We start from the raw sequence: 114,920 nt of genomic DNA, 5'->3' as shown, positions 1-114,920 counted from the left end.
CGAGGACGGCGGCGTCGACCTGTACGTCGCCACCCAGTGGCTCCACTCCGACCTGCGCCAGATCGCGCCGGTCCTGGGCCTGCCCGAGGACAAGGTCCGCATGACGCTCGCCGGCGTGGGCGGGGCCTTCGGCGGCCGCGAGGACCTGTCGATGCAGATCCACGCCTGCCTGCTCGCCCTGCGCACCGGCAAGCCGGTCAAGATCGTCTACAACCGGTTCGAGTCCTTCTTCGGACACGTCCACCGGCACCCGGCGAAGCTCTGGTACGAGCACGGCGCCACCCGCGACGGCAAGCTGACCCACATGAAGTGCCGCATCGTGCTGGACGGCGGCGCCTACGCATCCGCCTCCCCGGCCGTCGTCGGCAACGCCTCCTCGCTCTCCGTCGGCCCGTACGTCATCGACGACGTCGACATCGAGGCCATCGCGCTCTACACCAACAACCCGCCGTGCGGCGCCATGCGCGGCTTCGGCGCGGTGCAGGCCTGCTTCGCCTACGAGGCCCAGATGGACAAGCTCGCCGCCGAACTGGGCATGGACCCCGTCGAGTTCAGGCAGCTCAACGCCATGGAACAGGGCACCCTCCTGCCGACCGGACAGGTCGTCGACTCGCCCGCACCGGTCGCCGAACTGCTGCGCCGGGTCAAGGACATGCCGATGCCGCCCGAGCGGCAGTGGGAGGTGGCCGGAGAACAGGCCGACGTACGGGCCCTGCCCGGCGGGCTCTCCAACACCACCCACGGCGAAGGCGTCGTACGTGGCGTCGGCTACGCGGTAGGCCTCAAGAACGTCGGCTTCTCCGAGGGCTTCGACGACTACTCCACCGCCCGGGTGCGGATGGAGGCCGTCGCCGGCGAGCCGGTGGTGACCGTGCACACCGCCATGGCGGAGGTCGGGCAGGGCGGCGTCACCGTCCACGCCCAGATCGCCCGTACCGAACTCGGCGTCTCCCAGGTCACCATCCACCCGGCCGACACCCGGGTCGGCTCGGCCGGCTCCACCTCCGCGTCCCGGCAGACCTACGTCACCGGCGGCGCCGTGAAGCACTCCTGCGAGGCCGTCCGCGAGAAGGTACTGGAGATGGGCCGCCGCAAGTTCGGTACGTTCCACCCCGCGTGGGCCACCGCCGAACTGCTCCTGGAGGGCGGCAAGGTCGTCACCGACGGCGGCGAGGTGCTGGCCGACCTGGCCGACGTACTGGAGGACGAGGCGGTCGACATCGAGCTGGAGTGGCGCCACCGGCCCACCGAGGCGTTCGACCTCCGTACGGGACAGGGCAACGGCCATGTCCAGTACTCCTTCGCCGCCCACCGCGCGGTCGTGGAGGTCGACACCGAACTCGGCCTGGTCAAGGTCGTCGAACTGGCCTGCGCCCAGGACGTCGGCAAGGCCCTCAACCCGCTCTCCGTCGTCGGTCAGATCCAGGGCGGCACCATCCAGGGCCTGGGCATCGCGGTGATGGAGGAGATCGTCGTCGATCCCAGAACCGCGAAGGTCAGGAACCCGTCCTTCACGGACTACCTGCTCCCCACCATCCTCGACACACCGGCCATCCCGGTCGATGTTCTCGAACTCGCCGACGACCACGCCCCGTACGGGCTCCGCGGCGTCGGCGAGGCACCCACCCTGTCGTCGACCCCGGCCGTCCTCGCGGCGATCCGGAACGCGACGGGCCTGGAGCTCAACCGGACGCCGGTGCGCCCCGAGCACCTCACCGGCACCTGAGCCGCGGCTCCATCCGAACTCTCCGGGCGGTGCGTGCCTTCCAGGAACGTCACACTTCCGCCGCCCGCACCGCCCGGAGAACCGCCGTGCCGCAGAACCGCGGCACGGCGGCAACAGCAGTGCGGGTGACGCCGCACAGGCACCACGGCACACGTCCGACCTCGCATTCCGTGAAGTGGGCGCCTTCATGCGGGTGTTGACCGGCGTGTTCGTCGTGTACTTCGCACTCGGCCCGATCGAGAGCCGGATCGGCGCCGAGTAGAACCGGAAAACCGGCACGGAGCCGGACGCGGTCCGCGCCCGGCCCCTCCCGCCGCCCCTCCCCACATCCGTAGAAGGAGAATCGCCATGCTGGACATCGCCGAAGAGCTCAACCGGTGGGTCGAGCAAGAACGCGACTTCGCCGTGGCCACCGTCGTGGCGGTCGGCGGCAGCGCGCCCCGGCAGCCCGGAGCCGCGCTCGCCGTCGACCGCGACGGCACGGCGATCGGATCGGTCTCCGGCGGGTGTGTGGAGGGCGCCGTGTACGAACTGTGCGGGCAGGCGCTGGACGACGGCACCGCGGTGCGCGAACGGTTCGGCTACAGCGAGGAGGACGCCTTCGCGGTCGGACTGACCTGCGGCGGCGTCATCGACATCCTGGTGACACCGGTCCGTGCGGACGACCCCGCACGGGCGGTGTTCGCCGCGGCGTTCGCCGCCGCCGCGCAGGGGGCGGCGGCGGCCCTCGCCAGGGTCACCGACGGACCGGCGGAACTCCTCGGGCGCCCCCTGCTCGTCCACCCCGACGGCTCGTACGAGGGCGGGCTCGGCGGACATCCGGAGCTGGACCGCACCGCCGCCGCCGACACCCGCGCCATGCTGGACGCGGGCCGCACCGGCTCCGTCGTCATCGGAGCCGAGGGCTCGCGCTGCGGACAACCCCTCACCCTGCTCGTCGAATCGAGCGTCCCACCGCCCCGGATGATCGTCTTCGGGGCCATCGACTTCGCCTCCGCACTGGTCCGCGCGGGCAAGTTCCTCGGGTACCACGTGACCTTGTGCGACGCCCGCCCGGTCTTCGCCACGAAGTCGCGCTTCCCCGAGGCCGACGAGCTGGTCGTCGACTGGCCGCACCGCTACCTCGCGGCGACCGAGGTCGACGCGCGCACCGTCCTGTGCGTCCTCACCCACGACGCCAAGTTCGATGTCCCCCTGCTGGAACTGGCGTTGAGGCTGCCGGTCGCGTATGTCGGGGCGATGGGATCGCGCCGCACTCATCTGGAGCGCAACGACCGGCTGCGCGAGGCCGGCGTCACGGAGCTGGAACTGGCCAGGCTGCACTCACCGATCGGCCTCGATCTCGGAGCACGTACCCCCGAGGAGACCGCGCTCTCGATCGCCGCTGAAATCGTCGCCGACCGGCGCGGCGGCAGCGGCGTACCGCTCAAGGGCGCGCACACCCCGATCCATCACGAAGCGGGCGAGCCGCCGGCAGCCGTGATCACATCCGTGGCCTGAACCGGCCCCCCGGCTGTGACCGCTGCGGGCGGATTGCCGCCACGGCGGCTTCACGCCAGGTGCGAACTCGACCGTAGCCATGGTTTTGCCGGTAGATCAGCTGCATGACATTCACTCCCTCCTCCGCCTCCGGCCGGGCGAGACCCGCTCGTGCGGGACGCAGGGCTCTGCTCATGGCGACCTCGGTCGCCCTGGTGAGCGGCGCACTGCTTCCCGCGGCGGGATCCGCCTCCGCTGTCCCGGCCCGCCCCGGGCCCACCGACCACCGGGCCGCCGCCCCGGTCAAGGAGTACGACATCACCCTGCTCACGGGCGATGTCGTGCACTACACCGACGGTGCCGGCAAGCAGGACACCGTCACCGTGGACCGCCCCGACGGCGCGACCGGCGGGGTGCATGTCCAGCAGGCCGGCAACGACATCTACGTACTTCCCGACGAGGCCGGCCCGCTGCTCGCGGCCGGGAAGCTGGACCGCAGGCTGTTCAACGTCTCCGCCCTCGCCGAGATGGGGTACGACGACAAGAGCTCGGGCGGCATCCCGCTGATCGCCACCTACCCGGCGGGCAAGGGCCGTTCGCTGCCCGTCGCCCCCAGGGGTGCCAAAAAGGTCCGCACCCTCGAAAGCATCCACGGCGCCGCGCTGAAGGCCGGCAAGGACACCGCCCGCACCTTCTGGAACGGCATCACCGGTGCCCCCGGGGCCCGTTCGCTGGACGGCGGCATCGCCGAGCTCTGGCTCGACGGCCGGGCGGAGGCGTCGCTCAAGGACTCCGTGCCGCAGGTCAACGCCCCACAGGCCTGGGCCGAGGGATACGACGGCAAGGGCTCCAAGGTCGCCGTCCTGGACACCGGCATCGACGCCACGCACCCGGACGTCAAGGACCGCATCCTCGGGACCAGGAGCTTCGTACCGGGCGAGGAGGCCGTCGACCGCAACGGCCACGGCACGCACGTCGCCTCCACGATCGCCGGCTCCGGCGCCGCCTCCGAGGGCGTCAACAAGGGCGTAGCCCCGGGCGCCGGCCTGATCATCGGCAAGGTGCTCAGCGACGAGGGCTTCGGCGCCGACTCCGGCATCATCGAGGCCATGGAGTGGGCGAAGGCCGAGGGCGCCGACGTCGTCTCGATGAGCCTCGGCTCCAGCATCCCGGACGACGGCTCCGACCCCATGTCCCAGGCGGTCGACGCCCTTTCCGCCGACGGCGGTCCGCTGTTCGTGGTCGCCGCGGGCAACGCCTACGGCGAGGGCACCATCGGCTCGCCCGGCTCGGCCGCGAAGGCGCTCACCGTCGCCGCCGTCGACAAGCAGGACCACCGTGCGCCCTTCTCCTCGATGGGCCCGCTCGTCGGGTCCTACGGTCTGAAGCCCGACCTCTCCGCACCCGGCGTGGACATCAACGCGGCCGCCTCGCAATCGGTCCCGGGCGTCGACGGGATGTACCGGTCGATGTCCGGTACGTCGATGGCGACCCCGCATGTCGCGGGCGCGGCCGCCGTTCTGAAGCAGCGCCACCCCGACTGGTCCGGGCAGCGGATCAAGGCCGCGCTGATGAGCTCGTCCAAGGTGCTGCCGGACCACACCCCGTACCAGCAGGGCACCGGCCGGCTCGATGTGAAGGCGGCGGTCGACACCACGATCGAGGCCACCGGCTCCGTCGAGGTCGCCTCGTACGACTGGCCGCACTCCCCGTCCGACCCGGTCGCCGAGCGGACCATCACGTACCGCAACACGGGCGCGAAGGACGTCACGCTCGACCTGGCCACGGACACGGACGACGACGCCTGCACCCTCTCGGTGAAGCAGCTGACCGTCCCGGCCGGCTCCACCGCCGAGACCGTGCTCTCGCTGGACCCGTCGAAGGTCGCGAACAACACGCAGTTCTCCGGCCAGGTCGTCGCCAAGGACGCGGCGGGCACCACCGTCGCCCACACCGGCTTCGCCCTGAACAAGGAGCAGGAGCTGTACGACCTGACGCTCGAGCTCCGCGACCGCGACGGCAAGCCGATGGACGGCACCGTCGTCCTCGGCGCGCTGGGCGACCCGCAGCTGCAGCCCGTCGCGGTCCCCGGCGAGACCACGCTGCGGCTGCCTCCGGGCAACTACACCGCCTGGGCGGCGGCGGACGTCGCCGGTGACCGGGCCGACTCCAAGGCGCTCGCCTTCCTCGCGGCCCCCGAGATCATCCTCGACAAGGCGTCCACGGTCACCCTCGACGCGTCCGAGGCCCGCAGGATCGGGGTGCGGACACCGAAGGAGACCGAGACCAGGCAGCTGCGATACGACATGGCACGTACCGCACCGGACGGCACGGTCCAGCGCGACGCCTACCAGATCCCGCTGATGTACGACCAGCTCTGGGCGAGCCCCACGAAGAAGGTCACCCAGGGCAGCTTCTCCTTCCTGACCCGCTGGCGGCAGGGCGAGAAGCTGATCGATCTGACCGCGGACGGCCGTGATGTCCCGGTGACCGCGCAGGTCGGTTCACCGGTCGCGGAGAGCAGCACGAAGAACCTCGCCGCCGTCTTCGCGGGCAACGGCGCCGCGGCCGACTACAAGGGCCTGGACGCCAAGGGCAAGGCGGTCGTCATCCGCCGCAGCGACGCGGTCGCCCCGGCCGACCGGGCCGCCAACGCGGTGGCCGCGGGAGCCGAGGCGCTCCTCGTCGTCAACGACGGCGACGGCGTCCTGCTGGAGTCGTACGCCCCCTACGGAAGCGAGACCGCCGTCCCGGTCGCCTCCGTCCAGCGCCTCGCGGGCGAGAGTCTGATCGACTCGGCCCGGCGCGGCTCGAAGGTGACGGTCGCGCAGCGGAAGTTCGCCCGCTACGTGTACGACCTGGTCGACCGCCACGACGGCGTCATTCCGGACCGGTCGCTGGAGTACGCCCCGTCGGCCCGGCAGCTGGCGAAGGTGGAGAACACCTTCTACGGCCACAAGGACATGCTCGGCGGCGGCTACCGCTACGACATACCGGACTACGGTCCGGGCATCGGCTTCGAGGAGTACGAGAAGTTCCCCGGCACCCGCGACGAGTGGGTCACCCCGCTCCCGGGCGCCTCCTTCTGGTACGAGAACCACTCGGTCCTCAACGCCACGGCAACGGACTTTGCCCAGGAGATGCGCAGCGGCAAGCTGGACTACACGGCCGGCCGCACCTACCCGGCCCAATGGTTCGCACCGATCACCCGCCCGCGTCTGGGGACCGGCTACTGGGGTCCGTTCCGGTCCGTCCACAACGACATCCAGTTCAACTTCACCCCGTGGACGGACTCCGGCGCGGGCCACTCGGGCGCCATGCCGGAGGACGAGTACGACACCACCACCACGGCCTTCTACCAGGGCGACACCCTGATCAAGAAGGTCGCGGGCCGGGCCGGCTTCGCCTGGGACGTCTCGCCCGAGAAGCTGCCGTACCGCTTCGTCCTCGACTCCGGCCGGGACAGCGACCTGTGGCGGACCTCCACCCGCACCCACACCGAGTGGAACTTCGTCTCGGGCGCGATGGACGAGAACGGCCCCTTCCAGGCCGACATCCCGATGCTCCAGCTGGACTACCGGGTCGACACCGACCTGTCCGGCGACGTGCGGGCCGGCCGGTGGACCGAGGTCGGTCTCTCCTCCGGTACGCAGGAGTGGCTGGACGGTGCGGTGAAGGCCACCGGGGCCTCGCTGTCGGTCAGCTACGACGACGGGGAGACCTGGGAGGCGGTGCAGCTCCGCAAGGACGCGGCCGGTTCCTGGACCGCCCGGTTCAAGACCCCGAAGAAGGCCGGCTCGTTCGTCTCGCTCAAGGCGCACGCCGAGGCGGCCGACGGGCTGGGCATCGACCAGGAGATCATCCGGGCCTTCGGTCTGAAGTGACCCGCTGAGCCCCGCCCGCGAGGCGGCCGCACACTCCCCGGCGGGGTGCGCGGCCGCCTCCTTCCGGCATCCGGGGCCCCAACCGCGTCATCGGTTCGGTCAGCGCTCTCGGCGCAGCCCCGGCCGGCCGACCGCGCCGCGCGCCACCACGGCCGCACACAGCAGCGGAGGCACCGCCGCGACCGCGAAACAGACAGCAGGCGGGAACCGGTCCACCAGCAGACCCACCGCCGCGGTGCCCACCGACGCCCCGGCGTTGAACGCGGTGTTCACCCAGGCACCCGCCTGGGTGCGGTTGCCCGCGCCCACGGACTCGTCCGCAATGAGGTACGCGGTGGTCAGCGCGGGCGCGACGAACAGCCCCGCCACCGCGGCGAGCGCGGCCAGCACGTACACACCGGACGACAGCCCGGCCCCGACCACGGCCGCGCCCAGTCCGGCGGCCAGCAGCGGCAGCCGCGCCCGGTTCGACGCCCGCCAGGAGACGGCGCCATGGGCGAGTCCCCCGACCGCGCCTCCGGCCGAGAGCGCGGCCAGCACCCACGACACGGCTCCCGCGCCCTGGTGACGCTGCTCGGTGAATGCCACCACCAGCAGGTCCAGGCCTCCCAGGCACAACCCCATGGCCGCCGTCACCAGCACCGCGTGCCGCATCCCGATGAGGCCGAGCAGCCGCCGCCCGCCCGGTGTGCCGTCCGGCCCGGCCGCCTTGTCGTCGGACGGTGCCGCGCCCACAGCACGTACCGCCGGTGAGGACACCAGCGCCAGCGTGCCCACGAGGATCAGCGCGGCGCTGATCGCCACACCGGCCGCCGGTGAGGCGGACTTCACCACCACCCCCACCAGCAACGGACCGCTGACGAAGAGGAGTTCCTCGGCGACACCGTCCAGGCTGTAGGCGCGCCGCAGCAGTTCCCGGTCGGCGACGAGACCGCTCCACAAGGTCCGCATCACCGGCCCCAGCGGTGGTGTACAGGCCCCCGCCGCGGCGGCCAGCGCCCCCCAGCAGGAACACCGAGGCCCCCGGCCGCCAGGCGGCGTGGGCGAGGGCGGCGAGCAGGACCGCGTAGACCCCGGCCATCGGCGGCAGGACCCGGCGCGGCCCGTACCGGTCGATCAGCGCGGCACGGGCGGGGGAGAGGAAGACACTGGTCGCCCCGAAGAGCGCCATGACGGCACCGGCGGCGGAGTACGAGCCGGTGCTCGCGTTCACCGCCAGCATCAATGAGAGCGAGACCATCCCGTACGAGAGCCGCCCCAGCAGAGCGGCACCGAAGGTGCGGGCGGCGTGAGGGGTGCGCAGGACGGTGGCGTACGAAGGCGTGCGCGAAGGCACGGGCGATGGCGAAAGCATCGATACGTTCCTCGTGAGGGCAGCGCGACAGAGGGCGCTGCGGGTATGCGGGGACACCGGAGTGCCGCACCCGGTGGAAGCGGGGGGCGCGGTCAGTACGGGGTCCTACGCACGGGAGAGGAACATGCCGGTCAAGGTATCAGGGCGACCGGCGCGGGTGGAGGGAGAGTTCGGCGTCCCGGCGGGCGCGCCGCCTGCCGGGCACCGTCCGCGTCATCCGGTGGTGCGGGAGGTGCCGGTGCCGGCTGCCAGGATCCGCTCGGCGGTCCGCCGGAGTCCGGGGAGGAAGGCGATGACCTCTTCGCCCCGGCGGAGAAGATCCTCGGTGGACGTCACGCCGAGATCGGCGACCGCCGCCCGGAAGGCCGGGAGTCGTGCATGGTGCAGTTCGGGGGCGTCCGCGGCCAGTACGGTGTGACATCGCGCGAAGGTCGCGATGATCCAGAACACCGCTTCACGGTGGTCGCCCCGATCGATGAGGTGCCGACTGCCGTCGATGGCGACCGGCCGTGCCCCGGCGGTGATGTCGCCGCTGAAGAAGAACGGTGTGCGGGCCACCTCCGCGGCGGCGTCGAAGGTGCGGGCCAGCTCGTCCAGATGACGGCCCGTGCTGCGTGCCGACAGCCGCGCGCACCCCAGGAGCTCCAGCAGCTGCGGGTACAGCTGCGACTGCCCGTAGGCGTCGAGGACCTCGCGGGCCGCCGGATACCGCAGCCGGACCGTGGGGTTGCGCAGGGCGGCGACCAGCAGGACATGGGTGGTCACCCCGGTCGGGAACAGCCAGGACGTCACCTGCTCGTGGAACGGCGCCGAGGCGTCGAAGGCCGCCAGGCGCGTCTCGATCCGGCGCTCGGCGTCCAGGCACCTGCGGCGCACCCAGCTCCGCTCGGCGAACCGGCGGGACACGTCCGCCCGCAGCTCGCGCAGCCGGCCGGTCGGGTCGTCGATGACCGTGTCACGGCGGAAACTCCCCGCCAGGTGGTAGGAGGAGAGCACCCCCTCCGCCGAGGCGAGCTCGTCCCACGACAGATGGCTGACCTCCAGCAGCGCTCCCCGGAAGCGGAATTTGCCCGGCCCGACCGGCAGGTCCGGTGCCGCGGTGACGACCACCACGTCCACGTCCGAGAACGGGGACAGCTCGGCGTCGTCCGGCAGGCCCACCGTGGAACCGCTGAAATAGGCGCCGCGGAAGCCGGGATCGGGCCGGGCATGCTCGGTGACCCACTGGACCGCGGCCGATCGGGCCGTACCGACTCTCATGCCGAACCTCCTTCCGGGCCGCGGGAACGCACCGGCCGAAGCGATGCCGCTTCGACGCGATCAGCGTATGCCGGTCCCGCCCCGCCTTGCCCCGGCTCGACCTGATCGACGAGTACCGCATCCATGTCCATCCGGTCCTCATCGGCCGGGGCGAACCCCTGTTTCCGGCCTCGGCGGTCCGGACCGGCCTCCAGCCGGCCGGTACCCGGGAGTTCGGCAACGGGGTCGTGCTGCTTCGTCACGACCCCGGGCGGTTGCTCCAGCGGAATGAACTCCCCGGGCCGCGACGGTGCGACCGGTGCTGTGCCGGGCCGCCCGGGGAGCTCTCCCCGTATAACTGCCGCACCGTCGAGAGATCTCACGAAAGGACCGGCGATGACGCTGGGAGTCGAGGACCGTCTGGACATCACCGATCTGCTCGCCCTGCACGGGCACTTGGTCGACAACGACGAAATGGACCGGCTGGACGAGCTGTTCACCGACGACATCGTCTACGAGGCCTCGAACCTCGGACACGGAGAGCTGCGCGGGCTGGCCGCCTTCCGGGACATGGCGCGGGCGCGGGCGGGCACGCCGGGCGCGCCCGTCGGCCATCACGTCACCAACATCGTCCTCACCGAGGCCGGGGAGGGCCGGGTCCACGCACGGTCGAAGGGGATCGGTGTCGGCGTGGACGGTGAGTGCGGAAGCGTGACCTACGAGGATGTCATCGTGCGCGGCGAGCGGGGATGGCGCATCAGCCGCCGCAAGATCACCCTGCACTTCTCGCCCGCCGCCGCACCGGGGACCGAGGAGGCCGACAGCTGATGGCCGGTGGCCGGCGGCGCCCCTTCGACAACCAGGGGCGCCGCCGGACGGGCCGCGGTTCGGGTCTCAGGCGTTCAGCATGCCCGAGGTGTCGATGACCTGGCGGATCGCCCGGCCCGAAGCCAGCTCCTCCAACGCCGTGTTGATGTCGCTCAGCGGCAGCGTGCCCGTGTGCATCAGCTCCACCGGCATCAGGCCCGCCCGCCACAGGTCGAGGAACCTCGGGATGTCGCGGCGCGGCACCGCGTCCCCCATGTACGAGCCCAGCAGGGACTTGCCCTCGCCCGCGAACGCCAGGGCCGGCACCTCAAGCACCCGGTCGGGGGCGGGCAGGCCCACCGACACGACCTTGCCACCCCGGGCCACGGCGCTCAGGCACTCGGCCATGACCTTGGGGCTGCCCACCGCCTCCACCGCCGACTCGGCTCCCCCGGAGGTGAGTTCGCGGATCTGCCGTACCGCGTCGTCGGGGGCGTACGCATGCGTGGCACCCAGCCGGAGCGCCAGCTCGCGCTTCTCCTGGACCGGGTCGACCGCGACGATCGGGTACGCACCCGCAGCGCGGGCGCCCAGCACCGCGGAGAGGCCCACCCCGCCCAGGCCGTAGACCACCGTCGACTGCCCCGGACGCAGGGCCGCCGTGTTGATCACCGCGCCCGCGCCCGTCAGCACCGCGCAGCCGAACATCGACGCCACGGCGAACGGGACGTCCTTGGGGATCGGGACCACCGACTCCTGGGCCAGCACCGCGTGTTCGGAGAACGCGGAGACGCCCAGCTGGTGGTGGACCGGGTTGCCGTCGGCATCGGTCAGCAGCGACGGGCCGTGCAGCAGCGCACCCGAGCCGTTCGCCGCCGCGGCCTGTGCGCACAGGGCCGGCCGGCCCTGTGCGCAGTCGCCGCAGAAACCGCAGCTCGGCACGAAGACCAGCGCCACATGGTCGCCGGGGGAGACCCGGTCGACGCCCGGTCCGGTCTCGTGGACCACGCCCACCGCCTCGTGCCCCAGCGCCATCGGCAGCGGGCGGACCCGGTCGCCGTTGACCACCGAGAGGTCCGAGTGACAGAGCGAGGCGGCCGCGATCCGGACGAGCACCTCGCCCTCGCGCGGGGCACCCAGCTCCAGCTCCTCCACCTCGACCGGACGGGTGCCGGAGTACGGGCGGGCCGTCGATGTCCCGCGCAGCACCACCGCACGGGTCTTCACGCCGCCACCTCCGGACGCGGGGCGCAGCGCAGCACGTCCCGGCTCTCCAGCAGCGGGACGACCTTGCCGAGCACGATCTCCTGGAAGTGCGCAGTGGCGCAGTGCGTGGTGAAGTCGGCCTCGGAGGCGTACTCCTCGTACAGCACGATCGCGCGCGGGTCCTCGGTGCCCTGGTGGACCCGGTAGGCGAGATTGCCGGGCTCCTTGCGGGAGGCGGCGGCCATCGTGTCGAGCAGGGGCAGGACGGTGTTCTCCTCGCCCTGCTTGGTGCGGTAGCGGGCTACGACCACATATGTCATGGGGGTTACTCCTGGGGTACGGCGGGCCTCTTCAGGGCGGCGGGCGGGACCGGCGGCAGCTGGTCCCGGCGCAGACTCCACAGACGGGGGTCGGACGTGGCGGCGGCGGCCGACCCGAGGGCCAGCGCCAGCGCCACGTCCGCGGGGGATTCCACGAAGCCCGCGGCCACCGACGGGGACATCGCGCGCTGTGCCTGCGCGCTCATCCGGGTGATGATCGGGGCGGGCATGATCTCGACCAGGTCCGGTGCCCCGCGCGAGATCGCGTCCGTGGAGCGGCGCAGATTGGACCGGTCGGTGACGAACACCTTCATCATCGTCAGCAGGCCGAGCGGGCGGCCCTTCTCTATGAGGGAGAGCCGGGTGCTGACCACGCCGTGCGCGCCCATGTTCTTGATGAACTCCAGCGCGCCCCGGTCCTGAGCCAGACCGGGGCTGCTGTCCACGTTCACGAACACGGTCTTCCCCGCCCGGCCCAGCGCCGGCACGACCTGGGGCAACTGCCCCACCGCGAACGAGGCGAGGATGCACACCTTGGCCGGTGCGGTCAGGAACTGCCGCAGCGGCTGGGTGCCGACGACCGACGCGACGACCGGTACCTCGGCGAACGCCGCGGTGAGCCGGGGGTCGAGCGGGGCGGCGGACCGGGAGGGGGAAGGGGTCATGGCAAGAACCTGCCTGGGGAGGGAGGGGTTCGTGGCTGCTGGCCTGGCGTCAGCTCAGCGGAGACGTACCGAATCGGCTGGGAAGGCCCAGTTTGCCAGGGTTGAGGATGCCGGCCGGGTCCAGGGCCTTCTTCACCGCGATGAAGGTCGCGAAGCCCGCTCCGAGGGATTCCTCCAGGTAGGGGCCGCGCAGCAGACCGCAGCCGTGGTGGTGGCTGAGCGCCGCCGCGTGCTTGATCAGTACGGCGTTGGCGGCGTCCCACACCGAGCGGTACCACTCGCGGCGCGACTCGGGAGCCACGTCACCGCGCAGCGAGAAGTAGACGCAGGCGCCGTCGGTGTACGCGTGGGACTGGTGCGCCGAGGCGGCCAGGGTGCCGTCCACCGACTGGATCGCGGCCACCACCTCGTCGTAGATCACCGGGAGGTCGGTCCAGGACGCGGCCATCTCCAGGGTGTCGGCGACGAAGCCGGGGCCGGGCTTGAAGCCGTCGGCGGACTTGCCGACCAGCATCCGCTCGTCCAGCCAGCGCTCGAAGACCGCCTTGCTGTCCAGCTCGGGGCCGTACTCCTCGCAGACCTCGGCCGCCACCTTGATCGAGGCGTCGACGATGGCCGGGTCGCCCTCGTCGGCGACGAGCAGGAGGTTGGTCTCCGGGTGGCCGAAGTGGGTGCCCGACTCCAGGGTGTCGTACAGCCGCAGGACGGCCGGGGTCGCACCGCGCTGCATGATCCTTCGGCAGGCGTCCAGGCCTTCCGCGAAGGTCTTGAAGCCGTACGCCACGGCGTTGGCGTACTCCGGCAGCGGGTGGACCCGCAGCCGGGCCGAGACGATGACGCCGAGGGTGCCCTCGGAGCCGACGAACAGCTGGCGCAGGTCCGGGCCGACCGCGGCGCGCGCGTAGTCGCCGTAGGTGGCCCGCGTACCGTCCGCGTGCACCACGTCCACGCCGACGACCATGTCCTCGATCTTGCCGTACCGGGTGGAGAGCTGGCCGGCGCCCCGGCAGGCGATCCAGCCGCCGACCGTCGACACGGCGAAGGCGGACGGCCAGTGGCCGGTGGTGACGCCGTACTCCTCCTGGAGCTGCTTCTCGAAGAGGTCGCCGAACATGCCGGCCTGGACGTCCACGATGTTCGACTCGGCGTCGAAGCCGGTGATCTCGTTCAGTCCGCAGACGTCCAGGACGACGCCGCCGAAGACGGGCAGCGCCGCGCCTGTGACGTTGGAGCGGCCGGCGGACGGGGTGACCGGGACACCGGCCTCGTGGCAGATCCGCAGCACGGCCGCGACCTGGTCGGCGTCGGCCGCCTCGACGATCACGGCGTCAGGCGTCGCCGGACGGCCCTCGGTCTCGCCGATCATCGAGCCGGCCCACCAGTCACGGGTGCGGGTGACGACCTCCTCGCGGGCGGTGTGCACCGCGTGCGCGGCCTCGCGCAGCGCCTCGATCACGGTCTCGGGCACCTCGATCGGGTTCACCTGGAGGGCGGCCTCGCCGTCCCCGACCGGGGTGTTCTGCGCCCACTTGGCGAAACTGGGGGCGCCGATCGTGTAGTTGCCCCGGTTGAACGGGTGGGTGATGGTCTGACGGCTGATCATGCTGCTGCCCCTTCGAGGAGTACGGACTTTTCGTGACGGACGGCTGCGAGGTACTCGGAGACCGAGCGCTCCACCTCGGCCTGGGAGAGGTTCAGTTCCTGGCCGAGGATCGCGCCGACGGCCCCGGCGGCGTCGACGGAGGCGTCCCGGGCGAACAGCCGGGCGCGCAGCCGCCGGGAGAGCACGTCGTCGACCGAGCGCGCCAGTTCGGCGCGGGCGGCGTACACGACCTCCGCCTTGGTGTACGGGAGTCCCGTGACGATCGGCTCGGCCAGCGCCGGGTCGTCCTGGATCAGGTCGCCGACGAACCGGGCCTCGGTGCCGAAACGTTCGCCGAGGTGTGCGGCGATGCCGCCGGAGGCCGCGACGGCCTCGGCGTCGTAACCGGCACCGCCGAGCAGCGGGAGGTCGGTGGTGCGGCTCTTCCCCTTGCGGCCGAGGACCGTCATCACCTTGTCGATGACGAGCTCGCCCATGTGCCGGCTGGTGGTGAGCTTGCCGCCGGTCACCGTCACCATGCCGGTGCGGCCGACGGTGATGTGGTGGTCGCGGCGCATGTCGAGGGTCGCGCCCTCCTTGCCGCCGACCAGCGGGCGCAGGCCGCCGATGGAGCCGACCACGTCGTCCGGGGTGAGCTTCCCCTCGAAGGCGGTGTTGGCGCCCTCCAGCAGGAAGTCCATCTCCTCGCGGGTGCAGTGCACATCGTCGGGGGAGCCCCGGTAGTCCTCGTCGGTGGTGCCGAGCACGACGCTGTTGCCCCAGCGGGTGCAGGTCGCGCGGCGGGCCCGGCCGGGGATCGGCACGGTGACCGTGCAGTTGATCCGCACCTTGTCCCACGGCACCACGATGTGAACGCCCTTGGCGGGCCTGACCTGCGGCTTGTGGCCGTCGTCCGCCTTCGCGTCGAGCTCGTCGGTCCATACACCGGTGGCGTTGACGACGGCCCGCGCCCGGATGTCGAAGGTGTCGCCGTCCGCCGAGACCCGGGCGCCGGCCACCCTGCCCGTCTGCATCAGCAGACCCTCGGCCCGTGCACCGTTCAGGATCGTCGCACCGAGCGCCGCCGCGGTCCGGACGATGGTCAGCACGAGGCGGGCGTCATCGGTACGGGCGTCGAAGTACATCAGCCCGCCCTTGAGGTTCTCCGCACGCAGCGTCGGTGCCTGCGCGAGGACCTCGGGAACGGTGAGCCGCTGGTGCAGCTTGCCGATCCGCCAGCCGCCCACCAGGTCGTACGTCCACAGCAGGCCCTCGAAGCCCTTGGCGAGGCGGGCGTCGAAGATGCCCTCCTTCTCCAGGATCGGGAAGAGGAACGGCAGCCGGTGCACCAGGTGCGGGGCGTTCCTGCGGAAGCGGTGCCGCTCCAGGAGCGAGTGGCGGACCAGATTGACATTGCCCTGCTCGATGTAGCGCAGGCCGCCGTGCACCATCTTCGAGGACTTCGAGGACGTACCGGAGGCGAAGTCGTCCTTCTCGACCAGCGCCGCGCGCAGCCCGCGCGAGGCCGCGTCGAGAACGGCGTACGCCCCGGTGATGCCGCCGCCGATGACGAGCACGTCGTACGTGTCGTCGGCCAGCCGGCGCTTGAGGGCCGCCCGGTCGAGCAGCAGGGGCGTTCGGCGGGTCGCCGCGGCGCTGCGCCGCGGCTTCCGGGCGGGCATGGTGATCACAACATCAACTCCTGGTGTTTCGGTGCGGCGGCCGCGTGGTCGGTACGGGCCGCCGGGTGACGGTCGGGGGGCCGTCAGTGGGGGGTGTGAGGTTCGGGGTCCTGCAGGGGGCGCAGGGCGGGGTCGTTCAGGTGGGCGATGAGCACGTCGCGCCAGGCGGACCGCTGTGCCGTGCGCTCGGCCGCGGTGATCGAGGGCTCGAAGATCCGGCCGAGCGGCTGTGCCTCGACGACCTCTTCGAGCGAGGACCACAGACCCTGGGTGACACCGGCGAGATACGCGGTGCCCCGCAGGCTGGCGGTGGCGGAGTCGGAGACCCGCTCCAGCGGCAGACCGGTCAGGTCGGCCTGGATGCGCATGAGCGGGTCGCTGCCGGAGACACCGCCGCCGACCCGCAGCCGGGTGAACGGTGTGCCCATGGTGTCGGCGACCCCGTCGATCAGGTCGCACACCGAGTGCGCGATCCCGTCGAGCACGGCGCGGGCGAGATCGGCGCGGGTGGTGGCGAGGGTGAGCCCGGTGAGGGATGCGGTGGCCTCCGGGTGCCAGACCGGCGTACGGACCCCGGCGAGCGCCGGGACGAAACGCGGGGTGCGGCCCGGCCGGGTGGGGACCCGGCCCGCCTCCTCACCGAGCTCCTTCGGTGATGCGAACAGGCCCAGGTCGTCGCAGAGCCAGCGCAGCGCCGAGCCCGCGGTGGAGGTGTACGCCTCCAGGCTGAAGTGGCTGATGTCGCCCTGCCGCCGGCCTGGCTGGGCGAGCACCCCGGAGATGTCCGGCCGGGGCAGGGCGGGCGTGGTGCCGGTCGCCGCGTCGACGAAGGCACCGGTCCCGTAGACGCACATGCCCTGCCCCGCGGCGAGGCCGCCGAGCGCGACGAGTGCGGCGTGCTGGTCGCCCATGGAGGCGGCCAATGGGACGGCGATCCCGAGGGCGGCCGGGTCGGTGGTGCCGAATCCGGCGTCGTCGGAGCGGAGTTCCGGGAGCAGGTCGAGCGGGAAGCCGAGGTGGCTGATCCACTCCTCGTCCCAGGCGTGCCGCTCCAGCAGATAGCCACCGGTGGAGGCGGCGTTCGTCGGCGTCGTGGCGTGCACGGCGCCGCCGGTGAGCCGCCAGATCAGCCAGGTGTCGACGGTGCCGAAGAGCAGTCGGCCCTCACGGTGCGCGGCGGCCGCCTCCGGGTGCGCGGCGATCTGCCGGGCGGCCCAGAGGAACGGCGCGCGGGCGCCGACCGGACGGCCCTGGCGGGCCAGCAGGGCGGCGTCCCACTCCGTCTCGTACGCGGTGAGATCGGCCGCGTACCGCCGGTCCTGCCACACCACCGCAGGCAGCAGCGGCTGCCCGGTCACCCGGTCCCACAGCATCGCGGTCGCCCGCTGGGTGGAGAGCGCCACCGCGGTGATCTCGATGCCCTCCTCGCGGGCCCGGCCGACGGCCCGGCGCGCCACCTCGACGGTGGCGGACCAGATCTCCATCGGGTCCTGCTCGACCGAGAGGTCGTCCGGATGGCTGACCTTGATCGACCGGTAGAACACCTCGTGGGCGGCCCCGGAATCGAGGACGACTCCGGCCCGGGTGCCGGTGGTGCCCTCGTCGATGGACAGCACACCGCGCCGTGGGGCGGCGCCGGGGAACGTCTGCGTCATTGCAGCCCTTTCATTGCGAGCATCGCGAGCGAGCCGTGCGGAGGGGGAGAGAGGGGAGGGGACCATCGTGTGGTGCGACAGGCCCGGCGGCCGGTCAGCGCGCGGTCAGGGACTGTGCGGATTCCGAGGGACCCGCCTGGGCGGCGCCGGTGGCCCGGTCCTGCCCGGCGACCTCGTCGGGGGACGCGGCCTTCGTCGGGTCCCACTTGATCGCCAGGCAGGTGATCAGGCCGAGCAACGGCACGACGGAGAGCGCCAGGAAGGTGTCGGCGAGTCCCAGCGAGTCCTTGATCTGCGGGAAGACGTACAGCCCGACGACACTGCCGAAGCTGCCGACCATCCCGGTGACACCGGTGCCGAGCGCCCGGACGTCGCTGCTGTACGAGAGCGCGGCGATGGACTTGCCGTTGGCGCCGGGCCCCGCGGAGTGGCAGAGGATGAACAGCACCGGCAGCAGGAACGCCACGGCCGTGGGCACCTTCTCGAAGGTCAGCCCCATCGCGAGCAGCGCCACGAAGACACCCGCGAAGCCGGCGGCGGAGCTGAGCCGCAGTCCCAGCCGGCGGCCGAAGTAGGCGGAGAGGAGCCCGCCCGCGATACCGAAGGCGTTGAAGACCATCGAGCCGATCGTCGCCTTCTCGAAACTCTCGCCGAAGATCGTCAGGCTGATCAGCGGGAGGTACCAGCCGACCGCGAAGTACTGCATCGACTGCCCGAGCGAGATGACCGAGGAGAGGATCGTGCGCGGCAGGTACTCGCCCTTGAAGAGCAGTCCGGCCTGGCGGAAGCCGATGGCGGGCGCCTCGGTGGCGGCGCGGGTCGCCTCGTCGGGCTTCCCGGCGACGGCCTCGATCCGGTAGATCTTCTCCAGGTTGACGACGGCCTCGTCCAGCCGTCCCTTGCTCGCCAGCCATGTGGGGCTCTCCCGCAGCATCAGCCACTGGCCCACGAGCAGAACGGCGGCGACGACCGCGGCCGAGCCGACCGACCAGCGCCAGATGTCCGCGCCGACGTCCAGGTTGAAGAAGAGCAGGGCGAGCGCGAGGTTGCTGGTGGTGGCGACGTACCAGACGGCCTGCCACAGGTTCAGCCGGCCGCCCAGCTTCGCGGGGGTGTACTCGGCGAGCAGCGCCATGGCGACGGCGAAGTCGATGCCGTACGCGACACCCACCAGGACCCGGCCGAGCCAGACGACGGTGAAGTCACCGGCGAAGGCGGCCAGCAGGGCGCCCGCGATGGCGAACACCTTGGCGATGAGCAGCGGGGGGACGCGGCCGATCCGGGTGGCCAGCCAGCCGCCGACCGGGTTGAAGATGATCGCCAGGGCCGGAGCGGTGGCCGTGAGGATCGAGACCTGGGTGCTGGTGAGCTCCATCTGGGACGTCATCGGCCCCAGACCGGCGCTCAGCGCGGCGTTCGAATAGGCGTCGAGGAACAGCCCGCCGAACACGAGAAACCAGATGACCTGCGCCCGGCCGGTGATCTTTCCCAGCCCATCGATGAGCGCAACGACGTCGGCGACGCCTTTGACGCTCGGACGTTGTGCCATGAATCCGCCTTCGAGGAAGACCCATCGGTGGCACGGGGAGCACAAAAAAACAGGCACGACGAAACCACCGACAGGTGGTCTATGTCTGTGCCTGCCAAAACACTGCGGAAAGCGCCGCAGCACGTGAACTGCAAGTAATGCGAGCTACGCAGTGAGGTTAAGAACGCGCCAGGAGAAACGTCAAGGGTTTCCGGCAGGTTACTTGAACGTGACGTGGCTCCAGGAGCGGGGCGGGGCGGTCCGCACGCGCCCCGCCCCGCTCGTGGGGACAGCGTCAGCGCCCCGTCTGCAGCGCCGTCCAGGTGGCCGGCCCCACGATGCCGTCGGCCGTCAGCCCCCGGCTCGTCTGGTAGCCGCGCACCGCGGTCGCCGTCGTCGGGCCGAAGGTGCCGTCGATGCCGACCGTCGAGCCGAGCGCCGCGGTCAGCGAGCGCTGGAGCCGCTTCACCCCGTCTCCCGATGTGCCCTGCTGGAGGGTCGGCGTCGCGCCGGCCGACAGCAGCGCGGTCCAGGTCCTGGCCCCCACCACGCCGTCGGCATCCAGTCCGCGGGCCGCCTGGTACGCCGTCACCGCGGTCTTCGTGGCCGGACCGAAGCTGCCGTCCACCGCGCCCGCGGAGTAGCCCTGCTCGTTCAGCAGCTGCTGGACCGCCTTCACCTGGGCGCCCGTCGAGCCGCTCCGCTGGGGCGCGTACGAGGTGAAGCTCAGCCCGTCGGCGCCCTCGCCGCCGCGGGTGTCCCCGCCGACCAGCTGCATGTAGCGATTCCAGTCCCAGTAGGGCCCCGGGTCGGTGTGGTCGTTGCCCGGGGCCTCGCTGTGCCCGATGATGTGCGCCCGGTCCTTGGGGATCCCGTAGCGGTCGCACAGGTGCTTGGTCAGCGCCGCCGACGACCGGTACATCGTGTCCGTGAACCAGGACGGGTCGTCGATGAACCCCTCGTGCTCGATGCCGAGCGCCGAGGAGTTGGCGCTTCTCGCGTGGTACGCGGTGTCCTTGTCGCGCACCATCTGGGTGATCTCGCCGTCGGAGGAGCGCACCACGTAGTGGGCGCTCACCTCCGCGGTCGGGTTCTGGAACCAGCTGATGGAGCCCGCGTACGAGCCCTGCGTGACATGGACGACCACCTTGTTGATCTTCGCGGAGCGCCCCGCGGTGAAGTTGTTCGGGCTGGCCGCCACCCATCGCGCCGAGGGGTAGTCCGGGCTCTGGGTGCGTACGGCGGCGGAGAGCGCCCCCTTGTGCGGGGAGACCGGACGGCTCGTCACCGAGATCAGCTCGCCGCCGGGGACGACCGCCTTCAGACCGTTGGCCAGGAAGGCGTAGACAGTGTCGGCGTAGAGAGCGGCGGCCGGCCCCTGCGCGCCGCCGTACCGGGCGACGGCCGGGTACCAGGCGTCGATGTCGTCGCGGTCCCGGGCGTCGAGGCCGAGCTTGTCCGCGTAGCTGCGCAGTACTGCCGCGCCGCCCAGGATGTTGGCCGCGGTGTCGGTGCGGAGCTCGGCGAGGGGCTTTCCGGTGAGGGCCGCCGCCCGTTCCAGGGACCGGTTCGTGGGGTTGCTCATCAGATGCATCACGCCGTAGCCGCCCGCCTGGCTGGGGCGCCCGGCGTGGCCGTCGAGCCGGGTCTCGCCGTAACCGACGGCGGTGAGCAGATCGCGCGGTACGTCGAACTCCGCGGCGGCCCGCGCGAACGCCCGGTTCATCGGGTGGTCCCCGTCCGGAGCGGCGAGGGCCGGCGATCCGGTCACGGTGAGGACGGTGGCGGTGAGAGCCGCCAGGACGGATGCGCGGCCCTTTGTGTGGGCGGCGGCGCGGCTGGGCATACCTGCTCCTGCTCGGTGGGGGGAAGAGAGGAACGGCCCCCGGGCCCGAGTGGGGTGGGTCCGGGGGCCACGAAGCCCGCACAGCGTATCCATCCGTCCAGGGCATGACAATCATGTGCCTGGGTGTCGAACTCCCTTTCACTCCAATGGAGTTGAGGTGGGAGGAGGAGGGTGGGGCCCGCCCGGGGCGGGCGGGCCGTCCTTGGCCCCGGCTACCAGCGGTCGCGGTGGATGACGTCCGCCACCGGGCGGCGGTGCACCGGGCCGAAGTTGCCGAGCGGCCACCCGACCGGGATGGCGGCGTAGGTGTGCATGTCCTCGGGGATGCCGAGCGCTTCCTTCCACTCCTGCTCCAGCATCAGATGCCAGACGGTGATGTTCGCCGCGAGCCCCAGGGCCCGTGCGGCGAGCAGCATGTTCTGGACGCCCGGGTAGACGCAGGAGCCCTCGGCGAGCGCCTGGAAACGGGACTGGGTGTTCACCATGTGCTCGGTCGCGGCCGGGCCGAGCGCCTGCGCGGAGGCCAGCAGCCCCTCCTCGTCCAGGCGCGGCTCCGGGAACCGGTAGCAGGGCACGATCAGTGCAGGAGTGTCGGCGAAGTGGTCGCGCTGGTACTCGATCGCGGCGACCATCCGGCCGTACGCCGCGTCGTCCATGCCCTTGGGCGCGTGCTTCCCGTCGTCGCCAGGTAGGCGTCCACGCACCGCTTCCACAGCGGCGCCAGACGCGCCATCACCTCGCGGTCGGTGACCACGACGTACTCGTAGCACTGCATGTTGCCGCCGCTGGGACCCCAGACGGCGGCCTGTACGAGCTGCTCCAGCGTCTCGTCCGGCACCGGTTCTGGCTTCAGGCGGCGCATCGCGCGCATGGTGGACATCGTCGGGAAGAGCGCGGGCCCGTCGGGGTGAGTCATGTCGATCGTCATGATCGCGGAGTGTACGGTCCGGTCATCGGCGGCGGGCGCCACGGTCGGGGGAAGCAGCTTCCTCACGATCGGGGAGTCCGACCACTGGGTCGTCCTGGAGCGCCCCGACGACGTCGCGGACCTCGCGGCCCGGTTCTTCACCGACCGCCCGCCGGAGCCGGCGCCCGTACTGCCGGCACTCCCGGCGCAGTCCCGGACGTCGCCGTCACCGGCCGGACCGGACCTCGCCGGCAGCCCTCAGGAAGGAACGGCCATGGACAAGCCCGAGTTCGTCTACGCCCTCTACATCCAGACCACCGCGCAGAAGCTCTACCACGCGCTGACCGACCCCGAGCTCATCAAGATCTACATGGGCGGTTGCGGCCCCGACTCGACCTGGGAGCCCGGTGCACCGGTCCGCTGGAAGATGGACCCGGACGGCGAGTTCGAGGAGGTCGGCCAGCGGGTCCTGGAGGCGGAACCCGGCAGACGGCTCTCGTACACCTGGCACACCCTCCAGCCCATGCACCGCCAGATGTTCGACTTCGCCTCGGACGAGGAATGGGACAGGGCCGTCCAGGAGCGGTCGAGGGTCGCCTTCGACATCGAGCCGGCCGGGGAACCCGAGCTGGGGATCAAGCTGACGCTCACCCATGACGGGTTCGACAGCCCCGGCAGCAGGATGCTGGAGGGCGTCAGCAGCGGCTGGGTGGCGATCCTCTCGACGCTCAAGACCCTCCTGGAGGGCGGGAAGTTCCTCGACGAGCCGGCCTGAGGCGGGTGGTGCGGTGCGCGGTCCGCCCCGGGGATCCCGGCACACCCTCAGGCGCCGGGCACCCGGTCCAGGAAGCCGCTGACCGAGGAGAGGTGTCCGTCCTCGGCGAGGGTGGCCACGTCCGAAACGGCGACGGGCGCCGAACCGTCGGCGGTGGAGACCGGTTCCCGGCTGAAGCGCACGATGTCGTGGTGTCCGATGCGGGGAAAGGCGTCGATTGCCGCTGGAGTCATGGGACCGGCCGGGGATACGCAGAGGCTCCGCACGGCCGGGGCGAGGGGCCGCCGTCTCAGGCCTGGCCGTCCGACACCACATGCATGGCGGCCTCCTCGGCCGATGCCCCGGCCCCGTCGATCCCGACGTCCTCGCCCGCCATGGTGTCCGGCTCGTCGATGTCCAGCTGCCGGGTGAGCCGGCCGGCGCGTACCGTACCGACCTCCGCGTCCCAGAGCTCGCCGTCACCGCCGGGCAGATCACCCACGCCGTCGCCGTCTCCGTCGGCGTCGGGGGAGTCGGGGAGTTCGCGGGCCAGGCGGCCGTCCAGCGTCTCGCCGTCGTGCTGCTCGGCGGCCGTGGTGCCCCGGTCCTCCACGGCCCACGGCCGCTCCGGCGGGGAGTAGCCCTCGTCGAGTGCGTCGGTCAGCCCCCGGTTGTCCAGGGTGTCCTCGATATCGAGCTGCTCGGTGAGGTCCGAGGCCTCCGGCTGCTGGGGCTGGTAGACATCGTCTCCCATGTCGGCATCCATCATGGTCCGTCCCTTCCCGGTTTCGGGGATCCCGGGCGTGCATGCCATGCACACGACTCGGGAGAAAAGGGGGGCTATTCATGCGGTATGCACCCGAGTGCCGTCCAACCGCCCGTATGGGTTCAGGATAAGTGGCCCGAGCATGAGTCCGCAGCCGTGGACGGCTGCTCGGGCGCCGAGGGCCGGTCGGAGGGACCATGGAAGGTGCGGGTGGAACATGCCCTGCCCCATCCGCATCGGAGAACGGTCATGGATTACCCGGAGAGCTACCAGTTGGTATTTCAGGCAGCCGCCGTGGAGGACGACACGGTGACCGTCCGGCGCACCGAGCAGTCGGGAGCCGGCGGCTTCCCGATCTACGAGGACGAGACCGGAATCGTGCGTGCGGAGATCAGCGACCGGGGTGAGGTGCGCATGCTGGCCAGCGGCGGACACCAGGTGTTCGGTACCCCGCTGGTGGTACGGGAGCCGAGCGGCTGAACGGCTGGATACGCCTTGGGCTGTCCCGGGGGTCTCAGCCCTCGGTCCAGCCGTGGTTCTTGGCGAACTGCAGCAGTCCGCGCCGGATCTGGAGGATCTGAGCGCCCGTCAGTGAAGGCGCGGACTCCAGCAGCACGTCGGTCACGTCCCTGGTGTACTCGGCCGCGCTGAGCACATCGCACAGGGTGTCGTCCTCGGGCGCACCGGAAGCAGCGAGGCCCGAGGTCCTCGGCGGGGTGAGCGGCTTGCCGTCGGATCCCTCGGCGAGCCGGACCGACGACGCCTTCAGCCCGCGGTCACCGTCCTCGATCTCGAACTCGACCGCCGTACCCGTGTGGACGTAGGACTCCGGGATCAGCATGTCGTTCACATGGAGGAAGACGTCCTCGCCCCCGTGATCGGGCGCGATGAAGCCGTATCCCCGAGCTCCGTCGAACCGCACGACGCGACCAGAAACCACACCGACCCCCAGGAAAAGAACCGGGCCCCTTGCCCGTACGCCACACATGGCCCGATCGGAGAATAGCGCCGAGGGGTCGGGCGGCGCGACCCGGTGGGAAGCAATCACCTCTTCCCGGGCCGGGCCCGGACCGGTTCCCCGACCCGGCGGCCGGGCCGGGTGTACGGGCGTACGGACCGGAGCACGCATCCCGATGCGGACCGAAGCTGTCCGCGGCGACGCGTAGCGTGCGTCCATGGCAACCACGAGGAACCCCGCCGCACCCGCCGTGCTCTCCCCCCGCGCCCTGAACCGCGCCACGCTGGAGCGCCAGCTGCTGCTGCGCCGGAGCGCGATGTCCGCGAAGGACGCCGTGGCGCACCTGGTCGGCCTTCAGGCACAGAACACCAAACCGCCCTATTACCAGCTCTGCGCCCGCCTCGACGGCTTCGACCCGGCCGAGCTCGCCGCACTGATGGAGTCCCGCGAGGCGGTCCGTATCGTCACGATGCGGTCCACCATCCATATGCACACCGCCGCCGACGCACTCACCCTGCGCCCGCTCGTCCAGGCGGCGCGCGACCGGGAGCTCAAGATCTTCCGCAAGGGGCTCGCCGGGGTGGACCTCGACCGGCTCAGGGCGGTGAGCAGGGAATTCGTCGAGGAAAGGCCCCGCACGCCCGGGGAGATCCGTGCGGAGCTGCTCGGCCGGTGGCCGGACGCCGACCCGCAGGCCCTGGGGGTGGGCGCCCGCTGCCTGCTGCCGCTGGTCCAGGTGACTCCGCGCGGGGTGTGGGGGAGGAGCGGCCGGGTCGCGCTGACCACCGTCGAGCACTGGCTGGGCGCCCCGTCCGAGCCGGTTCCCGCGCCCGATGCCACGGTGCTGCGCTATCTCGGCGCCTTCGGGCCGGCCTCGGTGAAGGACATGCAGATGTGGGCCGGGCTGACCCGGCTGCGGGAGGTGTTCGAGCGGCTGCGGCCGAAGCTCGTCACCTTCCGGGACGAGAACGGGGCCGAACTCTTCGACCTGCCGGACGCCCCGCGCCCGGACGAGGACACGCCGGCCCCGCCGCGCTTCCTGCCCGAGTTCGACGATGTGCTGCTCGGCCACGCCGACCGCACCCGCGTGATCCCGCCGCGGTTCCACGGGCGCAACGGGAACGGCAATCAGGCGTACGGCACGGTGCTCGTCGACGGCTTCCTCGCGGCGGTCTGGCGGCTGGGCGACGGCGCCTCGAACCCGGGTTCCGCGGCGGCGTCGCTCACCGTGCAGCCGCTGGGCAGGCTCGGCCGGGCGGAGCGCGACGCGGTCACGGAGGAGGCCGTACGGATGCTCTCGGTCATGAGGACGGAAGCAGGCGGCACCGACGGCCACGACATCCGGTTCGCGGACTTCGTCGACTTCGGGGAGTGAGCCCCCGCGGCGCCGGCTACGGCAGCAACCCCGCGCGCCGGGCCGCCACCACCGCCTCCAGACGGGTGTGCGCCCCCAGCTTGCGCATCGCCGAACGCAGATAGCCCTTCACCGTCTCCGGCCGCACGCCGAGCCGCTCCGCCGCCACCGCGTTCGTCGCCCCCGCCGCCACGCAGGCCAGCACATCCAGCTCGCGCGGCGCCAGCTGCGTCTCGCAGGGCTTCGGGGAACGGGGCCCGGCCGCCGAGGCGAGCCGTCCGCACACCGCGAGCAGCTCGTCCCGCAACGCCGGGTCGACGACCTTCGGCGCCAGGGCCCGCAGCTCGCGGTGGGCCTCGCGGACGTCCTCCCACGCCTCCGGGGCCGCCCTGGGATCCGTGACCTGCTCCCGGGTCACCGCCAGCAGCTGCTGCACCTCGTCCCGCACGACGAGCGCCTGCTCCACATCGCGGGCGGCGGCGACCGCCGCGTCGAACGTGCGGTCCCCGAGCGTGATCGGCTCACGCAGCGCCCCGTACAGCACGCCGCGCACCTTGCGCCGCACCACGACCGGGACCGCGACCACCGAGCGCAGGCCCTCCGCCGCGACCGCCAGGTCGTACTCGTGGCTGATGTGGCGCGAGGAGTGGTAGTCGGTCACCGCGCACGGCCGGGACAGCGCGATCGCCTTGCCGCCGAGCCCGCTGCCCGCCGAGATGACGAGCCCGCGCAGCACGCTGGTCTGCGCCCCGTTCAGCTCGGCGATCCGGGCATGACGGGCATCGGCGAGCAGCCCGCCGAAGGCCACCGGCAGGCCGCTGCTCCGGCGCAGCCGCAGCAGCGCTGTCTGCATCTCGACCGCATCGACGGATTCCGGCACGCTGACGCCTTTCCTGCCCGGCTCCAGGGGGTTCGGCCACCCCTTGCTGCACCCCCGTTCGGGGGTGGTGAGACCTGGGTCACTGTTTACATGATGTTAAGTGACCGGTCCGGTCCGCAATGAGGAGGGCACATGTCGGCAACCAGCGCGACGGAAACGTTCCGGGCCGCCCGGGACTTTCTGCTGAAGCACCGCGAGGACTATCACGCGGCCTACGAGGGCTTCAGCTGGCCCAGGACCGACCACTTCAACTGGGCGCTCGACTGGTTCGACGCCATCGCCGAGAACAACGACCGCACCGCACTGCACATCGTGGAGGAGGACGGCGGCCGTACCGAGGTGTCCTTCGCCCGGATGTCCGCCCGGTCCAACCAGGCCGCGAACTGGCTGCGCGAGCGGGGCGTGCGCCCCGGCGACCGGATTCTCGTGATGCTCGGCAACCAGGTCGAGCTGTGGGAGACCGCCCTCGCCGCGATGAAGCTGCGCGCCGTGGTCATCCCTGCCACCCCGCTGCTCGGCCCGGTCGACCTGCGCGACCGGGTGGAGCGCGGCCGGGTCCGCCACGTCCTGGTGCGGGACACCGACACCGCGAAGTTCGACGGGGTGCCTGGCGACTACTCCCGGTTCGCCGTCGGCGCGGACGTGCCCGGCTGGCTGTCGTACGCCGGGGCCGACGAGCAGCCGCAGACCTTCGAGGCGGACCGGGAGACCGACGCCGACGAGCCGCTGATGCTCTACTTCACCTCCGGCACGACCGCCAGCCCCAAGCTCGTCGAGCACACCCATGTCTCTTACCCCGTGGGCCACTTGGCGACGATGTACTGGATCGGCCTCAAGCCCGGGGACGTCCACCTCAACATCTCCTCGCCCGGCTGGGCCAAGCACGCCTGGTCGAATCTCTTCGCGCCCTGGAGCGCCGAGGCGACCGTCTTCATCTTCAACTACACCCGCTTCGACGCGGGCCGGCTGATGGCCGAGATGGACCGCTCGGGCGTCACCAGCTTCTGCGCCCCGCCCACCGTCTGGCGGATGCTGATCCAGGCCGACCTCTCCCAGCTGAAGACCCCGCCGCGCGAGGTCGTCGCGGCCGGTGAGCCGCTGAACCCCGAGGTCATCGAGACGGTGCGGCGCACCTGGGGCGTCACCATCCGGGACGGCTTCGGCCAGACCGAGACCGCCGTCCAGGTCGCCAACACCCCGGGCCAGCTGCTGAAGGCCGGCTCGATGGGGCGGCCCAGCCCCGGCTTCAAGGTCGAGCTCCTCGACCCGGTCACCGGTGAGCCCGGTGCGGTCGAGGGCGAGATCTCCCTCGACCTGTCCGGCCGCCCGATGGGCCTGATGACCGGCTACCACGGCGACCCGGAGCGCACGGCCGAGGCCATGGCCGGCGGCTACTACCGCACCGGCGACATCGGCTCGCGCGACGCGGACGGCTACATCACCTACGTCGGCCGCGCCGACGACGTGTTCAAGGCCTCCGACTACAAGATCTCCCCGTTCGAGCTGGAGAGCGCCCTGCTGGAGCACGAGGCGGTCGCCGAGGCCGCCGTCGTCCCCGCCCCCGACCCGGTCCGGCTCGCCGTCCCCAAGGCGTACATCGTGCTCGCGGAGGGCTGGGAGCCCGGCCCGGACACGGCGAAGGTGCTGTTCGAGCACTCCCGCTCGGTCCTCGCCCCCTACAAGCGGGTCCGCAAGCTGGAGTTCGCCGAGCTGCCCAAGACCGTCTCCGGCAAGATCCGCCGCATCGAACTGCGCGAGCGCACGGCCCGGGGCACCGGCACCGAGTACGACGAGGGTGATCTGCGATGACCGGGCTCTCCTACGCGCACGGCACCGGCACCACGGCGCTGCTCGGCGACACCATCGGACGCAACCTGGACCGCGCGATCGAGGCGTTCGGCGACCGCGAGGCGCTCGTGGACTTCGCGTCGGGCCGGCGCTGGACCTACGCGGAGTTCGGCGCGGCGGTCGACGAACTGGCCCGCGCCCTGATGGCGTCGGGGGTGGCCAAGGGGGACCGGGTCGGCATCTGGGCGGTCAACTGCCCGGAGTGGGTGCTCGTGCAGTACGCCACCGCCCGCATCGGCGCCGTCATGGTCAACATCAACCCGGCGTACCGGGCACACGAGCTGGAGTACGTGCTGAAGCAAGCCGGGATCTCGCTCCTGGTCTCCTCGCTCTCGCACCGCACCAGCGACTACCGCGCCCTGGTCGGCCAGGTCCGCGCAGGCTGCCCCGCGCTGCGCGCCGTGCACTACATCGGCGACCCGTCCTGGGACGAACTGCTGGCCGTGTCCGGATCCGTGACGGCGGAAGAACTCGCCGCGCGGGAAGCCGAGTTGTCCTGCGACGACCCGATCAACATCCAGTACACCTCCGGCACCACCGGTTTCCCCAAGGGCGCCACCCTCTCCCACCACAACATCCTCAACAACGGGTACTTCGTGGGGGAACTGGTCGCCTACACGGAACAGGACCGGGTCTGCCTGCCGGTCCCCTTCTACCACTGCTTCGGCATGGTCATGGGGAACCTGGGCATCACCTCGCACGGCGCCTGCATCGTGATCCCGGCCCCCGCCTTCGAGGCCGCCGCCGTCCTCGCCGCCGTGCAGCAGGAGCGCTGCACCTCGCTCTACGGCGTCCCCACCATGTTCATCGCGGAGCTGAACCTCCCCGACTTCGCCTCGTACGACCTCACCTCGCTGCGCACCGGCATCATGGCCGGATCACCCTGCCCGGTCGAGGTGATGAAGCGGGTCGTCGCCGAGATGCACATGGACGAGGTGTCCATCTGCTACGGCATGACGGAGACCTCGCCGGTCTCCACCCAGACCCGCCGCGACGACGACCTGGAGCGCCGCACCGGCACCGTCGGCCGCGTGATGCCGCACATCGAGGTCAAGGTCGTCGACCCGGTGACCGGGGTGACACTGGAGCGCGGTGTGCCGGGCGAACTGTGCACCCGCGGCTACAGCGTGATGCTCGGCTACTGGGAACAGCCCGAGCGGACCGCCGAGGTCATCGACGCCGGCCGCTGGATGCACACCGGCGACCTCGCGGTGATGCGGGAGGACGGCTATGTACAGATAGTCGGCCGGATCAAGGACATGATCATCCGCGGTGGCGAGAACGTCTATCCGCGGGAGATCGAGGAATTCCTCTACGGTCACCCGAAGATCGCCGATGTGCAGGTGGTGGGCGTACCGGACGACACCTACGGCGAGGAGATCCTGGCCTGTGTCATCCCGAGGAACCCGGCGGACCCGCCGACCCTGGAAGAGGTGACGGCTTTCTGCCGCGAGCAGTTGGCGCACTACAAGATCCCCCGGCAGCTGCGGATCCTGGAGGCCTTCCCGATGACGGTCAGTGGGAAGGTCCGGAAGATCGAACTGCGGGAGGGCTACGGGCAGTAGGACCGGAGCGCCCGGGGCGTCATCAGGCGGCCTCGATGATGTCGCCGGTGACGCCCCGGGTCGCGGCCGCCCATTCGATCAGCAGTACCTCGTAGGCGGCGGACTCGACGGAGGACCAGTCCTGGCCGGCGCGTGCGTCCACGAATGCCCGTATCGCCTCGTTCGCCTGGGCGGCGGACGGAGGTGCCGGCCGGGACGCGCGCGGCCGGTCGTCGGATGGGGTTTGCCGTGGAGTTAAAGCCATGAGCACAACCTTAAGGCCCACCACTGACAGCGGCCGAACATTTGTGGCCCCTCTGGCCCGAACGTGACCGATTGCACTCACTGTTGCCGGTCGGCTCCGGTGAGCTGCCGGGGGTGCCCGTTGTGCGGGATTTCGCGTCGCATGCAGACCCTCGGCCAGTGGTCGAGGCCGTGTTCGGCCTCCTGGGCCCTGATCTTCCGCAGCCCGTCGGTGAGTTCGGCACCGGCGAGAGTGCGGAAGCCGAGGCGGGCGTAGTACGGCGCGTTCCAGGGGACGTGGGAGAAGGTCGTGAGCGTGAGCGCGACCAGACCCTGCTCGCCCGCCCAGCCGGCGAGGTGGTCGATGAGTGTGCTGCCCACGCCGCGCCGTGCGGCGGACGGATGCACGGAGACCTGCTCGATGTGGGCCGCCCCGTCGACCCGGTCCGCGATCAGATAGCCGACCGGGCGGTCCCCGGGGTCGGCGGCGACCCAGGCGCGGCCGGCCCGGCGGTACTCCTCCAGCAGGTCGAGCGGCGGCGGGTCGTCGTCCGCGATCGCGGACATGCCGAGGGTGCGGAACGGTTCGCCGGCGGCACGCTCGATGTCCTGGAGCAGGGGAAGATCGGTGCGGCGGGCGGTACGGATGCGCATACGGCAAGTATGTCGTCCCGGGTCGCGGCTCAGGCCCCGGTGCTGAGCAGTTCGTCGGCCGGGCTGTTGACCGGGCGCGGCGTTCCCGCCCGGTCCAGCACGAACAGCGGCATGCCCAGGCCGTCCGCGCGTGCCGCGGCGTCCGGCGCGTACCCCGGGAGCGAGAAGAAGACGCTGATGGCCGATGCGCTGAGCGCGTGCAGCCAGAGGCACTCGACGTCGCGCAGGGTGGTGGGGCGGGTGACCGTGTCGACCTGGACCACCAGCCCGGCGGCCCGCAGATCGATCCGGGCCGACGAGGGCCCCGACGGCCGCACCACGTCGCGGTAGCCCAGCCAGCTCAGATACCGGGCCGCGGTCTCGAGCGCGTCGTCCGCGCCGCGGATGGCGGCGGCCCGGAAGACGGGCCGGGGCGCCGGTGCCGTCCGTGGCAACGGGATGTGCGACGGGCCGGTGGGCCGGGGGCCGTCCTCGGAAGCGGGATCGCCGTCGGGCGGCGCCACCGGCCGGACGGGAACGCGCAGCACCGTCCCGCACGGGCAGCACAGCTCCGGCTGCGGCCACTGGTCCAGCCGCCCGCAGGCGGGGCAGCGCGCCGCCACCCAGTCGTCGTTCCAGGTGCGGTGGGTGATCGGGGCGACCGGGGCGCCGCGCAGCACGGGCGGGGTGGTCGGCGCCCCGCACGGGCAGGGGTAGACGGGCGGGCTGTACGTGTGGTCGCGGCCGCAGGCCGGGCAGCGTACCGGCACCGACTCCACCATGACCGCCCTCCGGCTCTGCTCCGAACCCCATCGTCCACCAAGCGCGAGGCCCCGGGGAGGAACTTGGCGTACTTCGTGGACCGGTGCGCGCGCTCCGGAGCCTGTGCGGCACCTCCGTGCGCCGTCTCTTGACGGCCGCCGGGGCCCGCTTTAGATTCACTTCCGCATAACGGAATCAATTTTCCGTACTTCGGAATTTGTGCTCTCAGGTGGCGCGACAGAGCCCGAATCCACCAGGTCCGATCAGGAGCGCTCAATGCCTCGAATGACCGCTGCCGGAGCGGCAGTTGAGATCCTCAAGCGCGAGGACGTGAACAACGCGTTCGGTGTGCCGGGCGCGGCGATCAACCCCTTCTACGCGGCCCTCAAGGCCTCCGGCGGACCGTGCCCGTACTCCGCGCCCTGACACGGAAAACACAACACAACGCAGCGCACACAGCACAGCGCACACAGCGCACACAACGCAACAGGGGCCGCGGCGGCGGCGATCGGGCCGTCAGGACCCGTCCCCTTCAGGTCAGGGGACGAGGAGGCACACCGGCCCTCACCACCGCACTGGCGTCGCACGACCGCCGCGGCTCGTCCTGCCCGCGCCACGCGACACCCCTCATCCGAGCCGGCCCACCCGCTGCGGCGGATGGTCGTCGTGCGGCCACACTTTGGTCAGGTCGAAGGGGTTGAAGCGGTAGCCCGCAGCCTCGGCGGCCGGCATGACCTGCACGTTGACGGGTGTTCCGGACGGCGTCGACGCCTGGGCGCGACAGGACAGGTGTCGGCGCCGGCGCCGTCCGGAAGTCTCTGGGGGCGCCGGGCCGTTCAGGCCCGGACGGGCTGGCCCGACAGGCGCTCGACCGAGCGCAGCAGGGCCGAGTGGTCCAGTCCGCCGTCGCCCTGCGCGCGCAGCGAGGCGATGAGCTGGGCGACCACGGCGCCGACGGGCAGTGCGGCACCGACGTTGCGGGCGGCGTCCGTGACGATGCCCATGTCCTTGTGGTGCAGGTCGATCCGGAAGCCCGGCGCGAAGTCCCGCTCGAGGAAGTTGTCCTTCTTGCGGGTCAGGACGGTCGAGCCGGCCAGTCCGCCGCTCAGGACGTCCAGCGCGGCGGAGAGGTCCACGCCGGACTTCTCCAGGAAGACGACGGCCTCGGCGCACGCCTGGATGTTGACCGCGACGATCAGCTGGTTGGCGGCCTTCACCGTCTGGCCGGAGCCGTGCGGACCGCACAGCACGATGGTCTTGCCGAGGGCCTGGAGGATGGGCCGGGCCGCGTCGAAGTCGGCCGGCTCACCGCCGACCATGATCGACAGCGCCGTCTCGACGGCGCCGGCCTCGCCGCCGGAGACCGGGGCGTCGAGCACACGGATGCCCGCTGGTCCGGGTGAGCCATGAGAGTTCGGCGCTACTTCCGTATTGCGGAAGTCAATTTCTATCTGTCGGAATATTGCCCCGGAGGTGTGGCAGCCGTCAAGGGGGGACGGCCCCGGCGCACGTCCGTTAGGGTCGGGCCCGAGCCGCGGGCCTCACGGTCGCGTGGCGAACGTATGAGGGAGGCACAGTGCGCTTGAGAGTGGAGTTCACCACCGAGCCCTTCGATCTCGACGAGGCGCCCGCCCACGCGGTCGTGGCCCGCGAGGTCATCCAGTCCGCCGATCTGGACGCCGTGGACGTCGGCCCCTTCGGCAACACGGCGGAGGGCGGCGCGGACGAGGTGCTCACTGCCGTGGATTCGTTGCTGCGCCAGGCCCTGGCGTCGGGTGCCACCCGGGTGTCCCTCCAGATCAATGTGATCGGGGAGGGCTCGAAGTGACCGGACCGGCGGACCACCCGCTCGTCGCCGCGGTCAAGCCGCTCGTGGACGCCATGGGTGCCGAGCTGCTCGGGCCCGAGCGGGCCGAGCCCGACGACGTCGTGCTGGCCTGGGAGGGCGAGGACGTCATAGCCGTGCGGCTGCCCCAGCTCTCGGAGTCGCTCGATCACATCCTGGCCGCCATGGAACGCCGGCACGGGGTGCCGCTCGCAGAGCTCGACCGCAGGACCAAGCAGTCGGTGGTGCGGACCCTGGAGGCACGTGGTGCCTTCTCGATGCGGCACGGTGTGGAGACGGTGGCGGGCGCGCTGGGGGTCAGCCGCTTCACCGTCTACAACTACTTGAACAGGGAAAATGCCGCCAAAGGCGAGTAGTTGAGGCCATGGTCGAGCGAACGCGGTGGAAGGCTGCGCGGGCCGCCGTTCGGAGAACCGGACGGCGGCTTTTTGCGTTCGGGTAATTTCAACAAAGTGTTGACGTTGTGTTGTGGAGGGCGTTAGCTATCCGCAGCCCGACCGACGCGAAGCGAAGAACGCACAGCGGAAAACAGCCACGGAGGCTCCCGTGACTTCGAGCTCCACGCCGGGCCTCGCCCGGTTCAACACCCTGGCGGACGACGAGGCCACCACCGCGTTGCACGAGGTGTGTGCCAGTGCGGCATGGGGAAGAGCGATCCTCTCCCGACGCCCGTACGCCACCACGGAAGCCCTCCTTCTCGCCAGTGACGCCGCCACGGCCGCACTGCCCCCGAAGGAACTGGCCGACGCGATGGCCGGTCACCCGCCGATCGGCCGCCCGAAGCCCGGAGACCCGGCCTCCTCCCGCGAGCAGCGCGGGATGGCGGGTGCCACCGAGGAACTCAAGGCCGAGATGCTCGAACTGAACCTGGCCTACCAGAAGCGGTTCGGGCATGTCTTCCTGATCTGCGCCACCGGAGCCACCGGTGAGCAGATGCGCGACGCGGTGAAGTCCCGGATCGGGAATTCGCCCGAGCAGGAGCGCGGGATCGTGCGCACCGAACTGGGCAAGATCAACCGCATCCGGCTGACCCGTCTCGCAACCGAAGGAGAGTGACGGTCTTGAGTACCGACACCACCGCATCGGTGTCCACGCACATCCTGGACACCAGCGTCGGCCGCCCCGCCGCGGCCGTCGCCATCACGCTCGCCGCCCGCGGTGGCGCCGGCGCGCCCTGGGAGACGCTCGGCGGCTCCGCCACCGACGCGGATGGGCGATGCAAGGACCTGCCGGCTCTGCCGGAGGGCACCACCCAGGTACGTCTCGACTTCGAGACCGAGGCGTACTTCGCAGCCAAGAAGCAAGCCGAGGCGCAGCAGGACGCCCCCCGCGTAAGGGACAGCGGCGCGTTCTTCCCGGAAGTGACCGTCACCTTCGCCGTCGTACCGGGTGAGCATTACCACGTACCGCTGCTGCTCAACCCGTTCGGCTACTCCGTATACCGAGGGAGCTAGCAGACATGCCCACGATTCTCGGCCAGAACCAGTACGGCAAAGCAGAGAACCGCGTCGTGAAGATCACGAGGCACGGCGACACCCACCACATCAAAGACCTGAACGTCTCCGTCGCCCTCTCCGGCGATCTGGACGACGTCCACTACAACGGCTCGAACGCCAACTGCCTTCCGACGGACACCACGAAGAACACCTGCTTCGCGTTCGCCAAGGAATACGGCATCGAGTCGGCCGAGCAGTACGGCATCCACCTCGCCCGGCACTTCGTGGACAGCCGGCCCTCGATCCACCGCGCGCGCATCCGCATCGAGGAGTACGCCTGGGAGCGCATCGCCGGCTCCGACGGCAACTCCAGGTTCATCGGCGCCGACGAGGTCAAGCACTCCTTCGTGCGCAAGGGTCAGGAGACCCGCCTCGCGCAGATCACGTACGACGGCGAGAAGTTCGAAGTCCTGTCCGGACTCAAGGACCTGACCGTGATGAACTCCACGAACTCCGAGTTCTGGGGTTACATCAAGGACAAGTACACGACGCTCCGGGAGGACTACGACCGGATCCTCGCCACATCCCTGTCGACGTGGTGGCGGCACAACTGGACCTGCGACGAGCAGCGCATGCCGCAGTGGGAGAAGTCGTACGAGCAGGCCAAGAAGCACATCCTGCACGCGTTCGTGGAGACGTACTCGCTCTCGCTCCAGCAGACGCTGTACCAGATGGGTTCGCGGGTCATCAACAACCGCAGCGAGATCGACGAGATCCGCTTCTCCGCACCCAACAAGCACCACTTCCGGCTGGACCTCTCCGCCTTCGGCCTGGAGAACGAAGCCAAGGACGGCGCCGTGTACTACGCCGCCGACCGCCCCTACGGCCTGATCGAGGCCACCATCCTGCGCGACGGCTGCGAGCCGCACATCCCGGTCGACATGACCAACCTCTGACGCGGGCGCGCATCCCCGCCGCCCGCAGTCGGCGGGGATGCGCCACACCGGAGGGAACAGCCAGCCATGGCAACGCCTGCACAAGGGCCGGCGGAAAGCCCGTGTTCCACCGCACCGGAAGGAGCTGAGGTCCATCCGGCCGACCAGAAGCTCCACCCCTCGCGGCTCGCCCCCGCCGCGCTCCGGCACATCGCCGCCAGGTACGCGGGAGTGGTCACACCCCCGCTCGTCATCGGCCAGGCCGTCCGCCTCGACACCGCGGGCCGGACCCGGCTCATCGCCGGTGCGGCCGCCCTCCGGCAGACCCTCGGGGTCAAGGGCTTCGTCGGCAACCGGCTTCCCTTCGTCAACGCCGCCTCCCCGGCCGGAATCGCGCCGATGCGCGCCATCGCCGTCCCGCTCGGCGCGGGCATCATCCCGCTCGCCGCGCCCACCTCCTACGCCGACTTCCCGGCCTGGGCGCAGACCGTGCTCGGTTCCGGCATCAGCACGGGCGCCCTGGTCGCCGTGTCGCTGAACCTCTTCTTCCACCATCTCGGCACCCGTGGCGGTACGTCCGCCGCGGCACTCAAATTCTCCTAGGGTCCTGCCGTGCCCGCATCGTCACTCACTACGGAAGGAAGCGCCATGGCGCCTTCGGCAGACCCCGTGTCCCGCATCGTCATCGAGAACGCGGCCATCGCCACGGTCGACGCCCACGACACCGAGTACGCCTCGGGCCATCTCGTCGTCGCGGGCAACACGATCGAATCCATCGGCGCCGGCCGGGCCCCCGAGGACCTTGAGAACGTCGTACGCCGCATCGACGGCACCGGGCACCTGGTCACCCCGGGCCTGGTCAACACGCACCACCACTTCTACCAGTGGATCACCCGGGGCCTGGCCACCGACCACAACCTGTTCGACTGGCTGGTCGCCCTCTACCCGACGTGGGCCCGCATCGACGAGCCGATGGTCCGCGCCGCCGCCCGGGGCTCGCTCGCCATGATGGCCCGCGGCGGCGTCACCACCGCCATGGACCACCACTACGTCTACCCGCGGGGATCGGGCGATCTGTCCGGCGCCATCATCGGGGCCGCCCGCGACACGGGCGTACGGTTCACCCTCGCCCGAGGTTCCATGGACCGCAGCGTCAAGGACGGCGGACTGCCGCCGGACTTCGCCGTGGAGAGCCTCGACGGCGCGCTCGCCGGCACCGAGGCGGCCATCGACGCACACCACGACGCGTCGTTCGACTCGATGACCCAGGTCGCGGTCGCGCCCTGCTCCCCGTTCTCCATCTCCACCGAACTGCTGCGGCAGGGTGCCGAGCTGGCCCGTCGCAGGGGAGTGCGCATGCACACCCACGGCTCGGAGACGGTGGAGGAGGAGAAGTTCTGCCACGAGCTGTTCGGGATGGGGCCGACCGACTACTTCGAGTCCACCGGCTGGCTCGGCGACGACGTGTGGATGGCGCACTGCGTCCACATGAACGACGCCGACATCGCCGCCTTCGCGCGCACCGGAACCGGCGTCGCGCACTGCCCCTCGTCCAACGCCCGGCTCGCCGCGGGCATCGCCCGGGTACCCGACATGCTCGCGGCCGGCGTCCCCGTCGGCCTCGGAGTCGACGGCACCGCCTCCAACGAGTCCGGCGAACTCCACACCGAGCTGCGCAACGCACTCCTCATCAACCGCCTCGGCGCCCACCGCGAGAAGGCCCTGAACGCGCGTCAGGCCCTGCGTCTGGGCACGTACGGCGGTGCCCAGGTGCTCGGCCGCGCCGACCAGATCGGCTCCCTGGAACGCGGCAAGCTCGCCGACCTGGTGCTCTGGAAGCTGGACACCCTCGCCCACGCCTCCATCGCCGACCCGGTGACCGCCCTCGTCCTCGGCGCGGCGGCCCCCGTGACCCTTTCCCTCGTGAACGGCAAGCCGGTCGTCGAGGACAACCACCTGATCACCGCGGACGAGGACGCCATCGCCCGCGTCACCCGCGACGAGGCCCGCCGCCTCGCTCAGATCGCCGCGGGAGCCTGACGCCCGCCTGCAACCCGAACCGGCCGGCCGAGGGGGACGGCCCCCGGCCGGCCGCCGTGGACCCGAGCGGGGTCCACGGCAACAGGTGCGGGGGCGCGTGCCTGGACGCATGCGCCCCCGCACCGGTGACCGAAGCTGCCGCACCAGCTGCACGACCTGCCGCACCTGCACCAACGCACCACTCGCACCACCTCCCTGACACCCACGTCACCGCAGACGTGCAACCGACCGGAGGAACCGCCGTGGCAGCTACGCCCAGGTTTCGCAACGACGCAGACGCAGCATCCGACGCCGGCCCACACCGGGACACCGCCTCCGGACCGGACGCGACGGACCGGAAAGACGCCCCGGCCGACCGGAAGCACCCGGTCGATGAGACGCTCCCCCCACTGAAGATGTTCACCAGCGGCCTCCAGCACGTGGCCGCGATGTACGCGGGCGTGGTGGCCCCGCCGATGATCGTGGGACCCGCGGTGGGCCTCACCGCCAAGGAGACCGCCTTCCTGATGGGGGCGAGCCTGTTCACCGCGGGCATCGCCACCCTGCTCCAGACCCTCGGCTTCTGGCGCATCGGCGCCCGGCTGCCGTTCGTCAACGGCGTCTCGTTCGCGGGGGTCACCCCGATGGTGGCGATCGGCAAGGACCGCGGGCACGACGGCATCGCCGTCGTCTTCGGCGCGATCATCGTCGCCAGTCTGCTCGGCTTCCTGCTGGCCCCCTACTTCTGCAAACTGGTCCGCTTCTTCCCGCCCGTGGTCACCGGCACCGTGATCACCCTGATCGGCGTCTCGCTGCTGCCGGTCGCCTTCAACTGGTCCCAGGGCGGCAACGCCAAGGCCGCCGACTACGGCTCCACGACCAACATCACCATGGCCGCCGTCACCCTGGTGATCGTCCTCGCACTGCGCAAACTGCTGCGCGGCTTCCTCCAGCAGATCGCCATCCTGTTCGGTCTGATCACCGGCACCCTGATCGCGATCCCGGTCGGCATCACCGACTTCGGAGCCATCAAGGACGCCGACCCGATCGGCTTCCCGACGCCGTTCCACTTCGGGGCGCCGCAGTTCGAGATCGCCGCGATCGTCTCCATGAGCATCGTGATGCTGGTCTGCATGACGGAGTCCACCGCGGACATGCTGGCGCTCGGCCGGATCGTCGACCGGCCGGCGGACGAGCGGACCATCGAGGGCGGCCTGCGCGCCGACACCCTGGGCAGCGCCGTCAGCCCCCTCTTCAACGGCTTCATGTGCAGTGCTTTCGCCCAGAACATCGGCCTGGTCGCGATGACGAAGGTCCGCAGCCGCTTCGTGGTGGCCGTCGGCGGCGGCATCCTGATCGTGCTCGGACTGGTGCCCGTCGCCGCGTCCGTCATCGCGCTCGTCCCGCTGCCGGTCCTCGGCGGCGCGGGCATCGTACTCTTCGGTTCGGTCGCCGCGAGCGGCATCCAGACGCTGGCCACCGCCGCGCTGGAGAAGGGTGAGAACGCGCTGATCGTGGCCGCGTCCGTGGGCATCGGCCTGATCCCGATCGCCGCGCCGGAGTTCTACCACTCGTTCCCGAAGGACCTGCTCGTGGTGCTCGACTCCGGGATCTCGACCGGCTGCGTGGTGGCGATCGTGCTCAACCTGGCCTTCAACCACCTGGGGAAGGTGCCGGATCCACAGCCGTCGGAGCGGGAGCGGGGCCCGGCGCCCGCGGATCCGGTGGCCGCGCACTGACCGTGCCGCCGGCCGCACCCGGCCCGGTACGGCACTGCGGCGCGTACGGCGCCCCTCGTGGGTGCTGCCGTACGCGCCGCAGCGGTGCCGTCCGGTGCGTCAGCCTATGTGGTAGCTGTCGCCGTACACCTTCCAGTCGAGCGGCGGGTCCAGGTTGAGGTTGCCCTTCTTCAGGAAGACCCGCTGGGCGGTGTCCACCCGGCTGGTGTCCTCGTGGGCCTCCTCCTGCTTCATCGCCCAGACACGGGCGTCGAGGAAGGCGTTGAGGTACGTGACCTCGTTGCCGCCCTGGGAAGGCGGCTTCGCCTTGGACAGGGCCCGCTTGCGGATGGAGCTGAAGCCGGTGCTGTCGCCGCCGTCGCCGTGCATGACGATGGCGTCGTAGTACGCGAACTGGCCCAGCGTGCCGATGCCGTCGGCCTTGCCCTGCTTGACGGCCGGGTTGAAGTACACCCGGTCCCGCTCGTCGTCCTGCGCCTTCCTGAACGCGGAGTCGGAGGCGGCCTTCACCCAGTCCTTGGTGAAGTTCGGGTCGAGACCGCTGTGCGAGGGGGTGCCGTTGACCTTCCGCAGCGCGGGGAGGTACTTCGCGAGGACGTTGTCCGGCTTGCGCTCGGTGTACAGCTCGACGAGGTCGAGCATGTCGCCCGTTCCGGAACAGAAACCGATGATGCCCGCGGTGTAGCCGCGGTCGTCGTCGATGTCCTCGATGTACTTGTACTGGGACTTCCAGTTGAGGGAGGAGTTCTCGGCGCTGGAGACCAGTTGCATGGCGATCTCCTTCTTCGCCGGGTCGTCCAGCCCGGTCGCGGCGGCGGCCTTCGGGGCCGCCGGCTGCTGTGCCGCCTGGTGTGTGGGGGTACCGGCGTAGGCGGCGACGGGGATCGCCGTGAGGGCCAGTCCGACCGCGATGACCGTGATACGCACGGGGCGGGTACTGCGACGTGCGGCGCGCTTATGGGGAGCGTGCACCAGTCCTCCAAGGGAGTTCTTCGTTCCATCGGTCTGTTAGGAAGCTTTCCTATCAGAGTGGAAGAGGGCCGTACACCCCTCCGGCGCAGGGGAGTTGAGAAGTTCTCCCGAAACACGGCAGCCCCGCACCGCGCGGAACGCGCGGTGCGGGGCCGGTGCGGGACGGACGAGGGGTCGGGACGGGCCGCGCGGTACGGGGCCGGGGTGACGCGGTCTCAGCAGTCGAGGTAGGCCACGTGGATCCAGACGCCCGTGCGACCGCCCCACAGGTCGCCCATGACCCATTCGTCCTGCTGGCCGCGGGCGTTGAGCTTCTGGCCCCGGTTCACCGTCCCCAGGACCGGGTAGTTGGTGCCCGGTCCGCCGCGGAAGTTCACCCCGTTGTCGTTGACGGTGCAGACCACCGCGGGCGCCTTCGCGGCCTGTGCGGCGGCGGGGCTCTGCGCGGCCTGGGCGACGGGGCTCGCCGCCAGCCCGAGACCGGCGGTCAGCACCATCGCGGCCAGCATCATCTTCTTCATCATGCGCTTTTCCCTCCGTGATCCGGCCCACGTCGGCGTGGGCCGTCCACCAGCCCCAACGCGGTCGCCGACTGACTGGTCACGGGTCCGGACCGGTCTTCGGCAGCAGTGAAAGCGCAGGTCATATGGCATGCGCACCGGCGTACGCGGTAGCAGGGCGGGCGCTTCCCGCGCCTGCCGATCACGGGTTTGGACGGCCCGGAGACGGTGGGCGCCGCCGGATACGTGCCGGCGCCCACCCGCCTGTAGCGTCAGGGGCATGGAAGATCAGTCTGTAGTGGATGTCGGTGACGTACGGCTGGCGTACCGGACCTGGGGCGATCCCTTCGGCACGCCCGTGGTCCTGCTGCACGGCCTCGGCGGCTCCGCCGCGAGCTGGGAGGCAGTTGCCGCCCTGCTCGGCGAACAGTGGCGGGTGTACGCCCTCGACCTGCGCGGCCACGGCGAGAGCGACTGGCCGGACGAGTACTCCTGCGAGTTGATGCGGGACGACGTCCTCGGTTTCCTGGACGAGTGCGAGCTCGACCGGGTCGGCCTGGTCGGCCACTCCATGGGCGGTGTCGTCGCCCATCTGCTCGCCCAGGAGCACGCGGACCGGGTGGAGCGACTGGTGCTGGTGGAGACCCCGCCGCCGTTCCCCAGCGAGCCGAAGCCGGCCGCAGAGCCCGAGGGGCCGGTGGACTACGATCCGGCCGTCGTCGCTCCGATCCGGGCCGAGGTGGCCGACCCCGACCCCGCGTGGGCGGCCGGCCTCGGCGAGATCGTCGCGCCGACACTGATCATCTCGGGCGGCCCGGAATCCACCATGCCCCAGGGGCGGTTGCCGGACATGGCCTCGCTCATCCCGGACTGCCGGCTGGTCACCCTCGGGGGCGGACACCGGGTGCACGAGATCCACCCCGACCAGGTCGCCCACCAGGTCACGGATTTCTTCACCGGCTGAGGGCGGGCCGAAGCCCGTCCGGGGCCGGCGGCAAGGGTCGGTGTCAGTGCCGGGTGCCATGATCCGCTGCATGGATCTCACCCGGTTCTTCGCCGACGTCGACGCCCAGCCGTGGGCGGATCTGCACCATGCCTACGGGAGCGCGGCCGACATCCCCGGCCATCTGCGGGCGCTTGCCGGGGAGAGCGAGGAGGCCGCGTCCGAGGCGATCTCCGAGCTGTACGGCAGCATCCTGCACCAGGGTTCGGTCTACGGGGCCACGGCCCATGCCGTTCCGTACCTCGCGCGGCTCGCCGCGGCGGGACACCGCACGGAGGACCTGCTGGTGCTGCTCGGCGGGATAGCCGAGGGCGGGGCGGACGAGGGTGACAGCGACGAAGCGGCCTGCCGGACGGCCGTCGCCGGTCAGCTGCCGCTGATCCTCGCGAGGATCGACGCCGAGGACCCGGGGCTCCGGCGGGCCGCGGCCTGGGCCGCCGCGATGACCGGCGCGGCCGGACAGGTGCTGCCGGCGCTCCGCATGCGCGGGAAGACCGAGACGGATCCCCGGGTACGGGCCGAACTCCTCGGCGCGATGGCGCATCTGGACCCGCCGGGTACGGCCGCCGAGGCGACCGGGGCCATCGGAGCGCACGAGCCCGGCGAGGTGCGGATCGTGGCCCTGCTGGCCTGCGTGGACGGCGGACTGCCCTGGGGGGCCGCGCACCACGCGGCGATGCTGTCCCTGCTGCCCGCGAACGACCTCGTCCAGGACCGGCTGGACCTGGAGCGCAACGAGCCTTTGCAGTACGTCGTCGAGGAGCTGCTGCGCCGCGACACCGACGCGGACCGCGCTGCCGCGTACACCCTGCTCGATGCCGCCCTGCGCAGTGCGGTCCCCGAGGCGCGGGCGGAGGCTGTGTGGGCGGCCGAGACGGCGTGCCTGCTGTCGCGCAGTGCGCCGGAGCGGCTGGCCGGCGCCGTGGAAGCGCTGGCCGCCGATCCGGCCGATGTGTCTTCCGCGTATTCGCTGCTCGCGAAGCTGGGTGGCCGGGCAGCGGCGGCCGTTCCGGTGCTGGCCCGGCTCGCCGGGGGCGAGGGCGATCCGGCGGACCGCGCGCTGGAAGCACTCGTCGCCGTGGCCCCCGACCGGGCCGCGCCGCTCCTTGCCCGCGACCTGGAGCGGCGCCCGCGCGCACTCGCCGCGGCGTGCGGTTCCTTGGGCGGCGGCACGTCCGGGACGCCGTTCCCCTACGACGCGGTGCTGCTGGACGCGATCCGTGCCCGGTTGCGCGGGGGCGGCCCCGGCGGCAACGAGACCATTCGGCTCGCCCTGCTGCTCGGTGCGTGGGGGAGCCGGGCATCGGCTGCCCTGCCCGAGCTGCGGTCCGCGCTGCCCGGCGCCCCGAGGGCCGTGCCGAAGGCGCTGGTCGCGATCTGTCCGCCGGAGCACCGGGAGACGACCGCGGAGTTCCTGACCGCCGCGGCCCGCACCGGCCCGGCGGACGGCAGGCTCCCCGCGGCAGCGGCGGTGCGTGAGCTGACCGGAGACACGGGCCCGTTGCTGGCGGCCGTCGCCGACCGGCTCACCCCTGGCGGTCCGGCGGTGCAGGAGGCCGCGCGTCTCGCCGCGGAGCTGGGCCCGGAGGCGGTCGGCCTGGTGCCCGCCCTGCGGTCCGCGCTCAGCGGTTCCGTGGGCGAGCGCACCTCCCCGCAGCTGGACGCCGACGCCGAGATCGCCGCGGCCCTGTGGCGGATCACCGGTGACCCGGAGGAAGCGGTGCCGGTGCTGGCCGGTGTGCTCGCGGAGGCTGAGCCGACGTGGATGCGCTGGACGCTGGGCCGTGCCGCGAGGGCGGCGGCCCTCATCGGCGAAGCGGCCCGGCCGCTGGTCCCCGCGCTGGAGGGGTTGCTCGACGGCCGGGTGCAGGTTCCGCCGGTGGTGCTCGCACTCCACGCGATCGCGCCCGAGCACCTCGACGGCCCCCGCGCGGCCGCGCTGCTCCTGGAGGCCGCCGAGCGGGACGACGACGCGGCGACTGCGCTGGAGGCCCTGGTCGCACTCGGACCCCCTGCCCTCACCCCGGACCATCGACGCCGCCTGACGGACCTGGCCGAACGGGACCTCCGGGTGCGGGCCTCGGGCCTGGAGCCGGGGATAGCCCCGGCCGACGAACGGCTGCGGGAACAGGCCCGCGAGGCGGCCCGAGGGCTGACCTGATCCTGACTTGGCCTGACCCGAACTGGCCGCCCGCCGAGTCATGCGCAGGGCTCAGCGCCTCATCACCTCACCGCCGTTCCGTGCGCATGGCTCAGCTCAGTCGCCCGGCTTCCAGTCCGGACGGCGGCCGCTCATCGCGACGGCCCGGTCGACGAGGGGCGCGTCGGCCGGCACCGGAACCGGCGGGCCGAAGATGCTCTCCGGCCGGGGGCTGTCCTCACTGGGCGTCAGCATGGCCAGCGAGGCGCGCAGGCTCGCCTCGTCCCCGTCGTACCGCCGGCCGGTCGCGCGGGCCAGGTCCCAGCCGTGGATCACCAGCTCGTCCAGCGCGACCACCAACGCCACCTCAGCCGGCAGATCCACGCCACCCGCCCTGGTCATCCCCTGCCGGGCGGCAGGATCGCGCCAGGCCGTCACCAGCTCTTCCAGCAGCGGCGGCAGCGCTTCGCGCCAGTCGTCGGGAAGGACCGGCCGCTTCGCGTCCGGAGCGGTGTCCGTCGTCGGGCCGAACTCCTTGCGCGCCGCGTCGCGGAACGCCGTGCTCAGCCCGACCACATGGGCGAGCAGCTCGCGTACCGCATAGTTGGGGCAGGGCGTCGGACCGTCCAGCTGCTGCTCGTCGATGCTGTCGAGCAGACCGGCGATCTGCCGCGCCGCGGGTTCGAGATCGATCGTGGGGGTGGTTCCCGTGTGTGTGTCCATACAGTGCTGACTCCTCCCGCACCCCGAACTCATCGCCGGTCGCGCCCATGTCCCGCCGCGCGCGTCGCTCACCGCACGACGCGTCCCCGGAGCACGATCCGGCTCGGGTGATTCAGCGCTCCCGGGTCCAGGGTCGGGTCGGTGGCGTACGCGACGACATCGGCGGGCGCGCCGTCGACGAGGCCAGGCAGCCCGAGCCAGGCCCGTGCCGTCCAGGACGCGGCGCCGAGTGCCGCGTGGGCCGGCAGACCGGCCCGTACCAGCCATTCCATCTCGCCCGCGACGGTCCCGCAAGGGAAGGAATCCGTCCCCGCCAGGACCGTCACCCCCGCCTCGTGGGCGGCGCGCACATGGTCGAGCATGGTGTCCCAGCCGGCCAGCCACAGATCACGGCGCACACCCGGTTCCCGTGCCCGCATCGCGCCCGCCTTCGCGCCGAAGACGCTCAGTGTCGGCACGAACGCCGTGCCCTGCGCGGCCATCCGGTCCAGCAGGGCCGGGTCCAGATGCATGCCGTGCTCCAGGCTGTCGGCGCCCGCCAGTACGGCATTTCGGGTGCCCTCGGCGGTCTGGCAGTGCACCGCCACCTTGCCGCCCGCCGCGTGCACCGCCGCCACCACCGAGGTCAGCAGCGGCAGCGGCAGGGCGGGTTCGTCGGCGGCCCAGTCACCGACGACCTTGCACCAACCGCCCGAGGCGGTCGCCTCCTCCACGGCCGCCCGCGCCAACTCGGCCTCGCTCACGTCGCGTCCGAAACCGGGGAAGAACCGGCCCGGTGTCGCCAGCCACCGTCCCGCCGACGTCACATGCGGCAGTTCCGGGTCCTCGGCCACCCACGCGGGCATCCGCTGCGCGGTGCCGGGAGTGCGTACCGCGAGCACCCCGGCGTCCCGGTGCTCGCCCAACTGCCTGCGCAGCAGTTCCTCGTCGAACGGCGCATCCGGCGCCGACGCGCCAGGGTGGGTGTGCACGTCGACGAGTCCGGGCAGCAGCCAGCCGCCGTCGACGACCATCTCCGTGTCCCGGCCCGAGAGCCCGCCGGGCGGAGCGCCTGCGCGGAGCACCTCGCCGTCGATCCGGAACGTGCGTTCCTCGCGCTCCGGCAGCACCACACCTCGTATGCACAACATCCCCGGCCGTACGGCACATCGGAGCATCGGACCCTCGCCGACGAACTGTCGACACACATCGGCACATTGCGCAAGGTTCCGCTCCACCCCCTTGTCGGCGACCCCCGCACCATGCGATACAGGTCTGGACCATTGCTGCCGGATGGAAGGCACGACCGTGCAACGCCCCCACGCAACCGCCGCGTTGGCCTGTCCCGCCGCCCTGCTCGTCGCCGTGCTCTCCGCCTGTGACTCCGGGCCCGAGGCCGACACCCGCAAGCCGACGGTGCCCGGCCGTGTGACGGCGCAGGCGAGCAGCGCCACTTCCGTGCACGTCATGTGGGAGCGGTCCTCCGACGACAGGTCGGTCACCGGGTACGAGATCTACCGCGAGGGGAAGCGGGTCCGGTCGGTCCCGGCGGCCAAGGTGATGGCCGACGTCGGGGGGCTGACCGCGTCGACCGTCTACACCTTCACCGTCCGCGCCCGCGACGCCGCCGGGAACCTCTCCGCGCCGAGCGCCGCCGTGAGCGTGAGCACACCCGCGCCGACCCCCGCCGACCACGAGGCGCCGACCCGCCCGGTGAGGCTGCGCGGCGCGGTGGACGGCAGCCGGGCGGTGAACCTCTCCTGGGGAGGCTCGACGGACGACATCGGCGTCACCTCCTACGACATCTACCAGGAGGACTCCCGGATCCACAGCGTGCCCGGCACCCGGACCACGGCGCATCTGACCGGACTGCGCCCCGGCACCGTCTACACCTTCACCGTCCGCGCGCGTGACGCCGCCGACACCTCCTCGCCGGACAGCAACGCCATCGACCTCACCACCGCCTCCGCCCCGGGCGCAGCGGCGAGCACCGCCCCCACCGACCTGCGGATCAGCAACCGCGTCCAGGGCAAGGAGTACGCCATCGACCTGGACTGGAAGCAGCCCGAGACGGGCGGCGAGATCCCCGCGTACCAGCTCTTCGTCGGCGGCCGGCTGACCACCACCATCGTGTGGGGCGCCACCCCGCCCGCAGGCCGGGCGAGCTACCGCCTCACCGTCGACGACCCGCGCGGCACTCGCTACTCGATGAAGATCCGCGCCAAGCTGCCCGACGGGAAATGGGGTGACTTCTCGGCCCAGCGCACGGTCGTCCTCGGCAGCTGACGGGCCCGCGAGGGGTGGGCTCGGGCGGTGTGGTGGTCGGCGGCCCGGGAGTTGGCAGGTGGCCCTTGTCCGGAGGGCGCCCTGATGAACGCACGGACACCGGCCTGAGCGGCGGGCCCGGGGACGACGGCCGGACCGGTTCGCGGGGCCTTGCCGGGCCCCGCGAACCGGTCCTGCGGCGTCCGGGATCAGGCGCCCCGCAGCGCGCCTTCCGCCGAGGTCAGGCAGCGCTCCGCCAGTGCAGGGTCTTGGCGATCCGCCCGTAGTACGCGATCGCGTCGCCGAGCGGGGTGGGGCGGCCGTCGCGGGACAGCATCCGACGAGGCGTAATGTACGCATCAAGTACGAAGCGGGCTCACACTACAGCCCCTTTTCGGCGTAGCGCCCGGGTGAGATGCCTACAGCCGCTGTGAAGTCACGGGTGAAGTGTGCTTGGTCGGCATAGCCGAGTCCGGCGGCGAGAGCTGCCCAGTCGATGTTCGTGCCCCGGTCTGCACGCTGAGCGGCTTCGTGCAGCCGGGCACGGCGCAGGACCCACTTGGGACTGGCGCCGACGTACTCGTGGAACAGGCGCTGTAGGCGGCGCACAGTGACACCGAATTCCTCCGCTAGCTGGTCAACCCTGCGTAGGCCGGAGTCGGCGGTGACGTACTCCACCATCGCGGCGACCTCTTCGGCCACAGGGTCGGGCTCGGGGAGCCGGGCGAGCAGGAAGGATTCCACGTGGGAGGTGAGAGCCAGGTCGTCGGAGTCGTGAAGCACTGCTTGGTTGATCCGATTCGCGTCGGGACCGAACATTTCGGCGGCTGGTACGACCCGGTCAGCGAGTTCGGCCACCGGCCGGCCGATAAACGGTCGGAAGCCGCCCGAGCGGAACTTCACCCCCAGCACGTGCCCGGCCCTTCCAGCCGACGTACGAATAGCGACCGGTCAACCCCGTACACATGGGCCCTTGGGTCCTCGAAGACCAGATGCACATTGGGATGAGCGAGCACCTTCTGCTCATGGGCGGGCTGGCCGCGCCGGTCCCAGCGCACCAGCCAGTAGAACTCTACGAAGCGCGCCAATTCCAGGCTTGGATCATGCCGGGACAGGCTGAACACGGCTGCCGCCTGGCTGGGGTGAAGCACCCCACGTCCGAGATCCGGGGAGGTCACACCCCTCAGACTAGCTGTCGCGTTTGTTCAATACTCCGGCCCTGCAACCGATCCACGATCGCCGCATGAACGGTCACGCACTTCACCCCCTCATGACTCGCGCTGCGGCGGAAGCAGCACGCATCGCCCGCGGCGTCCGAAAGGAACACCTGGACGGGCCCACCCCCTGCGCAGATTTCGACACCCGGGCTTTGATCAACCACTGGGTGCTCTACACCGCCCATGGTCTTGAGCATCGGGCGCGTCGGGAGGCACTGCCGCAGGAACTGATCGCCTGTGACTTCACCGCCGCCCCTGCCTGGGCCGATGCCTATGCGGACCAGCTGGACCGGGCCGTAGCGGCATGGGCCGAGCCAGCCGTGTGGGAAGGAGAGGTGGATCTAGGCGGGATGGCCATGCCGGCGGTAACAGTCGCACAGATGGTGATCAAGGAAATGGTGGTGCACGGCTGGGACGTCGCCCAGGCCACCGGTCAGCAGCTCGAAGTCCAGGACGATCTTGCTCAGATGATTCTCGGTGTGGTCGAGGAACACGCCGAGGTCTACCGCCAGTACGGAGGCTTCGCAGCTCCGGCGCCAGTGCCCGCTACCGCATCGCTTCTCGATCGTGCCCTGGCTGCCTCCGGCCGCGACCCACGCTGGGCGGCGCCCACGGCGACGTCTTTGACCTCGCCTGCCTGATACCACCAGGACGCCCGATGCGAGCAGTCCCGCAGCGGTATGAGGCGGGGTCGAACACTGCACAGGTGTCTCACCTGCGTGCATCGCCGGGGGCGAGCAGGCTGGTCAGCTCGGCGATGGTCTCCGGGGAGGGCTTGAAGTAGCGGCGGACGTTCTCCGGTTTCTTGTGCCGGGACTTCGCCATCAGCATCAGCAGGCTTGTCCCGGCCTCGCCAAGGTGAGTCAGGGAGGAGTGGCGCTACTCGTGCAGGTCCCAGCCCGTCCCGGGGCCGCGTACCGCGGTGTGCTCGTCCAGCAAGGCTCGGGCCTGCCCGTACGACAGCCGTGCGAAGCCGGTGTCCGGGCAGAGGTCACGGGGGCTGACGACCTTTCCCGGTCCAGGGCGGCGGTGGGTGACGAACACCGGCCCACGGGTGCGGCCCCTGAGCAGCCGGGGCAGAAGCCGAGCGGTGCCGACGTCCCAGTAGACGGTCTCCAGCACGAAGTCCTCGCGGGCCTGGCCCCGGCGGCGGGACCATCGGCACCATTTCCCCCTTGCCGCAGATAACGGGGCAGCTTCACGAGCGGCCGGAGAACGTCACCGCAGGTGACGGATCAAGTTACCGCAGATATTGGGGTGTTATCTGGGGGACCACTTCAGACCTGTCCCATGGTCGACGACGGTCCGCCACCTACCAGGGACGACGAGGGCTTAGCGCACGATCTGACACGGATGTTCCTCAGCCCCCAGTTCCTCCTTCAGACGGCCGGCCTCGCCGGCACCACGGCCGCGTTCGGGCTCACCGGCTGTGCGTCGCACAAGGACGTGAAGCTCGATCTCCTCGTGGCCAGTTACGACAAGAGCGTGGGCGCCTCGCTCGGCGACCAGTGGGACAGCGTCGTATCCGCCTTCGAGAAGCAGCACTCCGGCATCAGGATCGACCTGGAACGGGTCCCGTACGACAGGATCGACAAGACGCTGGCCCGGCGGGTCGAAGAGGGCCGGGCGCCCGACATCGCGCAGTCGAACGTCTTCGCGCCCTATGCCGAGGACGGCCGGCTCTACAACATGACCCAGCTGTTCGACATCGTCACCCAGGCCGACTTCATCCGGACCTTCGTCGAGGCGGGCACGGTCGACGACGCCACCTACGGCATCCGTTCCTGGCCAGCACGCCCCGGCTCTTCTACAACAAAGAGCTCTTCCGGCGGGCGCGCGTCAGCGGTGCCCCCAGGTCGTGGGACCAGCTGCGCGCGGCCGCCCGGGCGCTGAAGGCGATCGGCGTGAAGACACCGTACGGGCTCCAGTTCGGCCCCGAGGCAGCCGACGACGAGGCCCTGTCCTGGCTGCTCGCGGCGGGCGGCGGCTACACGGGGGAGCTCGCGGAGTACGACTTCGCGACGTCCGCCAACACCGAGGCCCTGACCTGGCTGCGCGACGAGTTCGTCGCCGAAGGGCTGGCCGGCGCCGACCCCGCGAAGCTCAACAGGACCGACGCGTACGCGCAGTTCCTGCGGGGCGAGATCGGGATGCTGATCGCCCACCCCTTGCTGATGGGCGCGGCGGACCAGGCCGAAGTCCCTTACGCGCACGCCGCGTTCCCCAGGAAGGACGGCGGAGCCGCCCCTCCGCTGGGGCTGAGCGACTGGCTGATGGCGTTCCGGCGGGGCGGCCACCGCAAGGAGTGCGGAGCGTTCCTCTCGTTCCTCTAAGGCAAGAAGTCCGCCCTGGCCTACGGAGGCAGCCAGTCCGCGCTTCCCGTGACGTACTCCGCCTCCGACGCGGCGGTCGGGAGCCCCTCCGAGCAGCCGCTGTCGGCGTTCGTCGAGCAGTTGGCGGACGCGCATTTCGCACCGGTCAACATGCGGTCCTGGCCCGCCGTCAGGGGCGCGATCCGCACCGATGTGGGCCAGGCGGTGATGAAGGGCGGCGACCCCGGGGCCGTACTCGCCTCGCTGGACGAGTCGGCCATCAAGGCGGACATGGAGGCGGCGACCGCCTGACGACCGCATGCCTGAGCCCCCGGCGCCGTGCGATGCCGGAGGCTCGAAGCATGGCGGCCCGAGCGGTACGAGAGTCAGCCCAGCTGCTCGTACGCGGGCAGCGTCAGGAAGTCCGTGTAGTCCTGGTCCAGGGAGACCTGGAGCAGGAGGTCGTGGGCCTGCTGCCACTTGCCGGCGGTGAACGCCTCGTCACCGATCTCGGCACGGATCGCGGCCAGTTCCTCGGCGGCGACCGCGCGGGCCAGCTCGGCCGTGGCGTGCCGGCCGTTCTCGAAGACCACGTCCGCGTTGATCCACTGCCAGATCTGCGAGCGGGAGATCTCCGCGGTGGCCGCGTCCTCCATCAGGTCGAAGATGGCGACCGCGCCCATGCCGCGCAGCCAGGCCTCGATGTAGCGGATGCCGACCGCGACCGCGTTGCGCAGGCCCTCATAGGTGGGCTTGGCGTCCAGGGTGTCGATGGCGATCAGGTCGCCGGCGGCCACCGAGACGTCTTCGCGCAGGCGCTCCTTCTGGTTCGGCTTCTCGCCGAGGACCGCATCGAAGGAGGCCATGGCGATCGGGACCAGGTCAGGGTGGGCGACCCAGGAGCCGTCGAAGCCGTCGTGGGCCTCGCGGTCCTTGTCGGCCTTGACCTTCTCGAAGGCGACCTTGTTGACCTCGGCATCGCGACGGGACGGGATGAAGGCGGCCATGCCGCCGATGGCGTGCGCGCCGCGCTTGTGGCAGGTGCGGACCAGGAGTTCGGTGTACGCCCGCATGAACGGGGCGGTCATCGTCACCGCGTTGCGGTCCGGCAGGACGAACTCGGAGCCGCCGTCACGGAAGTTCTTGACGATGGAGAAGAGGTAGTCCCAGCGACCCGCGTTCAGTCCGGAGGCGTGCTCGCGGAGCTCGTAGAGGATCTCCTCCATCTCGTACGCGGCGGTGATCGTCTCGATCAGGACGGTCGCGCGGACCGTTCCCCGCGGGATGCCGACGTAGTCCTGGGCGAAGACGAAGATGTCGTTCCAGAGGCGGGCCTCCAGGTGCGACTCCGTCTTCGGGAGGTAGAAGTACGGGCCCTTGCCGAGGTCGATGAGGCGCTGGGCGTTGTGGAAGAAGTAGAGGCCGAAGTCGACCAGCGCGCCGGGCACCGGGGTGCCGTCGAGCTGGAGGTGACGCTCGTTCAGATGCCAGCCGCGGGGGCGGGTGACGACCGTGGCGAGCTCCTCGGCGGGCTTCAGGGCGTACGACTTGCCGGACCGGGGGTCCGTGAAGTCGATGTCGCGGGTGTACGCGTCGATCAGGTTGAGCTGGCCGAGGACGACGTTCTCCCATGTGGGGGCGGACGCGTCCTCGAAGTCGGCGAGCCAGACCTTCGCGCCCGAGTTCAGGGCGTTGATGGTCATCTTGCGGTCGGTCGGCCCGGTGATCTCCACCCGGCGGTCGTTCAGCGCGGCCGGGGCCGGGGCGACCTTCCAGGAATCGTCCGCGCGGATCGCCGCCGTCTCGGGCAGGAAGTCCAGCGTGGACGTACGGGCGATCTCGGCGCGGCGCTCGGCGCGGCGGGCGAGGAGCTCGTCACGGCGGGGGGTGAACCGCCGGTGCAGCTCGGCCACGAACGCGAGGGCCGCGTCGGTCAAGACCTCGTCCTGCCGGGGCAGGGGCTCGGCATCGACGATGGCCAGCGGGGACGGCGCTGGTGCGGACATGAGCTGTCACTCCTTCGGCGGGCGGTGCGGGGCGGCGTCCCACGGCCGCCGGGCCGCCTGAAATGGCGCGGCGTGCCAGGGCTCCGGGATACGGGTGCGGACGCCGTCCGGGGCGCGGAGGGCTTCTGATCGATGGATAGTAGTTTCCTCATGGTGGAAGTTCAATGGTTTGTTGATGTCGACATTCTCCGGGTCGACAGAACCGGCACGCTGTCGGCGCGGTGCGCCGGCCCGGTCACCCGAGGTGTTTCAGGTCCTCCACGGTGTCGATGTCGTACGCCTGAGCCACATCGGAACACTCGACGAGCGTGATCGCATCGCGGTGCGCCCGCAGATAGGCGCGGGCGCCCCGGTCGCCCACCGCCCCCGCCGCGATCTCCGCCCACAGACCGGCCCCGAACAGCACCGGATGGCCGCGTTCCCCGCCGTACGCGGCAGCCGCGATCCCGGTCCGGGAGCGGTACGCCGAACGCACCCGTGCCACCGCCTCCGCGCCGATCCCGGGCTGGTCGACCAGGAGGACGAGCGCCGCGTCCGCCCCCGTGCCGGCCAGCGCCCCGAGCCCCGCGCGCAGCGAGGAGCCCATGCCCCCGGTCCAGTCGGGGTTGACGGTCACCGTGCAGCCGCCGAGGTCGGCGCGGGCCCGGACCTCGTCCGCGGCGGCGCCCAGGACCACATGGACGGGGCCGCAGCCGCCGTCCCGCAGCACCCGCACCGCGTGTTCGACCAGGGGCCGGCCGTGGTGTTCGAGCAGCGCCTTGGGGCGACCCCCGAGCCGCCGCCCGCCGCCCGCGGCGAGCAGCAGTCCGGCGACCCGAGGGCTCGGTGTTGTCGCAGTCATGCGGTCTGGATACCCCGGCAGCCCCGGAAGCGCACCCTTCGCGAGAGCAAGCGGAGAAGGGCGCGAGCGGCGGCGTCCACCGGGCTCCATGCAGATCACCCTTACGGGAGACCCCGAATCCTGTCCGCAGAGTGGCGCTCGACACCTGTCATGGCGTTAACTTGCGCGCACGCCCGGACACTTGACCACGGTGTGGGGACCGGTCGGAACACTGGCACATGGATGTGCGAGGGGGAGTGCTTTGTTGCGAAGCGTGGGGCAGACGCGAGTGACCGGCAGCGGTGAGGACCCGAGGGTGACCGAGCTGCGTACAGCCGTCTCCCGGCTCCGCCGCGAGCTGGCGGGGCATCCGGGCGAATTCCCGGACCGGGGGATCGCCGAGGACGAACTGGCCGCACTGGACGCGATGGCGTCGGGCGGTGTGCCCGAGATTCCGCGGCTGCGCCGTTCGCTGCTGCTGATCGCGGGGGCGATCGGCTCGGTGAGCGCCCTGGCCTCCGCGCTCCGGGACGTACGGGTCGCCGTCGACCTCTTCGGTGAGCCGCCGCGCGGCTGACCGGCAGGGCGGCGGACGGACTCAGCGGCGGATCAGCCTGCGGGCCGTCGCCGCCGCGACCGCCGAGGTGCGCGAGTCCACGCCGAGCTTGGCGTAGATGTGCACCAGGTGGGACTTCACGGTCGCCTGGCTGAGGAAGAGCTGCTTGCTGATCTGGAGGTTCGACAGCCCCTCGCCGACCAGTTGCAGGACCTCCAGCTCGCGCTTGGTCAGGGCCTCCGCGGGGGTCCGCATGCGGTCCATCAGCCGGTGGGCGACGGCCGGCGCGAGCGCCGAGCGGCCGGCCGCGGCCGTGCGTACCGCCGCCGCCAGCTCCTCCGGTGGGGCGTCCTTCAGTAGATAGCCTGCGGCGCCGGCCTCGACCGCGGCCAGGATGTCGGCGTCCGAGTCGTACGTGGTGAGGATCAGGACCCGGGGCGCGTCCGGCTGTGCCGTGATGGCGGCGGTGGCCTGCGAGCCGTGCATGCCCGCGCCGAACTGCAGGTCCATCAGGACGACGTCGAAGCCGCCGGTCGCGGCGAGCGCGACGGCCCGCTCGGCGGTGGCCGCCTCGGCGACGACCCGGAAGCCGGGTTCGGAGTCGAGCACGGCCCGCAGCCCCGCCCGTACCACTGGATGGTCGTCGGCGAGCAGCAGCCTGATGGGGGTGTCGGCGGGAGTGGTCATGCGGCGTCCTGTCCTGTCCGGCCGTCGGGGATCGGGAGGGGAAGAGTGAGGGCGACGGCGGCGCCCTGACCGGGGGCCGACTCGACGCTGAGGGTGCCGCCCAGTGAACGGGCCCGTGCACGCATCGCGGGCAGTCCGAAGCCCCCGGTGTCCCGGTCGGCGACGGTCGGGCCGGCGCCCGGGGAGAACCCCCGCCCGTCGTCGACCACGTCCAGCGACACCGAGGTGTCCATGAAGCTGAGGGTGATCTCCGCGCGCCGGGCCCCGGCGTGCCGCACGGTGTTGGCCAGCGCCGACTGGGCGGTGCGCAGCAGCGCCACCTCGTACGGCGTGGGCAGCTCCACCGGCGTGCCGCTCACCGCGAACTGCACCGTGAGGCCGGGGCCGGTCGTGCGGGACGAGAGGCGCTCCAGGGCGGCTGCCAGGGAGCCGTTCTCCAGGTCCGGCGGCGACAGGGCGCGTACGAAGCGGCGGGCCTCGGCGAGATTGTCCTGGGCGGCCTCGCGGGCCCGGCGCACGTGCGCGGTGGCGGGGGCGTCGTCGTCCAGGGTGCGTTCTGCGGCGCGCAGCAGCAGCTGGATGCTGGACAGGCCCTGCGCCAGCGTGTCGTGGATCTCGCGGGCCAGCCGCTCGCGTTCGGCCAGGGTGCCCGCGGTGCGCTCCGCCTCGGCCAGCTCCGCCCGGGTCGACATCAGCTCCTCGATGAGCTCCCGGCGCCGCTCGCTCTCCCGGAACAGTGCCTCGTACCCGAGGACCGTCGCGACCGCGACCGCCGCCCCGAGCAGCGGCCCGATGAAGGTGCCCGGGTTGACGGCCTGGCCGTGCACCACGAAGCCCCAGATGGCGGCGAGGGCGGTGGCGGCGACGGCCGGCAGGGCCCAGCGCGTCGGCAGCAGATGCAGTTGCAGGAAGTAGAGCGGGAAGGCCACCCACAGGCTGTCCGGCGACAGGACGAGCAGCGCCAGCCACACGGCGCCCAGCGCCGCCAGCCACAGGGCGGCGGCGCGGGTGCGCGGCTGTACGGCGGGGGCGAGCGCACCCGCCGCGTACAGGGCGGCCATCACACAGCTGACCACGACGACGGCCCTGGGGTGCGTGTTGTCGGCGACGGCCCGTACCGCCGCGAGGGCGATGAGCCCGACCAGCAGCGCGTGCAGGCACAGCCGCAGCGCGGAGGTGACCGGGGGGTGGGCGCGGGTATCCATGATTCGTCCAGCGTAAACAACGGGACTGGGGTGGCCGGTCAATCAAAAGGTTGATGCCGGGCCCCACCGCCGAGCGATGTTTCCGGCGCCCGCGGCGGTGAAGCTGGAGGCATGTTCGTCGCATGGAGAGATCTCCGGTTCGCCAAGGGCCGGTTCGCGCTCATGGGCTCGGTCGTGGTGCTGATCACGCTGCTCGTGGGTCTGTTGTCCGGGCTCACCGCCGGTCTGGCCCGGGAGAACACCTCGGCCGTCACCGGGCTGAACGCCGACCACCTGGCCTTCGCCGCCCCGCCCGACGGCAAGTCGGTGTCCTTCACCGACTCGGTCGTCGAGGAGAGCGCCTGGCGGAGCTGGGCGGAGCGGCCGGGTGTGAGCAGTGCTGAACCGCTCGGTATCCGTACGCTCAACGCCGCCGCTGAACGGGGCGGGCACACCGCCGCGGTGTCGGCGTTCGGGGTGGAGCCCGACGGAGGCCTCGCGCCCACCGGGGGCGCGGGGGTCGGACCGGGGCGGGTGGTGCTGTCCGAGCAGGCCGCCGAGGACCTCGCGGCCGGGGCCGGTGACCGGCTGCGGCTCGGCTCGACCGAGGTCACCGTCGCCGCCGTCGCGGGGGACGCCTCGTACAGCCACACGCCCGTCGTATGGACCTCGCTCGACGACTGGCAGCGTTTCGGCAGCGACGGCGACGGCCGGGCCCGGCATGCCACGGTGATCGCCCTGACCACCACCGGCGGCGCCGATCTCGGCGCGGGCGACAAGGCGGTCGGCACCAGCACGCTCCCCCTCGCCGACTCGCTCACCGCCATCGGCTCCTACCAGGCCGAGAACGGGTCGCTCCAGATGATGCGCGGCTTCCTCTTCGCCATCTCCGCCCTGGTCATCGGCGCCTTCTTCACCGTTTGGACGATCCAGCGCAGCGGCGACGTCGCCGTGCTCAAGGCGCTCGGCGCCTCCACCCCGTACCTGCTGCGCGACGCGCTCGGGCAGGCCGTCGTGATGCTCGTCATCGGTACCGGCGTGGGCACCGCGCTCGCCTCCGGGTTCGGCGCCCTGATCAGCGGCGGGACCGTGCCCTTCGTCCTCGACGCGGCGACCGTGCTGGTCCCGGCCGCCGTCATGATCGTCCTCGGTGCCCTCGGGGCGGCCCTGTCCATCCGGCGGATCACCGCCGTCGACCCGATCACCGCACTCGGGAGTGCCCGATGACCCTCACCCTCGCCGATGTCACCCTCACCTACCCGGACGGCGACGGCCGGCTCACCGCCCTCGACCGGATCTCGCTGGACGTGCCCGCGGGGACGCTCACCGCGGTCGTCGGACCCTCCGGCTCCGGCAAGTCCAGCCTGCTCGCGGTGGCCGCGACCCTGGTCACCCCGGACGAGGGCCGGGTGGTCGTCGCCGGTACGGAGACCATGGGCCTGGGCCGTGCGCAGCAGGCGCAGCTGCGCCGCGAGCAGATCGGGATCGTCTTCCAGCAGCCCAATCTGCTGCCCTCGCTCACGGCGGTCGAACAGCTCCAGGTGATGACCCACCTCTCGGGCGGCGCGGTGCGCGGAGCCCGCGGCCGGGCGCTGGAACTGCTGGACGCGGTCGGCCTGGCGGATCAGGCCGGGCGCAGGCCGCACCAGTTGTCGGGCGGACAGCGGCAGCGGATCAACATCGCGCGGGCCCTGATGAACGACCCGGCGGTGCTGCTGGTCGACGAACCGACCAGCGCCCTCGATCACGAGCGGGGCGCGGCGGTGCTGGACCTGCTGGTCGCGCTGACCCGGGAGCGGTCGACGGCGACGGTGCTGGTCACCCACGACCGGACCCATCTGGACCGGGTGGACCGCGCGGTCCGGATGGACGACGGCCGGCTGACGGCGGCCGAACCGGTCTGAGCGGACAGGAGGGGGTGGGTGGCGTCGGCCACCCACCCCCTCCTGTGTCTGTCTCAGCCGGCGGAGCCGTTGCTCGCCAGCGCGTCGGAGAGTTCCTTCGCGGCCTGCTGGAGGATGGGCACGATCCGCTCCGTCGCCGCGTCCGTCACCCGGCCCGCCGGACCGGAGATCGAGATCGCCGCCGCGGTGGGGGAGTCCGGGACGGAGACCGCCAGGCAGCGGACCCCGATCTCCTGCTCGTTGTCGTCGACCGCGTAGCCGACCCGGCGGACCTGCTCCAGCGCGTCGAGGAAGCCGTCGGGGGTGGTGATCGTCTTCTCGGTGGCGGCCGGCATTCCGGTACGGGCGAGCAGGGCGCGCACCTCCTCCGGAGGGGTGTGCGCCAGCAGCGCCTTGCCGACCCCGGTGGAGTGCGGGAGCACCCGTCGGCCCACCTCGGTGAACATGCGCATCGAGTGCTTGGACGGCACCTGCGCCACGTACACGATCTCGTCGCCGTCGAGCAGCGCCATGTTCGCGGTCTCGCCGGTCTCCTCGACCAGGCGGGCGAGGCAGGGACGGGCCCAGGTGCCCAGCAGCCGGGACGCGGACTCGCCGAGCCGGATCAGCCGCGGGCCGAGCGCGTAGCGCCGGTTGGGCTGCTGGCGCACATATCCGCAGAGCACCAGCGTGCGCATCAGGCGGTGAATGGTCGGCAGCGGGAGCCCGCTGCTCGCGGAGAGTTCGCTCAGCCCGACCTCACCCCCCGCGTCCGCCATCCGCTCCAGCAGATCGAAGGCACGCTCAAGGGACTGCACACCACCGCTGGACGCGGCGGGCTTGGAGTCGGATGTGCTGGCGTGGGACGGCGGCACGTCAACGGTCCTTTCGAGGCGGAAGAGCTGGTGCCCCGCCCGGCGAGGCACCCAGCAGCCTACCGGGCGGTCACCGGTCGGCGCACTGCTCCGGGTGCGGAGTCCTGGCCGGTCAGAGCCCCTTCGTCCCGGTGTCGGCAGCCGACGGGGCAGTTCTGCGGGGCCACATGTGGCCCCATCTTACGTTCCGCTCTCCGGAATTTTGCTTTTACCTTGCGGATGTCTTCGCGTGCGGGTGCGGGGTGGTCCGTCGGCCGCCGGGCGGGGAGGGTGGGGTCTTGACGGGCCCGAATTCCGAGTGAAGACTCCTTCAACAGTTCGTTGAATTCGTCGGTGTTCGAGAATCCGAAGTGAGGAGCACGGGTGTCCGGTGCGGACGTGAAGCTGGTACTGCGCTCGACGCGTGTGGTCACCCCGGACGGGACGCGCCCCGCAGCAATCGCCGTCGCCGACGGGAGGATCGACGCCGTCCTGCCGTACGACACCGAGGTGCCTTCCGGCTCCCGGCTGGAGGACTTCGGCGACGACGTCCTGCTGCCCGGACTCGTCGACACGCATGTCCATGTGAACGACCCGGGCCGCACGGAGTGGGAAGGCTTCTTCACCGCCACCCGCGCGGCGGCGGCGGGCGGCATCACCACCCTGCTCGACATGCCGCTCAACTCCCTCCCGCCGACCACCACCGTCGACCATCTGCGCACCAAGCAGCAGGTGGCGGCCCCCAAGGCGCACATCGACACCGGCTTCTGGGGCGGTGCGATCCCGTCCAACGCCAAGGACCTGCGGCCGCTGCACGAGGCCGGGGTGTTCGGCTTCAAGTGCTTCCTCTCGCCCTCCGGAGTGGAGGAGTTCCCGGAGCTCGATCAGGAGCAGCTGGCCCGCTCCATGGCGGAGATCGCCGGATTCGGCGGGCTGCTGATCGTGCACGCCGAGGACCCGCGCCACCTGGCCTCCGCCCCGCAGCGCAGCGGCCCCGCGTACGCCGACTTCCTCGCCTCCCGGCCGCGCGACGCCGAGAACACCGCGATCGAAGGGCTGATCGCGCACGCCGGGCGGCTGAACGCCCGCGTCCACGTCCTGCACCTGTCCTCCGGCGACGCCCTGCCGATGATCGCGGCCGCCAAGCGCGAAGGCGTACGGATCACGGTGGAGTCCTGCCCGCACTTCCTCACCCTCACCGCCGAGGAGGTCCCGGACGGCGCCACGGAGTTCAAGTGCTGTCCGCCGATCCGCGAGGCCGCCAACCAGGACACGCTGTGGGAGGGGCTGGCCGACGGGACGATCGACTGCATCGTCTCCGACCACTCGCCGTGCACCACCGACCTCAAGACGCCGGACTTCGCCTCCGCCTGGGGCGGTATCTCCTCTCTCCAGCTCGGACTGCCCGCCATCTGGACCGAGGCCCGGAAGCGCGGTCACTCGCTCGACGACGTCGCCCGCTGGATGTCGGCCGCCCCCGCCGGACTGGCCGGGCTGACCCGGAAGGGCGCCGTCGAGGCCGGCCGGGACGCGGACTTCGCGGTACTCGCCCCCGACGAGACCTTCACCGTCGACCCCGCCGAACTCTTCCACCGCAACCAGGTCACCGCGTACGCCGGAAAGACCCTGTACGGCGTCGTGAAGTCGACCTGGCTGCGCGGCGAACGGATCGCGGCCGACGGCGCGGTCGCCGGACCCACCGGACGACTCCTCGAAAGGAACCAGTGACCATGACGGCGACCGAGCGTTTCACCGGTGACGCGGATCCGTACGGCGGCGGCGACCCGTACGCCGACTACCGCACCGCCGACTTCCCCTTCACCGGTCTCGTCGACCTCGCCGACCGGCGGCTCGGCGCGGGTGTGATCGCCGCCAACGACGAGTTCTTCGCCGAGCGCGAGAACCTGCTCGAACCGGAGCCCGCCGAATTCGACCCCGAGCGCTTCGGCCACAAGGGCAAGATCATGGACGGCTGGGAGACCCGGCGCCGCCGCGGTGCGAGCGCGGACCTGCCGCACCCGGCGGACGAGGACCACGACTGGGCGCTGGTACGGCTCGGCGCGCCCGGAATCGTCCGCGGCATCATCGTCGACACCGCCCACTTCCGCGGCAACTACCCGCAGGCGGTCTCCGTCGAGGCGGCCTGCGTGCCCGGCTCGCCGTCGCCCGAAGAACTCCTCGCGCCCGAGGTCGAGTGGACAACGCTCATACCCCGTACGGCCGTTGGCGGACACGCGGCCAACGGCTTCGTGGTCGCGGCCGAGCGGCGCTTCACCCATCTGCGGGTGAACCAGCACCCCGACGGCGGGATGGCCCGCCTCCGGGTGTACGGCGAGGTCACCCCCGACCCCGCCTGGCTGGTCGCCCTCGGCACCTTCGACCTGGTCGCCCTGGAGAACGGCGGCACGGTGGAGGACGCCTCCGACCGCTTCTACTCCCCGGCCACCAACACCATCCGGCCCGGCCGGTCCCGCAAGATGGACGACGGCTGGGAGACCCGCCGCCGGCGCGACCGGGGCAACGACTGGATCCGCTACCGGCTCGTCGAACAGGCGGAGATCCGCGCCGTCGAGATCGACACAGCGTATCTGAAGGGAAACGCGGCGGGCTGGGCGAGCCTCTGGGCCCGCGACGGCGAGAGCGGGGGCTGGACCGAGGTGCTGCCCAGGACCCGGCTGCAGCCCGACACCAACCACCGCTTCGTCCTGCCGGAGGCCGTCCGGGCCACGCACATCCGGATCGACATCTTCCCGGACGGCGGAATCTCCCGGCTGCGGCTGTTCGGCTCGCCGACCGAGGAGGGTGCCGCACGGCTGACGGCCCGCCACCGCGAGCTGGGAGGCTGAGGGCCGTCCCGCCCCTGGCCTGCCGGCCGCGTCGGACCCGGGCCCGGACGAGGAGTCCGAAGCCGGGTCCGAAGCCATCCGGGTGTGCCCGATGAGTCCTCGTCCAGGGCATATGCGACCCTTGACGCATGATCTTCATCGCCGTCAAGTTCACCGTCCGAAGCGAAGAGCGCGACAACTGGCTCCCGGCCGTCGAGCCCTTCACCCTCGCCACCCGGCAGGAGCCGGGCAACCTCTTCTTCGAGTGGTCGTACAGCGTCGAGAACCCCGACCAGTTCGTCCTGCTGGAGGCCTTCGCCTCCCCCGAGGCCGGTGAGGCCCATGTGAAGTCCGAGCACTTCGCCTCGGCCATGGACCTGATGGCGGATCTCGTCGCCCAGACCCCGGAGATCATCAACGTCGAGGTGCCGGGCGAGGGTTGGTCCCGGATGGCGGAGGTCACCCCGCGCCCGCGGTGACGCCGGGGCCGCGACAGGCCCGGTCAGGCCGCGTGGCCGCCGTCCACCACCACCTCCGTACCGGTGATGTACGCCGCTTCGGCACTGGCCAAGTAGGTGATGAGCGAGGCCACTTCGGCCGCGGTGCCGAACCGGTCCAGGGCGGTCGCCGAGCGCTGGCCGGCGGCGAACGGGCCGTCGGCCGGGTTGAGATCCGTGTCGACCGGGCCGGGCTGCACCAGATTGACGGTGATGCCGCGCGGGCCGAGCTCACGGGCGAGCGGCTTGGTGAGACCGGCCAGCGCCGACTTGCTCATCGCGTAGAGCGTGGAGCCGGGACCGCCCGCGTGCCGGCTCAGGGCCGTACCGACGGAGACGATGCGGCCGCCGTGCTCCATCAGCCCCGCCGCCGCGCGGCAGGCCAGGAACACCGCCCGCACATTGACCGCGAGCACCCGGTCCACATCGGCGGGGGTGAGGGTGTCGATGGGCCCGAGGACGCCGATGCCCGCGTTGTTGACCAGGATGTCCAGCCGGCCGAGCACGTCCACGGCCCCGGTCACGGCCGCCGGGACCGCCTCCGGGTCGGCCGAGTCCACCCGCAGGGCGATGCCGCGCCGGCCGTACGAGCGGATCTTCCCGACGACCGCCAGCGCCGCCGCCTCGTCCTGTACGTACGTCAGTGCCACATCGACGCCGTCCCGGGCGAGCCGCAGGGCGGTCGCGGCGCCGATGCCCCGGCTGCCCCCGGTGACGAGTGCGGTCCGGGCCGTGCCGGTGGTGGTGCTGTTCATGATGAAGTCCTCGCAGGTCGGTGCTTTTCGTCCGGCGCTCCGACATGCGTCGTGCGCCTCGGCACGGACAAGGAAAGCCCTTCCGCCCGGCCGTCACCGGCGGGAAACGGACGCCGACGCGGGGCTCCGTCCGGGGCCGGACCGATGGGGCGCGGGAGACCCCGAGCGGCGCCTGCATCCACACCTGTCGGCCCGCGCAAGTCGGTGCAGGGGCGGACCCGCTGTCGCTGACCACGCTTCAGCTCGACAGCTCGACAGCTCGACAGCTCGGTCGCCGTCTTCGCCGTGCTCGCGGCCCTGCCCGGCACCGGGGAGGCGCCGTGGACCGTGGCCGCGGGATTCGGCGTCCGGGAGTGGGGTGGGCGCGGCCCCGGCGTCCGAAAGTCTCGTGTTCCACGACTTTGGTCGCCCGACGCGTCCGTGCGGCCGGGGCCACGCGCCCGGCCTGGGTAGTTTTGTGGCATGACGCGTACGGAGTACCGCTGGCTGCTGCCCTCGGCGATGGCCGACCCCGAGCTGCCCGGCGACCGGTGCGGCCGCTCCCGGCGCACCGTGCGGGACTGGGCCGTCGATCTCACCGCCTTCCTCTGCGCGGCCCTGATCGGCATGCTCACGGCGGCCGCGATCGAGGCCGACCCCACCACCCCCGACAGCGTTCTCTTCGCCGACGTCGTGATCGGTGCCCTGGCCTGCTGTGCCCTGTGGGTGCGGCGGCGGTGGCCGGTCGGCGTCGCGGTGGCCCTGGTCCTGACCTCCGCGGTCGAGCCGGTCTCCGCGGGGGCCATGCTCGTGGCGCTGTTCGGCGTGGCCGTGCACCGCCCGTTCCGGCCCGTGGCGGCCGTCGGGGCGCTCGCCCTGGCCCTCGCCCCCGTACAGCCGTACCTTCGCCCCGATCCGGAGACCTCGTTCACCGGGGCCACGGTCGTCGGAGTGCTGCTGCCGCTGCTGGTGATCAGCTGGGGCATGGTCGTACGGTCCAGGCGCCAGCTCGTCCTCACCCTGCGCGAGCGGGCCCGCCGGGCCGAGACCGAGGCGGAGCTCCGCGCCGAGCAGGCCCAGCGGCTGGCCCGCGAGGCCATCGCCCGCGAGATGCACGACGTACTCGCCCACCGGCTGACCCTGCTCAGCGTCCACGCCGGAGCCCTCGAATTCCGCCCCGACGCACCCACCACTGAGGTGGCCCGCGCGGCCGGGGTCATCCGGGACAGCGCGCACGAGGCGCTCCAGGACCTCCGCGAGATCATCGGAGTCCTGCGCAGCCCCGGCGAGAGCGACGGCGACCGGCCGCAGCCCACCCTCGCCACCCTGGAGTCGCTGATCTCCGAGTCCCGGTCGGCCGGCATGAAGGTCATCCTCGACAACCGCGTCACCGACCCCGCCGCGGTTCTGGCCGCCACCGGCCGCACCGTCTACCGCATCGCCCAGGAGGGCCTGACCAACGCCCGCAAGCACGCACCCGGCGCCGAGGTCACCGTCACGGTCACCGGCGCCCGGGGCGAAGGGCTCACCGTCGAGGTGTGCAATCCGGCGCCCACCGAACCCTTTGAGCAGGTCCCCGGTTCCGGCCAGGGGCTCATCGGCCTCACGGAGCGCGCCGCTCTGGCCGGGGGCAGCCTCGACCACGGGCCGCGACCGGACGGCGGCTTCCGCATCCGGGCCTCACTGCCGTGGCCGGACAGGCCCTGACCCTCCCACCGGCCCCCGGCCCCTGAGGCGTCCGGGCCTGACTACGGTTGTCGTCATGACCACCCCCGCCCCGATGGATCCCGCGGCACCGCCCGTCCGGCTGCTGATCGTCGACGACGACCCGCTCGTACGGGCCGGCCTCGCCCTGATGCTCGGCGGTGCCGACGACATCGAGATCGTGGGGGAGGGGGCGAACGGCACTCAGGCCGCGGAGCTCGTCGACCGGCTGCGCCCCGACGTGGTGCTGATGGACATCCGGATGCCGGGCATGGACGGGCTGACCGCGACCGAGTCCCTGCGCGGCCGCCCCGGCGCCCCGGAGGTCATCGTCCTGACGACGTTCCACGCCGACGAACAGGTGCTGCGGGCCATCCGCGCCGGGGCGGCCGGGTTCGTACTGAAGGACACCCCGCCCGCGCAGATCGTCGACGCGGTGCGACAGGTGGCGGCCGGCGATCCGGTGCTCTCGCCGGCGGTGACACGCCGGCTGATGGTCCGCGCCGCCGGGACCGGCCCCCGCGACGACCGGGCGGACCGGGCACGGCAGCGGATCGCCGTGCTCGCGGAACGGGAACGCGAGGTCGCGATCGCCGTGGCGCGCGGCCGTTCCAATGCCGAGATCGCCGCGACGCTCTATCTCAGCGTGGCGACCGTGAAGACGCAGGTGTCCCGGATCCTGGCCAGATTCGGCTTCAACAACCGTGTCCAGATCGCGCTGTTGGTGCACGACGCGGGCCTGCTCGACGACGACGGCGCGGAGCCGGCGACATAGGGTGAACCGGCCGGGTCCTGAGCGATCCGGCCGAACGAGCCGTCAGACCGGGAGGGGCGATCCCATGTCCGATGCCAGTGGCCGTGCCGAGGTCGATGTCGATCTGCGCGGGTTCGCGGACTTCACCGCGAACCCGTATCCGTACTACGAGAAGCTGCGCGCCGCGGGTCCGGTGCACACCGTGCGCACCGAGGAGTTCGAGCGCGTCTGGCTGGTGGTGGGGTACGAGGAGGCCCGCGCGACCCTTGCCGACCCGCGGTTCGCCAAGGACTGGCGGGGCCTGCCGGGCGCACCCGCCGAGAGCGACCCCATCTTCCTCAACATGCTGGAGCTGGACGCGCCCCATCACACCCGGCTGCGCAAGCTCGTCGCCCGGGAGTTCACCGCCCGCCGGGTCGAGGCCCTGCGCCCACGCGTCCAGCAGATCACCGACGAACTCCTCGACGCGATGGTGCCCGCCGGGCGCGCCGACCTCGTCGACGCGCTCGCCTTCCCGCTGCCGATGACCGTCATCTGCGAGCTGATCGGTGTGCCGGACCTGGACCGCGGCGCCTTCCGCCGGCTGTCCAACGGTGTCGTCACCCCCGCCTCGCCGGAGCAGGAGTTCGAGGCGGTGCGCGCCATGAACGAGTACCTGCGCGAACTCATCGAGGACAAGCGGTGCTCACCCGGCGACGACCTGATGAGCGCTCTGGTCAGGACCCGCGACGAGGAGGGCGACGGTCTGTCCCCCGACGAGCTGGTCGGCATGGCCTTCCTGTTGCTGGTGGCCGGCCACGAGACCACGGTCAACCTGATCGGCAACGGGGTACGGGCGCTGCTCGACCACCCCGGCCAGCTGGCGGCCCTGCGGGACGACCCGGAGCTGATCGGCGGTGCGGTCGAGGAGATGCTGCGCTACGACGGGCCGGTGGAGAACGCCACGTTCCGCTACCCCCGCGAGCAGGTCGAGATCGGACAGCGGGTCATTCCGGCGGGCGCCCCGGTCCTGGTGTCCCTGGCGGGCGCCGACCGGGACGGCGGCCGCTATCCGGAACCGGACACCTTCGACATCCGCCGCGATGCCCAGGGGCACGTGGCCTTCGGCCACGGCGTCCACTTCTGCGTGGGTGCGCCGCTGGCCCGCCTGGAGGGCCGGATCGCGATCGGCACGCTGCTGGAGCGGTGCCCCGCCCTCGCCCTGGACGCGACGGCCGGAGAGCTGGACTGGATTCCCGGCATGCTGATGCGCGGGGTGCGCGGGCTGCCCGTCCGCTGGTGAGCCAAGGGGCTCCGCCTCGCCCACGCCCAGGATCTTTCGTTCGATCAGGCCGGGCTCGCGGGGTCCGGCATGATCCAAACGAAAGACCCTGGGCCGCGCGCAGTGCCCACCGCCGGGCACGGCCTAACCGACGGGCTGCGCCGCGCCGTCGGCGATCTCCGCGATCGTCACGGGGCGGCGCTCCCGGCGCGACACCTCGCACGCCTCCGCGATCAGCAGCGCGAACCACGCCTCCCGACCGTCGCACGGATTGGGCAGCTCGCCCCGCACCACCCGTACGAAGGCGTCCAGTTCGGCCTCGTACGCCGGGGCGAACCGTTCCAGGAAACCGGGCCAGGGGCCGACGGGGGCCGGCGGGCCCTGGGGTTCGGCCGAGGTGATCGGCGTGCGGCCGTCCAGGCCGACCGTGATCTGGTCCAGCTCGCCCGCCAGCTCCATCCGCACGTCGTAGCCGGCGCCGTTGCAGCGGGTGGCCGCCGCGGTGGCCAGGGTGCCGTCGTCGAGGGTCAGCAGGACCGCCGCCGTGTCCACGTCGCCCGCCGCCCGGAACATCCCGGGCCCGGCATCCGACCCGGCGGCGTACACCTCCGTCACCTCACGGCCCGTCACCCACCGCAGCATGTCGAAGTCATGGACCAGGCAGTCCCGGTACAACCCCCCGGAGAGCGGGAGATACGCGGCGGGCGGCGGGGCGGGGTCCATCGTCACCGCCCGCACGGAGTGCAGCCTGCCCAGCGCGCCGGACCGCACGGCCGCGCGGGCCGCCCGGAATCCCGCGTCGAACCGGCGCATGAAGCCCAGTTGCAGCACGCTCCCGGCCCGGTCGACCTCGCGCAGCGCGCCCAGGGTCCCGGACAGGTCCAGGGCGATCGGCTTCTCGCAGAACGCCGGGAGCCCCGCCCGTGCCGCCCGGCCGATCAGCTCCGCGTGCGCCGAGGTGGCCGAGGCGATCACCACGGCGTCCACACCCGCGCCGAACACCTCGGCCGTGCCCGGGAGGGCCGTCGCGCCGGTGGCCCGCGCGACCTCGGCGGCCCGCGCCGCATCGGTGTCCGTCACCACCAGGGCGTCCACCTCGGGATGGCGGGCCAGCACGCCCGCGTGGAAGGAACCGATCCGGCCGGTGCCGATGAGTCCGATACGCATGGACCCAACGTGCCGCCCGTCGGCTGCGCTGTCAACCATATGTCCTGACAAGGTGTGGCTTGTTTGTTGGTCCTGCTGTCCGGACAACAGGACGACCGGACTACCGGAAGTTCTGACGTGAGGGTTACCCTCCACGCGTGCCGAAACCCACCACCGACCCCGCCGCACTTGAACTCGGCGTGGACCGCACCAGCCCGATCCCGCTCTACTTCCAGCTGGCCCAGCAGCTGGAAGCGGCCGTCGAAGAGGGCCGGCTCGCCCCCGGCAGCCTCCTCGGCAACGAGATCGAGCTCGCGGCCCGGCTCGGCCTGTCCCGGCCCACGGTCCGCCAGGCCATCCAGTCACTGGTCGACAAGGGACTGATGGTCCGCCGCCGCGGCGTGGGCACCCAGGTCGTGCACAGCACGGTCCGGCGCCCGCTCGAACTGAGCAGCCTCTACGACGACCTGGAGGCCGCGGGCGGGCACCCCGCGACCCGTGTCCTGCGCAACACCGTCGAGCCCGCCGGCCCCGAGGTGGCCGAAGCCCTGGCGGTCGCCGAAGGCACCGGCGTACACCTCGTGGAGCGGCTGCGGTACGCCCACGGCGAGCCGCTGGCACTGCTGCGCAACCATCTGCCGCCCGGGATCGTCGACCTGGACACCGAACGGCTGGAGGCCACCGGCCTGTACCGGCTGCTGCGCGGCGCCGGGATCACCCTGCACAGCGCCCGCCAGACCGTCGGCGCCCGGCTCGCCACCGCCGACGAGGCGGCCGGGCTCGCCGAGGCGGAGGGCGCCGCCCTGCTGACGATGGAGCGCACCACCTTCGACGACACCGGACGGGCCGTCGAGTTCGGCTCCCACATCTACCGGGCCTCGCGCTACAGCTTCGACTTCCAGCTGCTCGTACGGTGACGACGGCCGCACGGCCCCGTTGACGTCTCGTACGCCCACCGCTAGAACTCCTCCAGCCGCACTCGGGCGGCCGGGAGAGAAGGCGGACCCACCATGCGTACCTCTCGCAAGGCAGCAACCCTGATCACCGTCGCGGCCCTCGGAATCGGTATCGCCGTCTCCGGCTGCAGCGGCTCCGGCGGCCGCAGCGCCGAGGAGAAGCCGGCGGGCACGAGCGGTGGCGCGGGCGTCGCCACCACACCCCGGATGAAGATCGCGATGGTCACGCACTCGGGGGAGGGCGACACCTTCTGGGACATCGTGCAGAGCGGCGCGGAACAGGCGGCTGCCAAGGACAACGCCGAGTTCCTGTACTCGGCGGACAAGGAGGGCAAGGAACAGGCCCAGCTGGTGCAGGCCGCCATCGACCAGAAGGTCGACGGGCTGATCGTCACCCTCGCCAAACCGGAAGCCGTCGAGGACGTCGTCGCCAAGGCCGTGAAGGCCGGCATACCCGTGGTGACCATCAACTCGGGCGCGCGGTTCTCCGAGCGGCTCGGCGCCCTCGGTCACATCGGCCAGGACGAGAAGGTCGCGGGCGAGGCCGTCGGCGAGGAGCTCGACGCACGGGGCCGCAAGAAGGCCCTCTGCGTCATCCACGAGCAGGGCAACGTCTCGCTGGAGGAGCGCTGCGCCGGGGTGCGCAAGACCTTCGGCGGCCGGGTCGAGAACCTCGACGTCGACGGCACCAACATGCCGGCCTCCACCTCTTCCATCGAGGCGAAGCTCCAGGCCGACAGGGACATCGACGCGATCGTCACCCTCGGCGCCCCCTTCGCCGCCGCCTCCGTCAAGGCCAAGGACGGCTCCGGCAGTACGGCGGAGGTCGACACCTTCGATCTGAACGCCGAGGTCGTCAAGCGGTTGAAGGCCCACGAGGTCGGCTTCGCCGTCGACCAGCAGCCGTATCTCCAGGGCTACCTCGCCGTCGACGAGCTGTGGCTGAACCGGACCAACGGCAACGTCATCGGCGGCGGAAAGCCGGTGCTCACCGGCCCGGCGATCGTCACCGCGAAGGACGTGCCGCAGCTGGAGAAGTACACCGCGCGCGGCACCCGGTGAACCGCCCGCACATCGCGGTGCGCACCCGGTGCCGGTACACGGCTCCCGCCCCTGCCGGGCGGCGCCGCCGACCGCTCGGGGATACTTGGCCAGCCGGGCCGGGTGTGCAGCACCACCCCCGGCCACTCCAAGCAGCACAGCGAGCAGCACAAGAAGGGCACGGCGTCGTGGCAAGGGTTCGGACAGGGGTACGTGCGATGGGCGCCGTGCTTGCGGCGGTGCTCGGGGCCTCCCTCGTGGGATGCAGCAGCACCGGTGGCAAGCGGGCGGAGGAACGCGCGGCCCGCGCCGCCGCCGAGGGCCGGGCCGCCGTGGACACGCCCCGCTGGACCTTCGCCATGGTCACCCACTCGGGCGACGGGGACACCTTCTGGGACATCGTCCAGCGCGGTGCCGAGCAGGCGGCCGTCAAGGACAACATCAAGTTCCTGTACTCGCACAACGACGAGGCACAGCAGCAGGCCCAGCTGGTGCAGGCCGCCATCGACCAGAAGGTCGACGGGCTGATCGTCACCCTCGCCAAGCCCGACGCCATGAAGGACGTCGTGACCAAGGCCACCAAGGCCGGAATCCCGGTGATCACGGTGAACTCGGGCTCTGCGGAGTCCAAGCGGTTCGGCGCACTCACCCACATCGGCCAGGACGAGTCCATCGCGGGCGAGGCGGTCGGCGAGGAGCTCAACGCGCGGGGCCGCAAGAAGGCGCTCTGCATCCTGCACGAGCAGGGCAACGTCGGCCACGAGCAGCGCTGTGCCGGAGCGAAGAAGACCTTCGACGGGCAGATGCAGAACCTCTACGTCGAGGGCACCAACATGCCCGACGTCCAGGCGTCCATCGAGGCCAAGCTCCAGGCCGACAAGAACATCGACGCGGTCGTCACCCTCGGCGCGCCCTTCGCGGACGCCGCCGTCAAGGCGAAGAAGACCGCGGGCAGCAAGGCCGAGATCGACACCTTCGACCTGAACGCCAAGGTCGCCACGGCCCTCCAGGACAAGACCCTCGGCTTCGCCGTCGACCAGCAGCCCTACCTCCAGGGGTACGAGGCGGTCGACCTGCTCTGGCTCCACCGCTACAACGGCAATGTGCTCGGCGGCGGCCGCCCGGTCCTCACCGGACCCCAGATCATCACCGCCGAGGACGCCGCCGAACTCGCCCAGTACACGAAGCGGGGGACCCGATGAGCACGATCGCCGGACCGTCCGCCCCGGCCGGGGCCGACGAGCGGCTGATGCGCACCTCACCGCTGCGCAGGCTGCTCGGCCGCCCCGAGCTCGGCTCGGTGGTCGGTGCCGCGGCCGTCTTCGTCTTCTTCTCGATCGTCGCCGACAGCTTCCTGCGCGCCTCCAGCCTCGGCACCGTCCTGTACGCGGCCTCGACGATCGGGATCATGGCCGCCCCGGTGGCGCTGCTGATGATCGGCGGCGAGTTCGACCTCTCCGCCGGTGTGCTGGTCACCAGCTCCGCGCTGATCTCGTCGATGTTCAGCTACCAGATGACGGCCAACGTCTGGGTCGGTGTCTTCGTGTCGTTGCTGGTCACCCTGGCCATCGGCGCCTTCAACGGCTTCATGCTGACCCGCACGAAACTGCCGAGCTTCATCATCACGCTCGGTACGTTCCTGATGCTGACCGGCCTCAATCTGGGCTTCACCAAGCTGATCAGCGGGACCGTGTCCACCAAGGCCATCGGCGACATGGAGGGCTTCGACTCGGCCCGCAAGGTCTTCGCCTCGCAGTGGACCATCGGCGGTGTCGAGTTCAAGGTCACCATCCTGTGGTGGGCGGTACTCGTCGCGATCGCCACCTGGATCCTGCTCCGCACCCGCTTCGGCAACTGGATCTTCGCGGTCGGCGGCGAGGCCGACGCGGCCCGCGCGGTCGGCGTCCCGGTGATCCGCACCAAGATCGGGCTCTACCTCGGGGTCGCCTTCGCCGCCTGGGTCTCCGGCCAGCACCTGTTGTTCTCGTTCGACGTGGTGCAGTCCGGCGAGGGCGTCGGCAACGAACTGATCTACATCATCGCGGCCGTCATCGGCGGCTGTCTGATCACCGGCGGCTACGGCTCCGCGATCGGCTCCGCGGTCGGTGCCTTCATCTTCGGTATGACCAGCAAGGGCATCGTGTACGCGGAGTGGAACCCGGACTGGTTCAAGTTCTTCCTCGGAGCCATGCTGCTCCTGGCCACCCTGCTCAACGCATGGGTTCGCAAGCGCGCGGAGGCGACGAAATGACGGCCCCCAAGGCACCGGCCGGACAGGAGGCGCCTCACCGGGCGCTCGTCGAGCTGGACCACGTCAGCAAGTACTACGGCAACATCAAGGCCCTGACGGACGTCTCGCTGGAGGTCCACGCGGGCGAGATCTCCTGTGTGCTCGGCGACAACGGTGCCGGCAAGTCCACCCTGATCAAGATCATCGCCGGGCTGCACCGGCACGACGCGGGGACCTTCCTCATCGACGGCGAGGAGACCACCCTCGTCAACCCGCGCGACGCCCTGGACCGCGGCATCGCCACGGTCTACCAGGACCTGGCCGTCGTCCCCCTGATGCCGGTCTGGCGGAACTTCTTCCTCGGTTCCGAGCCGACCACCGGCGCCGGCCCCTTCAAGCGCCTCGACGTACGGCTGATGCGCGAGACCACCCGCTCCGAGCTGCTGCGCATGGGCATCGACCTGCGCGACGTCGACCAGCCGATCGGCACCCTCTCCGGCGGCGAGCGCCAGTGCGTCGCCATCGCGCGGGCCGTCTACTTCGGCGCCAAGGTCCTCGTCCTGGACGAGCCCACCGCCGCGCTCGGCGTCAAGCAGTCCGGGGTCGTGCTGAAGTACGTCGCGGCCGCCCGCGACGCGGGTCTCGGCGTGGTCCTCATCACGCACAACCCGCACCACGCGTATCTCGTCGGTGACCGATTCGTGCTCCTGAAGCGCGGCGCGATGTCCGGCAGCCACACCCGGGCGAGCATCACGCTGGACGAGCTGACCCGCCAGATGGCGGGCGGCAGCGAGCTGGAGGAGCTCAGCCACGAGCTGGAACGGGCCCCCGCACCGACGCATCTCGGCGGTCACCCGGTCCCCGGCAAGGCCGAGTAGCCCCGGGCCGGGACCGGCCCCGTACCCACCGGTGCGCCAGCCCCGGTGCCCCGGCAGTGGCAGAATCGAGCCCGACGGGCGCAGTCCGCCGCCGGGAGCACCGCCCCCGGCTCCCCCAGACCCCGCAGGGACGATGAGCACGTACCGCGACTTCACACACCGCGGCTCCGCCCGCGCCACCGTCCTGCGGACCGTGGGCACCCGGGAGCGGCGCTCGCACCTCACGGCCCCGCGGGTACCCACCGTCGGCATCGACATCGGCGGTACGAAGGTGATGGCGGGCGTCGTCGACGCCGACGGCAACATCCTGGAACAGCTGCGCACCGAGACGCCGGACAAGTCCAAGAGCCCCAAGGTCGTCGAGGACACCATCGTCGAGCTGGTCCTGGACCTCTCCGACCGGCACGATGTGCACGCCGTCGGCATCGGGGCGGCCGGCTGGGTCGACGCGGACCGTTCCAAGGTGCTCTTCGCCCCGCACCTCGCCTGGCGCGACGAACCGCTGCGCGACGCCCTCGCCTCACGCCTCGTGGTCCCCGTCATGGTCGACAACGACGCCAACACCGCCGCCTGGGCCGAGTGGCGCTTCGGCGCCGGCCGCGGCGAGGACCACCTCGTCATGATCACGCTCGGCACCGGCATCGGCGGCGCGATCCTGGAGGACGGCCAGGTCAAGCGCGGCAAGTACGGCGTCGCCGGTGAGTTCGGCCACATGCAGGTGGTGCCCGGCGGCCACCGCTGCCCCTGCGGGAACCGCGGCTGCTGGGAGCAGTACAGCTCCGGCAACGCGCTCGTCCGGGAGGCCAAGGAGCTGGCCGCCGCGGACTCCCCGGTGGCCCACGGGATCATCGAGCGGGTCAAGGGCAACATCCCCGACATCACCGGGCCGCTCATCACCGAACTGGCCCGCGAGGGCGACGCGATGTGCGTCGAGCTGCTCCAGGACATCGGTCAGTGGCTCGGCGTGGGCATCGCCAACCTGGCCGCCGCGCTCGACCCCTCCTGCTTCGTCATCGGGGGCGGGGTCAGCGCCGCCGACGACCTGCTCATCGGTCCCGCCAGGGATGCCTTCAAGCGCCATCTCACCGGCCGCGGTTACCGGCCCGAGGCCCGGATCGCCAAGGCACAGCTCGGCCCGGAGGCGGGTATGGTCGGCGCCGCGGACCTGGCCCGGCTGGTGGCCCGCAGATTCCGCCGTACCAACCGCCGCCGGGTCGAGCGGTACGAGCGGTACGCCCAGATCTACGACCAGGCCGCGAGCACCATCCGCAATACGCGCAACACCCGCACCTCCTAGGGATCCCCAGAAACATGACCGCAGCCGAGCACCCCGTCCTGCCGCGCCAGTCCTCGCCGCCCGACGACGGCCGGCCGCCGCAGGACCGGCGCCGGATGATCCGTCGGCGGCTGATCACGGCGACCATCATCGTGCTGCTCATCGGCATCCCGGCCGGCTATATGCTGATCTCCGCCGGCCAGAGCCGCCGCTCCGGTCAGAACAAGGAGGCCGAGGCCTCCGCGCAGGGGCTCCGGGAGGGCTGGCCGTCCCGGATGCAGCGCCGGATCTTCGAGCTGCCGATGCCCGGCAATTCCCTCGACGTGCAGTACTACGAGACCAACAACTGGAAGGCGAGCCGGCTGTACGTGGAGTTCCGCACCACGTCCGCCGGGCTCGACCGCTTCCTCGGCCGGATGGGCAGCGGGCGCTCCGACCTGGAGCCCGGCAAGGTGACCATCGGCGCCCGCGACCAGGAGGTCTCGGGCTGGAAGTTCGACCCAGGGGTGGAATGGGCGGGCACCACGCACACCAACAAGGACCCGCGGCCCACCCAGGACATCATGGTGAACATGACCGACCCGATGAACCCGGTCGTCTACGTGGTGTCCGCGGCGACCCCCTGACCGGGGTCGGAGTCGCGGAGGACGCCCTGGGGGCCAGGATGCTGATGGTGCGTCAGGGGCGGTTGGTCAGGTAGCCGCCCATGGAGGTGAAGTACTCCTTCGCAGGCATCTCCCGGCCGTTCCCGGTCCGTACGCGCGTGATGGCCAGACCGTGGTTGCGGCCGGTGCGGGCGTCGGCTCCGGCGACGATCACCACGCCTTCGCCCTCGCGGTAGAAGATGCGGCCGGGCGTGCCGCCGTAGCGGCCCCGGGACACCACCGAGGCGAGAACTTCGAGCCGCTCGCCCCGGTGGAAGGTGAAGGCGCTGGGGTACGGATCCGACTGGGCGCGGACCAGGCGTTCGAGGTCCTCGGCCGGCCAGGACCAGTCGATGCGGATGTCCTCGGTGGACCGCTTGTGGAAGAAGCTGGCCAGGGAGCGGTCCTGCTTGGTGAACTCCGTCTGCCCGCCGGCGATCAGGTCGAGTGCGCCGATGGTGACCGGGGCGATGAGGTCGACGGTCTTGTGGAAGAGGTCGGTGGCGGTGTCCGACGGGCCGACCGGAACCGCCTCCTGGCGGACGATGTCGCCGGCGTCGAGCTCGTCGTCCATCATGTGCGCGGTGACGCCCACTTCGGACTCGCCGTTGATCAGGGCCCAGATCAGCGGGGAGAACCCGGCGTACTTCGGCAGCAGTGAATCGTGCACGTTCAGGGTGCCGTGGCGCGGGAGGCCGAAGATCCGCGGCGGGATCCATGTCCGCCAGTTGTTGGCCACGATGATGTCCGGGTCGGCCGCCTCGAGGCGCTCGAACAGCTCGTCGTCGTCCGGGCGGTTGCGGATCAGCACCGGGATGCCGTGGTCCTCGGCGAGGTCGGCGACGGAATCGCTCCAGATCTTCTCGTACGCGTGCTCGCTCCTGGGGTGCGTCACGACCAGAACCACCTGGTGCTCGGAGTCCAGGAGGGCCTGCAGGGTGCGATGGCCCCAGGTCTGGTAACCGAACATGACGACCCGCATGGGGTTCCTCCTCAGGGCAGGGGTAGACCGGCGGTAAGTAAAGCAAGGCTTACCTTAGTTTGCAACAGGGGTATTTCGGGCCGTGATTGACGGATCGTCAGGGTGCGGATGGCGGATCACCCTGTCGACAACACTGCATGATTAGCTTAGGCTCACCTAAGTTTGTTGGGCAGCTCCGTCGGCGTGCCCATCTCTCGTACCTTCCCTACGCCTGACAGGCGGCTTTCCCGCACGATGGGAGTGACATGTCACCGGTTCTTCCTGGCGACGCACCACTGGTCCACGACCTGATCGGCATCGGCTTCGGCCCCTCCAACGTGGCCATGGCGATTGCGCTGAGCGAGCACAACTCAGGCGTCGGCAGGCAGGAGCCGGTCACCGCTCACTTCTTCGAGCAGCAGCCGGGCTTCGGCTGGCACCGCGGCATGCTGATCGACGACGCCACCATGCAGGTCTCCTTCCTCAAGGACCTGGTGACGCTCCGGAACCCGGCCAGCGAGTTCAGCTTCCTCTGCTACCTGCAGAGCAAGGACCGGCTGATCGACTTCATCAACCACAAGAACCTCTTCCCGCTGCGGGTCGAGTTCCACGACTACTTCGAGTGGGCCGCGGCCAAGGTCGACACCATGGTCTCCTACGGTCACGAGGTCGTCTCCGTCACTCCCTTCGTCCACGACGGTGTTGTGGACCACCTGGACGTGACCGTCCGCTCGGAGGAGGGGCTGAAGGTCCACCAGGCCCGCAACCTCGTCATCGGTACCGGGCTGCGGCCCCTCATGCCGGCGGGTGTCGAGCGCGGTGACCGCGTCTGGCACAACTCCGATCTCCTGCGCAAGGTCGACGGCCTTGAGGGCACCTCGCCCCAGCGGTTCGTCGTCGTGGGCGCCGGGCAGAGCGCCGCCGAGAACGTCGCCTACCTGCACCGCCGCTTCCCCGGGGCCGAGGTCTGCGCGGTCTTCTCCCGCTACGGCTACAGCCCCGCCGACGACAGCAGCTTCGCCAACCGGATCTTCGACCCCGGGGCGGTCGACGACTACTTCACCGCGCCCGAGAGCGTCAAGAGCCGGCTGATGGCCTATCACGGCAACACCAACTACTCCGTGGTGGACATCGATCTCATCGACGACCTGTACCGGCAGATGTACCAGGAGAAGGTCCTGGGCACCGAACGGCTGCGCTTCCTCAACGTGTCCCGGGTCAGCGAGGTGGAGGAGACGCCCGACGGTGTACGTGCCACCGTGAAGTCCCTGGTCACGGGCGAGGAGACGGTTCTGGACGCCGATGTCGTGGTGTTCGCCACCGGCTACAGCCCCGCCGACCCCCTCGGCCTGCTCGGCGAGGCGGCCGACCGCTGCCTGCGCGACGACGAGGGCCGCGTCCGCGTCGAGCGCGACTACCGCGTCTCGACCGACCCCTCTCTGCGCTGCGGCATCTATCTCCAGGGCGGCACGGAGCACACGCACGGCATCACGACGTCGTTGCTGTCCAACACCGCGATACGGGTCGGCGAGATCCTCGACTCGCTGCTCGACCGGGGAGTCGAGTCCGCCTCCGACGAGGCCCGGCCGGTCGCCGACGGCACCGGGGCAAAGGGATAACGAGCGCCGACATGCGCACGACTGCAGTTGAGCGTCCCGCCCCCGGGGGGACCTCAGTGGCCCGCCGGCGGCGGCTCGTCGGTCTGCTCGCACTCGTGGCGGTCCTTGCGATCGCCGCGGCGGTCTCCTTGGCCGTCGGCGCCCGCGCGCTGAGCCCCGCCGAGGTCTGGTACGGACTGTTCGCGGCGCCCGACCCCGACCGGCGGCTCACCGGGATCAGACTCGTCGTGCAGACCGTGCGGGTGCCGCGGACGGTGCTCGCGATCGTCGCGGGCATCGCCCTGGGGACCGGCGGTGCGCTGATCCAGGGCTACACGCGCAACCCGATAGCCGACACCGGCCTGCTGGGGGTGAACGCCGGAGCCTCGTTCGCCGTGGTGTCGGTGATCGCTGTGTTCGGCCTCGCCGACCCGTTCCAGTACGTCTGGTTCGCCTTCGTGGGAGCGGCGATCGCCGGCGTGGTCGTCTTCGGCCTCGCGAGCATCGGCCGGGGGGCGGGCAATCCGCTGACGCTCGCTCTGGCCGGGCAGGGGATCACGGTGTTCCTCGCGGCGATGACCACGGCGGTGGCGCTGTCCGACCAGAAGTCGCTGAACGCACTGCGGTTCTGGAACGCGGGCTCCGTGGCCGGTGTCGGATTCGACGTCATCCGGCCGGTGACCGCGTTCATCGCGGTCGGACTGGTACTGGCGCTGATCACCCTGCCCGCCCTCAATCTGCTCAATCTGGGTGACGACGTGGCGCGGGGGCTGGGCGTGAACATCGCGGTGAGCCGGACGGCCGGCATCGTCGCCATCACCCTGCTGGCCGGGGCTGCCACGGCGGCCTGCGGTCCCATCGCGTTCCTCGGGCTGATGGTGGCCCATGTGGCCCGGTACCTGACCGGGCCGGACTACCGCTGGCTGGTGCCGTACGCGGGGCTGCTCGGGGCCGTCGTCCTGCTGGTCTGCGACATCGTGGGGCGCCTGGTGGTACGGCCGGGCGAGCTGGACGCGGGTGTGGTGGTCGCCCTCCTCGGCGCCCCGTTCTTCGCGATTCTGGTGTGGCGGGGAAAGTTCAGGAACGCATGAACGGGACAGACGTGAACCCCTCGGTGGCGCCGGGCGTGCGGCTCGGACGGGTGTCGTTCGTATGGCGTCCCTGGCTCGTCCTGGTCACGCTGCTGCTTGCGGCGGCGACCTTCCTGGTGTTCTGCCTCTCCATCGGGGTCGGGGACTTCCCCATCGGCCTGTCCCGGGTGATCGCCACGATCCTCGGCCGGGGCGAACAGGTCGACGAGTTCGTGGTCATGGAACTGCGGATGCCGCGTGCGCTGGCCGGTCTCGTCGTGGGGATCGCGCTGGGCGTGTCCGGGGCGATCACGCAGTCCGTCGCCCGCAACCCGCTCGCCAGCCCGGACATCCTGGGCATCACCGGGGGAGCCGGCGCGGTCGCGGTGTTCCTGGTGACGGTGTCGGGCGGCACCGCCGCGGCGGTGGTCGGCTCGGTGGGCCTGCCCGCGGCGGCGCTCGCGGGCGGTCTCGGCACGGGGCTGCTGGTGTACTTCCTGGCGTGGCGGCGCGGGATCGACGGCTTCCGGCTCATCCTCATCGGCATCTCGGTGAGTGCCGTGATGGAGGCGATCACGACGTGGCTGCTGGTGCGGGCCGACATCAGGGACGTGGCCAGGGCCCAGGCGTGGCTGGTCGGTTCGCTGGCCGACCGGTCGTCGGACGAGGTCGAGGTGGCGCTCCGGTGCACGGTCGTCCTCGTCGTCGTGGTGGCCGGTGTCGCGTTCCAGTTCAAGCCGATGCACCTCGGTGACGACGTCGCCGCTGGCCTGGGCGTCCGGTACACGCGGGTGCGGGCGATCCTGCTGCTGTGTGCGGTGCTGCTGGCCGCGGTGGCGGTGAGCGCGGCGGGCCCGGTTCCGTTCGTCGCTCTGGTGGCACCGCAGGTGGCGATGCGTCTGGCGAGGTTCCCGACGCCGCCGATGGTGGCCTCCGGCCTGGTGGGGGCGCTGCTGCTGATCGGCTCGGACCTGGTGGCGCGTACGGCGCTGCCGGTCACGGTGCCGGTCGGTGTGGTCACCGCCGCGCTCGGCGGCCCCTTCCTCGTCCTTCTGCTGGTGCGGGCGAACCTGAGGTAGACGGTGAGAAAGCAAGACGAATCCAACCAAGGAGGGCTCGTGGCCGCTCAGTTCACCACCGAGGTCGAGACCGTGCCGGAGACCGGAGGCGAGGGCGGAGCGCGGCTGGCGGCCAGGGGCGTCACGGTCGGGTACGGCGGCCGGAAGGTCATCGACGGCCTCGACGTGGCGATCCCTCCAGGGGTGATCACCACGATCATCGGTCCCAACGGCTGTGGCAAGTCGACCCTGTTGCGCACTTTGACCCGGCTGCTCAAGCCGGCCGGCGGCTCGGTCGTGCTGGACGGCGAGGACATCGCCGGGCTCCGGACCAGGGATGTGGCGAAGAAGCTGGGCCTGCTGCCGCAGGCGCCGGTCGCACCGGAGGGGCTGACGGTGGCGGACCTGGTTGCCAGGGGGCGCCATCCGCACCAGAGCTGGCTGCGGCAGTGGTCCTCGGACGACGCGGGCGTGGTGGAGCGCGCGCTGACCATGACCGGGGTCCTGGAGCTGGCGGACCGCCCGGTCGACTCGCTGTCCGGCGGGCAGCGCCAGCGCGTCTGGATCTCGATGGCCCTGGCCCAGGGCACCGACCTGCTGCTGCTGGACGAGCCGACCACCTATCTGGACCTGGCTCACGCGATCGACGTGCTCGATCTGGTGGACGATCTGCACGAGTCGGGGCGCACCGTGGTCATGGTGCTGCACGACCTCAATCTGGCCACGCGCTACAGCGACCACCTCATCGTGATGCGGGCGGGATCCGTCCTCGCACAGGGGCACCCGCGTGACGTGATCACCGCCGAGCTGCTGCACGAGGCGTTCGGGCTGCGCGCCGCGGTGATCGACGATCCGGTGGGGGACCGGCCGCTCATCGTGCCGGTCGGCCGTACGCACGTACGACTCGATCCGTAGCCGCGCGGCGTGCGTGCGGGTGACGTCCCAACTCATGCCCAACAGAGGGAAATTGGCTGGTTAGGATAGGCTATCCTCACCTGCATGGGATAAGGTTTGGCTGCCCTTACGCAGAGGTGCAGTGGACCGTGTGAAAGCAAGGGATTCCGGATGCTTCTCCATCGAACGACGCTTGTGAAGCCCTGGCGGCGGGTGGCGGCGACACTGTCCGCGACGGCGCTCGGTGCCGGTCTCCTCGCGGGATGCGGTTCCGGCTCGGTGGACGAGAAGAGCGACGACGCCCCGGCCGCGGCCGACGGCGCGTTCCCGGTCACCGTGGAGCACGCCTTCGGATCCACGCAGATCACCAAGGCGCCCCGGCGCGTCGTCTCGGTCGGCTACACGGACGACCAGGCCGTCCTGGCGCTCGGCATCAAGCCGGTCGGCATGGTCGACCAGTATCCGAACCCGGCGGGCAAGTCCCCCGACATCAACACCCAGTGGCCCTGGGTGAAGGACAAGTGGGGCGACACCCGCCCCGAGGTCGTCATGAACAACGGTGACTCGGGCCCGAATTACGAGAAGATCGCCGCCCTGCGGCCGGATCTGATCGTCGCGGTCTATTCCGAGATCGACAAGGCCGCCTACGAGAAACTCTCCAGGATCGCCCCGACGGTGGGCCGCACCAAGGGCGAGAAGGAGCCCTTCAGCGCTCCGTGGCAGGACAACGCGGTGCACATCGCCAAGGCGCTCGGCAAGGAGCGCGAGGGAACCGAGCTGGTGCAGGGCATCCAGGACAAGCTCGACGCGGCCAAGAAGGCGCACCCGGAGTTCGCCGGCCGGACCGCCGTGGCGCTCTCCTGGTACAAGGACTCCGTCGCACCGTTCACCTCCACCGACGTGCGCGGGCGGCTGACGACGGGCATCGGCTTCACGTACCAAACGGAGATCGACAGGATCGCGGACGGCAAATTCTTCACCGCGCTGTCCCCCGAGCGCGTCGATCTGGTCGACGTCGACCGCATCTTCGTCATCAACGACAAGGCGGACACCGAAGCGCTGAAGAAGTTCGAGCTGTTCACCAACCTGTCCGCGGTCAAGGACGGCAAGGTGTCCTACCTGTTGGACAGCGAGGGTCCGGCGGTCGGCGCGGCCATGTCCCAGGGCACCCTGCTGTCGTTGCCCTACGCGATCGACGAACTCGTCAAGTCGGTCGACTAGACATGCCGATCGGACTGACCCGTCCCCGGAGAGATTTGGTCTTCGTGTGAGCACCGCCGACACCCGTGTCGCCCCGGCAACCCTGCGCACGGCGACCGGGGGTGAGGCCGCCGGGTGGGTCGCGGCGCACTGCCGCCGGGCCCCCTGGCTGACGGCCGCCACCCTGCTCACCACGGTGGCGGGGGCAGCCCTCCAGGTCCTCCCCGTGCTCCTGCTGAGCCGGGTGGTCGACGGGGTGACCGGAGGCGGGTCGCGCTCGGTGCTCCTCACCGTCGGGGTGCTGATGGTGGCCGCCGCGCTGCTCGGTGCGGTGGCCACCGCCGTGTCGACGTACCTGATCGGGCGGCTGGGGGCGGAACTGCTCGCCCGGCTGCGGGAGGGTGCCGTCCGTGCCGTGCTGGGGATGCCGAGCGCACGCGTCGAGCAGGTCGGCCGGGGCGATGTGCTCTCCCGGGTCGGCGACGACGTGGCCGTGCTGTCCAAGGGCATCCGGTCCGCCGTTCCCACGGTGTTCTCCGCGGGCGTGCTGGTAGTCATCGCCACGGCCGGCATGTTCGGGCTGGACTGGCGGCTGGGCCTGGCGGGCGCCGGCGCGCTGCCCGCGTACGGGCTGGCGCTGCGGTGGTACCTGCCCCGGTCCGCACCGCTCTACCGGAAGCAGCGCGCCGCCCAGGCCGACCGCGCCCAGGCGTTGATCAGCGGTCTGAACGGGATCGACACGGTCCGGGCGTTTCGCATGGAGGACGCCGTCCGCGAGAAGGTCACCCGGGAGTCGTGGCGGGTGCGCGATCTCGGCGTCGATGTGTTCCGCTTCTTCGGGCGGTTCGTCGGCCGGGAGAACCGCGCCGAGTTCATCGGGCTGGTCCTGATCGTGGTGGTGGGGTACGCCCTGCTGGAGGCCGACGCCGCCAGTCTGGGCGAGGTCTCGGCGGCCCCGCTGATGTTCCACCGGCTGTTCACCCCGCTGGGCGCCATCATGTTCACCTTCGACGAGGCGCAGAAGTCGGGGGCGAGCCTCACCCGTCTGGTCGGGGTGCTGGGGGAGCCGGCGGAGGACCGGCTGGTGGGCGAGGTGTCCGTCGCGCCGACCGGCGCCGGGGCGTATCCGGTGACGGTGGAGGGGCTGACCTTCAGCTATCCCGACACCGAGGAACCGGTCCTGCGGGAGGTGAACCTGTCCGTCCCGGCCGGTGGTTCGCTGGCGCTGGTGGGGGCGACGGGTGCCGGTAAGTCGACCCTTGCCGCGCTGATCGCCGGCATCGGGACCCCGCAGACGGGTGCGGTACGCATCGGGCCGCACGACCTCGCCGGTCTGGACGAGGCCGGGGCGCGGGCCCTGGTGAGCATCCTGACGCAGGAGACGCATGTGTTCTCGGGTCCGCTCGCCGACGATCTGCGGCTCGCCGCACCCGGGGCGAGCGACGCCGAGCTGATGGAGGCATTGCGCACGGTCGGCGCGGGCGAGTGGGCCGAGCTGCTGCCCGACGGGCTGAACACCACGGTCGGCGAGGGCGGCGAGCGCCTGGACGTCACCGAGGTCGCCCAGATCGCCCTGGCCCGGCTGGTGTTGGGCCGTGCGCCGGTGGTGGTGCTCGACGAGTCGACCGCGGAGGCGGGCAGTGAGGGCGCCGCCGAACTGGAGCGGGCCGTGCTGGCCGCGTGCTCGGGGCGGACCACGCTGTTCGTGGCGCACCGGCTGACCCAGGCGATGGCGGCGGACCGGATCGCCGTGCTGTCCGCAGGGCGTGTGGTGGAGGAAGGAACGCACGGGGAGCTGGTGGCTCTGGGCGGCCAGTACGCGCGTCTGTGGCGCGCCTGGCGTGAGGGTAGTTAGGTGAACCTAAGTTAGGTTAGGCTAACTTGCATACCTTGGAAGGATGCTGAGTCTTCGATGACGGAACCGAGCGCTCCTCGCGTACTGCTTTCTCCCGCTCGCCTGGCCGGTTTGCGCCGGCGAACCGGCGACCACAGTGACCGGACCATCGCCGAAGCCTGTGCCATCGGGCTGTCGTACTGGGCGACCGGCCTCGGCCCCGACGGTATGGACCTCACCCCCGGCACACTGTTCACCGATGTCCTCGGGTGGGTCGACAACGGCGGTACCGGCAGCGGTGGTTGGGAAGCCGTCGCGGACGGCTGGAGCATCGCCGTCCCCGGTGACGCCGGCCCGGCCGACGCGCAGCTCGCACTGGACGACCTGGCCGACTTCCCGGACCGCCCCCTCGGCACCATCGGCCCGTCCAGTGCGGCAGCGAGGATCGAAACCCTGGCCGAGTGGAACGACAACCGGGCCGACCGGGTCCGCCCCACCGTCATGGAGATGTTCCGTGCGCAGGCCCGTGCCAGGCCGGACGCCGTCGCGATCGTCGATGAACACCGTTCCCTGACGTACCGACAAGTTGCCTCATACTCAGGTCAGTTGGCTCACCACTTGATCGAACGCGGCCTCGGCCCCGAGCAGGTCGTCGGGATCTCGCTCGGCCGCTGCGCCGAGATGGTCATCGGACTCCTCGCCGTTCTCCAGGCCAAGTGCGCGTTCGTGCCGCTCGATCCGCAGTGGCCCGCCGCGCGCCGCGCCGTCGTCGTCGAGGACGCCCGGGTCGTGCTCCAGCTCAACGGCTCCGGCGAGCACGGTCCGGGTGAGCCGGACGCGGTGGCCGTCGACCTCGACGACTGGCGGTTCGCCGACTGCCGGGCCGAGGGGCCGGAGGCGGCCGTCCCCGGCGCCGCCCTGGCGTACGTGATCTTCACGTCCGGTTCGACCGGACGGCCCAAGGGCGCCATGATCCGGCACGAGGCGATCAGCGAGCGCCTGCTGTGGCAGGTCGACGAGATCCTGCGCTTCGGCCACGACGACGCGTCGCTGTTCAAGGCGCCGTTGTCCTTCGACATCTCCATCAACGAGATCTTCCTGCCGCTGGTCTCCGGCGGCAGGCTGGTGATCCTGCGGCCCGGCGGTGAACGCGACCCGCACCACCTGCTGAGTGTGATCGCCGAGCAGCGCGTCACCTTCACCTACCTGGTGTCGTCCATGCTGGACGTGCTGCTGGAGATCGTGGGCGACTCCGGCCGCCTGGACAGCCTGCGGCACGTCTGGTGCGGCGGCGAGGTGCTGACCCCGGAGCTGTACGAGCGGTTCCGCGCCCGGCTCGACATACCGCTGTACCACGGCTACGGTCCGGCCGAGACGACCATCGGCGTCTCCCACGTCATCTACCGGGGCGCGGCCGAACGCCTCTCGACCTCGATCGGCCGGGCCAACCCCAACACCCAGCTGTACGTGCTCGACGAAGAACTGCGCCCGGTGCCGGCCGGGGTCGGCGGTGAACTGTACGTGGGCGGGCTCCTCCTGGGACGTGGATACGTCAACGCACCCGGTCTGACCGCCTCCCGGTTCGTCGCGAACCCCTTCGCCGACGACGGGTCCCGGCTGTACCGGACCGGCGACCTCGCGCGGTTCGCCCCGGACGGTTCGCTGGACTTCCTCGGCCGCGCCGACAACCAGATCAAGATCCGCGGCATGCGGCTGGAGATCGAGGACGTCGAGGCCGGCCTCGCCGAACACCCCGGGGTCCGGCACACCTGCGTCGTCGCGAAGAAGAACACGGTGGGCGGCACCTACCTGGTGGGGTACGTGATCCCGGCCGCCGGCCACACGGAGCTGCGGGCGGACGACGTCCAGGAGTGGGCCGCCCGGCACATGGTGGAGTACATGGCGCCCGCCCACCTCGTCGTGATGAAGGAGTTCCCGCTCACCGCGAACGGCAAGCTCGACCGGGGCGCCCTGCCGGAACCCGAGATCGGCACGGGCGCCGTCGTGGCGCCCGCCACCGACAACGAGCGGGCGGTGTGCGCGGCCGTCGCGGCGGTGCTGCGCCTGGAAGAGGCCGGGGTCGACCAGGACTTCTTCCGGCTCGGCGGGGACAGCATTCTGGCGATCTCACTGCTGAGCGCGCTGCGGGAGGCCGGCCTCCATGTCACCGCCCGGCAGATCTTCACCCACAGCGTCCTCGGGGCACTGGCCGCGGTGGCGAGCCGCGAGGACGTCTCCGCCGTGGACCACGGCGACATCGCGACCGGCCCTGTCGTGGGATCGCCCATCGTGCAGTGGCTCGGCCGGACCACGGACGCGATCGACGGCTTCGTGCAGTCCGTCGTGCTGAACACACCGGCGGAGCTGACCGCCGACGCGCTCGACGAGATCCTCGCCGCGCTACTGGGACGGCACGACATGCTGCGCGCCAGGCTGGTGCGCGGCGAGCGCTGGAGCTTCGACATCCCCGGGGCCGGACGGGCCGCGGTCGCGTGGCAGGAGAGCGACCGGTCGCCGGCCCAGTGCGTGGAACTCGCCGCCGAGGGGCTCGACCCGGACAACGGTGTGATGCTGCGCGCCGTGTGGCGCCGCGAGGCGCGGCAACTGGTCCTGGTCGCCCACCACGTCGTGATCGACGGGGTGTCCTGGCGGATCCTGATGGACGACCTGGCCACGGCCTGGCGCCAGTACGCCTCCGGCGCGCCGGTCGAACTTCCCCCCGTGGGAACGTCGTTCAGACGATGGACCCAGCTGCTGGACCGCGCCGCCTTCGACACCGACCGCGCCCACTTCCAGCGCCCCCTGCCGGGAGCCGACGCACCGCTGGGCCGGCGCGCGCCGTCCGGCACCGACACCGTCGCCCGGGAGCGGACACGGACCGTCTCCGTGGGCCCCGAGGACACCGCCGCGCTGCTCGGCGCGATCCCCGCGAAATTCCACGCGGGCGTCAACGACGTACTGCTGACCGCGCTCGCCGTCGCCCTCGCCCGGTGGCGCCGCGACCGGGGGCAGGACCAGACGTTCGCCCACATCGAACTGGAGGGACACGGCCGCGAGGGGCGCCACGTGGCGGACGCGACCGGCTTCGAACCGGAACTCTCGCGGACCGTGGGCTGGTTCACCACCCTGTTCCCGGTGACCGTCGACCCCGGCACGACAGCCGACTTCACCGCACCCGCGTACCTGGCCGCCGCCCTCAAGGCGGTCAAGGAGGACCTCGCCGCCGTGCCCGGCAACGGCGTCTCCTACGGTGCCCTGCGCTACCTGAGCGACACCGGACTGACCACCCCCGCACCGCAGGTGCTGTTCAACTACCTGGGCCGCTTCGATGCGGGCTCGTCCGACGACTGGCAACTCACCGGCACCACCGCTCAGTTGGGGGAGAAGCGCGACCCGAGGATGCGGCTGCCGCGTGCCCTGGAGTTCAACGCCATCGCCGAACCCGACGCGAGCGGCGCGTACGAGCTGGTCACCACCATCTCCTGGCCCGAGGGGATGTTCACCGACGAGGACATCGCCGCCCTCGGCGGGTACTTCCGAGCCGCCCTGTCCGCCCTGGCCGCGCTCGAAGAAGGCGGCCACACCCCCAGCGACTTCCCCCTGGTGCGGCTCACCCAGTCCGATATCGACGAGCTGGACGGTCCGGAGCTGCGGGACGTCCTGCCGCTGACCCCCTTGCAGGAGGGCCTGTACTTCCACTCGGTCTTCGACGACCACACGACCGGCAGTTACGTCGAGCAGCAGCTGCTGACGCTGGGCGGCGACGTGGACGCCGACCGGCTCGCGGCGGCGGCCACCCGGCTGCTCACGCTGTACCCCAACCTGGCCGCCCGGTTCACGGCCCTCGCCGACGGCCGGGTCGTCTCCGTCGTCGAGGGCGGCGCACGGGCACCCTTCACCACGCTGGACCGCCCCGGCCTCACCGACGAGGAGATCCGCGACCACGCCGAGCGGGACCGCCGCGCCGGCTTCGACCTGGCCGCCGGGCCGTTGATGCGGTACACACTCATCCGCGCCGGTTCCGGCCGCAACGTCCTGGTGCAGACCGTGCACCACATCGTCGCCGACGGCTGGTCGGTGCCGCCGATGCTCCGCGCGCTGCTGGCCGAGTACCACGCGCCGGGGAGCGTGTACCCGCTCGGCGGATACCGCGACTACGTGGCCTGGCTCGCCGGACGCGACCGCGATGAGAGCGACCGGGTGTGGCACCACGAGCTGGCCGGGCTGCCCGGCCCCTCGCTGGTGGCCGAGGGGCACACCCCCTCCGACCGGTTCGCGGACATCACCGCTGAGCCCGCCCTCGACATCGACGCCGCCGCCCGGCTGGCCGGTGTGCCGCTGAGCGTGGCCGTGCACAGCGCGTGGGCGGTGACGCTGGGCGGCATCCTGCACGGCCGGGACGTCGTGTTCGGCTCCACGGTCTCCGGGCGCGACGCCGAGGTGCCCGGCATCGGGGACATGGTCGGGCTGTTCATCAACACGGTCCCCGTACGCGCCCGTTGGTCCGCCGCCACCACGGCGGGCGAGCTGCTCACCGCGGTGAAGGAACACCAGAGCACCGTGCTGGCGCACCAGCACGTCTCGCTGGCCGGGATCGGCCGCCGGGCCGGCACCGGCCCGCTGTTCGACACCCTCGTGGTGTTCGACGTCGCGACCGACGTGGAGACGCTGCGCGGACCCGGCGACGAACTGGTCATCACCGGCATCGTCAACGAAGGCGCCCCGCACTACCCGTTGACGCTGGTCGTGGAGCGCACCGCCGACGGCCGTCCGCGCTTCGGCCTGATCCACGACGGGGAGCTGCTGCGCCGGGAGAGCGCCGAGGCGATCCTGGGCACCTTCACCCGGACCCTCACCGCCCTGCTCGAACAGCCGGACACCCCGGTCGACGGCCTCCTGGCCCCCGAGGCCGGCCGGAGCCCGGCGCCGGTCCCTCCGGTCACCCTGGGCGAGCTGTTCGACGCCGCCGCGGACCGCGACCCGGCAGCCACCGCCGTCACCCAGTGCGCCCTCGACGGTGCCACCCGGTCACTGACGTACGGTGAACTCGCCAAGGCCAAGGACGAGTTGGCCTCGGTCCTGCGTGCGGCCGGGGCCGGTCCCGGCACCCGGGTCGCCGTCGCCGTACCGCGCTGCGTGGAGCAGGTCGTCGCGCTGGTCGCGGTCGTCACCGCGGGTGGCGCGTACGTACCACTGGATCCGGCGTACCCGGACGAGCGGCTGGAGTACATCCTCGCCGACGCCGCCCCGCAGGTCGTGCTCGTCGGCCGTGAACAGCGGGACCGCTTCACCCGCCTGCTGGACCGGGCGGGCGTGGCGGCCCGGGTGCTCGTCCAGGGCGAGGAGCCGGTTCCGGCCGCCACCACCGGGCCCGGGCCCGACTGGCGCGACCCCGCGTACGTGATCCACACCTCCGGCTCGACCGGCCGCCCCAAGGGCGTCGTGGTCCCGCACTCCGCCGTGGTGACGCTCCTCGCGAACACCCGGCCCGACATGGACTTCGGCCCGCACGACGTCTGGGTCCAGTTCCACTCCTTCTCCTTCGACTTCGCGGTCTGGGAGCTGTGGGGCGCCTTGGTGCACGGCGGTGAACTGCTGGTGCCGGAGTACGCGCTGACCCGCTCCCCGGTCGACTTCCACCGGCTGGTCCGCGAGCGCGGCGTGACCGTGCTCAACCAGACCCCGTCGGCGTTCCACCAGTTCATCGAGGCCGACCGGCTCGCCGCCGAACCGGTCACCGCGCTGCGCCGGGTCGTCTTCGGGGGAGAGGCGCTGGACCTCGGACGGCTGCGCGGCTGGGTCGAGCGGCACGGCACCGGTGCGCCCGAGCTGGTCAACATGTACGGCATCACCGAGACCACCGTCCATGTCACCCACCGGGTGCTGACCGACGAGGACTTCGGCCGCGGCGACGACGTCAGCCCGATCGGCGGCCCGGTCCCCGGCCTGGCCGTCCATCTGCTCGACGACCGGCTCCGGCCGGTGCCGCCGGGCCGGGTAGGCGCCATCTACGTGGCCGGGGACCAGGTGTCGCTCGGCTACCTGGGCCGGCCGGGGCTCACCGCGGGCCGGTTCGTGGCGAACCCGTTCGCGGCCGACGGCTCCCGCATGTACCACACCGGCGACCTCGCCCGCCGCACCCTCGACGGCGAGCTGGAGTTCGCCGGCCGCGCGGACGACCAGGTGCAGCTCAAGGGCTTCCGGATCGAGCCCGGCGAAGTGGAGTCCGCGGTGCGGGAACTCGACGGCGTCGTCGACGCGGCCGTCACCGTGGCGGACAGCGGCGACCATCTCGTCGCCCACGTCGTCGGCCGGGTGCCCGGCGACTTCACGGCCCTGCTGTCCGCCAAGCTGCCCGTGCACATGGTGCCGGGACGGGTGCTGCCGGTGGACGCCCTGCCGCTGACGGTCAACGGCAAGCTGGACCGCGAGGCCCTGACCGCGCGCGCCGCCCGGGACGAGGCCCCGGTGGCCACGAGCGACTCCGCGCTCACCGCACTGGTCGGCATCTTCGCCGAGGCACTGCCCGGCGTCGCCGTGGACGCCGACACCGACTTCTTCGGCGCCGGTGGCGACAGCATCGTCGCCATCACCGTGATCAACCGCGCCAGGGCGCTCGGCCTGCGGATCGCGCCCCGGGACGTGTTCCTGTTGAAGACACCGCGCGCGCTCGCCGGCCGGCCGGCCACACGCGCCCCGCAGCCCGTCGCGCCCGCCCCGGCCCAGCGCGAGGACGGCCCGCTGCCGGCCACCCCGATCATCCTGCGCCGGCGCGAACTGGGCGGCTCGCTCGCCCGGTTCGCCCAGGCCAGGGCGGTGGTCGCGGCCGAGGGCACCGACCTCGCCGACGCCCGCCGCGCCGCGAACGCCGTCGTGGCCGCACACCCGGCCCTGCGACTGCGGCTGCGCGTCGAGCACGGCGTGTGGACCCTGCGCACCGAACCCGCCCGAGAGGTCGCCGTCACACCGGTGAACACCCCCGACGCGACGGCCGCGGCGAACGAGGCCGCCGCACGGCTCGACCCCGAGTCCGGGGACGTCATCGCGTTCTCCTGGCTGGCGGCGAGCCGCACCCTGGTGGTCACCGTGCACCACCTCGCCGTCGACGCGGTGTCCTGGCTGATCCTGCTCGACGACCTGGCCACCGCCCTCGGCGGCGCGGCCCTGCCACCGCCGACCACGTCCTACGCCGAGTACGCCGAGGCGCTGGCGGCCCGGTCCGGCCGGGCGGCCGGCTCCCTCGGACGCTGGATCACCACGCTGGAGGCGCCCGCCCTGCTCCCCGAGGTCCGGGACCTGCGGAAGACCACGGTCGTGCTCGCCCCCGAGGTGAGCGACCGCGTGACGCGCAGTGCCCCCGCCGCACTCGGCGTGGGCCTCACCGAGCTGCTGTGCGGCGCGCTGCGCACCGCGCTGACCCGCATCCAGCCCACGCCCACCGATCTCGCGATCGAACTGGAGCGGCACGGCCGGGTCCCGGCCCTGGAGCACCACGACTACTCCCGTACCGTCGGCTGGTTCACCGCCATCGCACCGGTGCGGCTCACGGCGCACACCGACCCCGTCGCGGCGGCGCGCGAGCTCGCCGCACGCCAGCCGGACGAGCGAGATCACGTCGCCTACGGCCAGCTCAGGTACCTCGACCCGCAGACGGCCCCGCTGCTGGAAGCCCGCCCGCAGGTGCTCTTCAACTACCTCGGCCGGGGCGGCGAGTCCCGGGCCCTCCACCTCACCGGCGGCGACCAGGACAGCCCGTACGCGGTCGAGGTCGACGCGTGGACCGATGACGCCACCGGAAGCCTGCACGCGGCCTTCACCCTCGCCGAGGGCATACCCGACGGGATCACCGAGCACTGGCGCACCGCACTGGAGCACATCGCCGACGCCTCCGCCGCCGCCGAGCGCACCGCCCCGGTCACCCCGCTCCAGCGGGGCCTGTTCTTCCAGGCCCAGATGGCGGGCACGGCCGGACACTACGTCGCGCAGAGCTGGTTCACCTTCGACCGGCGCCTGGACCCCGACGCGCTGGCCGAGGCGATGGCGTACGTGATCGCGCGCCACCCGGTCGTGGGCGCCGGATTCACCACCGACGACGACGGAAACCCGGTCCAGGTCCTCAGGGCGGGCCGACGGGTCGAGGTCCGTACGGTCGCCGCGAAGTCCGAGGCGGAGGCCGAGGAACTGCGCACCCGGGACCGCGAGTCGGGATTCGAACCGGGCGAGCCACCACTGATCCGGCTGACCGTGGTGCGGCTGCCCGACGGCCGGGACGGCCTGCTCCTCAGCTACCACCTGCTGCTCTGGGACGGCTGGTCGCGCGAGATCGTGCTGCGGGACCTGTTCGGGGCGTACGAGGCCGTCGTGGCGGGCGAGCCGTTGGCCGCGACTTCGGCCGTGCCGGGATTCGAGGACTACGCCCGGACGCTCGCCGCCAGGGACCCCGAGGCGTCGAACCGCTTCTGGGCGGAGCACCTGGCAGGACTGCCGGGCCCGACACTGCTTGCCGGGCCGTCCCCGGCCCTGCCGGACGGCCTGCCACGCGCGATCACGCACACGTTGTCCGCCGGACTCTCCGACCTGCTGCGGGACGCGGCCAGGGTGCACGGAGTCACCCTGAACACGGTGCTGACCGCCGCGTTCGGCCTGCTGCTCGGCGCCCGCACGGGCCGCGGTGACGCCGTGTTCGGTGTGACCGTCTCGGGCCGCGAGGGCGAGGGCCACTCGGACATCGTCGGTGTGCTGCTCAACACGGTGCCCATGTGGACGCGGGCCCGGCCCGACGACACGGTCGGCGCGTACCTGGCGGCCGTACAGGCGGCCCGGGTCGAGGCGATGGAGCACGAGCACCTGGGGCTCGGCGAGATCCAGCGGGCCGGCGGGCACGACACCCTCTTCGACAACCTGTTCGTGCTCCAGAATTTCCTGGACCTGGACGCGTTCGCCGGGATGAACGCCCGGCACGGCATCACCTCCGTGCGGGCCGACGACTCCACGCACTACCCGTTCACCTGGGTCGTCACGCCCGGCGACCGGCTCACGGTCAAGCTGGAGCACCGCGACGACGACCCCGAGGGAGCCCGCCGTCTCCTCGACGACTACCTCCGCATACTGGAGGACCTCGCCCGGTCGACGGGGAAGGTGGGCGCGCTGCCGGGCCTCGTCCCGGCCCCCGAGCCCGCCGTGCGCACCGACATCGGCACGGACACCGTCGTCGACCGCTTCGACCGGGCGGCGGACCGCGCCCCCGGCCGCGTCGCGCTCGTCGCCCACGGCTCGACCCTGACCTTCGCCCAACTCCAGGATGGCAGCAGGGCGTTGGCCGGTGTGCTCGCCCGCCGGGGCATCGGGCCCGGAACGACCGTGGGTCTTGCGGTCCCGCGCTCCCTCGACTCGATCGTGGCGCTGTTCGCCGTGCTGCGCGTCGGCGCCGCGTACGTACCGCTGGAACTGGACCACCCGGACGAGCGGATCGCGGCCGTCGTCGCGGACGCCCGGCCCGAGGCGATCCTCACCGTGAGCGCCGTGTCGCCCCGGCTGACCGGCGAGCTGATCGAGCTGGACCGGCCCCTGCCCGAGGCCGATCCGTACGTGACGTTCGCGCCCGGCGACCCGGACCGCCTGCGGCACCCCGCGTACGTGATCCACACCTCCGGCTCGACCGGGAAGCCCAAGGGCGTGGTGACCGAATACGCCGGGCTCACCAACATGCTGATCAACCATCAGCGGCGCATCTTCGAACCGGTCCTCGCCGAGCACGGCCACCGGGTGTTCCGGATCGCGCACACCGTGTCGTTCGCCTTCGACATGTCGTGGGAGGAACTGCTGTGGCTCGCCGACGGCCACGAGGTCCACATCTGCGACGAGGAACTGCGCCGCGACGCCCCCCGCCTGGTCGAGTACTGCCGTGAGCACGCGATCGACGTCATCAACGTGACCCCGACCTACGCACAACAGCTGGTGGCCGAGGGCCTGCTGGACGATCCGGCACGGCGGCCGGCGCTGGTGCTGCTGGGCGGCGAGGCCGTCACCCCGACGCTCTGGCAGCGGCTCGCCAGGACCGAGGGAACGGCCGGCTACAACCTGTACGGACCCACCGAGTACACCATCAACACCCTCGGCGTCGGCACCTTCGAATGCCAGGACCCGGTGGTGGGCGTGGCGATCGACAACACCGAGGTGTACGTACTCGATCCGTGGCTGCGCCCGCTGCCCGACGGGGTCCCCGGTGAGCTGTATGTAGCGGGCATCGGCATCGCGCGCGGCTACCTCGGGCAGAGCGCCCGGACCGCGCACCGCTTCGTCGCGTGCCCGTTCGCCGGACCCGGCGAGCGGATGTACCGCACCGGCGACCTGGTGATCCGCCGGCCCGACGGGAACCTGACGTACCTGGGCCGCACCGACCAGCAGGTCAAGATCCGCGGGCACCGGGTCGAACCCGGCGAGGTCGAGGCCGTGTTCGCGGCGCACCCGGCGGTGCGGTTCGCCGCCGCGGTCGCCCAGCCAGACCCGCAGGTCGACGGCGGGTACCGGCTGGCTGCCTATCTCGTGCTGGACGGCGCCGACCTGGCGCAGGTCGCCGCGGAAGTCGGCGCCGGGCTGCCGGACTTCCTGCGCCCGACGCATTTCGCCCGGGTCGACGCCATCCCCCTCACGGTGAACGGGAAGGCCGACACCGGGGCGCTGCCGGAGGCCAGGCCGCTCGGCGCGCTGACCACTGCGGGAGAACGCGCCCCGGAGACCGGAACCGAGACCATGGTGTGCGAGTTCTTCGCCGAGGCGCTGGACTTGGACGACGACGAGGTGAGCGCGGAGAGCGACTTCGTGTCCCTCGGCGGGCACTCCATGCTGGCGGTGCGGCTGAACGGGCTGCTCCGCCGAGAGTACGGTCCCGTGATCACCATCCGCGATCTGTTCACCCTGCGAACCCCGGAAGCGATTGCCCGCCACCTCGATGAGAACTCCTGACACGCAGCGCCCCCGGCCGGGGGCGGACATCCTGCGCACCGCGCTGCGCCGCAATGTCGGTGCCATGGTCCGGGGCACCGTCCTCATGGGCCTTTACCAGGCGGGGGAGACCGCCTTCCCCATCGCGCTCGGCCTGATCGTCCAGCACACGATGCAGGACCGCAGCCCGGCCGCGCTCGGCCTGTCGATCGGCGCGCTGGCCGTGATCATCACGACGGTGTCGTTGTCGTGGCGGTTCGGGATGCGGATCCTGCAGAAGGCCAACACGACCGAGGCACACCGCTGGCGGGTGCGGGTGGCCGCCTGCGGGCTCCAACCGGTGGCCAGGGACGTCGACCTGAAGTCCGGCGAGGTGCTCACCATCGCCACCGAGGACGCCGACCAGACCGCCGACATCGTCGAGGTGGTGCCGCTGCTGATCAGCTCGCTGGTCGCGGTGCTGGTCGCGGCGGTCGCGCTGGGCCTGGCCGACATCCGGCTCGGCCTGCTGGTGATCGTGGGGACCGTCGCGATCCTGGCGGTCCTGGCCGTGATGTCCCAGCGGATCGGCGCCAGTACCCGCGAGCAGCAGGCCCGGGTGGCGCGGGCGGGCGCGAAGGTCGCGGACCTGATCACAGGCCTGCGTCCGCTGCACGGCTTCGGCGGCAACCACGCCGCGTTCGGGGCGTACCGGAAGGTCAGCACGGACGCGAAGCGCCAGGCGATCACCGTCGCCCGGGTGAACGGCGCGTACGCGGGCACCGCGCTGGCTCTCAACGCGGTCCTCGCCGCCGCCGTGTCCCTGACGGCGGGGTGGCTGGCGCTCGACGGCCGGATCACCATCGGGGAACTGGTCATGGCCGTGGGCCTCGCGCAGTTCGTCATCGAGCCGCTCAAGATGTTCTCGGAGATGCCCAAGTACGTGATGACGGCGCGCGCTTCGGCCGAACGGATGGCGCTGGTGCTCTCCGCGCCGCCGGTGACGACCGCGGGGGCCGGGCACCCGGCCCCGGGCGGAGGTCTCGCGGTCGACGGCGTCCGGCACGGGTCGCTGCGCGGGCTGAAGTTCGAGGTGTCCGCTGGTGAGTTCGTGGCGATCGCCGCCTATCAGCCGCGTGCGGCGGCCGATCTCGCGGCGGTCCTCGCGGTGAACGTCGCGCCGGACGCGTACGAGGGAGTGGTGCGGCTCGGTGAGCGGCCGGTCGCGGAGCTGTCGGTCGAGGCGGTCCGGGAGCACATGCTGGTGAACCCGTACGACGGGGAGATCTTCGCGGGCACGCTCCGCACGAACATCGACCCGTCGGGCACCAGCCGGACGGTTCCCGAGGCCGTCGAGGCGTCGATGCTGACGGATGTCGTCGCTCTCCACCGCGACGGGCTCGACCACGCGGTCCGCGACCGCGGGGCGAACCTCTCCGGGGGGCAGCGCCAGCGGCTGTCCCTGGCCCGCGCCCTGGCCGCCGACACCGACGTACTGGTCCTGCACAACCCGACGACAGCGGTCGACGCGGTCACCGAGCAGCTCATCGCGCGCAACGTCGCGAAGTCGCGCCGCGGCCGTACCACGGTCGTGATCACCAGCAGCCCGGCCCTGCTGGACGCCGCCGACCGGGTTCTCGTGCTGGACGAGGGCGTCATCACCGCCGAGGACACCCACCGCAACCTCCTGGCCCGCGACGCCGATTACTGCCTGGCCGTGGCCCGGTGAAACGCCGGCGGTTTCGGGGACGTGCCCGGACACGTCCCCGAAACCGCTCAGGCGAGGGCCCAGGCGACGTCCCTGAGCAGGGCGTGCCGCCAGCCGGCCCGGTCGTGGCCCGAGGGCGAGCGGGAGACCCGCACCGTCGCGCCGGCCTGTTCGGTCAGGGCCTCGGCCAGTTCGCAGTGCGGCAGCATCCGCGTCTCGTGTTCCCCCACGTCGAACGCACACCGCAGGCCGGACAGATCGGCGCCCCGGCGCAGCCGCGCGGCTACGGCGCCGCCGACCGGGCCGCCCAGGGGGTCCGCCAGATCCATGGCGCCGGGTGCCCACCAGAAGGACGCCGACTGGAGAGCGACCCGCGAGACCAGGTCCGGGAACGCCAGCGCCGCGTACAGCGCGCTCAGCCCGCCCAGGCTCTGCCCGGCCACCACCAGCCGGTCCGGCTCGGCCGTCACGCCGGATTCCGCGACCAGCGGCAGGAGTTCGTCCCGGACCGCCTCCCACAGCTCGGGCCTGCACCCGAACTCGGCCGCCCGGTCCTTGGCCGGAACGAAGACCAACGTCACGGGGGGCATCGCGCCACCGGCGACCGCCGAGTCGAAGGCGGCCATGGCCGGGTGCAGATACAGCCAGTCGTCCCCGTCGAGCAGCAGGACCACCGGCCCGCCGCCGCCCGCCGGGTGGAGGCGCACGGTGCGCCGCCCGCCGAGCCGCGCGCTGTTCCAGCGGAGCCGGGCCGAGGGCAGGGGCAGCACGTCGTCGGGGCCGAGGACGGGCCAGTGCGGCTGCGCCGGGGCGTCCGGGGTCGCGGCGACGGACCGGTCCGCGCCGGCGCCGACCGGGTTGTACGGGTCCGCGTGGGCCGCGTCGCCCGCGAGGATCCGGTAGGTCACCCGCAGCCGCGCGGGCATGCGCACCTCGGCGTGCCAGCAGTCCGTGTCGGCCCATCGGCGCAGGGGAACCGGCGGCGACCAGCTCTCGAACCCGATGCCGGCCTCGGACCCGCGCCACAGGAACAGGGTCCGCCAGCCGCCGTCGCCGTCGGGCACCGACATGGGGGTGCGCGCCGCCGCCCAGAACGCGTCGGTGCCGGGGCTGCCGGGCAGCCCGAACTCCGCGAAGGGGCCTTCCTCGTGGGCCGTGGGGTTGGAGCCGGGAGGGGTCCTGTCCGGCCGGTGCGGCGGTGGTCCGTGGTCCGACGGCACATGCCCGGGGGCGCGTTCGTGCCGTCCTCGGTGCGGAGCCGTGCGATCTCCGGAGGCGTGGACGTCTCCTTGTGAGAGAGGAGGGGAGAGGTTAGGCTCATTCTGCATTAGGTGAGCCTAACCTAACTGCCCACCCCCTCCATTCCGATCCACCCGGATCTGACGCACACTCACGACGGGCCTGTCGGTGGCCCGTCGGGCCCGAGGAGACATCCACGCATGAGTACCAACCCTTTCGACGACCCCGAAGGCCGCTTCCTGGTCCTGGTGAACGACGAGGGGCAGCACTCGCTCTGGCCGTCCTTCGCCGAGGTTCCCGGGGGCTGGACGATCGTCCTCGCCGAGAGCACCAGGGAGGCGTGCCTGGACTTCGTCGAGGCCAACTGGACCGACCTGCGCCCCCGGTCCCTCGCCGCGTCCGGCGACTGAACCGAGCGGGGAAACCTTGACCACGGCCTCGTCGTGCCCCGCCCCGCTGCCGCCCGCGCTTCCCGGGCCGGCGTACTCCGTGCGCTCGGCCCGGGAGGAGGACGCCGCTGAACTCGCCGAACTCTCCCGGCCGTTCGTACGTTCGGGCGCGCTGCGGGAGCGGCCCGTCTCCCTCTATGCCGCCCACGCGGCCGACTTCCTGGTGGCACAGGACCCTTCGGGCCGCATCGAGGGCTCCGTCGGCCTGCGGGTGCATCCGGCCGGCCCGGGGGAGGCCCGCGGACCCGTGGGCGTTCTGTACAACTTCTGCGTGGCCGGCCACCGGCAGGGGTGCGGAGTGGGAGCCGGGCTCCTGCGCGCCGCACTGGCCATGGCGCACGCCCGGTCGCTCGGCGCGCTGTTCACCGCGACGACCGGTGGTGGCGGCCTGTTCCTCCGGTACGGGTTCGCACCCACGGCCGTGCGCCGGGCGCCCGCCTCCTGGGTGCGGTCCATGGACCCCCGCCGCGACACGCGGATCCTCACGAAGTCCCTGTGACGGCCGGCTCGCGTCTGCGAGCCGGCCGCCGCGGTCATCCGGTCCGGCCGCTGCTCCGGCGAGCCGGATCGCTGCCGGGTACCACGGTGGTGCCGGGACCGGTCTCGCCGAGGGCGCCGCGCAGCACCGCGTGCGGTACGCGGCCGTCGAGCACGTGAGCCTTGCCCACCCCGCCACGGACGGCCCGCAGGCAGCCTTCCATCTTCGGCAGCATCCCGCTCGCCAGCCCCGGCAGCAGCCCGTCCAGCGCGTCGGCCGTCAGGTGCTCGATCACCTCGGTGCTGTGCGGCCAGTTCGCGTACAGCCCCTCCACGTCGGTGAGCATCACCAGCCGCTCGGCACCGAGGGCCACGGCCAGGGCCGAGGCCGCGAGATCGGCGTTGACGTTGTAGGCCTGCCCGTCCTCGCCGCGTGCCACGGGGGAGACCACCGGTATGTGCCCCTGCTCCAGGAGGGTGCGCACCATGCGGGGATTCACGTCCACGACGTCGCCGACGAGGCCGATGTCCACCGGCCGTCCGTCCACCCAGGCCGGCCGCCGCACCGCCGTCATCGTGTGCGCGTCCTCACCGGTCATCCCCACCGCGAAGGGGCCGTGCTCGTTGATGTGGCCGACCAGCTCCCGCTGGACCCGGCCGCTCAGCACCATGCGCACCACGTCCATGGCCTCCGGCGTGGTCACCCGCAGGCCCGCCTCGAAGCGGGATTCCAGGCCGAGGAGAGCGAGCATCGCGCTGATCTGCGGCCCGCCACCGTGCACGACGACCGGGCGCAGTCCCGTGCGCCACAGCTCCACGACGTCCCGGGCGAACGCCCGTTTCAGGCCCGCGTCCACCATGGCGTTCCCGCCGAACTTGATGACGACCGTGCCGCCCCGCACCCTGTTCACATACTTAGCTTAGCCTAGCCTAAATTGTCGTGATCCCGTATGGGGGAAGGGAGTTGCCGTTCGCCTCGGGCCCAATTCCACCGGAGTCCGGCCGAGAGGGCCGATCGGCCCTAGTGGTGCCGGACCCCGGATGGATTCACTGCGATGCACAGCACGCCGCGAGTGCGCGCAGGAGGGAAGCATGGTGATCGCAGTCGTCGGGCACAGGGACCTCGGCAACAGGACCCTGGAGCTGGTGGAAGCCGAACTGAGAGCGCGGCTGGACCGCTTGGCGGAAGGTGCCGCCGCCCTGGTACGGGTCGGTTCGGGGCTTCCGCTGGTGTTCGGGAGGGCCGCGCGGGAGGCCGGGCGGAAGCTGACCGTGCTGCTGCCGGCCCGGGGCGCTGTTCCCGCCGTGCTGCCCGAGCGGGACCGGTCGGCCGCGGGCGAACTGCTGGTCCTGGCCGAACACGTGCGGCTGCTGGCCTTCGATCCGGCCGACCGCGACGCGTGTGTCGGCGCCGATGAACGGCTGGTGGAGTCGTGCCGGACCGTACTCGCCGTGTGGGACGGATCGCCGTCGGACGGCCGGGACGCCACCGCGCATCTGGTCGCCTTCGCGCGTGCGCGAGGAATCCGGGTGGATGTCGTCTGGCCGGACGGTTCCGTACGGGGGCGGGGATGAAGCTGTCGGAGCGTGGGACGGAGCGGGCGGCGGAAGGGCCCGAGGCCGACGAGCGGGTCCTCGTCGGCGCGTCCGGGGCGGCCGAGGAAGGGGAGTGCGCCGGGGCGAGGCGGGGGTTCGCCTGGTTGCTGGTGATCACCGCCGCGCTCGGGCTGCTCGGCTCGTTCGCCATCACGATCGACAAGTTCGAACTGCTCGCCGACCCCGGCTTCGTGCCCGCCTGCTCGCTGAGCCCCGTGGTGTCCTGCACGAGTGTGATGCGCAGCGAGCAGGCCTCGGCCTTCGGTTTTCCCAACCCGCTCATCGGGCTGGTCGCCTTCGGGACGGTGCTGGGGACCGGCGCGGGCCTGCTCGCCGGCGCACGCTACCGGCGCTGGTACTGGTGGGGGCTGAACCTCGGCACGCTGTTCGGCGCGGGCTTCTGCATGTGGCTGATGACACAGGCGCTGTTCGAGATCGGCGCGCTCTGCCTGTGGTGCGTGCTCGTGTGGGTGGCCACCATCTTCATGTTCTGGCACACCACGGTGCACAATCTGCGCCACGGCGTCCTGCCCGCCCCACGCGCCCTGGTCGCCGCGGTGCTGGAGTTCCCCCTTGTGGTACCGGTGACCTGGTGCCTGGCCATCGTCATGCTGATAGCAGTCCGGTTCTGGCCGTACTGGCAGACATTTCTGTGACCGCGACCATGCCGGTGGCGTCGTGATGGATCTGCTCGGCCGGTACTCCGGCAGCGACCAGTCGTGCGGCCACGGCCTCCACCGGCCCGGCCGACGGGGTCTCGGCTGCCAGGGCCAGAAAGGCGTGCTGCCGGGCGGCGGCCCCGGGCTGCGGGGGCAGTATTCCGTTCAGGGCCCGCAGCCCGGCACCCGCGAAGCGGGCGCTCGCCGCGTCGGCCGCGATGACGGTCAGCCAGGGGCGCCCGCGCCGGAACGCTTCCAGATACGCCGCGTCGTACATCTCCTCGGCCGCCCTCTCCTCCGGCCCGGCGGGGCCCAGCAGCAGCCGTACCTGCTGTGCGCGGGAGCGGTCGGCGTCGATCCGTTGGAGCAGTGCCTTCATCGGAGCCCAGCCCGTACCGGAGGCGATCAGCAGGATGTCCGCGGACGGAAGGTGATCCGGCAGGGCCAGCGCGCCGCGCGGGGCGCTGAGACGGAGGGTGCCGCCCTCCCGCGTACCGTGCACCAGCGCATCGCTCACCCCGTCGGCGCCCCGGGCCCGTACGTGGAACTCCAGTTCGCCGTCCGGATGCGGGGCGCGGGCCAGATAGTAGGGACGCCAGGCCTGCTCCAGCAGCGGCGACTCCAGGGACGCGTACTGCCCGGCCTCGAAGCCGTAGGGCTGGTGGGGCCGCACCCGCAGTACGGCGAGATCGGGGGTGCGGAGTTCGTGCGAGGTCACCGTCGCCTCCCAGCTGGGCGGTTCGGCGATCGCCTCGTCCGCGCCCCTGACCATCGCCGAAACGGCCAGCCGCAGCATCCGCAGCCAGGCATGCTCCAGTGCATGGGTCCACCGGATGCCCGCGCGCATGCGCAGCGCCTCGATCAGCGCCGCCTCGAAGGCCTCGAAGTGCGCGGGGCGCACCCCGAGCTTGCGATGGTCACGCCCCAACTGCCCGAAGACACCGATCATTTCTTCTGTACGGTGCAGATTGCCGATCAGGTAGCGGAAGATCCCGGCGAGATGGGCCTGCTGGAACGCCATCGACTCGGGGAACAGCGACCGCAGATACGGGTGCCGATCGAACAGGTTCCGGTACAGCTCGGCGATCAGCTCCTCCAGCGGGTCCACCAGCGGCAGCGAGTCGCTGATCAGCAACTGGTCGGCTGTTCCGTCGTACGCCTGCGGGGCCTCGGCGCTCCATTCCCCGGCACGGCTGCCGGACGGGGCCAGGATGCGTCGTCGCAGCCGCATCGCGTCATGCCGTGCGAGCAGTGCGTGGTAGTCCTCGCTCGGGGTGTTCATGGGCCGGTTGCTCCTCGTTGCAGCACTGTGGGGTGGCCGGGAAGGGAGATGTCCGTGGCGCCCGGACGATCTTGGCGGCGTCAGTATGGCACCGCGCCCCACCCGCTGACCGGCCCCTGGCCACAGGGTCTTTCGACCCTGTTCACATGCTGTTTTCCATGCTGTTGTCCCCCGGCGGGAACAGTCCCGCGGCCGGGCACATACTGTTCCCGGCCCTCTCCCCGAACCGATCGAGCATGATGTGAACGACTTCGCGCACACCCCAACGAGCACGACCCCACCGAGCACGACCCCGTCGAGCACGGGCCCGTCGCGGTCCGCGGCCCCCGTACGCGTCTTCATCCTCGACGACCACGAGGTCGTGCGGCGCGGCGTACGTGATCTGCTGGAGGCCGAGGACGACATCGAGGTCGTCGGCGAGGCGTCCGACGCCCGGGAGGCGCTGGCCCGCGTACCGGCCAGCAAGCCCCAGGTCGCCGTCCTGGACGTACGCCTCGGCGACGACCGGGGCGGCGACCACGCCGGCATCGAGGTGTGCCGGGAACTTCGCGCCCTGATGCCCGAACTCGCCTGCCTGATGCTGACGTCGTTCGACGACGACGAGGCCCTGTTCGACGCCATCATGGCGGGCGCCGCGGGGTACGTGCTCAAGCAGATCAACGGAGCCGATCTGATCACCGCCGTACGCAGGGTCGCATCAGGCACCTCGATGCTCGATCCGCGGACGACCGCCCGCGTGATGGCACGGCTGCGGGGTACCGAGCGACCCCCTGCCGAGGCGTCGAACCCCTCGGAACTGGACGGGCTCACGCCCAGGGAGCGGCAGATCCTGGATCTCATCGGTGAGGGGCTCACCAACCGCGAGATCGCGGAACGCCTCTTCCTGGCCGAGAAGACCGTCAAGAACCGGATCTCCTCGATCCTCGCCAAACTGGGCGTGGGCCGCCGGATCCAGGCCGCCATGCTCGTCGGCCGGGTCAAGGACCGCCAGGGGTGGCCGCAAACACCGGGAGTCTGACGGTCACTCGGACATCAGCCGTGCAGCCGGTGGCTCCCGAATGATCCGGCGTCAGCCGTGCAGCGGCGCAGGTCAGCTGATGGTGCGTCAGTCATGCAGCGGTGCACTCCAGATGATCCGGGTGCCACCGTCCGCCGGCCGTTCGACGGTCAGGGTGCCTCCGCACAGCTCCGCCCGCGTACGCATGTTGGCCAGCCCTCCGAGGCGGCGCCCGGCCGCCGGTTCGCCGGCGTCGGCCGCCGAGCCTGTCCCGGCCGCGGTCATGACGCCGTCCCGGATTCCGATGCCGTTGTCGGTGACGGTCAGGGTCACCGCGTCGTCGGCCGACAGCACGATGCCGATGCGCGTGGCGCGGGCATGGCGGGAGGCGTTGGACACCGCCTCGGCGGCGACCGCCACCACATGTTCGGCCAGCTCGTCCGGGACCGTGGTGTCCACCGGCCCGTCGATCCGCAAAGAGGGCCGGAAACCGAGAGCGTGCGCCGCCGTGCGAGCGGTCTCCGCCATCCGGTGCCGCAGCCCGCCGCGACCGGAACCGTCCGCTGTCCGCAGATCGAAGATGGTGGACCGGATGATCCGGATCGTGGTGTCCAGATCGTCCACCGCCCGGCTGACCCGCTCGGCCGCGTCCGGCCGGTCCGCGATGGCACGGGTGGTGCTCTGGAGGGTCATCCCGGTGGCGAAGAGACGCTGGATCGCCAGATCGTGCAGATCGCGGGCGATCCGGTCCCGGTCGTGCATGACGGCGAGCTCCTCGGACTCGGCCCGCCTGCGGGCCAGTTCCAGGGCGATGGCCGCCTGGTCGGCGAAGCCCGAGACGAACGCGACCTCGGTGTCGTCGAACGGTGGCCGGTCCACCGGCCGGCCCAGGCGCAGTGCGCCCCTGGTCTCCGCGTCGACCCGCAGAGGCACCGTCACCACCGGCCCCAGACCGTCCTCGGCACCGTCGCCGAACGGGTGGGCCCGGGGATCGGTCCGCACATCGGCGCAGTGCACCGGGGTTCCGGTGCGGGCGGCGAGCCCGGCCAGTGATCCCCATGCGGGCACGGACAGTCCCGTCACGCGTTCGGAGTCCCGGCCGTGGGCGACGGCAACGGTCAGGCGTGCCTCGGCCCCGGAGGCCTCCGAAGCCCCGGAGAGGGCAACGGCAGGCGTCGGCAGCAGAATCGCGGCCCGGTCGGCCCCCGCCACCTCCATCGCCCGCTCGGCGATCAGATGCAGCACCTCGTCGGCGTCGGTCCCCGAGAGCAGCGTGCGGGTGATCTCGCCCAGCGCCTCCAGCCGCCGCTCCCGGCGGCGGCTCTCGTCGTACATGCGGGCATTGTCGATGGCGACGCCGGCCGCGATCGACAGGGTGGTCAGCACCGCCTCGTCGTCGGCGTCGAAGCTCACCCCGCCCCGCTTCTCGGTGAGGTAGAGGTTGCCGAACACCTCGTCCCGGACCCGCACCGGCACCCCGAGGAAGGTGCGCATCGGGGGATGGTGGGGCGGGAAACCGAAGCTGCGCGGATGGCTGCTGAGATCGGTGAGCCGCAACGGTTGCGGGTGCCGGATCAGCTCACCGAGGATCCCGCGCCCGCACGGCGTCTGGCCGATCACGGCGGCGAGCTGCTCCGATATGCCGACCGGCAGGAACTCCAGCAGCTTCTGCCCGTCCCCGACGATGCCGAGCGCCCCGTACTCCGCGTCGGTCAGGGTCACCGCGGCCTCCACGATCCCGCGGAGCACCTCGGGCAGTTCCAGGCCACGTCCCAGGCTCATCACGGCATCCAGCAGACTGCGCATCCTGTCCGGCCGGCTGGGGTGGGGCCAGGCCGCCGGGCCGGCGCAGGGGGAGTGGGGCAAGGCCCTGGGTGCTGTCTCTGTCATCGGGGCGTCGCTCTCAGGGTCCGTGTGCCGTATGCAGGGAAATCGCTCACCGGATCACCGCAGGGCTGGGACCGGTCCACGGCCGGTCAGCCTACGGCAGCCGCAGGGCGGGCCGGGCAGTGCGCTGCCGCCTTTGGGCCCGGCCCGGCGAGGCCGGTCGGCTCCTCGACGGACCGGCAGGTAGGGCCGGTCGGCCCGGCGGAAGGTGCCTGTCGGTCCCTGGAGGGCTTCGAGGGGCGCGGCCAGCATGGTGCGGCCGGGAAGGTCCGGTCCCGTCCCCTCGTGATCCGCCGGACCTTCCCGACCGCTCCGCCTCCGCCCCGTGCGGCCGGGGAGCGTTCGGAGAACCGCAAGAGCTGGAGGACACGGTCCGGTGGACGCAATGGAATCGCAGGGCAATCGAGCCGCCCCCGCACAGGGGCCCCTGCCCCCGGGCCCCGGAGCCGCCACCGCCGACACGCGAGCCATCGGAAACGGCAGCCGGTCCACCGGAGACGGCAACCGGTCCACCCCGGTCGGCATGCAGGAGCCCGCGGCGCGGCCCGGCACCGCACTGCCGGGCCGCCGCCCCTCCCGCGGGCGGATCGTCGTCTCGTGGCTCACCACGACCGACCACAAGCAGATCGGCACGCTCTATCTCGTCACCGCGTTCGTCTTCTTCCTCATCGGCGGCTTGATGGCACTCGTGATGCGTGCGGAACTCGCCCGCCCCGGTACGCAGATCGTTTCCAACGAGCAGTTCAACCAGGCATTCACCATGCACGGTTCGGTGATGCTGCTGCTGTTCGCGATGCCGCTGTTCACCGGATTCGCCAACTGGATCATGCCGCTTCAGATAGGCGCGCCCGATGTGGCGTTCCCACGGCTGAACATGCTGGCGTACTGGTTGTTCCTCTTCGGTTCGCTGATCGCCGCCGCGGGGTTCCTCACCCCTCAAGGCGCCGCCGACTTCGGGTGGTTCGCCTATGCCCCGCTGTCCGACGCGACGCATTCACCGGGCATCGGCGCCGACATGTGGATCATGGGCGTGGCGCTCTCCGGATTCGGTTCCATTCTCGGAGCGGTCAATTTCATCACCACCATCATCTGCATGCGCGCCCCGGGAATGACCATGTTCCGGATGTCGATCTTCACCTGGAACGTACTGCTGACCGCCGTACTCATCCTCCTGGTCTTCCCGGTCTTCGCCGCGGCGCTCCTCGCGCTGGAGATGGACCGGAAGTTCGGCTCGCACATCTTCGATCCCGCCAACGGGGGTGCGCTCCTGTGGCAGCACCTTTTCTGGTTCTTCGGTCATCCCGAGGTCTATGTACTGGCTCTGCCGTTCTTCGGAATCGTCTCCGAGATCGTTCCGGTCTTCTCCCGGAAGCCGATGTTCGGCTACATCGGCCTCGTCGCCGCCACGATCGCCATCGCCGGACTCTCCGTCACCGTCTGGGCCCACCACATGTATGCGACCGGTGGCGTGCTGCTGCCCTTCTTCTCCTTCATGACCTTCCTGATCGCCGTGCCGACCGGCGTGAAGTTCTTCAACTGGATCGGCACGATGTGGAAGGGATCGCTCTCCTTCGAGACGCCGATGCTGTGGACCACCGGATTTCTGGTCACCTTCGTATTCGGCGGACTGACCGGAGTCATCCTGGCCTCACCGCCGCTCGACTTCCATGTCACCGACTCGTACTTCGTCGTCGCGCACTTCCACTACACGCTCTTCGGCACGGTCGTGTACGCGATGTTCGCCGGATTCCATTTCTGGTGGCCGAAGTTCACCGGAAGGATGCTCGACGAGCGCCTGGGCAAGATCACTTTCTGGGTGCTGACGGCCGGTTTCCATCTCACGTTCCTCGTGCAGCACTGGCTCGGCGCCGAAGGAATGCCGCGCCGCTACGCGGACTACCTCGCTGCCGACGGATTCACCGCTCTCAACACCCTCTCCACCATCGGATCGTTCCTGCTCGGACTGTCCTTCCTGCCCTTTTTCTACAACGTCTGGAAGACCAGCCAGTACGGCAGGAAGGTCACCGTCGACGACCCCTGGGGATACGGCCGCTCCCTGGAATGGGCCACGTCCTGCCCTCCGCCCCGGCACAACTTCATCTCCCTGCCCCGTATCCGCAGCGAATCCCCGGCCCTCGAACTGCACCACCCGGAGATCGCCGCACTCGAAGTCGACCCCGCCGTGTCCCACTGACCCATCCGGACCTGCCCCCGCAAGCCCCGCCCTCAGGAGAGTGTGCTGCCGATGTCCCACGGTGTTCTGGCGGTCGGTGTCGTCGTGCTCCTCGCGTCCGGCAACGTCTGGTACCTGCCCGCCTATGTCGACCTGCGGGCGGGCCAGGACCGGCCGCGCTCCCGGCGACCGGCCGCGGCCGCCGTGCTGACCGGCTGGGGATCGGCGGCCCTCACGCTGTTGCTGCTGCTCATGCCGGTCGCTCCGGTCCTGGCCGCGCTCGCGGCGGTCGCGGGCACCACCGCCGTGGTGTCCCTGGCCGTCCAGGCGCGGCTGCGGCGGGGCCAGGAGCAGCGTGAGGAGGAAGCACGCTGGTCCACGCTCCTTGCGGTACGGACCGGCGGCCGGACCGGGACCGCCGAGGAGGAGTAGCCGACCGTACGCCGGGCTCACGAGGAGAGGACCTCGTGAGCCCGGCGCAGGGCCCGCCAGCGTTTGACAGGCCCTGCGCAGCGGCGCGTACTGGAAGAAGGCCCGGGCTACGAGCGCACCGGGCCTCCTGCCCCGAGGCCCGCCGACGGAGCGGACCGCCGGCCGGGCGTGCCGGCGGAGTGAGGGACGGTCATGACGTCCCGGGCCGCAATCAGGCCGAAGCCTCCGGCGACCACCCTGAATCGCCCCACCCGCGTCGCCGAGAGCGGTACGACTCAAACCGGCGGGAAGCATCCAGTGGTCCAGGGCCGCGGCAGCACCCAGCAATGTGCTGAACGAGACCACGAGGAGCACGGCACCGGTGATGCGGCCGGGGAAGGTCAGGGCCTTCCCCAAGTCATCGATGCCGAACGAACCCAGCACCAGCGTCGTCAGGAGAAGGACCAGCAGGACCGATACCACGGTCACCGGGGATCGTCCGGTTCTCGTCGGCATACGTCGCGCCCGCGGGTGCGAGGCGGCGCCCGACCTGGGCGGAGTCTTCACGCGATCACCTCTCGACGTCGTGGACCGTGCGCGATGTGTCGACGGTGACGGCGACCGGACACACCCGACGCCGACCGGAAGGAGCCCCGCCGGTCGGCACTCGTATCCCGCAACAGGACCTGAGCCACGAGGTGTCTCCTTCGGCCGCCACCGGGGCAAGCACGGGTGAAGCGCCGCCTGACGAGCCTCTGTCGACCTCCCGCGGCACATATCTCGTGCCGGCGACCCAGGAGACCTGGCGCTGCGTCGGGGCTCGGGCACCATCGTGCGTGGGGATCCGCCGGATCACCATCCGGGTGCCTCCGGACGGCCCAGCCCCGCCGTTCCGGCTGCCGTGACGGGACGCCGGCCGTCGTCGACCGGACGGCGGTTGCCTCGGCCCGCCCGGCGTCTGCGGGGCCTGTCGCCGGGAGAGGGGCGGAAACCGCTCCGTTCCCCCGGCGGTGTGAGCTCTCGTGACATATGGGAGCGTGGGCGGGTGAGTGAGACGACGACTGAAACCCTGCAATACCGCTTTGACGGGCCGGAGGACGCACCGATCCTGGTCCTGGGGCCCTCGCTCGGTACTTCATGGCACATGTGGGACCGGCAGATACCGGAGCTCACCCCGCACTGGAGGGTCTTCCGCTACGACCTCCCGGGTCACGGCGGCGCCCCCGCCCACCCCGCCACCGCCATCGGTGATCTCTCCGACCGGCTGCTCGCCACCCTCGACGGACTCGGCGTCCAGCGCTTCGGGTACGCGGGCTGTTCCATCGGCGGCGCGATCGGCGCCGACCTGGCGCTGCGCCACCCGCACCGGGTCGCCTCGCTGGCCCTGGTCGCCGCTTCGCCCCGGTTCGGCAGCGCCGACGAATTCCGCCAGCGCGGGGTGGTGGTGCGTACCAACGGGCTGGAGCCGATGGCACGCACCGCACCCGAGCGCTGGTTCACGCCCGGGTTCGCCGCCGCCCAGCCGGCCATCGTCGACTGGGCCGTCCAGATGGTCCGGACCACCGACCCGGGCTGCTACATCGCCGCCTGCGAGGCCCTCGCCGCCTTCGACGTCCGCGGTGATCTCGGCCGCATCACCGCCCCGACCCTCGTCCTGGTCGGCGCCGAGGACCGGGTCACCGGGCCGGGCGACGCCCGCACCCTGGTCGCGGGCATACCGGACGCCCGGCTCGCCCTCGTCCCCGGCGCCTCCCACCTCGCCCCCGTCGAGCAGCCCGGAGCCGTCACCGATCTCCTGCTCACCCACTTCTCCACGGCCTGGCAGGACACCCTCGCCGCGATCCCCGTCCCGCCGTCCACCCCGCAGCTCTCCGCGCCCGTGCTGCCCGTCGCGGAGATCACCGCCGCCACACCGCAGCCCCGGCCCGGAACCGAGGGACGCCCCGACCCGTACGAGCCCGGCCTGAAGATGCGCCGTGAGGTGCTGGGCGACGCCCATGTGGACGGGGCCCTGGCCGCCGCCGACGAGTTCACCGAGGACTTCCAGGAGCTGGTCACCCGCTACGCGTGGGGTGAGGTGTGGACCCGGGAGGGCCTGGACCGCCGCACCCGCAGTTGTGTCACGCTCACCGCGCTGGTCGCCTCCGGACGTCTGGAGAGCCTGGCCGCACATGTCAGGGCCGCCCTGCGCAACGGCCTCACCCCGGCCGAGATCAAGGAGGTGCTGATGCAGACCGCCGTGTACTGCGGCGTGCCCGCCGCCAGTGCCGCCTTCTCCGTCGCCCAGACCGTGATCCAGGAAGAAACGAGGCCGCGCCCGTAGCAGGATGGGAGCCATGGACGCCGTGAACCCCGTGCACCTGACACTGACCAAGAAGACGCACTCCTGCATCCGGCTGGAGAAGAACGGGCGGACGCTCGTCATCGACCCGGGTGCTTTCTCCGAGCAGGACGCCGCTGTCGGCGCCGACGTGATGCTGGTGACGCACGAGCACCCCGACCACTTCGACGAGGGACGGCTGCGCGCGGTCATGGAGGCCGATCCGGCCGCCGAGATCTGGACGCTGCGCAGCGTCGCCGACCGGCTCGCGGCGGCCTTCCCCGGCCGGGTCCACACCGTCGGCCACGGCGACACCTTCACCGCGGCGGGCTTCGACGTACAGGTGCACGGCGAGCTGCACGCCGTCATCCACCCGGACATCCCGAGGATCACCAACATCGGCTTCCTGGTGGACGGCTCGGTCTTCCACCCGGGCGACGCGCTCACCGTCCCCGACCGGCCGGTCGACACCCTGCTGCTCCCGGTGATGGCCCCCTGGAACAAGATCTCCGAGGTCATCGACTACGTACGCGAGGTCCGGCCGCGGCGCGCCATCGACATCCACGACGCGCTGCTCACCGATCTCGCCCGCCCGATCTACGACAACCAGATCGGCAGCCTCGGCGGCGCCGACCACGGCCGGCTGGCCCCCGGGGACTCGACCGGTCTGTGACCGGCGCCGGTCCGGCGGCTGTCAGTGGTAGCCGCTAGGTTTACGTACATGCGCATCGCCACCTGGAACGTCAATTCGATCACCGCCCGGCTCCCGAGGCTGCTGGCCTGGCTGGAGAGCAGCGGCACGGATGTGCTGTGCATCCAGGAGACCAAGTGCACCGCCGAACAGTTCCCGGCGGACGCGCTCCGCGAGCTGGGCTACGAGTCCGCGGTCAACGCCACCGGCCGGTGGAACGGCGTGGCGCTGGTCTCCCGGGCCGGCCTGTCCGACGTGGTGGAGGGACTGCCGGACGGTCCGGACTACGACGGGGTGCAGGAACCGCGGGCGATCTCCGCCACCTGCGGCCCGGTCCGGGTCTGGTCGGTCTACGTGCCCAACGGCCGCGAGGTCGAGCACGCGCACTACGCGTACAAGCTGCGCTGGTTCGAGGCCCTGCAGAAGGCCGTCGCCGTGGACGCGGCCGGCTCGCGGCCGTTCGCGGTCCTGGGCGACTTCAATGTGGCCCCGACCGACGAGGACGTCTGGGACTCGGCGCTGTTCGAGGGCGCCACGCATGTCACCCCCGCCGAGCGGGCCGCTCTCGCCGCACTCCGCGAGGAAGGGCTGTCGGACGTCATGCCTCGGCCGCTCAAGTACGACCGCCCGTACACCTTCTGGGACTACCGGGAGCTGCGCTTCCCGAAGAACAAGGGCATGCGGATCGACCTGGTCTACGGCAACGCGCCATTCGTCGCGGCGGTCAAGGACAGCTATGTGGACCGCGAGGAGCGCAAGGGGAAGGGGGCGTCCGACCACGCCCCGGTGGTCGTGGACCTCGACATCTGAGGCCGTTGTCAGTGGTGGCCGCTAGCGTGGTTCCCGTCCTGTTCCCGCTTGCTGGCTGCTTGCTCCGACCAGGACGGCCCCGCCCGTTCAGCGCCGGGCGGGGCTCCCTCCACCGCTGCCCGTCAGACCGCGGCGATGTTTTCCCGGCCGCGGTCTGCGGCACGGCTCATCCCCAGTACCGCACCGGCGGTGCCCAGGGCCAGGGCCATCAGCAGGGCGCTCACCCACAGCGGTGAGCGGAAGCCGAAGCCCGCGCCGATCGCGAGGCCGCCCAGCCAGGGGCCGAGCGCGGCCCCCACATTGAACGCGGCTGTGGCGAACGAGCCGGACAGGGTCGGTGCGTCGGCCGCCAGCCGGAACACCCAGGAGATCAGCGCCGTACCCGTACCGAACGCGAGCATTCCCTGGACGAGGACGAGCGCCACCGTCGCCGACGGGCTGCCCGCGGTCAGTGCCAAGCCGGTCCAGCCGATGACCAGCGCCACCAGACCGGCCGCGGTGAAGGCGACCGGCCTGGTGTCGACGAGCCGGCCGGCGACCGTGACGCCGATGAACGAGCCCAGTCCGAAGAGGGCCAGCAGCCCCGGGACCCAGCCCGCGGTGAGCCCGGTGACATGGGTGGCGAGCGGTTCCACGTAGGAGAACGCGCAGAACGTCGCCCCCTGCACGAGGGCGCTCGTCAGCAGGGTCAGCAGCAGCCGCGGCCCCGTCAGCGTCCGCAGCTCGACGCCCGCGGGGGCGGGGGCGGACTCGGGCCGCCCCGCCGGAACGGTCCTGGCGATCACGACGACGGCCGGTACGGAGACCAGGGCCACGGCCCAGAACGCCGACCGCCACCCCCAGTGCCCGCCCAGCGCCGCACCGGCGGGCACCCCGGCGACACAGGCGACGGTGACGCCCCCGACCACGACCGAGGTGGCGCGTGCCCGTGCCTCGGGCCCGGCCATGGCGACCGCGGTCACCAGCGCCACCGCCCAGAACCCCGCGTTGGCCAGCGCCCCGACCACCCGTGTCGCGAGGAGCAGCCCGTAGCCGGGAGTGAGCGCGCCGATGACATGGACGGCGGCGAAGACGCAGAGGAAGAACACGAGGGCGCGGCGGCGCGGCCAGTTCCGGCTGAAGAGCGCCGTCAACGGCGCCCCGACGATCATTCCGATCGCGAAGGCCGAGGTCAGCAGCCCCGCGGCGGGGATGGACACATCCAGGTCGGTGGCGATGTCCGAGAGCAGACCGGACAGCATGAATTCGGAGGTGCCCTGGGCGAAGACGGCGAGCCCGAGCGCGTAGACGGCGAATGGCATGAAGGAACCCCATGGACGGCAGACGGATGGACCAGACAGGGGGTGTGGGCCCGCGCCCGCCCGTCGCGACGGGCGGCAACGCGGAAGAACGTCCCAGGCGTTGATGGACGTGACTCCAAGACGGCGGCGGGCGCCGGAGCCGGGGAGTCCGCGCACGGTCGCATCGGGAGCGGTCCATGAGCGCGGACGGGAGGAGCGCAGCCCACACAGCGGTGGTCCTGCGGCGGCAGCCGACGGAAAACGGCTCCGGGCCGGTAATTCGGCGCGAGGGGAGCAATTCCGCGGCGGATCAGCCACCGGTGGACCGGTGGCTAGCCTCTGTCGGACTCGGGGCTGGACATGATCGTGAAGGTACCAGTTCGCTTCGCCTCGCCTCCACCCCTTTTCGGCCGGAACCAGCACTCAGCCACGCCTGAGCCCCGATCCGCCGACCGGGGCCATATCCATGTCTCCGACGCCGTGTGCACCCAACATCATTTCGCTTACGCTCACTTGGCACAGCGGCCTCGTTCGAGGCACTTCGTGAGGAGATCAAATGTCTGTTCCGGAAGGCGCCTACGCCGTTCAGTTCACGTTCACGGCCTACGCCGACGGCGTTGAGATCGGCACCACCTTCGAGATCCCCTTCAGCACATCCCTGTCCCAGCTGCCGCACGAGGACGCTGCGGCGCAGGCCGCCGCCGAGGCCTACAAGGCCGCCATCGCCGCCGCCTATCCGGCTGTGACGGTGTACGCAGACCGTGTCTACCTGTGTCGCCGGCGCGGCGACGCCTGGCCGGCATCTTCCGCCGAACGCATAGCTTCCGCCTGACCGCATCGCATCCACAGCGACGCCCCCGTGCACCATCACGGCCGCCCCTCCCGCCTCGGCGGGAGGGGCGTCTTCCTGCCTACGGGCACGACTCGCGTCATTCGAACCGGTGCAGGTCGTCGGCCGTGGTGCGCCGACGACATGACGGGCCTCGGCGCCTGACGATGCAGCACGGACGCCCCGTCGCCCGCACGGTGACGGGGCGTCGACATACTCATGCGGCGGGCAGGCGCACCCTCGATGTTGATGCCGGTGCCACCTTTCCGGGCACGGAACGGAGTGTTCGGGTAACCCGGAGTGAGGTCGCGCCGAGACCATGTCCGTAGGAGCCTGGGAAGGCACGCCTGCACCCGCAGATCCAAGGAGAAATCCATGCGCACCAACAAGGCGTTCGCGGTTCTCGGCTCGGCTCTGTTCGTCGGCAGCCTGACAGTCGCACCGGCGCTCACCGCACAGGCGTCGGCCGCCCCCAAACCTGCGCAGGCAGTAGCCGCGCACGACGCCGTCACCGATTCCTACCGGGACGGCTACCGCCAGGGCTTCCGGAACGGATACGCGGATGCGCGGGACGACTGCGACCGCAATTTCGGGGGTCTGTCCCAGCGAGGCATACAGCAGGACATTCGTTGGGCACGGGGCTACGCCGACGGTTACAGCGACGGCTACGACCGGGCCTTCGACCGGTTCTGTTAGCGGCCTGCTGCTGCACTCTCCGGAGGAAGCGCAGTAGGGCCAGGTGCGATCGAATGTCGATCGCGTGTTCGATCCCGGGTCTCTTCTGAGGCCTCTGCGCGCTCCGGCTCGCACCGACCGTGGCCCGCCGCGTCACCCCCTGTCGCGGTTGGGCCGCGGTCGGTGTGTCATGCCGGCCCCGTGCAGGGCTGGGCGCTCGAACATGCGTGCGCTCGCATGGGCGGTCCCCGTTGAGCGGTCTCCATTGTTGGCCGCATGGCCGGTCCCGGGTTGCAGTCCACGCAGTCCACGCCCCCGAGGTACAGCGACCCGGGCGGTACGGAACATGTCTGTCAGTCCTGGGATGGCCACGCCCCCGAGGTGCAGCGACCCGGGGCCGGTTTTGTGTCATGGTGGGCTGATGTTCGCACTTCGCGGGATTGGCGGAATGGGGGTCCGGTGGGAGGCGAGTGGGAGGTGATCACGGTGAACGTGGTTGAACTGGCACCGGCTGGAGCCGAGTGCTCGATGTCGCCCCGGTCTGGTACTGCCGGGGCGGTGGTCGCATCCAGCAGCGACGTGCCGCAGGGGGGCCGGTCATGAACATCCCTTTCCTGGGCAACTGGCGCAAGCGTCACGGCGGTGAGCAGGGGGCCGGGCTCGCCGCCGTCGCGGCCGATCCCGATGGTGTGGCCGAGCTGCTCGCCGAGTGCGAGTTGCTGCGTGTCCGGGTGGGGCAGCGTGGGCTCGAACTCGACGACAGCCCGGCCTCGTTGACGGCTCTCGACCAACTGCCACCGCGCTGGCGTGACGACCCGGAGGAGCTGCCCTGGCTGGGCAACGACGCGGGGCTGTACCTCGGGACGGTCCTGGTGCGGAACGTTCCCGGCGCGGTCTGGAGCATCCGGCCCAGCGGGCAGCCCGTGGTGCGGCTCGCCTCCGGGCGGGAGATCGATGTGGTCGAGGCGGGGCTGGACTGGGCGATGGCGGGCAGCCCCGAGCTCTCGCAGGTCTACTCGGAGTCGGCCGAAGGGTAGCGATTTCACTACAACCGGATAAGAAGCCTTATGCCCCATTTGTGCGTGTCGGTGACGAAGTCCCTTTTCGGGCTGGATAGTTTGCGCTGACCTCGACACAGCGAAAAGTGGGTAGGGCAGCGTATGGCCGTCGATCCGTTGATCGAGCTGCGGGACGTCAACAAGTACTACGGACAGTTGCACGTACTGCGGGACATCAATCTCACCGTCGGCCGCGG

General features: G+C 71.5%; 97 protein-coding genes and 9 pseudogenes (2 of these 106 cut by a window edge). 66 read left to right on the top strand and 40 right to left on the bottom strand.

The window, feature by feature from the left end; genetic code table 11:
* The 3 genes from pucD to IE107_RS13070 form a co-directional block, all read left to right on the top strand.
* On the top strand, nt 1-1,726 hold the 3' portion of the coding sequence (gene pucD / locus IE107_RS13080) for a xanthine dehydrogenase subunit D (protein ID WP_189543908.1). The gene continues 659 nt to the left of window position 1, outside the view; only the last 1,726 of its 2,385 coding nucleotides appear in the window; its start codon lies beyond the left edge, outside the window; it ends in the stop codon at nt 1,724-1,726.
* A gap of 348 nt (nt 1,727-2,074) precedes the next feature.
* Nucleotides 2,075-3,226 carry an XdhC family protein gene (locus IE107_RS13075; protein WP_189543907.1) on the top strand — a complete coding sequence of 384 codons (1,152 nt, stop codon included), beginning with the start codon at nt 2,075-2,077 and terminating at the stop codon, nt 3,224-3,226.
* A 104-nt stretch (nt 3,227-3,330) separates the two neighbouring features.
* Entirely contained in the window at nt 3,331-7,089 is a 3,759-nt protein-coding gene (locus IE107_RS13070) for a S8 family peptidase (RefSeq protein ID WP_189543906.1), read from the top strand.
* A 99-nt stretch (nt 7,090-7,188) separates the two neighbouring features.
* Here the strand turns inward: IE107_RS13070 and IE107_RS13065 are convergent.
* Nucleotides 7,189-8,314, bottom strand: a pseudogene (locus tag IE107_RS13065) (MFS transporter).
* Between IE107_RS13065 and IE107_RS35735 the strand changes: the two are divergent.
* Nucleotides 8,259-8,381 carry a hypothetical protein gene (locus IE107_RS35735; RefSeq protein ID WP_268246596.1) on the top strand — a complete coding sequence of 41 codons (123 nt, stop codon included), beginning with the start codon at nt 8,259-8,261 and terminating at the stop codon, nt 8,379-8,381. The pseudogene IE107_RS13065 and the gene IE107_RS35735 sit on opposite strands and share 56 nt — an antisense overlap.
* 275 nt (nt 8,382-8,656) lie before the next feature.
* Here IE107_RS35735 and IE107_RS13060 read toward each other — a convergent pair whose 3' ends face one another.
* Complete coding sequence (locus IE107_RS13060; RefSeq protein ID WP_189543905.1) at nt 8,657-9,703, bottom strand: hypothetical protein; 1,047 nt, start codon at nt 9,701-9,703, stop codon at nt 8,657-8,659.
* 86 nt (nt 9,704-9,789) lie between these two features.
* Here IE107_RS13060 and IE107_RS35730 point away from each other — a divergent pair.
* Nucleotides 9,790-9,924, top strand: a pseudogene (locus IE107_RS35730) (dihydrofolate reductase family protein); the annotation flags it as partial.
* Nucleotides 9,925-10,078: 154 nt separating this feature from the next.
* Nucleotides 10,079-10,510 carry a nuclear transport factor 2 family protein gene (locus tag IE107_RS13050; protein ID WP_189543904.1) on the top strand — a complete coding sequence of 144 codons (432 nt, stop codon included), beginning with the start codon at nt 10,079-10,081 and terminating at the stop codon, nt 10,508-10,510.
* A gap of 66 nt (nt 10,511-10,576) precedes the next feature.
* Here the strand turns inward: IE107_RS13050 and IE107_RS13045 are convergent, their stop codons facing one another.
* The 9 genes and pseudogenes from IE107_RS13045 to IE107_RS13005 form a co-directional block, all read right to left on the bottom strand.
* A complete protein-coding gene (locus IE107_RS13045; protein WP_189543903.1) occupies nt 10,577-11,716 on the bottom strand; it encodes a zinc-binding dehydrogenase in 1,140 nt (379 codons plus the stop codon).
* Nucleotides 11,713-12,015 (bottom strand): putative quinol monooxygenase, encoded by a 303-nt coding sequence (locus tag IE107_RS13040; protein WP_189543902.1) that lies wholly within the window; start codon nt 12,013-12,015, stop codon nt 11,713-11,715. The genes IE107_RS13045 and IE107_RS13040 overlap by 4 nt, the downstream gene beginning before the upstream one ends.
* A gap of 5 nt (nt 12,016-12,020) precedes the next feature.
* A complete protein-coding gene (locus IE107_RS13035) occupies nt 12,021-12,680 on the bottom strand; it encodes a glycerol-3-phosphate responsive antiterminator (RefSeq protein WP_189543901.1) in 660 nt (219 codons plus the stop codon).
* A gap of 49 nt (nt 12,681-12,729) precedes the next feature.
* Nucleotides 12,730-14,283: an FAD-binding oxidoreductase gene (locus IE107_RS13030; RefSeq protein ID WP_189543900.1), complete on the bottom strand. Its 1,554-nt coding sequence runs from the start codon at nt 14,281-14,283 to the stop codon at nt 12,730-12,732.
* Nucleotides 14,280-15,953, bottom strand: coding sequence for a glycerol-3-phosphate dehydrogenase/oxidase (locus IE107_RS13025; protein WP_189543899.1), 1,674 nt, complete (start codon nt 15,951-15,953; stop codon nt 14,280-14,282). The genes IE107_RS13030 and IE107_RS13025 overlap by 4 nt, the downstream gene beginning before the upstream one ends.
* A 74-nt stretch (nt 15,954-16,027) precedes the next feature.
* Nucleotides 16,028-17,599 (bottom strand): FGGY family carbohydrate kinase, encoded by a 1,572-nt coding sequence (locus IE107_RS13020; protein ID WP_189543898.1) that lies wholly within the window; start codon nt 17,597-17,599, stop codon nt 16,028-16,030.
* Between the two features lie 94 nt (nt 17,600-17,693).
* Nucleotides 17,694-19,148 (bottom strand): MFS transporter, encoded by a 1,455-nt coding sequence (locus IE107_RS13015; RefSeq protein ID WP_189543897.1) that lies wholly within the window; start codon nt 19,146-19,148, stop codon nt 17,694-17,696.
* 274 nt (nt 19,149-19,422) lie between these two features.
* A complete protein-coding gene (locus tag IE107_RS13010) occupies nt 19,423-20,973 on the bottom strand; it encodes a peptidoglycan-binding protein (protein WP_189543896.1) in 1,551 nt (516 codons plus the stop codon).
* A 212-nt stretch (nt 20,974-21,185) separates the two neighbouring features.
* Nucleotides 21,186-21,901 (bottom strand): annotated as a pseudogene (locus tag IE107_RS13005) (nitroreductase family protein).
* Between IE107_RS13005 and IE107_RS34850 the strand changes: the two are divergent.
* Nucleotides 21,888-22,655: an SRPBCC family protein gene (locus IE107_RS34850; protein ID WP_189543895.1), complete on the top strand. Its 768-nt coding sequence runs from the start codon at nt 21,888-21,890 to the stop codon at nt 22,653-22,655. The pseudogene IE107_RS13005 and the gene IE107_RS34850 sit on opposite strands and share 14 nt — an antisense overlap.
* A 47-nt stretch (nt 22,656-22,702) precedes the next feature.
* Here the strand turns inward: IE107_RS34850 and IE107_RS12995 are convergent, their stop codons facing one another.
* The gene (locus tag IE107_RS12995; RefSeq protein ID WP_373302435.1) at nt 22,703-22,888 is read right to left on the bottom strand and encodes a hypothetical protein; all 186 of its coding nucleotides are present in this window, start codon (nt 22,886-22,888) and stop codon (nt 22,703-22,705) included.
* 56 nt (nt 22,889-22,944) lie between these two features.
* Nucleotides 22,945-23,403, bottom strand: a complete 459-nt coding sequence (locus IE107_RS12990) for a DUF5709 domain-containing protein (RefSeq protein ID WP_189543894.1) — start codon at nt 23,401-23,403, stop codon at nt 22,945-22,947.
* A 246-nt stretch (nt 23,404-23,649) separates the two neighbouring features.
* On the opposite strand from IE107_RS12990, the gene IE107_RS12985 reads away from it, so the two are divergent.
* A complete protein-coding gene (locus tag IE107_RS12985; protein ID WP_189543893.1) occupies nt 23,650-23,880 on the top strand; it encodes a DUF6296 family protein in 231 nt (76 codons plus the stop codon).
* 34 nt (nt 23,881-23,914) lie between these two features.
* Here IE107_RS12985 and IE107_RS12980 read toward each other — a convergent pair whose 3' ends face one another.
* Nucleotides 23,915-24,340 (bottom strand): cold-shock protein, encoded by a 426-nt coding sequence (locus IE107_RS12980; protein WP_229866879.1) that lies wholly within the window; start codon nt 24,338-24,340, stop codon nt 23,915-23,917.
* Nucleotides 24,341-24,575: 235 nt separating this feature from the next.
* Between IE107_RS12980 and IE107_RS12975 the strand changes: the two genes are divergently transcribed.
* Nucleotides 24,576-25,733 (top strand): winged helix DNA-binding domain-containing protein, encoded by a 1,158-nt coding sequence (locus tag IE107_RS12975; RefSeq protein WP_189543891.1) that lies wholly within the window; start codon nt 24,576-24,578, stop codon nt 25,731-25,733.
* 16 nt (nt 25,734-25,749) lie between these two features.
* Here the strand turns inward: IE107_RS12975 and IE107_RS12970 are convergent, their stop codons facing one another.
* Complete coding sequence (locus tag IE107_RS12970) at nt 25,750-26,592, bottom strand: response regulator transcription factor (protein WP_189543890.1); 843 nt, start codon at nt 26,590-26,592, stop codon at nt 25,750-25,752.
* Between the two features lie 132 nt (nt 26,593-26,724).
* Between IE107_RS12970 and IE107_RS12965 the strand changes: the two genes are divergently transcribed.
* Together IE107_RS12965 and IE107_RS12960 are read left to right on the top strand one after the other, a co-directional pair.
* Nucleotides 26,725-28,401, top strand: coding sequence for an AMP-binding protein (locus tag IE107_RS12965; RefSeq protein WP_189543889.1), 1,677 nt, complete (start codon nt 26,725-26,727; stop codon nt 28,399-28,401).
* On the top strand, nt 28,398-30,005 hold the full coding sequence (locus tag IE107_RS12960) for an AMP-binding protein (RefSeq protein WP_189543888.1): 1,608 nt from the start codon (nt 28,398-28,400) through the stop codon (nt 30,003-30,005). The genes IE107_RS12965 and IE107_RS12960 overlap by 4 nt, the downstream gene beginning before the upstream one ends.
* 22 nt (nt 30,006-30,027) lie before the next feature.
* On the opposite strand, the gene IE107_RS12955 is transcribed toward IE107_RS12960, so the two are convergent.
* The 3 genes from IE107_RS12955 to IE107_RS12945 form a co-directional block, all read right to left on the bottom strand.
* A complete protein-coding gene (locus tag IE107_RS12955) occupies nt 30,028-30,249 on the bottom strand; it encodes a hypothetical protein (RefSeq protein ID WP_189543887.1) in 222 nt (73 codons plus the stop codon).
* A gap of 77 nt (nt 30,250-30,326) precedes the next feature.
* Nucleotides 30,327-30,881 (bottom strand): GNAT family N-acetyltransferase, encoded by a 555-nt coding sequence (locus IE107_RS12950; protein ID WP_189543886.1) that lies wholly within the window; start codon nt 30,879-30,881, stop codon nt 30,327-30,329.
* 29 nt (nt 30,882-30,910) lie between these two features.
* On the bottom strand, nt 30,911-31,639 hold the full coding sequence (locus tag IE107_RS12945) for a hypothetical protein (protein ID WP_189544062.1): 729 nt from the start codon (nt 31,637-31,639) through the stop codon (nt 30,911-30,913).
* A 268-nt stretch (nt 31,640-31,907) separates the two neighbouring features.
* Between IE107_RS12945 and IE107_RS12940 the strand changes: the two genes are divergently transcribed.
* Complete coding sequence (locus IE107_RS12940) at nt 31,908-32,048, top strand: hypothetical protein (protein ID WP_189544077.1); 141 nt, start codon at nt 31,908-31,910, stop codon at nt 32,046-32,048.
* Nucleotides 32,049-32,255: 207 nt separating this feature from the next.
* Here IE107_RS12940 and IE107_RS12935 read toward each other — a convergent pair.
* Together IE107_RS12935 and IE107_RS12930 are read right to left on the bottom strand one after the other, a co-directional pair.
* Nucleotides 32,256-32,384, bottom strand: a pseudogene (locus IE107_RS12935) (catalase); the annotation flags it as partial.
* Between the two features lie 74 nt (nt 32,385-32,458).
* Nucleotides 32,459-33,010 (bottom strand): annotated as a pseudogene (locus IE107_RS12930) (NAD-binding protein); the annotation flags it as partial.
* Nucleotides 33,011-33,198: 188 nt separating this feature from the next.
* On the opposite strand from IE107_RS12930, the gene IE107_RS12925 reads away from it, so the two are divergent.
* The 8 genes and pseudogenes from IE107_RS12925 (at nt 33,199) to IE107_RS12890 (ending at nt 39,597) form a co-directional block, all read left to right on the top strand.
* Nucleotides 33,199-33,450 (top strand): thiamine-binding protein, encoded by a 252-nt coding sequence (locus IE107_RS12925; RefSeq protein WP_189543885.1) that lies wholly within the window; start codon nt 33,199-33,201, stop codon nt 33,448-33,450.
* A complete protein-coding gene (locus tag IE107_RS12920; RefSeq protein ID WP_229866876.1) occupies nt 33,447-33,824 on the top strand; it encodes a helix-turn-helix domain-containing protein in 378 nt (125 codons plus the stop codon). The genes IE107_RS12925 and IE107_RS12920 overlap by 4 nt, the downstream gene beginning before the upstream one ends.
* A gap of 190 nt (nt 33,825-34,014) precedes the next feature.
* Entirely contained in the window at nt 34,015-34,524 is a 510-nt protein-coding gene (gene uraD / locus IE107_RS12915) for a 2-oxo-4-hydroxy-4-carboxy-5-ureidoimidazoline decarboxylase (RefSeq protein WP_189543884.1), read from the top strand.
* A 5-nt stretch (nt 34,525-34,529) separates the two neighbouring features.
* Nucleotides 34,530-34,922 carry a hydroxyisourate hydrolase gene (gene uraH / locus IE107_RS12910; protein WP_189543883.1) on the top strand — a complete coding sequence of 131 codons (393 nt, stop codon included), beginning with the start codon at nt 34,530-34,532 and terminating at the stop codon, nt 34,920-34,922.
* 5 nt (nt 34,923-34,927) lie between these two features.
* On the top strand, nt 34,928-35,860 hold the full coding sequence (gene pucL, locus IE107_RS12905) for a factor-independent urate hydroxylase (RefSeq protein ID WP_189543882.1): 933 nt from the start codon (nt 34,928-34,930) through the stop codon (nt 35,858-35,860).
* 66 nt (nt 35,861-35,926) lie between these two features.
* A pseudogene (locus tag IE107_RS12900) lies at nt 35,927-36,253 on the top strand (purine permease); the annotation flags it as partial.
* A gap of 234 nt (nt 36,254-36,487) precedes the next feature.
* Nucleotides 36,488-37,879: an 8-oxoguanine deaminase gene (locus IE107_RS12895; protein WP_189543881.1), complete on the top strand. Its 1,392-nt coding sequence runs from the start codon at nt 36,488-36,490 to the stop codon at nt 37,877-37,879.
* Between the two features lie 242 nt (nt 37,880-38,121).
* Nucleotides 38,122-39,597, top strand: a complete 1,476-nt coding sequence (locus tag IE107_RS12890; RefSeq protein ID WP_189543880.1) for a nucleobase:cation symporter-2 family protein — start codon at nt 38,122-38,124, stop codon at nt 39,595-39,597.
* 99 nt (nt 39,598-39,696) lie between these two features.
* Here IE107_RS12890 and IE107_RS12885 read toward each other — a convergent pair whose 3' ends face one another.
* Nucleotides 39,697-40,569, bottom strand: coding sequence for a chitosanase (locus IE107_RS12885; RefSeq protein ID WP_189543879.1), 873 nt, complete (start codon nt 40,567-40,569; stop codon nt 39,697-39,699).
* A 215-nt stretch (nt 40,570-40,784) separates the two neighbouring features.
* Nucleotides 40,785-41,093, bottom strand: coding sequence for an SH3 domain-containing protein (locus tag IE107_RS12880; protein WP_189543878.1), 309 nt, complete (start codon nt 41,091-41,093; stop codon nt 40,785-40,787).
* 256 nt (nt 41,094-41,349) lie between these two features.
* Here IE107_RS12880 and IE107_RS12875 point away from each other — a divergent pair, with 256 nt between their 5' ends.
* Together IE107_RS12875 and IE107_RS12870 are read left to right on the top strand one after the other, a co-directional pair.
* Complete coding sequence (locus IE107_RS12875; RefSeq protein WP_189543877.1) at nt 41,350-42,033, top strand: alpha/beta fold hydrolase; 684 nt, start codon at nt 41,350-41,352, stop codon at nt 42,031-42,033.
* 70 nt (nt 42,034-42,103) lie between these two features.
* Nucleotides 42,104-44,233, top strand: coding sequence for a hypothetical protein (locus IE107_RS12870; RefSeq protein WP_229866874.1), 2,130 nt, complete (start codon nt 42,104-42,106; stop codon nt 44,231-44,233).
* A gap of 96 nt (nt 44,234-44,329) precedes the next feature.
* Here the strand turns inward: IE107_RS12870 and IE107_RS12865 are convergent, their stop codons facing one another.
* Both IE107_RS12865 and IE107_RS12860 read right to left on the bottom strand, forming a co-directional pair.
* Nucleotides 44,330-44,935: a TIGR03086 family metal-binding protein gene (locus IE107_RS12865; protein ID WP_189543875.1), complete on the bottom strand. Its 606-nt coding sequence runs from the start codon at nt 44,933-44,935 to the stop codon at nt 44,330-44,332.
* 68 nt (nt 44,936-45,003) lie between these two features.
* Complete coding sequence (locus IE107_RS12860; RefSeq protein WP_189543874.1) at nt 45,004-46,065, bottom strand: amidohydrolase family protein; 1,062 nt, start codon at nt 46,063-46,065, stop codon at nt 45,004-45,006.
* A gap of 142 nt (nt 46,066-46,207) precedes the next feature.
* Here IE107_RS12860 and IE107_RS12855 point away from each other — a divergent pair, with 142 nt between their 5' ends.
* On the top strand, nt 46,208-47,200 hold the full coding sequence (locus IE107_RS12855; RefSeq protein WP_189543873.1) for a fibronectin type III domain-containing protein: 993 nt from the start codon (nt 46,208-46,210) through the stop codon (nt 47,198-47,200).
* A gap of 360 nt (nt 47,201-47,560) precedes the next feature.
* Here the strand turns inward: IE107_RS12855 and IE107_RS36090 are convergent, their stop codons facing one another.
* Nucleotides 47,561-47,860 carry a helix-turn-helix domain-containing protein gene (locus IE107_RS36090; protein WP_373302443.1) on the bottom strand — a complete coding sequence of 100 codons (300 nt, stop codon included), beginning with the start codon at nt 47,858-47,860 and terminating at the stop codon, nt 47,561-47,563.
* Between the two features lie 207 nt (nt 47,861-48,067).
* Nucleotides 48,068-48,237, bottom strand: a pseudogene (locus tag IE107_RS34840) (DUF6597 domain-containing transcriptional factor); the annotation flags it as partial.
* A 185-nt stretch (nt 48,238-48,422) separates the two neighbouring features.
* Here IE107_RS34840 and IE107_RS12845 point away from each other — a divergent pair.
* Nucleotides 48,423-49,037: a TIGR03086 family metal-binding protein gene (locus IE107_RS12845; RefSeq protein WP_189543872.1), complete on the top strand. Its 615-nt coding sequence runs from the start codon at nt 48,423-48,425 to the stop codon at nt 49,035-49,037.
* A 70-nt stretch (nt 49,038-49,107) separates the two neighbouring features.
* On the opposite strand, the pseudogene IE107_RS12840 reads toward IE107_RS12845, so the two are convergent.
* Nucleotides 49,108-49,551: pseudogene (locus IE107_RS12840) on the bottom strand (site-specific integrase); the annotation flags it as partial.
* A gap of 198 nt (nt 49,552-49,749) precedes the next feature.
* Here IE107_RS12840 and IE107_RS35725 point away from each other — a divergent pair.
* Genes IE107_RS35725 through IE107_RS34835 form a run of 3 tightly spaced genes read left to right on the top strand, consistent with a single transcriptional unit; the run spans nt 49,750 to nt 51,020 of the window.
* The gene (locus IE107_RS35725) at nt 49,750-50,289 is read left to right on the top strand and encodes an extracellular solute-binding protein (protein ID WP_268246588.1); all 540 of its coding nucleotides are present in this window, start codon (nt 49,750-49,752) and stop codon (nt 50,287-50,289) included.
* A complete protein-coding gene (locus IE107_RS35720; protein WP_268246593.1) occupies nt 50,181-50,729 on the top strand; it encodes an extracellular solute-binding protein in 549 nt (182 codons plus the stop codon). The genes IE107_RS35725 and IE107_RS35720 overlap by 109 nt, the downstream gene beginning before the upstream one ends.
* 48 nt (nt 50,730-50,777) lie before the next feature.
* On the top strand, nt 50,778-51,020 hold the full coding sequence (locus tag IE107_RS34835; protein WP_229866869.1) for a hypothetical protein: 243 nt from the start codon (nt 50,778-50,780) through the stop codon (nt 51,018-51,020).
* Nucleotides 51,021-51,094: 74 nt separating this feature from the next.
* Here IE107_RS34835 and aceB read toward each other — a convergent pair whose 3' ends face one another.
* Complete coding sequence (gene aceB, locus IE107_RS12830; protein WP_189543871.1) at nt 51,095-52,714, bottom strand: malate synthase A; 1,620 nt, start codon at nt 52,712-52,714, stop codon at nt 51,095-51,097.
* Nucleotides 52,715-52,949: 235 nt separating this feature from the next.
* The gene (locus IE107_RS12825; RefSeq protein ID WP_189543870.1) at nt 52,950-53,555 is read right to left on the bottom strand and encodes a nucleotidyltransferase family protein; all 606 of its coding nucleotides are present in this window, start codon (nt 53,553-53,555) and stop codon (nt 52,950-52,952) included.
* A 253-nt stretch (nt 53,556-53,808) separates the two neighbouring features.
* On the opposite strand from IE107_RS12825, the gene IE107_RS12820 reads away from it, so the two are divergent.
* Nucleotides 53,809-54,111, top strand: coding sequence for a DUF5955 family protein (locus tag IE107_RS12820; RefSeq protein ID WP_189543869.1), 303 nt, complete (start codon nt 53,809-53,811; stop codon nt 54,109-54,111).
* A 21-nt stretch (nt 54,112-54,132) separates the two neighbouring features.
* Here the strand turns inward: IE107_RS12820 and IE107_RS12815 are convergent, their stop codons facing one another.
* Both IE107_RS12815 and IE107_RS12810 read right to left on the bottom strand, forming a co-directional pair.
* Entirely contained in the window at nt 54,133-54,777 is a 645-nt protein-coding gene (locus IE107_RS12815) for a response regulator (RefSeq protein WP_189543868.1), read from the bottom strand.
* Complete coding sequence (locus tag IE107_RS12810) at nt 54,774-55,982, bottom strand: sensor histidine kinase (protein WP_189543867.1); 1,209 nt, start codon at nt 55,980-55,982, stop codon at nt 54,774-54,776. The genes IE107_RS12815 and IE107_RS12810 overlap by 4 nt, the downstream gene beginning before the upstream one ends.
* A 111-nt stretch (nt 55,983-56,093) precedes the next feature.
* On the opposite strand from IE107_RS12810, the gene IE107_RS12805 reads away from it, so the two are divergent.
* Together IE107_RS12805 and IE107_RS12800 are read left to right on the top strand one after the other, a co-directional pair.
* Nucleotides 56,094-57,188: an ABC transporter permease gene (locus IE107_RS12805; RefSeq protein ID WP_189543866.1), complete on the top strand. Its 1,095-nt coding sequence runs from the start codon at nt 56,094-56,096 to the stop codon at nt 57,186-57,188.
* On the top strand, nt 57,185-57,865 hold the full coding sequence (locus IE107_RS12800; RefSeq protein WP_189543865.1) for an ABC transporter ATP-binding protein: 681 nt from the start codon (nt 57,185-57,187) through the stop codon (nt 57,863-57,865). The genes IE107_RS12805 and IE107_RS12800 overlap by 4 nt, the downstream gene beginning before the upstream one ends.
* A gap of 53 nt (nt 57,866-57,918) precedes the next feature.
* Here IE107_RS12800 and IE107_RS12795 read toward each other — a convergent pair whose 3' ends face one another.
* The gene (locus IE107_RS12795) at nt 57,919-58,719 is read right to left on the bottom strand and encodes an IclR family transcriptional regulator (RefSeq protein ID WP_189543864.1); all 801 of its coding nucleotides are present in this window, start codon (nt 58,717-58,719) and stop codon (nt 57,919-57,921) included.
* A gap of 363 nt (nt 58,720-59,082) precedes the next feature.
* On the opposite strand from IE107_RS12795, the gene allB reads away from it, so the two are divergent.
* The 3 genes from allB (at nt 59,083) to IE107_RS12780 (ending at nt 62,002) form a co-directional block, all read left to right on the top strand.
* A complete protein-coding gene (gene allB / locus IE107_RS12790) occupies nt 59,083-60,426 on the top strand; it encodes an allantoinase AllB (protein WP_189543863.1) in 1,344 nt (447 codons plus the stop codon).
* Nucleotides 60,427-60,428: 2 nt separating this feature from the next.
* Nucleotides 60,429-61,544 carry an allantoicase gene (alc, locus tag IE107_RS12785; protein WP_189543862.1) on the top strand — a complete coding sequence of 372 codons (1,116 nt, stop codon included), beginning with the start codon at nt 60,429-60,431 and terminating at the stop codon, nt 61,542-61,544.
* 128 nt (nt 61,545-61,672) lie between these two features.
* On the top strand, nt 61,673-62,002 hold the full coding sequence (locus IE107_RS12780) for a putative quinol monooxygenase (RefSeq protein WP_189543861.1): 330 nt from the start codon (nt 61,673-61,675) through the stop codon (nt 62,000-62,002).
* Nucleotides 62,003-62,025: 23 nt separating this feature from the next.
* Here IE107_RS12780 and IE107_RS12775 read toward each other — a convergent pair whose 3' ends face one another.
* Complete coding sequence (locus tag IE107_RS12775) at nt 62,026-62,775, bottom strand: SDR family NAD(P)-dependent oxidoreductase (protein WP_189543860.1); 750 nt, start codon at nt 62,773-62,775, stop codon at nt 62,026-62,028.
* A 240-nt stretch (nt 62,776-63,015) separates the two neighbouring features.
* Here IE107_RS12775 and IE107_RS36085 point away from each other — a divergent pair.
* The 4 genes and pseudogenes from IE107_RS36085 to IE107_RS12760 form a co-directional block, all read left to right on the top strand.
* Nucleotides 63,016-63,138 (top strand): annotated as a pseudogene (locus IE107_RS36085) (EamA family transporter); the annotation flags it as partial.
* A 99-nt stretch (nt 63,139-63,237) separates the two neighbouring features.
* Entirely contained in the window at nt 63,238-64,461 is a 1,224-nt protein-coding gene (locus IE107_RS12770) for a sensor histidine kinase (protein ID WP_189543859.1), read from the top strand.
* 55 nt (nt 64,462-64,516) lie between these two features.
* On the top strand, nt 64,517-65,233 hold the full coding sequence (locus IE107_RS12765; RefSeq protein ID WP_189543858.1) for a response regulator: 717 nt from the start codon (nt 64,517-64,519) through the stop codon (nt 65,231-65,233).
* Nucleotides 65,234-65,297: 64 nt separating this feature from the next.
* A complete protein-coding gene (locus IE107_RS12760; RefSeq protein WP_189543857.1) occupies nt 65,298-66,494 on the top strand; it encodes a cytochrome P450 family protein in 1,197 nt (398 codons plus the stop codon).
* 123 nt (nt 66,495-66,617) lie between these two features.
* Here IE107_RS12760 and IE107_RS12755 read toward each other — a convergent pair whose 3' ends face one another.
* A complete protein-coding gene (locus tag IE107_RS12755; RefSeq protein ID WP_189543856.1) occupies nt 66,618-67,640 on the bottom strand; it encodes a Gfo/Idh/MocA family protein in 1,023 nt (340 codons plus the stop codon).
* A 137-nt stretch (nt 67,641-67,777) separates the two neighbouring features.
* Here IE107_RS12755 and IE107_RS12750 point away from each other — a divergent pair, with 137 nt between their 5' ends.
* The 7 genes from IE107_RS12750 (at nt 67,778) to IE107_RS12720 (ending at nt 74,626) form a co-directional block, all read left to right on the top strand.
* Nucleotides 67,778-68,536 (top strand): GntR family transcriptional regulator, encoded by a 759-nt coding sequence (locus IE107_RS12750; RefSeq protein ID WP_189543855.1) that lies wholly within the window; start codon nt 67,778-67,780, stop codon nt 68,534-68,536.
* Between the two features lie 93 nt (nt 68,537-68,629).
* Nucleotides 68,630-69,637: a sugar ABC transporter substrate-binding protein gene (locus IE107_RS12745; RefSeq protein ID WP_189543854.1), complete on the top strand. Its 1,008-nt coding sequence runs from the start codon at nt 68,630-68,632 to the stop codon at nt 69,635-69,637.
* Nucleotides 69,638-69,804: 167 nt separating this feature from the next.
* Entirely contained in the window at nt 69,805-70,818 is a 1,014-nt protein-coding gene (locus IE107_RS12740; protein WP_444545015.1) for a sugar ABC transporter substrate-binding protein, read from the top strand.
* Complete coding sequence (locus tag IE107_RS12735; RefSeq protein ID WP_189543852.1) at nt 70,815-71,867, top strand: ABC transporter permease; 1,053 nt, start codon at nt 70,815-70,817, stop codon at nt 71,865-71,867. The genes IE107_RS12740 and IE107_RS12735 overlap by 4 nt, the downstream gene beginning before the upstream one ends.
* Nucleotides 71,864-72,724, top strand: coding sequence for an ATP-binding cassette domain-containing protein (locus tag IE107_RS12730; RefSeq protein ID WP_189543851.1), 861 nt, complete (start codon nt 71,864-71,866; stop codon nt 72,722-72,724). The genes IE107_RS12735 and IE107_RS12730 overlap by 4 nt, the downstream gene beginning before the upstream one ends.
* A 133-nt stretch (nt 72,725-72,857) precedes the next feature.
* Complete coding sequence (locus IE107_RS12725; protein ID WP_072486134.1) at nt 72,858-74,021, top strand: ROK family glucokinase; 1,164 nt, start codon at nt 72,858-72,860, stop codon at nt 74,019-74,021.
* A gap of 14 nt (nt 74,022-74,035) precedes the next feature.
* Nucleotides 74,036-74,626, top strand: a complete 591-nt coding sequence (locus IE107_RS12720) for a hypothetical protein (RefSeq protein WP_189543850.1) — start codon at nt 74,036-74,038, stop codon at nt 74,624-74,626.
* A gap of 52 nt (nt 74,627-74,678) precedes the next feature.
* Here the strand turns inward: IE107_RS12720 and IE107_RS12715 are convergent, their stop codons facing one another.
* Nucleotides 74,679-75,626, bottom strand: a complete 948-nt coding sequence (locus IE107_RS12715) for a methionyl-tRNA formyltransferase (protein WP_189543849.1) — start codon at nt 75,624-75,626, stop codon at nt 74,679-74,681.
* A 245-nt stretch (nt 75,627-75,871) separates the two neighbouring features.
* Here IE107_RS12715 and IE107_RS12710 point away from each other — a divergent pair, with 245 nt between their 5' ends.
* The 8 genes from IE107_RS12710 to IE107_RS12675 all read left to right on the top strand — a co-directional run bounded on the left by IE107_RS12710 (nt 75,872) and on the right by IE107_RS12675 (nt 95,911).
* Nucleotides 75,872-77,224, top strand: a complete 1,353-nt coding sequence (locus IE107_RS12710; RefSeq protein ID WP_189543848.1) for a lysine N(6)-hydroxylase/L-ornithine N(5)-oxygenase family protein — start codon at nt 75,872-75,874, stop codon at nt 77,222-77,224.
* Between the two features lie 11 nt (nt 77,225-77,235).
* Nucleotides 77,236-78,294, top strand: coding sequence for a FecCD family ABC transporter permease (locus tag IE107_RS12705; protein WP_189543847.1), 1,059 nt, complete (start codon nt 77,236-77,238; stop codon nt 78,292-78,294).
* Nucleotides 78,291-79,352, top strand: coding sequence for a FecCD family ABC transporter permease (locus tag IE107_RS12700; RefSeq protein ID WP_189543846.1), 1,062 nt, complete (start codon nt 78,291-78,293; stop codon nt 79,350-79,352). Before IE107_RS12705 ends, IE107_RS12700 begins: the two co-directional genes overlap by 4 nt.
* A gap of 39 nt (nt 79,353-79,391) precedes the next feature.
* Entirely contained in the window at nt 79,392-80,246 is an 855-nt protein-coding gene (locus tag IE107_RS12695) for an ABC transporter ATP-binding protein (RefSeq protein WP_373302434.1), read from the top strand.
* Nucleotides 80,247-80,396: 150 nt separating this feature from the next.
* Nucleotides 80,397-81,446: an iron-siderophore ABC transporter substrate-binding protein gene (locus IE107_RS12690; protein WP_189543845.1), complete on the top strand. Its 1,050-nt coding sequence runs from the start codon at nt 80,397-80,399 to the stop codon at nt 81,444-81,446.
* A 46-nt stretch (nt 81,447-81,492) separates the two neighbouring features.
* Nucleotides 81,493-83,280: an ABC transporter ATP-binding protein gene (locus tag IE107_RS12685; protein WP_189543844.1), complete on the top strand. Its 1,788-nt coding sequence runs from the start codon at nt 81,493-81,495 to the stop codon at nt 83,278-83,280.
* Between the two features lie 57 nt (nt 83,281-83,337).
* Complete coding sequence (locus IE107_RS12680) at nt 83,338-94,224, top strand: non-ribosomal peptide synthetase (protein ID WP_189543843.1); 10,887 nt, start codon at nt 83,338-83,340, stop codon at nt 94,222-94,224.
* Nucleotides 94,211-95,911, top strand: coding sequence for an ABC transporter ATP-binding protein (locus tag IE107_RS12675; protein WP_189543842.1), 1,701 nt, complete (start codon nt 94,211-94,213; stop codon nt 95,909-95,911). The genes IE107_RS12680 and IE107_RS12675 overlap by 14 nt, the downstream gene beginning before the upstream one ends.
* Nucleotides 95,912-95,958: 47 nt before the next feature.
* Here the strand turns inward: IE107_RS12675 and IE107_RS12670 are convergent, their stop codons facing one another.
* Nucleotides 95,959-97,218 (bottom strand): alpha/beta hydrolase-fold protein, encoded by a 1,260-nt coding sequence (locus IE107_RS12670; protein ID WP_189543841.1) that lies wholly within the window; start codon nt 97,216-97,218, stop codon nt 95,959-95,961.
* Nucleotides 97,219-97,329: 111 nt separating this feature from the next.
* Here IE107_RS12670 and IE107_RS12665 point away from each other — a divergent pair, with 111 nt between their 5' ends.
* Both IE107_RS12665 and IE107_RS12660 read left to right on the top strand, forming a co-directional pair.
* Nucleotides 97,330-97,539, top strand: a complete 210-nt coding sequence (locus IE107_RS12665; protein WP_189543840.1) for an MbtH family protein — start codon at nt 97,330-97,332, stop codon at nt 97,537-97,539.
* A 16-nt stretch (nt 97,540-97,555) separates the two neighbouring features.
* Nucleotides 97,556-98,077 (top strand): GNAT family N-acetyltransferase, encoded by a 522-nt coding sequence (locus IE107_RS12660; protein WP_373302433.1) that lies wholly within the window; start codon nt 97,556-97,558, stop codon nt 98,075-98,077.
* Between the two features lie 34 nt (nt 98,078-98,111).
* On the opposite strand, the gene argB is transcribed toward IE107_RS12660, so the two are convergent.
* Complete coding sequence (gene argB, locus IE107_RS12655) at nt 98,112-98,966, bottom strand: acetylglutamate kinase (RefSeq protein ID WP_268246587.1); 855 nt, start codon at nt 98,964-98,966, stop codon at nt 98,112-98,114.
* Nucleotides 98,967-99,150: 184 nt separating this feature from the next.
* Here argB and IE107_RS12650 point away from each other — a divergent pair, with 184 nt between their 5' ends.
* Complete coding sequence (locus IE107_RS12650) at nt 99,151-99,630, top strand: hypothetical protein (RefSeq protein WP_189544057.1); 480 nt, start codon at nt 99,151-99,153, stop codon at nt 99,628-99,630.
* The gene (locus IE107_RS12645; RefSeq protein WP_189543839.1) at nt 99,627-100,307 is read left to right on the top strand and encodes a vitamin K epoxide reductase family protein; all 681 of its coding nucleotides are present in this window, start codon (nt 99,627-99,629) and stop codon (nt 100,305-100,307) included. Before IE107_RS12650 ends, IE107_RS12645 begins: the two co-directional genes overlap by 4 nt.
* Here IE107_RS12645 and IE107_RS12640 read toward each other — a convergent pair.
* The gene (locus tag IE107_RS12640) at nt 100,258-101,592 is read right to left on the bottom strand and encodes a globin domain-containing protein (protein ID WP_189543838.1); all 1,335 of its coding nucleotides are present in this window, start codon (nt 101,590-101,592) and stop codon (nt 100,258-100,260) included. The genes IE107_RS12645 and IE107_RS12640 overlap by 50 nt on opposite strands.
* A 340-nt stretch (nt 101,593-101,932) precedes the next feature.
* Between IE107_RS12640 and IE107_RS12635 the strand changes: the two genes are divergently transcribed.
* The gene (locus tag IE107_RS12635; protein WP_229866909.1) at nt 101,933-102,610 is read left to right on the top strand and encodes a response regulator transcription factor; all 678 of its coding nucleotides are present in this window, start codon (nt 101,933-101,935) and stop codon (nt 102,608-102,610) included.
* Between the two features lie 87 nt (nt 102,611-102,697).
* On the opposite strand, the gene IE107_RS12630 is transcribed toward IE107_RS12635, so the two are convergent.
* A complete protein-coding gene (locus IE107_RS12630) occupies nt 102,698-104,395 on the bottom strand; it encodes a sensor histidine kinase (protein ID WP_189543836.1) in 1,698 nt (565 codons plus the stop codon).
* A 604-nt stretch (nt 104,396-104,999) separates the two neighbouring features.
* Between IE107_RS12630 and ctaD the strand changes: the two genes are divergently transcribed.
* The 5 genes from ctaD (at nt 105,000) to IE107_RS12605 (ending at nt 110,881) form a co-directional block, all read left to right on the top strand.
* A complete protein-coding gene (gene ctaD / locus IE107_RS12625; protein ID WP_189544056.1) occupies nt 105,000-106,670 on the top strand; it encodes an aa3-type cytochrome oxidase subunit I in 1,671 nt (556 codons plus the stop codon).
* 51 nt (nt 106,671-106,721) lie between these two features.
* A complete protein-coding gene (locus IE107_RS12620) occupies nt 106,722-107,081 on the top strand; it encodes a hypothetical protein (RefSeq protein WP_189543835.1) in 360 nt (119 codons plus the stop codon).
* 1,024 nt (nt 107,082-108,105) lie between these two features.
* Nucleotides 108,106-109,383, top strand: coding sequence for a bifunctional 3-oxoadipate enol-lactonase/4-carboxymuconolactone decarboxylase PcaDC (gene pcaDC / locus IE107_RS12615; protein ID WP_189543834.1), 1,278 nt, complete (start codon nt 108,106-108,108; stop codon nt 109,381-109,383).
* A gap of 13 nt (nt 109,384-109,396) precedes the next feature.
* The gene (locus tag IE107_RS12610; RefSeq protein ID WP_189543833.1) at nt 109,397-110,053 is read left to right on the top strand and encodes an MBL fold metallo-hydrolase; all 657 of its coding nucleotides are present in this window, start codon (nt 109,397-109,399) and stop codon (nt 110,051-110,053) included.
* Between the two features lie 48 nt (nt 110,054-110,101).
* Nucleotides 110,102-110,881, top strand: coding sequence for an exodeoxyribonuclease III (locus IE107_RS12605; protein ID WP_189543832.1), 780 nt, complete (start codon nt 110,102-110,104; stop codon nt 110,879-110,881).
* Between the two features lie 122 nt (nt 110,882-111,003).
* Here IE107_RS12605 and IE107_RS12600 read toward each other — a convergent pair whose 3' ends face one another.
* Nucleotides 111,004-112,182, bottom strand: coding sequence for a Cmx/CmrA family chloramphenicol efflux MFS transporter (locus tag IE107_RS12600; protein WP_189543831.1), 1,179 nt, complete (start codon nt 112,180-112,182; stop codon nt 111,004-111,006).
* Nucleotides 112,183-112,717: 535 nt separating this feature from the next.
* Here IE107_RS12600 and IE107_RS12595 point away from each other — a divergent pair.
* The 4 genes from IE107_RS12595 to IE107_RS12580 all read left to right on the top strand — a co-directional run.
* Entirely contained in the window at nt 112,718-112,993 is a 276-nt protein-coding gene (locus IE107_RS12595; protein ID WP_189543830.1) for a hypothetical protein, read from the top strand.
* A gap of 372 nt (nt 112,994-113,365) precedes the next feature.
* Complete coding sequence (locus tag IE107_RS12590) at nt 113,366-113,686, top strand: hypothetical protein (protein ID WP_189543829.1); 321 nt, start codon at nt 113,366-113,368, stop codon at nt 113,684-113,686.
* Nucleotides 113,687-114,264: 578 nt separating this feature from the next.
* Nucleotides 114,265-114,702: a DUF6278 family protein gene (locus tag IE107_RS12585; protein WP_189543828.1), complete on the top strand. Its 438-nt coding sequence runs from the start codon at nt 114,265-114,267 to the stop codon at nt 114,700-114,702.
* A gap of 123 nt (nt 114,703-114,825) precedes the next feature.
* Nucleotides 114,826-114,920 carry the beginning of an amino acid ABC transporter ATP-binding protein gene (locus tag IE107_RS12580; RefSeq protein WP_189543827.1) on the top strand. The gene runs 649 nt beyond the window's last position, so only the first 95 of its 744 coding nucleotides appear in the window; its start codon is at nt 114,826-114,828; its stop codon lies off the right edge, out of view.

This window comes from Streptomyces gelaticus (genome assembly GCF_014649535.1).
GTDB lineage: Bacteria > Actinomycetota > Actinomycetes > Streptomycetales > Streptomycetaceae > Streptomyces > Streptomyces gelaticus.
The sequence above is the reverse complement of the archived record's forward strand: the minus strand, read 5'-3'. Positions and strand labels throughout refer to the sequence as shown.

Excerpts from the sequence above, each read along its gene's own strand:
- IE107_RS13075 (WP_189543907.1), top strand. The coding sequence starts at position 2,075 with ATGCTGGACATCGCCGAAGAGCTCAACCGGTGGGTCGAGCAAGAACGC.
- IE107_RS13070 (WP_189543906.1), top strand. The coding sequence starts at position 3,331 with ATGACATTCACTCCCTCCTCCGCCTCCGGCCGGGCGAGACCCGCTCGT.
- IE107_RS35735 (WP_268246596.1), top strand. The coding sequence starts at position 8,259 with ATGACGGCACCGGCGGCGGAGTACGAGCCGGTGCTCGCGTTCACCGCC.
- IE107_RS13060 (WP_189543905.1), bottom strand. The coding sequence starts at position 9,703 with ATGAGAGTCGGTACGGCCCGATCGGCCGCGGTCCAGTGGGTCACCGAG.
- IE107_RS13050 (WP_189543904.1), top strand. The coding sequence starts at position 10,079 with ATGACGCTGGGAGTCGAGGACCGTCTGGACATCACCGATCTGCTCGCC.
- IE107_RS13040 (WP_189543902.1), bottom strand. The coding sequence starts at position 12,015 with ATGACATATGTGGTCGTAGCCCGCTACCGCACCAAGCAGGGCGAGGAG.
- IE107_RS13035 (WP_189543901.1), bottom strand. The coding sequence starts at position 12,680 with ATGACCCCTTCCCCCTCCCGGTCCGCCGCCCCGCTCGACCCCCGGCTC.
- IE107_RS13030 (WP_189543900.1), bottom strand. The coding sequence starts at position 14,283 with ATGATCAGCCGTCAGACCATCACCCACCCGTTCAACCGGGGCAACTAC.
- IE107_RS13020 (WP_189543898.1), bottom strand. The coding sequence starts at position 17,599 with ATGACGCAGACGTTCCCCGGCGCCGCCCCACGGCGCGGTGTGCTGTCC.
- IE107_RS13015 (WP_189543897.1), bottom strand. The coding sequence starts at position 19,148 with ATGGCACAACGTCCGAGCGTCAAAGGCGTCGCCGACGTCGTTGCGCTC.
- IE107_RS13010 (WP_189543896.1), bottom strand. The coding sequence starts at position 20,973 with ATGCCCAGCCGCGCCGCCGCCCACACAAAGGGCCGCGCATCCGTCCTG.
- IE107_RS34850 (WP_189543895.1), top strand. The coding sequence starts at position 21,888 with ATGTCGATCGTCATGATCGCGGAGTGTACGGTCCGGTCATCGGCGGCG.
- IE107_RS12995 (WP_373302435.1), bottom strand. The coding sequence starts at position 22,888 with ATGACTCCAGCGGCAATCGACGCCTTTCCCCGCATCGGACACCACGAC.
- IE107_RS12990 (WP_189543894.1), bottom strand. The coding sequence starts at position 23,403 with ATGATGGATGCCGACATGGGAGACGATGTCTACCAGCCCCAGCAGCCG.
- IE107_RS12985 (WP_189543893.1), top strand. The coding sequence starts at position 23,650 with ATGGATTACCCGGAGAGCTACCAGTTGGTATTTCAGGCAGCCGCCGTG.
- IE107_RS12975 (WP_189543891.1), top strand. The coding sequence starts at position 24,576 with ATGGCAACCACGAGGAACCCCGCCGCACCCGCCGTGCTCTCCCCCCGC.
- IE107_RS12965 (WP_189543889.1), top strand. The coding sequence starts at position 26,725 with ATGTCGGCAACCAGCGCGACGGAAACGTTCCGGGCCGCCCGGGACTTT.
- IE107_RS12960 (WP_189543888.1), top strand. The coding sequence starts at position 28,398 with ATGACCGGGCTCTCCTACGCGCACGGCACCGGCACCACGGCGCTGCTC.
- IE107_RS12955 (WP_189543887.1), bottom strand. The coding sequence starts at position 30,249 with ATGGCTTTAACTCCACGGCAAACCCCATCCGACGACCGGCCGCGCGCG.
- IE107_RS12950 (WP_189543886.1), bottom strand. The coding sequence starts at position 30,881 with ATGCGCATCCGTACCGCCCGCCGCACCGATCTTCCCCTGCTCCAGGAC.
- IE107_RS12940 (WP_189544077.1), top strand. The coding sequence starts at position 31,908 with ATGACCGCTGCCGGAGCGGCAGTTGAGATCCTCAAGCGCGAGGACGTG.
- pucL (WP_189543882.1), top strand. The coding sequence starts at position 34,928 with ATGCCCACGATTCTCGGCCAGAACCAGTACGGCAAAGCAGAGAACCGC.
- IE107_RS12895 (WP_189543881.1), top strand. The coding sequence starts at position 36,488 with ATGGCGCCTTCGGCAGACCCCGTGTCCCGCATCGTCATCGAGAACGCG.
- IE107_RS12880 (WP_189543878.1), bottom strand. The coding sequence starts at position 41,093 with ATGATGAAGAAGATGATGCTGGCCGCGATGGTGCTGACCGCCGGTCTC.
- IE107_RS12875 (WP_189543877.1), top strand. The coding sequence starts at position 41,350 with ATGGAAGATCAGTCTGTAGTGGATGTCGGTGACGTACGGCTGGCGTAC.
- IE107_RS12870 (WP_229866874.1), top strand. The coding sequence starts at position 42,104 with ATGGATCTCACCCGGTTCTTCGCCGACGTCGACGCCCAGCCGTGGGCG.
- IE107_RS12865 (WP_189543875.1), bottom strand. The coding sequence starts at position 44,935 with ATGGACACACACACGGGAACCACCCCCACGATCGATCTCGAACCCGCG.
- IE107_RS12860 (WP_189543874.1), bottom strand. The coding sequence starts at position 46,065 with ATGTTGTGCATACGAGGTGTGGTGCTGCCGGAGCGCGAGGAACGCACG.
- IE107_RS12855 (WP_189543873.1), top strand. The coding sequence starts at position 46,208 with ATGGAAGGCACGACCGTGCAACGCCCCCACGCAACCGCCGCGTTGGCC.
- IE107_RS36090 (WP_373302443.1), bottom strand. The coding sequence starts at position 47,860 with ATGGTGGAGTACGTCACCGCCGACTCCGGCCTACGCAGGGTTGACCAG.
- IE107_RS12845 (WP_189543872.1), top strand. The coding sequence starts at position 48,423 with ATGAACGGTCACGCACTTCACCCCCTCATGACTCGCGCTGCGGCGGAA.
- IE107_RS35725 (WP_268246588.1), top strand. The coding sequence starts at position 49,750 with ATGTTCCTCAGCCCCCAGTTCCTCCTTCAGACGGCCGGCCTCGCCGGC.
- aceB (WP_189543871.1), bottom strand. The coding sequence starts at position 52,714 with ATGTCCGCACCAGCGCCGTCCCCGCTGGCCATCGTCGATGCCGAGCCC.
- IE107_RS12825 (WP_189543870.1), bottom strand. The coding sequence starts at position 53,555 with ATGACTGCGACAACACCGAGCCCTCGGGTCGCCGGACTGCTGCTCGCC.
- IE107_RS12815 (WP_189543868.1), bottom strand. The coding sequence starts at position 54,777 with ATGACCACTCCCGCCGACACCCCCATCAGGCTGCTGCTCGCCGACGAC.
- IE107_RS12810 (WP_189543867.1), bottom strand. The coding sequence starts at position 55,982 with ATGGATACCCGCGCCCACCCCCCGGTCACCTCCGCGCTGCGGCTGTGC.
- IE107_RS12805 (WP_189543866.1), top strand. The coding sequence starts at position 56,094 with ATGTTCGTCGCATGGAGAGATCTCCGGTTCGCCAAGGGCCGGTTCGCG.
- IE107_RS12800 (WP_189543865.1), top strand. The coding sequence starts at position 57,185 with ATGACCCTCACCCTCGCCGATGTCACCCTCACCTACCCGGACGGCGAC.
- alc (WP_189543862.1), top strand. The coding sequence starts at position 60,429 with ATGACGGCGACCGAGCGTTTCACCGGTGACGCGGATCCGTACGGCGGC.
- IE107_RS12780 (WP_189543861.1), top strand. The coding sequence starts at position 61,673 with ATGATCTTCATCGCCGTCAAGTTCACCGTCCGAAGCGAAGAGCGCGAC.
- IE107_RS12775 (WP_189543860.1), bottom strand. The coding sequence starts at position 62,775 with ATGAACAGCACCACCACCGGCACGGCCCGGACCGCACTCGTCACCGGG.
- IE107_RS12770 (WP_189543859.1), top strand. The coding sequence starts at position 63,238 with ATGACGCGTACGGAGTACCGCTGGCTGCTGCCCTCGGCGATGGCCGAC.
- IE107_RS12765 (WP_189543858.1), top strand. The coding sequence starts at position 64,517 with ATGACCACCCCCGCCCCGATGGATCCCGCGGCACCGCCCGTCCGGCTG.
- IE107_RS12760 (WP_189543857.1), top strand. The coding sequence starts at position 65,298 with ATGTCCGATGCCAGTGGCCGTGCCGAGGTCGATGTCGATCTGCGCGGG.
- IE107_RS12755 (WP_189543856.1), bottom strand. The coding sequence starts at position 67,640 with ATGCGTATCGGACTCATCGGCACCGGCCGGATCGGTTCCTTCCACGCG.
- IE107_RS12745 (WP_189543854.1), top strand. The coding sequence starts at position 68,630 with ATGCGTACCTCTCGCAAGGCAGCAACCCTGATCACCGTCGCGGCCCTC.
- IE107_RS12735 (WP_189543852.1), top strand. The coding sequence starts at position 70,815 with ATGAGCACGATCGCCGGACCGTCCGCCCCGGCCGGGGCCGACGAGCGG.
- IE107_RS12730 (WP_189543851.1), top strand. The coding sequence starts at position 71,864 with ATGACGGCCCCCAAGGCACCGGCCGGACAGGAGGCGCCTCACCGGGCG.
- IE107_RS12725 (WP_072486134.1), top strand. The coding sequence starts at position 72,858 with ATGAGCACGTACCGCGACTTCACACACCGCGGCTCCGCCCGCGCCACC.
- IE107_RS12720 (WP_189543850.1), top strand. The coding sequence starts at position 74,036 with ATGACCGCAGCCGAGCACCCCGTCCTGCCGCGCCAGTCCTCGCCGCCC.
- IE107_RS12715 (WP_189543849.1), bottom strand. The coding sequence starts at position 75,626 with ATGCGGGTCGTCATGTTCGGTTACCAGACCTGGGGCCATCGCACCCTG.
- IE107_RS12710 (WP_189543848.1), top strand. The coding sequence starts at position 75,872 with ATGTCACCGGTTCTTCCTGGCGACGCACCACTGGTCCACGACCTGATC.
- IE107_RS12705 (WP_189543847.1), top strand. The coding sequence starts at position 77,236 with ATGCGCACGACTGCAGTTGAGCGTCCCGCCCCCGGGGGGACCTCAGTG.
- IE107_RS12700 (WP_189543846.1), top strand. The coding sequence starts at position 78,291 with ATGAACGGGACAGACGTGAACCCCTCGGTGGCGCCGGGCGTGCGGCTC.
- IE107_RS12690 (WP_189543845.1), top strand. The coding sequence starts at position 80,397 with ATGCTTCTCCATCGAACGACGCTTGTGAAGCCCTGGCGGCGGGTGGCG.
- IE107_RS12680 (WP_189543843.1), top strand. The coding sequence starts at position 83,338 with ATGACGGAACCGAGCGCTCCTCGCGTACTGCTTTCTCCCGCTCGCCTG.
- IE107_RS12675 (WP_189543842.1), top strand. The coding sequence starts at position 94,211 with ATGAGAACTCCTGACACGCAGCGCCCCCGGCCGGGGGCGGACATCCTG.
- IE107_RS12670 (WP_189543841.1), bottom strand. The coding sequence starts at position 97,218 with ATGCAGAATGAGCCTAACCTCTCCCCTCCTCTCTCACAAGGAGACGTC.
- IE107_RS12665 (WP_189543840.1), top strand. The coding sequence starts at position 97,330 with ATGAGTACCAACCCTTTCGACGACCCCGAAGGCCGCTTCCTGGTCCTG.
- IE107_RS12645 (WP_189543839.1), top strand. The coding sequence starts at position 99,627 with ATGAAGCTGTCGGAGCGTGGGACGGAGCGGGCGGCGGAAGGGCCCGAG.
- IE107_RS12640 (WP_189543838.1), bottom strand. The coding sequence starts at position 101,592 with ATGAACACCCCGAGCGAGGACTACCACGCACTGCTCGCACGGCATGAC.
- IE107_RS12630 (WP_189543836.1), bottom strand. The coding sequence starts at position 104,395 with ATGCGCAGTCTGCTGGATGCCGTGATGAGCCTGGGACGTGGCCTGGAA.
- ctaD (WP_189544056.1), top strand. The coding sequence starts at position 105,000 with ATGCAGGAGCCCGCGGCGCGGCCCGGCACCGCACTGCCGGGCCGCCGC.
- IE107_RS12620 (WP_189543835.1), top strand. The coding sequence starts at position 106,722 with ATGTCCCACGGTGTTCTGGCGGTCGGTGTCGTCGTGCTCCTCGCGTCC.
- IE107_RS12610 (WP_189543833.1), top strand. The coding sequence starts at position 109,397 with ATGGACGCCGTGAACCCCGTGCACCTGACACTGACCAAGAAGACGCAC.
- IE107_RS12605 (WP_189543832.1), top strand. The coding sequence starts at position 110,102 with ATGCGCATCGCCACCTGGAACGTCAATTCGATCACCGCCCGGCTCCCG.
- IE107_RS12600 (WP_189543831.1), bottom strand. The coding sequence starts at position 112,182 with ATGCCATTCGCCGTCTACGCGCTCGGGCTCGCCGTCTTCGCCCAGGGC.
- IE107_RS12595 (WP_189543830.1), top strand. The coding sequence starts at position 112,718 with ATGTCTGTTCCGGAAGGCGCCTACGCCGTTCAGTTCACGTTCACGGCC.
- IE107_RS12590 (WP_189543829.1), top strand. The coding sequence starts at position 113,366 with ATGCGCACCAACAAGGCGTTCGCGGTTCTCGGCTCGGCTCTGTTCGTC.
- IE107_RS12585 (WP_189543828.1), top strand. The coding sequence starts at position 114,265 with ATGAACATCCCTTTCCTGGGCAACTGGCGCAAGCGTCACGGCGGTGAG.